The organism is Paraburkholderia sp. (assembly GCF_028283785.1).
GTDB lineage: Bacteria > Pseudomonadota > Gammaproteobacteria > Burkholderiales > Burkholderiaceae > Paraburkholderia.
The window spans coordinates 461,203-574,936 of sequence record NZ_JAPWKB010000018.1 but is presented as its reverse complement, the minus strand read 5'-3'; the positions used below and the strand labels follow the sequence as shown (position 1 = coordinate 574,936).

The 113,734-nt window shown below is 63.4% G+C and carries 96 protein-coding genes and 1 pseudogene (1 of these 97 cut by a window edge); 45 read left to right on the top strand and 52 right to left on the bottom strand.

Annotated features, from left to right (window positions below):
- Positions 1-647 precede the first annotated feature (647 nt).
- The 7 genes from PW947_RS22320 to PW947_RS22290 all read left to right on the top strand — a co-directional run bounded on the left by PW947_RS22320 (position 648) and on the right by PW947_RS22290 (position 8,675).
- Positions 648-1,670, top strand: coding sequence for an IS110 family transposase (locus tag PW947_RS22320; RefSeq protein WP_299634578.1), 1,023 nt, complete (start codon positions 648-650; stop codon positions 1,668-1,670).
- Between the two features lie 1,108 nt (positions 1,671-2,778).
- Positions 2,779-3,441 (top strand): response regulator, encoded by a 663-nt coding sequence (locus tag PW947_RS22315; RefSeq protein WP_299634577.1) that lies wholly within the window; start codon positions 2,779-2,781, stop codon positions 3,439-3,441.
- A gap of 4 nt (positions 3,442-3,445) precedes the next feature.
- Positions 3,446-4,747: an ATP-binding protein gene (locus tag PW947_RS22310; RefSeq protein WP_299634576.1), complete on the top strand. Its 1,302-nt coding sequence runs from the start codon at positions 3,446-3,448 to the stop codon at positions 4,745-4,747.
- 107 nt (positions 4,748-4,854) lie between these two features.
- The gene (locus PW947_RS22305; RefSeq protein WP_299634575.1) at positions 4,855-6,381 is read left to right on the top strand and encodes a DegQ family serine endoprotease; all 1,527 of its coding nucleotides are present in this window, start codon (positions 4,855-4,857) and stop codon (positions 6,379-6,381) included.
- 348 nt (positions 6,382-6,729) lie between these two features.
- Complete coding sequence (locus PW947_RS22300) at positions 6,730-7,197, top strand: carboxypeptidase regulatory-like domain-containing protein (protein WP_299634603.1); 468 nt, start codon at positions 6,730-6,732, stop codon at positions 7,195-7,197.
- A gap of 114 nt (positions 7,198-7,311) precedes the next feature.
- On the top strand, positions 7,312-7,701 hold the full coding sequence (locus PW947_RS22295) for a DUF427 domain-containing protein (protein ID WP_299634574.1): 390 nt from the start codon (positions 7,312-7,314) through the stop codon (positions 7,699-7,701).
- 170 nt (positions 7,702-7,871) lie between these two features.
- On the top strand, positions 7,872-8,675 hold the full coding sequence (locus PW947_RS22290) for an SRPBCC domain-containing protein (RefSeq protein ID WP_299634573.1): 804 nt from the start codon (positions 7,872-7,874) through the stop codon (positions 8,673-8,675).
- Positions 8,676-8,867: 192 nt separating this feature from the next.
- On the opposite strand, the pseudogene PW947_RS22285 reads toward PW947_RS22290, so the two are convergent.
- Positions 8,868-9,494, bottom strand: a pseudogene (locus tag PW947_RS22285) (TetR family transcriptional regulator); the annotation flags it as partial.
- Between the two features lie 424 nt (positions 9,495-9,918).
- Here PW947_RS22285 and PW947_RS22280 point away from each other — a divergent pair.
- Genes PW947_RS22280 through PW947_RS22270 form a run of 3 tightly spaced genes read left to right on the top strand, consistent with a single transcriptional unit; the run spans position 9,919 to position 15,934 of the window.
- Complete coding sequence (locus PW947_RS22280) at positions 9,919-11,193, top strand: efflux RND transporter periplasmic adaptor subunit (RefSeq protein WP_299634571.1); 1,275 nt, start codon at positions 9,919-9,921, stop codon at positions 11,191-11,193.
- Positions 11,194-11,211: 18 nt separating this feature from the next.
- A complete protein-coding gene (locus tag PW947_RS22275) occupies positions 11,212-14,403 on the top strand; it encodes an efflux RND transporter permease subunit (RefSeq protein WP_299634570.1) in 3,192 nt (1,063 codons plus the stop codon).
- A 10-nt stretch (positions 14,404-14,413) separates the two neighbouring features.
- Positions 14,414-15,934, top strand: coding sequence for an efflux transporter outer membrane subunit (locus PW947_RS22270; protein WP_299634569.1), 1,521 nt, complete (start codon positions 14,414-14,416; stop codon positions 15,932-15,934).
- Between the two features lie 151 nt (positions 15,935-16,085).
- Here PW947_RS22270 and PW947_RS22265 read toward each other — a convergent pair whose 3' ends face one another.
- Entirely contained in the window at positions 16,086-17,498 is a 1,413-nt protein-coding gene (locus PW947_RS22265; protein ID WP_299634568.1) for a nucleobase:cation symporter-2 family protein, read from the bottom strand.
- A gap of 410 nt (positions 17,499-17,908) precedes the next feature.
- On the opposite strand from PW947_RS22265, the gene PW947_RS22260 reads away from it, so the two are divergent.
- The 3 genes from PW947_RS22260 (at position 17,909) to fghA (ending at position 21,480) form a co-directional block, all read left to right on the top strand.
- Complete coding sequence (locus PW947_RS22260; protein WP_299634567.1) at positions 17,909-19,426, top strand: FGGY family carbohydrate kinase; 1,518 nt, start codon at positions 17,909-17,911, stop codon at positions 19,424-19,426.
- A gap of 62 nt (positions 19,427-19,488) precedes the next feature.
- Positions 19,489-20,595 (top strand): S-(hydroxymethyl)glutathione dehydrogenase/class III alcohol dehydrogenase, encoded by a 1,107-nt coding sequence (locus tag PW947_RS22255; protein ID WP_299634566.1) that lies wholly within the window; start codon positions 19,489-19,491, stop codon positions 20,593-20,595.
- A 24-nt stretch (positions 20,596-20,619) separates the two neighbouring features.
- The gene (gene fghA / locus PW947_RS22250; RefSeq protein WP_299634565.1) at positions 20,620-21,480 is read left to right on the top strand and encodes an S-formylglutathione hydrolase; all 861 of its coding nucleotides are present in this window, start codon (positions 20,620-20,622) and stop codon (positions 21,478-21,480) included.
- 94 nt (positions 21,481-21,574) lie between these two features.
- Here fghA and PW947_RS22245 read toward each other — a convergent pair whose 3' ends face one another.
- The 4 genes from PW947_RS22245 to PW947_RS22230 all read right to left on the bottom strand — a co-directional run bounded on the left by PW947_RS22245 (position 21,575) and on the right by PW947_RS22230 (position 24,819).
- Positions 21,575-22,366 carry a metal ABC transporter permease gene (locus tag PW947_RS22245; protein WP_299634564.1) on the bottom strand — a complete coding sequence of 264 codons (792 nt, stop codon included), beginning with the start codon at positions 22,364-22,366 and terminating at the stop codon, positions 21,575-21,577.
- Complete coding sequence (locus PW947_RS22240; protein WP_299634563.1) at positions 22,359-23,282, bottom strand: ABC transporter ATP-binding protein; 924 nt, start codon at positions 23,280-23,282, stop codon at positions 22,359-22,361. The genes PW947_RS22245 and PW947_RS22240 overlap by 8 nt, the downstream gene beginning before the upstream one ends.
- A 67-nt stretch (positions 23,283-23,349) precedes the next feature.
- Positions 23,350-24,225 (bottom strand): metal ABC transporter solute-binding protein, encoded by an 876-nt coding sequence (locus PW947_RS22235; protein WP_299634602.1) that lies wholly within the window; start codon positions 24,223-24,225, stop codon positions 23,350-23,352.
- A gap of 90 nt (positions 24,226-24,315) precedes the next feature.
- Positions 24,316-24,819, bottom strand: a complete 504-nt coding sequence (locus PW947_RS22230; protein ID WP_299634562.1) for a Fur family transcriptional regulator — start codon at positions 24,817-24,819, stop codon at positions 24,316-24,318.
- A gap of 290 nt (positions 24,820-25,109) precedes the next feature.
- Here PW947_RS22230 and PW947_RS22225 point away from each other — a divergent pair, with 290 nt between their 5' ends.
- From PW947_RS22225 to ugpC, 6 genes are all read left to right on the top strand, one after another.
- Entirely contained in the window at positions 25,110-25,892 is a 783-nt protein-coding gene (locus tag PW947_RS22225; RefSeq protein WP_299634561.1) for an L-iditol 2-dehydrogenase, read from the top strand.
- Positions 25,893-25,997: 105 nt separating this feature from the next.
- Entirely contained in the window at positions 25,998-27,320 is a 1,323-nt protein-coding gene (locus PW947_RS22220) for a sugar ABC transporter substrate-binding protein (RefSeq protein WP_299634560.1), read from the top strand.
- 109 nt (positions 27,321-27,429) lie between these two features.
- Positions 27,430-28,368 (top strand): sugar ABC transporter permease, encoded by a 939-nt coding sequence (locus PW947_RS22215; protein WP_299634559.1) that lies wholly within the window; start codon positions 27,430-27,432, stop codon positions 28,366-28,368.
- A complete protein-coding gene (locus PW947_RS22210; RefSeq protein WP_299634558.1) occupies positions 28,365-29,237 on the top strand; it encodes a carbohydrate ABC transporter permease in 873 nt (290 codons plus the stop codon). The genes PW947_RS22215 and PW947_RS22210 overlap by 4 nt, the downstream gene beginning before the upstream one ends.
- 32 nt (positions 29,238-29,269) lie before the next feature.
- Positions 29,270-29,974: an HAD family phosphatase gene (locus tag PW947_RS22205; protein WP_299634601.1), complete on the top strand. Its 705-nt coding sequence runs from the start codon at positions 29,270-29,272 to the stop codon at positions 29,972-29,974.
- Between the two features lie 75 nt (positions 29,975-30,049).
- A complete protein-coding gene (gene ugpC, locus PW947_RS22200; RefSeq protein ID WP_299634557.1) occupies positions 30,050-31,159 on the top strand; it encodes a sn-glycerol-3-phosphate ABC transporter ATP-binding protein UgpC in 1,110 nt (369 codons plus the stop codon).
- 822 nt (positions 31,160-31,981) lie between these two features.
- Here ugpC and PW947_RS22195 read toward each other — a convergent pair.
- The 4 genes from PW947_RS22195 to PW947_RS22180 form a co-directional block, all read right to left on the bottom strand.
- Positions 31,982-32,929, bottom strand: a complete 948-nt coding sequence (locus PW947_RS22195) for a sugar-binding transcriptional regulator (protein WP_299634555.1) — start codon at positions 32,927-32,929, stop codon at positions 31,982-31,984.
- A 104-nt stretch (positions 32,930-33,033) separates the two neighbouring features.
- The gene (gene xylB / locus PW947_RS22190) at positions 33,034-34,515 is read right to left on the bottom strand and encodes a xylulokinase (RefSeq protein WP_299634554.1); all 1,482 of its coding nucleotides are present in this window, start codon (positions 34,513-34,515) and stop codon (positions 33,034-33,036) included.
- A 202-nt stretch (positions 34,516-34,717) separates the two neighbouring features.
- Complete coding sequence (gene dalD / locus PW947_RS22185) at positions 34,718-36,133, bottom strand: D-arabinitol 4-dehydrogenase (RefSeq protein WP_299634553.1); 1,416 nt, start codon at positions 36,131-36,133, stop codon at positions 34,718-34,720.
- 1,189 nt (positions 36,134-37,322) lie between these two features.
- Entirely contained in the window at positions 37,323-38,351 is a 1,029-nt protein-coding gene (locus tag PW947_RS22180) for an IS110 family transposase (protein ID WP_299634552.1), read from the bottom strand.
- Between the two features lie 331 nt (positions 38,352-38,682).
- On the opposite strand from PW947_RS22180, the gene PW947_RS22175 reads away from it, so the two are divergent.
- A complete protein-coding gene (locus PW947_RS22175) occupies positions 38,683-39,633 on the top strand; it encodes an IS5 family transposase (protein WP_299630277.1) in 951 nt (316 codons plus the stop codon).
- A gap of 379 nt (positions 39,634-40,012) precedes the next feature.
- On the opposite strand, the gene kynA is transcribed toward PW947_RS22175, so the two are convergent.
- From kynA to kynB, 3 genes are all read right to left on the bottom strand, one after another.
- Entirely contained in the window at positions 40,013-41,023 is a 1,011-nt protein-coding gene (kynA, locus tag PW947_RS22170; RefSeq protein WP_299634551.1) for a tryptophan 2,3-dioxygenase, read from the bottom strand.
- A gap of 10 nt (positions 41,024-41,033) precedes the next feature.
- Positions 41,034-42,284 (bottom strand): kynureninase, encoded by a 1,251-nt coding sequence (kynU, locus tag PW947_RS22165; protein ID WP_299634550.1) that lies wholly within the window; start codon positions 42,282-42,284, stop codon positions 41,034-41,036.
- A 78-nt stretch (positions 42,285-42,362) separates the two neighbouring features.
- Positions 42,363-42,992 (bottom strand): arylformamidase, encoded by a 630-nt coding sequence (kynB, locus tag PW947_RS22160; protein WP_299634549.1) that lies wholly within the window; start codon positions 42,990-42,992, stop codon positions 42,363-42,365.
- A 128-nt stretch (positions 42,993-43,120) separates the two neighbouring features.
- On the opposite strand from kynB, the gene PW947_RS22155 reads away from it, so the two are divergent.
- Positions 43,121-43,636, top strand: a complete 516-nt coding sequence (locus PW947_RS22155; RefSeq protein WP_299634548.1) for an Lrp/AsnC family transcriptional regulator — start codon at positions 43,121-43,123, stop codon at positions 43,634-43,636.
- A 118-nt stretch (positions 43,637-43,754) separates the two neighbouring features.
- On the opposite strand, the gene PW947_RS22150 is transcribed toward PW947_RS22155, so the two are convergent.
- Positions 43,755-44,264 carry a flavin reductase family protein gene (locus PW947_RS22150; RefSeq protein ID WP_299634547.1) on the bottom strand — a complete coding sequence of 170 codons (510 nt, stop codon included), beginning with the start codon at positions 44,262-44,264 and terminating at the stop codon, positions 43,755-43,757.
- 208 nt (positions 44,265-44,472) lie between these two features.
- Here PW947_RS22150 and msrA point away from each other — a divergent pair, with 208 nt between their 5' ends.
- Positions 44,473-45,021, top strand: coding sequence for a peptide-methionine (S)-S-oxide reductase MsrA (gene msrA / locus PW947_RS22145; RefSeq protein ID WP_299634545.1), 549 nt, complete (start codon positions 44,473-44,475; stop codon positions 45,019-45,021).
- 36 nt (positions 45,022-45,057) lie between these two features.
- On the opposite strand, the gene PW947_RS22140 is transcribed toward msrA, so the two are convergent.
- From PW947_RS22140 to pdxH, 3 genes are all read right to left on the bottom strand, one after another.
- Entirely contained in the window at positions 45,058-46,215 is a 1,158-nt protein-coding gene (locus PW947_RS22140; RefSeq protein WP_299634544.1) for a DUF72 domain-containing protein, read from the bottom strand.
- A gap of 68 nt (positions 46,216-46,283) precedes the next feature.
- Complete coding sequence (locus PW947_RS22135; RefSeq protein WP_299634543.1) at positions 46,284-47,498, bottom strand: cyclopropane-fatty-acyl-phospholipid synthase family protein; 1,215 nt, start codon at positions 47,496-47,498, stop codon at positions 46,284-46,286.
- A 173-nt stretch (positions 47,499-47,671) separates the two neighbouring features.
- Positions 47,672-48,328, bottom strand: a complete 657-nt coding sequence (gene pdxH / locus PW947_RS22130) for a pyridoxamine 5'-phosphate oxidase (RefSeq protein WP_299634542.1) — start codon at positions 48,326-48,328, stop codon at positions 47,672-47,674.
- A 235-nt stretch (positions 48,329-48,563) separates the two neighbouring features.
- Between pdxH and PW947_RS22125 the strand changes: the two genes are divergently transcribed.
- Complete coding sequence (locus PW947_RS22125) at positions 48,564-49,424, top strand: tRNA threonylcarbamoyladenosine dehydratase (protein ID WP_299634541.1); 861 nt, start codon at positions 48,564-48,566, stop codon at positions 49,422-49,424.
- Between the two features lie 109 nt (positions 49,425-49,533).
- On the opposite strand, the gene trxA is transcribed toward PW947_RS22125, so the two are convergent.
- Both trxA and PW947_RS22115 read right to left on the bottom strand, forming a co-directional pair.
- The gene (trxA, locus tag PW947_RS22120; protein WP_299634540.1) at positions 49,534-50,382 is read right to left on the bottom strand and encodes a thioredoxin; all 849 of its coding nucleotides are present in this window, start codon (positions 50,380-50,382) and stop codon (positions 49,534-49,536) included.
- Between the two features lie 152 nt (positions 50,383-50,534).
- Positions 50,535-51,410, bottom strand: a complete 876-nt coding sequence (locus tag PW947_RS22115) for a pirin family protein (RefSeq protein WP_299634539.1) — start codon at positions 51,408-51,410, stop codon at positions 50,535-50,537.
- A 940-nt stretch (positions 51,411-52,350) separates the two neighbouring features.
- Here PW947_RS22115 and PW947_RS22110 point away from each other — a divergent pair.
- Positions 52,351-53,238, top strand: a complete 888-nt coding sequence (locus tag PW947_RS22110) for an EamA family transporter (RefSeq protein WP_299634538.1) — start codon at positions 52,351-52,353, stop codon at positions 53,236-53,238.
- Positions 53,239-53,329: 91 nt separating this feature from the next.
- Here the strand turns inward: PW947_RS22110 and PW947_RS22105 are convergent, their stop codons facing one another.
- Together PW947_RS22105 and tsaE are read right to left on the bottom strand one after the other, a co-directional pair.
- Entirely contained in the window at positions 53,330-54,898 is a 1,569-nt protein-coding gene (locus PW947_RS22105; RefSeq protein ID WP_299634537.1) for an N-acetylmuramoyl-L-alanine amidase, read from the bottom strand.
- Positions 54,880-55,422, bottom strand: a complete 543-nt coding sequence (gene tsaE / locus PW947_RS22100) for a tRNA (adenosine(37)-N6)-threonylcarbamoyltransferase complex ATPase subunit type 1 TsaE (RefSeq protein ID WP_299634536.1) — start codon at positions 55,420-55,422, stop codon at positions 54,880-54,882. Before tsaE ends, PW947_RS22105 begins: the two co-directional genes overlap by 19 nt.
- A 17-nt stretch (positions 55,423-55,439) precedes the next feature.
- On the opposite strand from tsaE, the gene queG reads away from it, so the two are divergent.
- Genes queG through xerD form a run of 3 tightly spaced genes read left to right on the top strand, consistent with a single transcriptional unit; the run spans position 55,440 to position 58,225 of the window.
- Complete coding sequence (gene queG, locus PW947_RS22095; protein ID WP_299634535.1) at positions 55,440-56,738, top strand: tRNA epoxyqueuosine(34) reductase QueG; 1,299 nt, start codon at positions 55,440-55,442, stop codon at positions 56,736-56,738.
- Positions 56,739-56,788: 50 nt separating this feature from the next.
- Positions 56,789-57,259 carry a methylated-DNA--[protein]-cysteine S-methyltransferase gene (locus tag PW947_RS22090; protein ID WP_299634534.1) on the top strand — a complete coding sequence of 157 codons (471 nt, stop codon included), beginning with the start codon at positions 56,789-56,791 and terminating at the stop codon, positions 57,257-57,259.
- Between the two features lie 6 nt (positions 57,260-57,265).
- The gene (xerD, locus tag PW947_RS22085) at positions 57,266-58,225 is read left to right on the top strand and encodes a site-specific tyrosine recombinase XerD (RefSeq protein ID WP_299634533.1); all 960 of its coding nucleotides are present in this window, start codon (positions 57,266-57,268) and stop codon (positions 58,223-58,225) included.
- A 22-nt stretch (positions 58,226-58,247) separates the two neighbouring features.
- Here the strand turns inward: xerD and PW947_RS22080 are convergent, their stop codons facing one another.
- Entirely contained in the window at positions 58,248-59,816 is a 1,569-nt protein-coding gene (locus PW947_RS22080; protein WP_299634531.1) for an AMP-binding protein, read from the bottom strand.
- A gap of 167 nt (positions 59,817-59,983) precedes the next feature.
- On the opposite strand from PW947_RS22080, the gene ybaK reads away from it, so the two are divergent.
- Both ybaK and plsY read left to right on the top strand, forming a co-directional pair.
- A complete protein-coding gene (gene ybaK, locus PW947_RS22075; RefSeq protein WP_299634530.1) occupies positions 59,984-60,475 on the top strand; it encodes a Cys-tRNA(Pro) deacylase in 492 nt (163 codons plus the stop codon).
- 102 nt (positions 60,476-60,577) lie between these two features.
- The gene (gene plsY / locus PW947_RS22070; protein WP_299634529.1) at positions 60,578-61,213 is read left to right on the top strand and encodes a glycerol-3-phosphate 1-O-acyltransferase PlsY; all 636 of its coding nucleotides are present in this window, start codon (positions 60,578-60,580) and stop codon (positions 61,211-61,213) included.
- 37 nt (positions 61,214-61,250) lie between these two features.
- Here plsY and PW947_RS22065 read toward each other — a convergent pair whose 3' ends face one another.
- Positions 61,251-61,736 (bottom strand): YajQ family cyclic di-GMP-binding protein, encoded by a 486-nt coding sequence (locus PW947_RS22065; protein ID WP_299634528.1) that lies wholly within the window; start codon positions 61,734-61,736, stop codon positions 61,251-61,253.
- A 188-nt stretch (positions 61,737-61,924) separates the two neighbouring features.
- Here PW947_RS22065 and murB point away from each other — a divergent pair, with 188 nt between their 5' ends.
- The gene (murB, locus tag PW947_RS22060) at positions 61,925-62,968 is read left to right on the top strand and encodes a UDP-N-acetylmuramate dehydrogenase (protein ID WP_299634527.1); all 1,044 of its coding nucleotides are present in this window, start codon (positions 61,925-61,927) and stop codon (positions 62,966-62,968) included.
- A gap of 95 nt (positions 62,969-63,063) precedes the next feature.
- Here murB and argF read toward each other — a convergent pair whose 3' ends face one another.
- Positions 63,064-63,993 (bottom strand): ornithine carbamoyltransferase, encoded by a 930-nt coding sequence (gene argF, locus PW947_RS22055; RefSeq protein WP_299634526.1) that lies wholly within the window; start codon positions 63,991-63,993, stop codon positions 63,064-63,066.
- Between the two features lie 452 nt (positions 63,994-64,445).
- On the opposite strand from argF, the gene PW947_RS22050 reads away from it, so the two are divergent.
- Complete coding sequence (locus tag PW947_RS22050; protein ID WP_299634525.1) at positions 64,446-64,781, top strand: DUF3579 domain-containing protein; 336 nt, start codon at positions 64,446-64,448, stop codon at positions 64,779-64,781.
- Positions 64,782-65,014: 233 nt separating this feature from the next.
- On the opposite strand, the gene rpsT is transcribed toward PW947_RS22050, so the two are convergent.
- Positions 65,015-65,293 carry a 30S ribosomal protein S20 gene (gene rpsT, locus PW947_RS22045; protein WP_299634524.1) on the bottom strand — a complete coding sequence of 93 codons (279 nt, stop codon included), beginning with the start codon at positions 65,291-65,293 and terminating at the stop codon, positions 65,015-65,017.
- Positions 65,294-65,841: 548 nt separating this feature from the next.
- Here rpsT and murJ point away from each other — a divergent pair.
- Together murJ and PW947_RS22035 are read left to right on the top strand one after the other, a co-directional pair.
- Entirely contained in the window at positions 65,842-67,392 is a 1,551-nt protein-coding gene (murJ, locus tag PW947_RS22040) for a murein biosynthesis integral membrane protein MurJ (RefSeq protein ID WP_299634523.1), read from the top strand.
- A 5-nt stretch (positions 67,393-67,397) separates the two neighbouring features.
- The gene (locus PW947_RS22035) at positions 67,398-68,246 is read left to right on the top strand and encodes a SirB1 family protein (RefSeq protein WP_299634522.1); all 849 of its coding nucleotides are present in this window, start codon (positions 67,398-67,400) and stop codon (positions 68,244-68,246) included.
- 140 nt (positions 68,247-68,386) lie between these two features.
- Here the strand turns inward: PW947_RS22035 and PW947_RS22030 are convergent, their stop codons facing one another.
- The 5 genes from PW947_RS22030 to lpxK form a co-directional block, all read right to left on the bottom strand.
- Positions 68,387-69,145, bottom strand: coding sequence for a 3-hydroxyacyl-CoA dehydrogenase (locus PW947_RS22030; RefSeq protein ID WP_299634521.1), 759 nt, complete (start codon positions 69,143-69,145; stop codon positions 68,387-68,389).
- Between the two features lie 220 nt (positions 69,146-69,365).
- A complete protein-coding gene (gene adk, locus PW947_RS22025) occupies positions 69,366-70,031 on the bottom strand; it encodes an adenylate kinase (protein WP_299634520.1) in 666 nt (221 codons plus the stop codon).
- A 221-nt stretch (positions 70,032-70,252) separates the two neighbouring features.
- Positions 70,253-71,071 carry a 3-deoxy-manno-octulosonate cytidylyltransferase gene (kdsB, locus tag PW947_RS22020; RefSeq protein ID WP_299634519.1) on the bottom strand — a complete coding sequence of 273 codons (819 nt, stop codon included), beginning with the start codon at positions 71,069-71,071 and terminating at the stop codon, positions 70,253-70,255.
- A gap of 8 nt (positions 71,072-71,079) precedes the next feature.
- Positions 71,080-71,286, bottom strand: a complete 207-nt coding sequence (locus tag PW947_RS22015) for a Trm112 family protein (RefSeq protein ID WP_299634518.1) — start codon at positions 71,284-71,286, stop codon at positions 71,080-71,082.
- Positions 71,267-72,283: a tetraacyldisaccharide 4'-kinase gene (gene lpxK / locus PW947_RS22010; RefSeq protein ID WP_299634517.1), complete on the bottom strand. Its 1,017-nt coding sequence runs from the start codon at positions 72,281-72,283 to the stop codon at positions 71,267-71,269. The genes PW947_RS22015 and lpxK overlap by 20 nt, the downstream gene beginning before the upstream one ends.
- A 596-nt stretch (positions 72,284-72,879) precedes the next feature.
- Here lpxK and xseA point away from each other — a divergent pair.
- Positions 72,880-74,259: an exodeoxyribonuclease VII large subunit gene (xseA, locus tag PW947_RS22005; protein WP_299634516.1), complete on the top strand. Its 1,380-nt coding sequence runs from the start codon at positions 72,880-72,882 to the stop codon at positions 74,257-74,259.
- A gap of 327 nt (positions 74,260-74,586) precedes the next feature.
- Positions 74,587-75,165: a superoxide dismutase [Fe] gene (sodB, locus tag PW947_RS22000; RefSeq protein ID WP_299634515.1), complete on the top strand. Its 579-nt coding sequence runs from the start codon at positions 74,587-74,589 to the stop codon at positions 75,163-75,165.
- A gap of 142 nt (positions 75,166-75,307) precedes the next feature.
- Here the strand turns inward: sodB and PW947_RS21995 are convergent, their stop codons facing one another.
- Positions 75,308-76,939: an NYN domain-containing protein gene (locus PW947_RS21995; RefSeq protein ID WP_299634514.1), complete on the bottom strand. Its 1,632-nt coding sequence runs from the start codon at positions 76,937-76,939 to the stop codon at positions 75,308-75,310.
- Between the two features lie 226 nt (positions 76,940-77,165).
- The gene (gene clpP, locus PW947_RS21990; RefSeq protein ID WP_299634513.1) at positions 77,166-77,786 is read right to left on the bottom strand and encodes an ATP-dependent Clp endopeptidase proteolytic subunit ClpP; all 621 of its coding nucleotides are present in this window, start codon (positions 77,784-77,786) and stop codon (positions 77,166-77,168) included.
- A 319-nt stretch (positions 77,787-78,105) separates the two neighbouring features.
- Between clpP and PW947_RS21985 the strand changes: the two genes are divergently transcribed.
- Entirely contained in the window at positions 78,106-79,146 is a 1,041-nt protein-coding gene (locus PW947_RS21985) for a sigma-70 family RNA polymerase sigma factor (protein WP_299634512.1), read from the top strand.
- Here PW947_RS21985 and PW947_RS21980 read toward each other — a convergent pair.
- From PW947_RS21980 to PW947_RS21970, 3 genes are all read right to left on the bottom strand, one after another.
- Positions 79,102-80,376 carry an EAL domain-containing protein gene (locus PW947_RS21980; protein WP_299634511.1) on the bottom strand — a complete coding sequence of 425 codons (1,275 nt, stop codon included), beginning with the start codon at positions 80,374-80,376 and terminating at the stop codon, positions 79,102-79,104. The genes PW947_RS21985 and PW947_RS21980 overlap by 45 nt on opposite strands.
- Before the next feature lie 301 nt (positions 80,377-80,677).
- The gene (gene mdtD / locus PW947_RS21975) at positions 80,678-82,141 is read right to left on the bottom strand and encodes a multidrug transporter subunit MdtD (RefSeq protein WP_299634510.1); all 1,464 of its coding nucleotides are present in this window, start codon (positions 82,139-82,141) and stop codon (positions 80,678-80,680) included.
- A 102-nt stretch (positions 82,142-82,243) separates the two neighbouring features.
- Positions 82,244-83,656 carry a PLP-dependent aminotransferase family protein gene (locus PW947_RS21970; protein ID WP_299634509.1) on the bottom strand — a complete coding sequence of 471 codons (1,413 nt, stop codon included), beginning with the start codon at positions 83,654-83,656 and terminating at the stop codon, positions 82,244-82,246.
- 180 nt (positions 83,657-83,836) lie between these two features.
- Here PW947_RS21970 and PW947_RS21965 point away from each other — a divergent pair, with 180 nt between their 5' ends.
- Positions 83,837-84,172 carry a DUF2917 domain-containing protein gene (locus PW947_RS21965; RefSeq protein ID WP_299634508.1) on the top strand — a complete coding sequence of 112 codons (336 nt, stop codon included), beginning with the start codon at positions 83,837-83,839 and terminating at the stop codon, positions 84,170-84,172.
- Between the two features lie 22 nt (positions 84,173-84,194).
- On the opposite strand, the gene PW947_RS21960 is transcribed toward PW947_RS21965, so the two are convergent.
- Positions 84,195-85,442 (bottom strand): citrate synthase family protein, encoded by a 1,248-nt coding sequence (locus tag PW947_RS21960; RefSeq protein ID WP_299634507.1) that lies wholly within the window; start codon positions 85,440-85,442, stop codon positions 84,195-84,197.
- Between the two features lie 113 nt (positions 85,443-85,555).
- Between PW947_RS21960 and PW947_RS21955 the strand changes: the two genes are divergently transcribed.
- The gene (locus PW947_RS21955; RefSeq protein WP_299634506.1) at positions 85,556-86,950 is read left to right on the top strand and encodes a CoA transferase; all 1,395 of its coding nucleotides are present in this window, start codon (positions 85,556-85,558) and stop codon (positions 86,948-86,950) included.
- A 30-nt stretch (positions 86,951-86,980) separates the two neighbouring features.
- Here the strand turns inward: PW947_RS21955 and PW947_RS21950 are convergent, their stop codons facing one another.
- Positions 86,981-87,727, bottom strand: coding sequence for a GntR family transcriptional regulator (locus tag PW947_RS21950; protein WP_299634505.1), 747 nt, complete (start codon positions 87,725-87,727; stop codon positions 86,981-86,983).
- Between the two features lie 154 nt (positions 87,728-87,881).
- Here PW947_RS21950 and PW947_RS21945 point away from each other — a divergent pair, with 154 nt between their 5' ends.
- Positions 87,882-88,727, top strand: a complete 846-nt coding sequence (locus PW947_RS21945) for an aldo/keto reductase (RefSeq protein WP_299634502.1) — start codon at positions 87,882-87,884, stop codon at positions 88,725-88,727.
- Between the two features lie 24 nt (positions 88,728-88,751).
- Here PW947_RS21945 and PW947_RS21940 read toward each other — a convergent pair whose 3' ends face one another.
- Positions 88,752-89,225, bottom strand: a complete 474-nt coding sequence (locus tag PW947_RS21940; protein WP_299634501.1) for a hypothetical protein — start codon at positions 89,223-89,225, stop codon at positions 88,752-88,754.
- A 248-nt stretch (positions 89,226-89,473) separates the two neighbouring features.
- The gene (locus PW947_RS21935) at positions 89,474-89,959 is read right to left on the bottom strand and encodes a hypothetical protein (protein ID WP_299634500.1); all 486 of its coding nucleotides are present in this window, start codon (positions 89,957-89,959) and stop codon (positions 89,474-89,476) included.
- Positions 89,960-89,970: 11 nt separating this feature from the next.
- On the opposite strand from PW947_RS21935, the gene PW947_RS21930 reads away from it, so the two are divergent.
- A complete protein-coding gene (locus PW947_RS21930; protein WP_299634499.1) occupies positions 89,971-90,357 on the top strand; it encodes a hypothetical protein in 387 nt (128 codons plus the stop codon).
- 518 nt (positions 90,358-90,875) lie between these two features.
- Here PW947_RS21930 and PW947_RS21925 read toward each other — a convergent pair.
- From PW947_RS21925 to PW947_RS21885, 9 genes are all read right to left on the bottom strand, one after another.
- The gene (locus PW947_RS21925) at positions 90,876-93,068 is read right to left on the bottom strand and encodes an ABC transporter ATP-binding protein (RefSeq protein ID WP_299634498.1); all 2,193 of its coding nucleotides are present in this window, start codon (positions 93,066-93,068) and stop codon (positions 90,876-90,878) included.
- Positions 93,065-93,970 carry an ABC transporter permease gene (locus tag PW947_RS21920; protein ID WP_299634497.1) on the bottom strand — a complete coding sequence of 302 codons (906 nt, stop codon included), beginning with the start codon at positions 93,968-93,970 and terminating at the stop codon, positions 93,065-93,067. Before PW947_RS21920 ends, PW947_RS21925 begins: the two co-directional genes overlap by 4 nt.
- On the bottom strand, positions 93,967-94,977 hold the full coding sequence (locus tag PW947_RS21915) for an ABC transporter permease (RefSeq protein ID WP_299634496.1): 1,011 nt from the start codon (positions 94,975-94,977) through the stop codon (positions 93,967-93,969). The genes PW947_RS21920 and PW947_RS21915 overlap by 4 nt, the downstream gene beginning before the upstream one ends.
- 52 nt (positions 94,978-95,029) lie before the next feature.
- On the bottom strand, positions 95,030-96,703 hold the full coding sequence (locus tag PW947_RS21910) for an ABC transporter substrate-binding protein (RefSeq protein ID WP_299634495.1): 1,674 nt from the start codon (positions 96,701-96,703) through the stop codon (positions 95,030-95,032).
- Positions 96,704-96,825: 122 nt separating this feature from the next.
- The gene (locus PW947_RS21905) at positions 96,826-97,335 is read right to left on the bottom strand and encodes a cupin domain-containing protein (protein WP_299634494.1); all 510 of its coding nucleotides are present in this window, start codon (positions 97,333-97,335) and stop codon (positions 96,826-96,828) included.
- 242 nt (positions 97,336-97,577) lie between these two features.
- The gene (gene fusA / locus PW947_RS21900) at positions 97,578-99,683 is read right to left on the bottom strand and encodes an elongation factor G (protein WP_299634493.1); all 2,106 of its coding nucleotides are present in this window, start codon (positions 99,681-99,683) and stop codon (positions 97,578-97,580) included.
- Between the two features lie 1,198 nt (positions 99,684-100,881).
- Positions 100,882-101,391 (bottom strand): DUF192 domain-containing protein, encoded by a 510-nt coding sequence (locus PW947_RS21895; RefSeq protein WP_299634492.1) that lies wholly within the window; start codon positions 101,389-101,391, stop codon positions 100,882-100,884.
- Positions 101,392-101,537: 146 nt separating this feature from the next.
- Positions 101,538-101,732 carry a hypothetical protein gene (locus tag PW947_RS21890; protein WP_299634491.1) on the bottom strand — a complete coding sequence of 65 codons (195 nt, stop codon included), beginning with the start codon at positions 101,730-101,732 and terminating at the stop codon, positions 101,538-101,540.
- A gap of 398 nt (positions 101,733-102,130) precedes the next feature.
- Complete coding sequence (locus tag PW947_RS21885) at positions 102,131-102,700, bottom strand: pseudouridine synthase (protein ID WP_299634490.1); 570 nt, start codon at positions 102,698-102,700, stop codon at positions 102,131-102,133.
- Positions 102,701-103,076: 376 nt separating this feature from the next.
- Here PW947_RS21885 and icd point away from each other — a divergent pair, with 376 nt between their 5' ends.
- From icd to PW947_RS21870, 3 genes are all read left to right on the top strand, one after another.
- The gene (gene icd, locus PW947_RS21880) at positions 103,077-104,333 is read left to right on the top strand and encodes an NADP-dependent isocitrate dehydrogenase (protein WP_299634489.1); all 1,257 of its coding nucleotides are present in this window, start codon (positions 103,077-103,079) and stop codon (positions 104,331-104,333) included.
- Between the two features lie 132 nt (positions 104,334-104,465).
- On the top strand, positions 104,466-104,912 hold the full coding sequence (locus tag PW947_RS21875) for a hypothetical protein (protein ID WP_299634488.1): 447 nt from the start codon (positions 104,466-104,468) through the stop codon (positions 104,910-104,912).
- A 167-nt stretch (positions 104,913-105,079) separates the two neighbouring features.
- The gene (locus PW947_RS21870) at positions 105,080-106,699 is read left to right on the top strand and encodes a multicopper oxidase family protein (RefSeq protein WP_299634487.1); all 1,620 of its coding nucleotides are present in this window, start codon (positions 105,080-105,082) and stop codon (positions 106,697-106,699) included.
- Between the two features lie 149 nt (positions 106,700-106,848).
- Here the strand turns inward: PW947_RS21870 and cspD are convergent, their stop codons facing one another.
- On the bottom strand, positions 106,849-107,055 hold the full coding sequence (cspD, locus tag PW947_RS21865; RefSeq protein WP_017776809.1) for a cold shock domain-containing protein CspD: 207 nt from the start codon (positions 107,053-107,055) through the stop codon (positions 106,849-106,851).
- Positions 107,056-107,591: 536 nt separating this feature from the next.
- Between cspD and clpS the strand changes: the two genes are divergently transcribed.
- A complete protein-coding gene (gene clpS, locus PW947_RS21860; protein WP_299634486.1) occupies positions 107,592-107,906 on the top strand; it encodes an ATP-dependent Clp protease adapter ClpS in 315 nt (104 codons plus the stop codon).
- The gene (clpA, locus tag PW947_RS21855) at positions 107,903-110,200 is read left to right on the top strand and encodes an ATP-dependent Clp protease ATP-binding subunit ClpA (protein ID WP_299634485.1); all 2,298 of its coding nucleotides are present in this window, start codon (positions 107,903-107,905) and stop codon (positions 110,198-110,200) included. Before clpS ends, clpA begins: the two co-directional genes overlap by 4 nt.
- Before the next feature lie 116 nt (positions 110,201-110,316).
- On the opposite strand, the gene PW947_RS21850 is transcribed toward clpA, so the two are convergent.
- The 3 genes from PW947_RS21850 to PW947_RS21840 form a co-directional block, all read right to left on the bottom strand.
- Complete coding sequence (locus tag PW947_RS21850) at positions 110,317-112,824, bottom strand: hypothetical protein (protein ID WP_299634484.1); 2,508 nt, start codon at positions 112,822-112,824, stop codon at positions 110,317-110,319.
- 383 nt (positions 112,825-113,207) lie between these two features.
- Positions 113,208-113,654: a dUTP diphosphatase gene (gene dut, locus PW947_RS21845; RefSeq protein WP_299634483.1), complete on the bottom strand. Its 447-nt coding sequence runs from the start codon at positions 113,652-113,654 to the stop codon at positions 113,208-113,210.
- Between the two features lie 24 nt (positions 113,655-113,678).
- A protein-coding gene (locus PW947_RS21840; RefSeq protein ID WP_299634482.1) for an LLM class flavin-dependent oxidoreductase crosses the window boundary here: on the bottom strand, positions 113,679-113,734 show its 3' portion. Its footprint extends 946 nt past the window's final position; 56 of the gene's 1,002 nt are visible here — the last part of the coding sequence; its start codon lies beyond the right edge, outside the window; the stop codon is at positions 113,679-113,681.

Genomic DNA, 113,734 nt, shown 5'->3' with positions numbered 1-113,734 from the left:
ACGTTGACCGATGGGTGTTCTGCTTTTTTCTTGCGAAGGCGGGTGGGGCGGCGAGTAGCGCGCCGCATGGTGAGTGCGACGCAGAGCGAGGAGATCGCAAGCCGTCTCGCGGGCCGAAACGGAAATGAAAGAAACGTAGCGACGGACGGACGGGGCATGCGGAGACCGGTAGAGGGGGAAGCTGCGCGGGCGTGGTGATTTGTGGCGCGGCGCGCGGCAAAGCGGCTATTGTAGTGATATGGGGGGTGGGGTGGTTTTTTTGTGGTTCTTTGGTTGTTCCGGTTTCGCGCTGGTCTGTTGGCGTCGGGTTGGTTGTCCCGGTTTCACGCTGGTTTGCCTGGATCGTCCCTGTGCGGGACCGCACCTACTTTTCTTTGCTCGCGCAAAGAAAAGTAGGCAAAAGAAAGCGCGTTTACCTCTCGCTCCGTAGCGAGTGGCGTCTAGTATTTAACGGGTAGTGGACCGCGCACGATTTGAGTTGTCGCACCGCTTGCCTTGGTGACAAATGGTATGGACGCCTCCCCCTCGCGAGGGCTGCTGATCGAATGGTCGGGGCGCGACCAGGAAGGTGGGTTCTCGCAACCGACGGCCTCAGATGTGCCAGAGTGGAAGTTGGGCAACGTACCACTTGAGGAAGGAGAACCCAAATGAAGCTTACTCCGGTTGGTGTCGATATTGCGAAGCAGGTGTTCCAGGTCCACTGGGTTGATCCGCAAACAGGCGATGTCGTCAGCCGGCAGATCCGACGCGCCACGTTTCTGTCGCACTTTGCAAATCGCGCGCCGTGCCTGATCGGCATGGAAGCGTGTGGCGGTTCCCAGCACTGGGCGCGTCATCTGGAGCAGATGGGTCATCAGGTGAAGTTGATGCCGGGCCAGGCGGTCAAGGCGTTTGTGAGCGGTAACAAGAGCGACGTGGCTGATGCACGGGCAATCTGGACCGCGGTACAGCAGTCGGGCGTGAGGTCCGTGACGGTCAAGACTGAATCGCAGCAGGCCGTGCTGGCATTGCACCGGATGCGCCAGCAACTGATCAGGTTCCGCACGATGCAGATCAATGGATTGCGTGGGCTGCTGACGGAATACGGTGAAGTGATGGCGGTAGGCCGCGCCGCGCTGAACCGGGCGATGGCTGATGTGCTGGCGCGCCTGGAGGCGCGTTTGCCCACGATGCTGGTGGACACGCTGCGTGAGCAGTGGCAGCGGCTTGACGTTCTCGATGAGCAGATTGCGCGAATCGAACGCCGGCTCTCGGACTGGATGAAGGAAGAGCGTGCCTGCCGGCAGATCGCCGACATTCCCGGCGTCGGGCTGCTGACCGCGACCGCTGCTGTGGCGACGATGGGCGACCCCAAAGCGTTTCATTCAGGACGTGAGTTTGCGGCCTGGCTGGGTCTGGTGCCCAGACAGACCGGCACCGGTGGCAGGATCAGACTGCATGGGATCAGCAAACGCGGTGATGTGTATCTGCGCACACTGCTGATTCACGGTGCACGATCGGTGCTCGCGCGCGCGAAAGAGCCAGGCCCGTGGATCGAGCAGTTGGGCCGGCGGCGCCCGCATAACGTGGTAATCGTTGCGTTGGCCAACAAGATGGCCCGAACGATTTGGGCGCTGCTGGCGCACGGGCGTACGTACGAGAAAGGCTATGTGAGTACGCGAGCGGCGTAAGCGCTGCAATGACTGAATAAACCGGTTTTGCAGGAGATGGGATGTCAAAGGTTGCGCAAGGTAATTGAGTGTGATGGCACACAGGTCAGACCGGGACTCACCAAACCTGAACTGCCTTGCGGGCTAACAGCCCGTGTGTCAAGTGAGGCGTGAGCCAGCGGATTCCATCGAGGCCAGCGGGTTCGACCTGCAACAAGGCCGGATATAAAGCCGCAACCTTCCTGTCTACCAACACACACGAAATCCCTTGGCAAACGGGAGGCGTCCATATAAAGGCAGTCATTCGTTCCGGCTGTTCGCTCCGCGACAGCCGTTGGGCACAGCCCCGTCTTTTTCTCTCGGCGCTCTTCGCGCGCCGAACTCCGTCGGTCACAACACCCATTTTCCTGGCATGCGCCGGTCTGGTCTCACCCGCGAAATTCCAGTCCAATCAGGACGTCGAAACCATCGCGAAGACGGGCGAATCGTTTGGCGCAAACCGGGCTTTAGTCCGGACGCTGGAGTTGTCGTGAATGCTGGCGAATCGTGTGGCGTGAACGGGCTTTTAGCCGACGCAGGAACCGCCGAAAAAGCGGCCGAATGGTGTGGCGAAAACCGGGCTTCGATCCGACGCCGGAACCGTCGAGGCGGCGGGCAAATGACGTGGCGAAAATGGGTTTTTGAAGTGGGTTACCGGCGCGAAGCGGGCGGGATGTGCGGGCGCGGGCCACCATACCAGGCGGCGCGGCGACTCCAAACGTGCGCGGTCCACTACCCGAAAGTCAGTAGACGCCACTCGCTACGAAGTGGCGGTGTAAACGCGCTTTCTTTTGCCTACTTTTCTTTGCGCGAGCAAAGAAAAGTAGGTGCGGTCCCGCACAGGGACGAACCAGGCGGACCGACGCGAAACCGGGACAACTGAGAACCAAACCAAACCGAGCCAAACCAAACCGAGCCATCGCGAAACCGGGACAACCAAACCGAGCCAGACAAAAACGGTATCCCCAAGAAGCTAAAATGCCCGAACCGAACCGAACCGAAACGCGGCCAGCCCGGCGAACCCGGCCAACGGCCCGGCCAGCCGGCCAACGACAACCGCCCACCCCAAACCCAAAACCTTAAAACCCTCATGCGAATCCTACTAGTCGAAGACGACCGAATGATCGCCGAAGGCGTCCGCAAGGCACTCCGCGGTGACGGCTTCGCGGTCGACTGGGTCGAAGACGGCGAATCGGCGATCACCGCCGCCACCGGCGAAACCTACGACCTCGTGCTCCTCGATCTCGGCCTCCCGAAAAAAGACGGCCTCGAAGTGCTCCGCACGCTCCGCGCCAAAGGCCATGCGACGCCTGTCCTGATCGTCACCGCGCGCGACGCGGTCGCCGATCGCGTCAAAGGCCTCGACGCGGGTGCCGACGACTACCTCGTCAAACCATTCGATCTCGACGAACTCGGCGCCCGCATGCGCGCGCTGATCCGTCGTCAGTCGGGTCGCAGCGATTCCACGATCCGTCACGGCACGCTCACGCTCGATCCGGCTTCGCATCAGGTCACGCTCGACGGCGCGCCCGTCCCGCTGTCGGCGCGCGAATTCGCGCTGCTCGAAGCGCTGTTGACGCGTCCCGGCGCGGTCCTGTCGAAAAGCCAGCTCGAAGAAAAAATGTACGGCTGGGGCGAGGAAATCGGCAGCAATACGGTCGAGGTCTACATCCACGCGCTGCGCAAGAAACTCGGCGCGGATCTGATCAAGAACGTTCGCGGCCTCGGCTACATGATCGCAAAGGAAGCCTGAACCGATGCGTTCGATCCGTCGTCAATTGCTGTTCTGGCTGCTCGCCATCGTGTTGCTCGGCGTCGGTATCGCGGGCTGGCTCATCTACCGCCAGGCACTCGCCGAAGCCAACGAACTGTTCGACTATCAGTTGCAGGAAATCGCCGCGGCGTTGCCGTCGGAACCGTTCTCGCAGGTGCTCGGCTCGCGCGACACCAGCGACGAAGGCATCGTGCTGCAAATCTGGAATCGCAACGGCGCGCTGATGTACTACTCGCGACCGCGTGCGCCACTCGCGCCGCGCGCCGAACTAGGCTTCTCGACGGAACACACGGAGCGCGGCGACTGGCGCGTGTACGGCGCGATCGTCGGCGATAACGTCGTGCAACTGGCGCAGCCGGTATCGGTGCGCAACCGCCTCGCTGCGAACGTCGCGCTGCGCACCACGTGGCCGTTGATCGTGTTGCTGCCTTTGCTCGGCGTCGCGGTGTGGATGATCGTCGGACGCGGTTTGCGGCCGTTGCGCCGCGTCACGGGCGCACTCGATGCGCGTCATCCGGAAGCGCTCGACCCGCTGCCCGACGCGCGTTTGCCGCTCGAAGTCCAGCCGCTGGTGCGCGCGCTGAACGGCCTGCTCGCGCGTCTCGCCGCCGCGCTCGACACGCAGAAAGCCTTCGTCGCCGATGCCGCGCACGAATTGCGCACGCCGCTCGCCGCGGTGCAGATTCAGGCGCAACTGGTCGCGCGCGCGAAAGACGACGCGGCCCGCAGCGAAGCGCTCGCGGATCTGCAGGCGGGCGTCACGCGCGCCACCCGCCTCGCCGAACAGTTGCTCGCGCTGGCCCGCTCCGAACCCGACGGTTTGAAAGCCACGAAGACGGTCGATCTGCAAGCGCTGCTCGCCGATTGCGTGCTGACTTACGCGCCGCTTGCGCATGCGCGCGGCGTTGATCTCGGCGTCGTCGCGAACGAAGCGGCGCGCGTCGAAGGCGACCCGGACGCGTTGCGCGTGATGCTCAACAACCTGATCGACAACGCCACCAAGTACACGCCGGCGGGCGGTCGCGTCGACGTTTCCTTGCGCGTCGCGGACGGCCATCCGCTCGTGCAGATCGCCGACAGCGGACCGGGCATTCCGGCGGTCGAGCGCGATCGCGTGTTCGACCGTTTCTATCGCGTCGGCGCCGGGGCGCATCGCGCCCCAACCGATGTCGCGGGCAGCGGGCTCGGTCTCGCGATCGTCAAACGGATCGCGCTTCAACATCACGCGGACGTCGAACTGGCCGATGCACCGGCCGGCGGATTGCAGGTCAGCGTGCGTTTCTGACGCAGAAAAGACGTGGGAAAACGGGGCGGCCGTTGTTTAAGTCTTGTTTAAGAGACGGCCCGTACGCTTCGTTCATCCCAAGTTTCTCTCTGTGTCAGGAGTCCACGATGAATGCGAAAACCCTGAAGCGCAGCGCAGTCGGCGTTGCGGTTGCCGTTGCGCTGTCCGCTGGCTATGTGGCGGGGCATCGCAATGTGCCGGCGCCCGAAGTCATCTCGCCGGCCCAGGCCGCGATGATGCCGGCCGAAGCTGCCGCCAAGACGGGCATCCCCGATTTCTCCGGTCTCGTCGAAACCTACGGTCCGGCGGTCGTGAACATCAGCGCGAAGCACGTCGTCAAGCAGACGGCGATGCGCGGTAACGGCGGTAACGGCGGTCAGGGCGCGCAAGGCGGCAACAGCCTGCCGATCGACCCGAGCGACCCGTTCTATCAGTTCTACAAGCACTTCTTCGGCGGCGTGCCGGGCATGCAGGGCGGCGACGACGGCGGCGGCCAGGCCGATGTGCCGAGCGCAAGCCTCGGTTCGGGCTTTATCGTCAGCAACGACGGCTACATCCTGACCAATGCGCACGTCGTCGACGGCGCGAATGTCGTCACGGTGAAACTGACCGACAAGCGTGAGTTCAAGGCCAAGGTGGTCGGCTCGGACAAGCAGTCGGACGTGGCGGTGCTGAAGATCGACGCGAAAGATCTGCCCACCGTGAAGATCGGCGATCCGCGTCAGAGCAAGGTCGGTCAGTGGGTGGTTGCGATCGGCTCGCCGTACGGCTTCGACAACACGGTGACCTCGGGCATCATCAGCGCGAAGTCGCGCTCGCTGCCGAACGAAAACTACACGCCGTTCATTCAAACCGACGTGCCGGTCAATCCGGGCAATTCGGGCGGTCCGCTGTTCAACCTGCAAGGCGAAGTGATCGGTATCAATTCGATGATCTATTCGCAGACGGGCGGCTTCCAGGGGCTGTCGTTCGCGATCCCGATCAACGAGGCGATCAAGGTGAAGGACGACATCGTCAAGACGGGTCACGTGAATCGCGGACGCCTCGGCGTCGCGGTGCAAGGCTTGAACCAGACGCTGGCCGATTCGTTCGGCATGAAGACGCCTTCGGGCGCGCTGGTCAGCTCGGTCGATCCGGGCGGTCCGGCTGCGAAGGCCGGCCTGCAACCGGGCGACGTGATCCTGTCGGTCGACGGTCAGCCGGTCACCGACTCGTCGGATCTGCCGTCGCAGATCGCCGGCATCGCGCCGGGCAGCAAGGCGAAGTTGCAGGTGTGGCGCGACAAGGCCAGCAAGCAGTTCGACGTGACGATCGGCGCGTTGTCCGACGCGAAGCAGGTGGCGAGCGCCGATACGCCCGCGCAGATGCAAGGCCGCCTCGGCGTCGCCGTGCGTCCGCTCACGCCGGAAGAAAAGAGCAGCGCGTCGATCTCGCACGGCTTGCTGGTTCAGCAGGCAGGCGGTCCGGCGGCCAGCGCGGGCATCCAGCCGGGCGACGTGATCCTCGCGGTCAATGGCCGGCCGGTCACGGGCGTCGAGCAGTTGAAGCAGATGATCGCGCAGGCCGGTAACAGCATCGCTCTGCTGATCCAGCGCGACGATGCGCAGATCTTCGTGCCGGTCGATCTCGGCTAGGCAGCGCACAGGTTCCACGACGGCAATCTGGCGGGAACGTAAAACTTGCCGGCAGTCGTGGGCCCAGTGACGGTCTCCAGAAACGGCGGTGTCTTCGGACACCGCCGTTTTTGCTTTGCGCGCGCGGTTGCGAGGGTGCGCGACCGCCGACCGGGCACGCGAAATGCGTCCTCGCCATGTCCGGAATCTCCGTTGAACACCGAACAACCCGTCGACGACGCGGCGCACCCTGCGCGAGTCGCGCGACGGTTCGACCCGACAGGATCTGAACAAAGGAGCCACGCGATGAATCTCGACCTCGACCAGCCGCACCTTCCCAAACACCCGGATCGCCGTACGCGGCTCGCCATGACTGCGGCCGCTGCACTCGCCGCGGCAAGCCTGAGTTTCGCGCCCGGCGCATGGGCGCAGGCCAGCGACGTGACGGGCGGCACCACCGGCGACACGTCCAGCGCCGGCAACGACAACGGCGGTGGTCTGCCGCAAGTGCAGCAGCAGGGCGACGTGTCGTTCACGTCGGGCGGCGTCGGGCTGGATGAATCGAAAGCGCTGCTGAGTGCGCAATCGCACTGGCCGCTGTCGCTGCGCTTTACCGGCCCGGGCTCGGATTATCTGTCCGACGTGCACGTGAAGATCGTCGATGCGCATAACGGCGAGGTGCTGAACACCGCGTCGCGCGGACCGTACATGCTGGTCAAGCTGCGCCCGGGCCGCTACACCGTGCACGCGCAATACAAGGATGCCGACCAGTCCCGCAGCGTCACCGTTCCGGCCAAGGGTACGGCCAAGGCGGCGTTCCACTGGAACACCCAGTGATTGCCCGCAGAGCGTGAGGAAGGCCGCGCAATCGGCGAAAGTTTGTCCGATAATGAAGCCACGGGCCTCGCCCCGTGGCTTTTTTTGTCGTCTTCCGCCTTACGGAGCCGAGACATGAACGATGCCCCGACACCCCACCCGAATTCCGGCAGTGCGGCCGGCCATCGCATCACGATCGCGCTCAATTCCCACCGCGTGCGCGTCATCCATCAAGGCGTGACGGTCGCCGATACGACGGGCGCACTCACGCTCACCGAAACCGGCTTGCCCGACGTCGTGTATTTTCCGCGCGGCGACGTCAACATGGCACGCCTCGAACGGTCGGAACACGCGTCACATTGTCCGTTCAAGGGGGATGCGTCGTACTACCATTTGATGACAGAGGAAGGCCGCGTGGACAACGCGATTTGGTCATACGAGACGCCGCTCGACCAGGCGAAGCAGATTCGCGAATACCTCGCGTTTTATACGTCGCGGGTCGACCGGATCGATCAGACATCCTGATCGCCAGCCGCGTTTGAATGCACGGTGAAAATGCGGTGCCAGGCGCGGTGCAGAACGGAGTGGAAGTGCAGTCGCAGTACCCGGGGTGTCTCGTTGACGTTCGATTGACGGGTCGTAAAAGGTCCGGTTCGAGTTTCCGGTTTCAATGCAATTTGCCCGAAGAGGTTCGCATGGAGCTCAACGATGCGCTGCGGATTCCGCTTGCCCCCTCCGATGTCTGGGACGCGTTGCAAGACCTCGCCCTGCTGCGCGCGAGCCTCGACAACTGCGAATCCTTCCACCGTTTCGCGCACGGTGAATACGCACTGACGATGACCGTGCCGCTCGGGCCGTTGCGAGCGCGCTATGAAGTGCGCGCGCATCTCGGCGGCGCCGAATCCGCGCAGACCGACGCGCTGCACCGCAACCTGAGTTTCAAGGCGCGCGCCGACGGCCTCGGTTCGTTACGCGGCCAGCTCGACGTTTCGCTGCGCACCGACGATCACGTCGCGATGTCGATGCCGTCCACGCGGCAGGCCGCGCTCGACGCGGCGCAATCGTTTCGCGCCGGTACACGGATCGATTATTCGGTGTGGGCAACCGCAACCGGGCCGCTCGCGGAATTGCCCGCGCGTCAGATCGAAAATGCGCTTCACGATCTCGCCGACGAATTCTTCACGGAGTTTTGCGCGGTCGTGCAGGCGAAGCACGGTCAAGGGCCGAACCGCGCGCGCGGTTCGCATTCGCGTCGTCAGCACGTTTTTCTCCGGCCGATCAATCTCGGCGCGCTCGCTCGACGCTCGCGGCAATTCGACCACGGCGGCACGTTGACCGGACGCGCGACCGGCACGCTGCTCGGCGCGCGGACGCACGATCTGTCGCATCGGCCGCCGGGCGTGCATGCGGTGCCGGGTTGGGCGTGGGCGGGAATGATCTTTTTCGTCGCGCTGCTGCTGTATCTCGCGGGGCACTTCGGTTTGGGCGGTTTGGGGTGACGCGGGTTGCGCCGGGCATTCCGGCGCATGCTCGACGCGTCTGCAAGCTGATTGCAACCTGCAAGCAATCCGTTAGTTGATGGCGGGTTTGCTTTTGCCGTGAGATTTCGCGTGACCGGCGAGCCGGGCGGTTTTGTCGCCGGCTTTGCTGAAGCCCACACCGCTGAGATTGCCCGCGCCGGGCGCATCGATACGCAACGCCGGGCTCAGGCGCAACGTGTCGAACATCGCTTCGATCATCTGACGCGCGTGCTGGTCGAAGTCGAGGGAATCGGCGAGAAACAGCATGTCGCGCAACGCCCCGCCGACGAACGCATGCAGCATCGTCGCGGCGAGTCGCACGTCGAGGTCCACGGGCATCTGGCCTTTGGTGATCGCGTTGCGCAAGCCGCCTTCGATCGCGATCAACCCTTCGCGCATGTTCGCCTGATGACGCTCGCGCACTGGTCCCATCTCCTCGACCAGTTCGCACTTCAGAAACACGATCTCGAAGACGCGACGCCGTTGCGGCACGCTCGCCGTGTCGCGCAGACACAACGTGCAGATTTCGATCAGACGGCCCAACGGGTCGGGTTCGGCCGGATCCAGCGAAGCGGCCTTCAATTCATCGAGCGGTAACAGGACTCGGTCGAACATCTCGGTGAACAGGTCACCTTTATTCGCAAAGTGCCAATAGATGGCGCCGCGCGTGACGCCGGCCGCCTGGGCGATATCGGCCAGCGATGTGCGGGACACGCCTTTTTCGAAAAAAACGTGTTCGGCTGCATCGAGAATGCTGTTGCGCGTCTCCTGCGCTTCTTCTTTGGTTCTGCGGACCATATCGGTGACCTGCCGTGCCCGTCGTGCGACGGACGCTTTTAATTACGATTGAAAACAATCGGCCGGATTGTTGTGCGTCCCGTTCATCTTTGTTGCGATTTTTTGGGGTAACGGAACGCATTGCACTTTTACGTGCATTCATGGATGTATATATAATAGCACCCCATCGTCTGGATAGCCCAAGCCGTGACGACCGGTTAATATCCGTCACTGTTGCTTTCAATACGCTCATGCGCCGCGTCTGTATCGGGCGGCGTCGCGCGGCATCTCCGGGTTGGCGTTCCCGACGCGGTATCGGGATGCGCCGCATGGGTGCGCACCACGGGCTATCCGGTCTGCGTCGCAAGACGCATGTGTGCGCTGTCGTCCCCGGGGTAGGGATGCGCGCACTTTTTCATTCTCAGTCATAGACAGAGGTCGCTCCATGCGCGTCGAACGGGTTCCATTCCGCTTAATCAGTGCCGCGACGGCTGCCATCTTGCTGGCAGCATGCGGACAAAAACAATCGGCCCCGCCGCAACAGACACCTGAGGTCGGCGTCGTCACGGTCCAGCCGACAGCCGTTCCCGTCACCACCGAATTACCCGGCCGCACCAGTGCCTTCCTCGTCGCGCAAGTGCGCGCGCGGGTCGACGGTATCGTGCTGCGCCGCGAATTCACGGAAGGCACTCAGGTCAAGGCAGGCCAGCGTCTGTACAAGATCGACCCGGCGCCGTACATCGCCACGTTGAACAACGCCAAGGCAACGCTCGCGAAGGCGCAAGCCACGCTCGCCAGCGTGACCGCGCAGGCGAACCGCTACAAGGTGCTGGTCGCGGCCAACGCGGTCAGCAAGCAGGACTACGACAACGCGGTCGCGTCGCAAGGCTCGGCAGCGGCGGACGTCGCGGCCGGCAAGGCTGCGGTCGATACCGCGCAGATCAACCTCGGCTACACCGACGTGACCTCGCCCGTCACCGGTCAGATCGGGGTGTCGCAGGTCACGCCGGGCGCCTACGTGCAAGCCAGCGCCGCCACGTTGATGGCCACGGTCCAGCAACTGGATCCGGTCTACGTCGATCTGACGCAATCGAGCCTCGACGGCCTGAAGCTGCGTCGCGAGGTTCAGGAAGGCCGTCTGAAGACGTCCGGCCCGAATGCCGCGCAAGTCACGCTGATCCTCGAAGACGGTCGCACGTATTCGGAGAAGGGCAAGCTGCAATTCACCGACGTCACCGTCGATCAGGGCACCGGTTCGGTGACGATCCGCGCGATCTTCCAGAACAAGGACCATGTACTGCTGCCGGGCATGTTCGTGCGCGCACGCATCGACGAAGGCGTGAACGAGAGCGCGATCGTGGTGCCGCAGATCGGCATTACGCACGACCAGAAGGGTCAGCCTACGGCGATGGTCGTCGGTGCGGACAACAAGGTCGCGCTGCGTCAGCTGGTCACGACCACGACCTTCGGTCCGAACTGGGTGGTCGACAGCGGCCTGAAGGCGGGTGATCGCGTGATCGTGCAGGGCACCGACAAGGCGCGTCCGGGCATGGAAGTGAAGGCGGTCGACGCCAAGCTGCCGCCGGTCTTCGCATCGGATGCCGCCGCCACCTCGGGTGCCAGTGCAGCTGCAGGCGCAAGCGAAGGAGCGGCTTCGTCCGCCCCTGCCGCGAGCGGTGCGCAGCCGGCACAAGCTGCCTCCGCCGCATCGGGCGCGTAATAACAGGGAGCCTGTTTCATGGCAAAGTTCTTTATCGATCGCCCGATTTTCGCGTGGGTGATCGCCATCATCCTGATGCTCGCGGGCGTCGCGTCGGTGTTCACACTACCGATCGCGCAGTACCCGACCATCGCGCCGCCGGCCGTGCAGATCAGCGCAACGTATCCGGGCGCATCGGCGAAGACGGTGGAAAACACCGTCACGCAGGTGATCGAGCAACAGATGAGCGGTCTCGATCACTTGCTGTACCTGTCATCCACGTCGGACGATTCCGGCACGGCCACCATCACGCTGACGTTTGCTGCCGGCACCAATCCTGACATCGCGCAGGTGCAGGTGCAGAACAAGCTGCAGCTCGCCACGCCGTTGCTGCCGCAAGCGGTGCAACAGCTCGGCACGAAGGTGACCAAGTCGAGCAGCAGCTTCCTGCTGGTGATGGCGTTCGTGTCGACCGACGGCACGATGAACAAGTACGACCTCGCAAACTACGTCGCGTCGCACATCCAGGATCCGGTCAGCCGGATCGACGGTGTGGGCACGGTGACGCTGTTCGGCTCGCAGTACGCGATGCGGATCTGGCTCGACGCGAACAAGCTGACCAACTTCGGGCTCACGCCTGTCGATGTCGAAACGGCGTTGACGGCGCAGAACGTTCAGGTGGCGGGCGGTTCGCTCGGCGGTACGCCGTCGGTGCCGGGGCAACTGTTGCAGGCCACCATCAGCGAAGCCACGTTGCTGAATACGCCTGAGCAGTTCGGCAACATCCTGCTGAAGGTCAACACCGATGGTTCGCAGGTTCGCCTGAAAGACGTCTCGCGTATCGAGCTCGGCGGCGAAAACTACAACTTCGACACGAAGTACAACGGTCAGCCGACTGCCGGTTTCGGTATTCAGCTCGCCACCGGCGCGAACGCGCTGGCCACGGCGAAGGCCGTGCGCGCGAAGATCGACGATCTGTCGAAGTACTTCCCGCCGGGTCTGGTCGTCAAGTACCCGTACGACACGACGCCGTTCGTGCGCCTGTCCATCGAGGAAGTGGTCAAGACGCTGCTCGAAGGGATCGTGCTGGTGTTCCTCGTGATGTACCTGTTCCTGCAAAACCTGCGCGCGACGTTGATTCCGACGATCGCCGTGCCGGTCGTGCTGTTGGGTACGTTCGCGATCATGTCGGCGGTGGGTTTCTCGATCAACGTGCTGTCCATGTTCGGGCTGGTGCTGGCGATCGGCTTGCTGGTGGACGATGCGATCGTGGTGGTGGAAAACGTCGAGCGGGTGATGGCCGAAGAGGGCTTGTCGCCGCGTGACGCGACCCGCAAGGCGATGGACCAGATTACCGGCGCGCTGGTCGGCGTGGCGCTGGTGCTGTCGGCGGTGTTCGTGCCGGTGGCGTTCTCGGGCGGCTCGGTCGGTGCGATTTACCGGCAGTTCTCGCTGACCATCGTCGCGGCGATGGTGCTGTCGGTGCTGGTGGCGTTGATCCTGACGCCGGCACTGTGCGCCACCATCCTGAAACCGCTCGACAAGGACCACCAGGAAGCGCAAACGGGCTTTTTCGGCTGGTTCAACCGCACCTTCAACAAGAGCCGCGACAAGTATCACAACGGTGTCGCGCACGTGATCCGTCGCTCGGGTCGCTGGCTGATCATCTATCTGGTGGTGATCGTCGCGGTGGGTCTGCTGTTCGTGAAGCTGCCGAAGTCGTTCCTGCCGGATGAAGACCAGGGCACGATGTTCGTGCTGGTGCAGACGCCGTCGGGCTCGACCCAGGAAACCACCGCGCGCGCGCTGAAAGACATCTCCGACTGGCTGCTCAACGACCAGAAGGAAATCGTCGATTCCGTGTTCACGGTGAATGGCTTCAGCTTTGCCGGTCGCGGTCAGAACGCGGGTCTGGTGTTCGTCCGGATGAAAGACTACGGCGAGCGTCAGCACGCGGATCAGAAGGTGCAGGCGCTGGTCGGCCGGATGTTCGGTCACTTCGCGGGCTACAAGAACGCAATCGTGTATCCGGTCAATCCGCCGTCCATTCCGGAACTCGGTACGGCGTCGGGCTTCGACTTCGAACTCGAAGACCGTTCCGGCGTGGGTCACGAAGCGCTGATGGCCGCGCGTAACCAGTTGCTCGGCATGGCCGGGAAAGACCCGATGCTCGCGCAGGTGCGTCCGAACGGCCTGAACGACACGCCGCAGTTTACGGTGGATATCGACCACGAAAAGGCGTCCGCGCTGGGTGTGTCGCTGTCGACGATCGACCAGACGTTCTCGATCGCGTGGGCGTCCGCTTACGTGAACAACTTCCTCGATACCGACCAGCGGATCAAGAAGGTGTACCTGCAAGGCGACGCGCCGTTCCGGATGAACCCGAACAACCTGAACGACTGGTACGTGCGCAACACGGCCGGCGCGATGGTGCCGTTCTCGTCGTTCGCAAGCGGCAAGTGGGCCTACGGTTCGCCGAAGCTGGAACGTTACAACGGTATTTCGGCGGTCGAAATCCAGGGGCAGGCATCGCCGGGCAAGAGTACGGGTCAGGCCATGGTCGCGATGGAAGCGATCGCGGCGAAGCTGCCGGCCGGTATCGGTTACGAGTGGACGGGTCTGTCGTTCCAGGAACGCCAATCCGGTTCGCAGGCGCCGATCCTGTACGGCATCTCGATCCTCGTCGTGTTCCTGTGTCTCGCGGCGCTGTATGAAAGCTGGTCGATTCCGTTCTCGGTGATCATGGTGGTGCCGCTCGGCGTATTGGGCGCACTGCTGGCCGCAACCTTGCGCGGGCTCGAAAACGACGTGTTCTTCCAGGTGGGTCTGTTGACCACGGTGGGGCTGTCGGCGAAGAACGCGATTCTGATCGTGGAATTCGCCCGAGACCTGCAAACCAAGGAAGGCATGGGTCCGATCGAAGCGGCCATGGAAGCGGCGCGTCTGCGGCTGCGTCCTATCCTGATGACGTCGCTCGCGTTCATTCTCGGCGTGATGCCGCTCGCGATCAGTAACGGCGCGGGTTCGGCAAGCCAGCATGCAATCGGCACCGGCGTGATCGGCGGGATGTTGACCGCAACCTTCCTCGCGATTTTCATGATCCCGATGTTCTTCGTGGTGGTGCGTGCGAAGTTCGGCGGCGACAAGGAAGATCCGGACGAAGCGATGCGTCATTACAACGAGCATCACCCGCGTGGCGACGGTGGCTCGGGCAACGGCTCGGCCCACTAAGGACATTGAGATGCAAAAACACTCTTTGATTGCAGTGGCGGTTGCGTTCCTCGCCGCCGGCTGCACGATGGCGCCGAAGTACGAACGGCCGGCCGCGCCGGTCACCGGAACCTTCCCGCAGGGCGGCGTCTACGCGACGCAGCCCGAAGCGGCGGCCGGTGCGCCCAGCGCGAAAGGCCAATCTGCGACGGATATCGGCTGGCGCGACTTTTTCGTCGACCAGCGGCTGCAACAGCTGATCACGATCGCGCTGAAGAACAACCGCGATCTGCGCGTGTCGGTGCTGAACATTCAGGCCGCGCAGGATCAGTACCGGATCGAGCGCGCGGGTCTGTTTCCGCAGATCTCCGCGCAAGGGTCGCAGAGCAAGTCGCGCACGCCGCGCGACCTGTCGTATTTCGATCAGACCATCTCGAACACGTATTCGGTCGGTCTGAACGCTTCGTGGGAACTCGACTTCTTCGGTCGGATCCAGAGCCTGAAAGACCAGGCATTGGCGCAATATCTGTCCACCGCGCAAGCGCGCAAGGCGGCGGAGATTTCGCTGGTGTCGTCGGTGGCCGATCAGTATCTGACGGTGCTCGCGTATGACGATCAGCTGAAAGTCACGAGAGACACGCTGAAGACCGCGCAAGACTCGTACAACATCACGAAGCTGCAGTTCGACACGGGCACGGGTTCGGAACTCGATCTGCGTCAGGCGGAAACCGTGGTTCAGCAAGCCACCGCGAATCTGCAGTCGCAGATGCGTTTGCGTGCGCAAGCTGAAAACGCGCTGGTGTTGCTGGTCGGCGAGCCGTTGCCCGACGATCTCGCGCCGGGCATGCCGCTGAACGGACAGAACCTGCTGGCCGACATTCCGGCCGGTTTGCCGTCGGATCTGCTGACGCGTCGTCCGGACATCATGGAAGCCGAGCAGAGTTTGCTGGCGGCCAATGCGAACATCGGTGCGGCACGCGCAGCGTTCTTCCCGCAGATTTCGCTGACCGGCAACTTCGGCACGCTGAGCCCGACGCTCGGCGGTCTGTTCAAGCCGGGTTCGGCGGCGTGGGGCTTTTCGCCCACCATCACGCTGCCGATCTTCGAAGGCGGCCAGAACATGGCCAATCTCGATCTGGCGCACGTGCAGAAGAATATCCAGATCGCGACGTACGAGAAGGCGATTCAAACCGCGTTCCGGGAAGTGGCGGACGGTCTCGCCGCACGCGGTACGTACGATCAGCAGATTCAGGCGCTGGAGCGCAATACGTTTGCGGAACAGCGTCGTCTGGATCTGTCGGACCTGCGCTACAAGAACGGCGTGGACAGCTATCTGTCGGTGCTGACGGCACAGACCGATCTGTATTCGGCGCAACTGACGCTGATCACCGCACGGATGAATCGCCTGACGAACCTGGTCGATCTGTATCGCGCGCTGGGTGGCGGCTGGATCGAGCGGGCCGGCGAACAGCCGCGTCCGGCCGATGCGCCCGTCGATTACGGTGCGGCGAGCGCACCGGCAGCGGCGTCGGCGCCGTCGAGCGCGGGCTGATCGCTTCGACAGGCGAACCCTTCGCCCAAACAGAAACGCCACGGCATGCCGTGGCGTTTTTTTTATCTGCGCTTGAATACGCAGCCGGTCAGTTCATTGCGCTCAACTTTTGCTGCGCGATTGCGCTGCGAGCGAGAGCGCCGTGTGCGCTTCAATGCGCATCGACTGCGCGCAACCGGTCGTCGCCGATCACCGCGTCGTCGTTGCCGCGACGCTCAAGATCGTTTCCCGCACGATGAATCTCCTGCCGCGCCGCGCGTTCGCCCTTCACGCCGTTGAAGATCAGGTTCAGCACCACAGCCGACACCGACGCCAGCAAAATCCCGCTATGCAGCAGCGGCGACAACACCGGCGGCAGCTTCGCGAAGAAGTGCGGCGACACGACCGGCACGAGGCCGAGGCCGATGCTGACCGCGATGATGAACAGGTTGTGGTGATTCTTCACGAAGTCCACTTTCGACAGCACCTTGATGCCGTTCGCGGCGACCATGCCGAACATCACGATGCCCGCACCGCCGAGCACGAACGGCGGCACCGACGCCACCACTTGCGCCATCTTCGGGAAAAGGCCGAGCAGCACCAGAATCACGCCGCCCATCGCGCAGACGAAGCGGCTCTTCACACCCGTCACGCCGATCAGCCCGACGTTTTGCGAAAACGACGTATGCGGAAACGAGTTGAAGATGCCGCCGACCAGCGTGCCGAGACCGTCCACGCGCAGGCCGCGCACCAGCGCTTTCTGATCCACCGGACGATCGACCATATCGCCGACCGCGAGGAACATCCCGGTCGATTCGATGAAGGTGACGAACATCACCGTCACCATCGTCGCGATCGACAGCGGGTCGAAGTGCGGCAGCCCGAAGTGGAACGGCATCACGAAGCCGACCCACGGCGCCGACGTCACGCCTTCCATGTTGACGCGTCCGAGCATGGCCGCGATCACGAAGCCCGCGACGATGCCGAGCAGTACCGAGATATTCGCAACGAAGCCGCGGCCGAACTTGTTGATCAGCAGGATCAGCATCAGCACGACCAGCGACAGACCGAGGAAGACCGGGTTGCCGTATTCCGGATTGCCGACGCCGCCCGCGGCCCAGTTGATGCCGACGCCCATCAGCGACAGCCCGATCACCGTGATCACGGTGCCGACCACGACCGGCGGAAAGAAGCGCAACAGCTTGCCGATGGTCGGCGCGAGGAAGATGCCGATCACTCCGGCCGCGATGGTCGAGCCGAAGATGTCGAGAATGCCGAGCGACGGGTTCGTGCCGATCGCGACCATCGGGCCGACGGCGGCGAACGTGCATCCCATGATGACCGGCAGCCGGATGCCGAAGATCCACAGGCCGAGCGTCTGGATCAACGTCGCGATGCCGCACGAAAACAGGTCGGCGCTGATCAGGAACGCGATCTGGTCTTTCGGCAGCTTCAGCGCGCTGCCGACGATCAGCGGCACGGCGACCGCGCCCGCATACATGACGAGTACATGCTGGATGCCAAGCGTCAGCAACTGACCGGCAGGCAGCCGTTCGTCGCATGGATGGACCGCGTTCGATTGCATGAGTCTCACTCCTGGGTTCGTTTTCGAGTCACTCCAAGGTAAGTGGGCGAAAAAAGCGCAACAAGACTGCTGGCGGCTATTCCGGGCCTCCCGTCAGTCATATGGAATCCACCGATTTGTAAGGCGTTCGATGGCCGCGCGTGGAACATAAACGCGTCGAGGCCCGTGCAGCGGTGCCGCGTGCGAAGCGGGCCAAGGGGACGGAGCATCCCGATATGTGTAAGAATCGATTGGGTGTATTTGGCTGCGGGCATAGTCGCATTTATGCCCGACGCGCGCGGCGGGTGGGTTTACCCCCGATTCGCGTCCGGCTCGTCCGGGCATCGTCCCTGCATTGACCGCCGGTCGCAGCGCGATCGCGATCGCTCGATTCCCTTCCCGACGAACGTTTCCTGTCTACACTTCTTCCCATGAATTTTCTCGGTATCGACCTGGGCACCGGCTCACTGAAACTCGCGATCGTCGACGATGCGGCGCGCGAAATCGCGTCGGCGTCGGTTGCGTATGCGATCGGGACGCCGCAGCCGGGTTGGGCTGAAACGCATGTCGAGACCTGGTGGCAGGCGTTGTGCGACGCTGCATCGCAACTGCCCGCCGACGCGCGCGACGCCGTCGAAGCGATCGGTTTCTCCGGCCAGATGCACGGAGTCGTGCTGACCGACGCGCAAGGCCACGCGGTGCGTCCCGCGATGCTGTGGCCCGATACCCGCGCGATCGGTCTGCTCGACGCATGGCTCGCGCCGCAACCGAATCCCGTCGCGCCGGGGATGATGGGGCCTTTGCTACGCTGGATCGTGCGCAACGAACCGCGCAGCGTCGAAGCCACCCGCTACGCGCTGCAACCGAAAGACTGGCTGCGCGTCGCGCTCGGCGGCGCGATCGTCACCGATCCGTCGGACGCGTGCGCGACCGCGCTCGCCGATCCCGACGGCGCATGGGACGTCGAACTGATCGGGCGACTCGGTTTGCCGCGCGACTGGTTCGTGGCACTCGCACCGTCGGATGCGGCGAGCGGTACGTTGTCGTCGGCGGCGGCGCGAGCGCTCGGCTTGCGCGCGGGCATCACGCTAGCCACCGGCGGCGCGGATACACCTTGCGCGGCGCTCGGCAGCGGTTTGATCCACGATGGCGACGCGTTGCTGACAACCGGCACCGGCGGTCAGATCGTCGTGCTCGCATCGCAGACGCCGAAGATCGCGCCGGGTTTGCATCGGTATCGCGCGGTGAGCGGTCACGCGTACCGGATGGCGGCGATGCAGAACGTCGGCGTCGCGCTCGAAGCGGCGCGCGGCTGGCTCGCGTACGAGTGGGCGGATGCATATCGGGACGCATTCGGCGATGCCGCTTTCGATCGCGCGTCGAATCAGAATGCCAACGCCGCGTCGCACGTAAACAGCACCGTCGCGCAGCAGGTGACTTTTTTGCCGTACTTGACCGGCGAGCGCACGCCGTGGCTCAATCCGGCGGCACGCGGCGGCTGGCTCGGCCTTGCGCTCGGCCACTCGCGCGGCACCTTGATGCGCGCCGCGTTCGAAGGCGTCGCGTTTTCGCTGAGCGCCGGACTCGATGCGATTCGCGCGAGCGGCGCATCGGTGACGCGCTTGCGGCTGGCGGGCGGCGGCTCGGTCGATCCGCGCTGGCGTCAGTTGCTGGCCGATTCGCTCGACGCCGATCTGCACGCGGTCGATTGTCCGAACGCGGCGGCGCGCGGCGCCGCGATGCTCGGCGGCCTCGCGCGCGGTCACTGGCAAACCGGCGATCTCGCCGCGCTCGCACCGCTGTCGACCCGCGTGGCGAGTCCGTCGGCCGATAGCGCGCAGCGCGCGGCGCTCGCGCAACGGTACGAACGTTTTATCGATTTATACGGACGCGTCGAAAGCTGGTTCGACGTGTCGTCGCAGTCACAGGTGCTGTCGGATGCGCGATGAAAACCCGCGCGCAACACTGACACACTTACTCTTACGTATTCACCGCAACAGGAGCATTCACGATGAAGACCAAAGCAGCTATCGCATGGAAAGCCGGCGCCCCGCTGACGATCGAGGAAGTCGATCTCGAAGGGCCGCGCGCTGGTGAAGTGCTGATCGAAGTGAAGGCGACGGGCATCTGCCACACCGATTACTACACGCTGTCCGGCGCCGATCCCGAAGGCATTTTCCCGGCGATTCTCGGCCACGAAGGCGCGGGCGTGATCGTCGATACGGGTCCGGGCGTGGGCACGCTGAAGAAGGGCGATCACGTGATTCCCCTCTACACGCCGGAATGCCGTCAGTGCAAGTTCTGCCTGTCGCGCAAGACCAACCTGTGTCAGGCGATCCGCTCGACGCAAGGCAAGGGTTTGATGCCCGACGCAACGTCGCGCTTCTCGCTCGACGGCAAGCCGCTGTTCCATTACATGGGCACGTCCACGTTCTCGAACTACATCGTCGTGCCGGAAATCGCGGTCGCAAAGGTGCGTGAAGACGCGCCGTTCGACAAGATCTGCTACATCGGTTGCGGCGTGACGACGGGCGTCGGCGCGGTCGTGTATTCGGCGAAGGTCGAAGCGGGCGCGAACGTGGTCGTGTTCGGTCTGGGCGGCATCGGTCTGAACGTGATCCAGGGCGCGAAGATGGTCGGCGCGGACAAGATCATCGGCGTCGATCTGAATCCGGGCCGCGTCGAACTCGCGAAGAAATTCGGCATGACGCACTTCATCAACCCGAGCGAAGTGGAAAACGTCGTGGACCACATCGTCCAGTTGACGGACGGCGGCGCGGATTATTCGTTCGAATGTATCGGCAACACCAAGGTGATGCGTCAGGCGCTCGAATGCACGCACAAGGGCTGGGGCCAGTCGTTCATCATCGGCGTGGCGGCGGCGGGCGAAGAAATCAGCACGCGTCCGTTCCAGCTGGTGACGGGCCGCGAGTGGAAGGGCTCGGCATTCGGCGGCGCGCGCGGTCGTACGGACGTGCCGAAGATCGTCGACTGGTACATGGAAGGCAAGATCAATATCGACGACCTCATCACGCACCGTCTGCCGCTCGAACGCATCAACGAAGGCTTCGACCTGATGAAGAAGGGCGAGTCGATCCGCTCGGTCGTGCTGTACTAACGTTCATGCTGAAGGAGACGCGTCATGATCGAACTCGTTGAGTCGCACGTTTGCTTTGGCGGCGAACAGCGGGTGTACCGGCACGATTCGCAGACCATCGGTCTGCCGATGCGCTTTTCCGTCTATCTGCCGCCGCAGGCCTTGCACGACGATGCGCATCTGACCCGCGTGCCGGCGCTGTTCTATCTGGCCGGCCTGACGTGCACGGAAGAGACTTTCCCGATCAAGGCGGGCGCGCAGCGCTTCGCCGCGCAACACGGCATTGCGCTGGTCGCGCCGGACACGAGTCCGCGCGGCGCGGGCATTCCGGGCGAAAGCGCCGCGTGGGATTTCGGCGTGGGCGCCGGTTTCTACGTGGACGCAACCCAGGAACCCTGGTCGAAGCACTTCCGGATGTACTCGTACGTGCGCGACGAACTGCGCGATACCGTGCTGGCCGAATTGCCGGTCGATGGCGAACGGCTCGGCATCTTCGGGCATTCGATGGGCGGTCACGGCGCGTTGATGATGGCGCTGCGCAATCCGGAGATTTACCGTTCGGTGTCGGCGTTTGCGCCGATTGCGGCGCCGATGCGCTGTGCATGGGGCGAGAAAGCGTTCGGCGGCTATCTGGGCGACGATCGCGAAACGTGGAAGCAATACGACGCGAGCGAACTGGTCGCGAACGCGCCCGCGAAGTTCGCGGAAGGCATTCTGATCGATCAGGGTCTCGCCGATCCGTTCCTCGCCGAGCAGTTGAACCCGGACGTGTTCGAAGCCGCCTGCAACGCGGCGGGACAAGCGCTGACGCTGCGTCGTCATCAGGCTTACGACCACGGTTATTACTTTATCTCCAGCTTTATCGAGGATCACCTCGCGCATCATGCGAAGGTGTTGCTGAAGTAAGCCGGCGCGAATTGCAGCACTGAAATGGAAACGCGGCGCGGGGTGCGAAAGCACCACGCGCCGCGTTTTTTTGTCAGCGTTGGTTGAGCTGCGTTCAGTGGCCGGAGCGACGACCGAGCAGACTCACGCCATAGACGACCGCCGCGAGTGCGGTGATCCAGAAACTCGTCGGCCAGTCGGTGTAGAACGCGAGCGTCAGGCCGAGCCACGCCTGCGCGAGCGCGAGTGCCGCGGCGAGCACCAGTCCGACCGACAGACGCGTCGTCAGGTTTTGCGCGGCGGCGGCCGGGCCGACCATCAACGTGAACACCAGCAACACGCCGACGATCTGCGTACACGCGGCCACTGCCAGCGCGGCAATCGCGAGGAACAGCACCGACACCAGCCGCAACGACACGCCCTTGGCTTCCGCGAGTTCCGGTTGCAACGACGCGAACAGCAACGGCCGCATGATGGCCGCGAGCGCCGCGAGACTCAGCACGCCGAGCACGGCCAGCACGCCCAACGTGGCCGCGTTGACGCCGAGCACGTTGCCGAACAGCAGCGCGGTCACCTGCGTCGCATACGCGGTGAAGAAGTGCAGAAACAGCAAGCCGAAGCCGAGCGCCAGCGACAGGATCACGCCGATCGCGACGTCGCGGCCGGCCAGCTTCTCGCCGAGCGCGCCCATGCCGATGCCGGCCACCAGCGTGAAGCCGATCATTCCCCAGATCGGCGAAATGCCGATCAGCACCGCGCCGGTCGCGCCGGTGAAACCGACGTGCGACAGCGCATGTCCGGCGAACGTCTGGCCGCGCATCACGAGAAAGTAACCGACGATCCCCGACAGCACCGCGACGATCCCCGACGCCGCGAACGCGTTGACCATGAAATCGTATTCAAACATCGTGCGTGTGTCCGTCGCGAGGTGAGGTGTTCGTGTGGCCGTGCCCGTGGCTATGGCCGTGACTATGATCGTGGCTATGACCGTGACCGTCGTCTTCGTGTTCGTGATCGTGCTTTTCGACTTCGACGTCGCCCGACATCACGAAGATGCGGCCATTCACGCGCATCACGTCGATCGTCGAGCCGTACAGCCGCGACAGCACGGGCTTGGTGATCACTTCGTCGACGGTGCCGAGCGCCGCGACGCCGCTGCCGAGATACAGCACGCGGTCGAGCGCGTTCAACAGCGGATTGAGTTCATGCGCGGAAAACAGCACGGCGATGCCGAGTTCACGCTGCACCCGCCGCACCAGTTCGACGACGCCGCGCTGATGATGCGGATCGAGGCTGATCAACGGTTCGTCGAGCAGCAGCAGCTTCGGATTGCCGAGCAGGCATTGCGCGAGCAGCAGACGTTGCCGTTCGCCGCCGGACAACTCCGACAGCGGCCGTGCCGCCAGCGCCGTCGCGCCGACCAGATCGAGCACGCGCTCGACGTCGGCGCGGGTTTTCGCGTCGGCGTGCGGCAAACCCCAGCGATGTCCGTCGGCGGCCATCGCGACGAAATCGCGGCCGCGCACGCGGCGTCCGGCCAGCGCGCTGCGCGTCTGCGGCATATAGCCGATCGACGGATTGCCGCGCACGACCGGTTCGCCGAGCACGCGAATCGTGCCGCTCGATGCCGGAACGAGGCCGAGCACCGAGCGCATCAGCGTGGTTTTGCCCGCGCCGTTCGGGCCGAGCACGCCGATGAATTCGCCTGCGTTCACGACGAGGCTGGCGTCGTTCAGGATCGTGCGATCGCCGAGTTCCAGCCTGACGTGATCGAGTTCGAGCACGGGCGTGGCGGCCGACGGTCCGGAGCCGGTGACGGTCATTGAGTGTGTCCTTTGCTGTTTCGCTTGCCTGTTTTGCCGGCGGGTTTCGCCGGCGTGTCGCGCCTGCTTACCGGTTGGTCGCTGCGCCGCCGGACGTCAGCGCCGTGCCCAGCGCGTCGAGTTGCGTGAGCATCCATTGCTGATACGTCTTGCCGGCCGGTTGCGTCTCCGTGACGCTGACGGACGGCACCTTCGATTGCTGCGCGAGTTTCAACATCCGTTTGGTCAGCGCCTCGGTGGCCTGACTGTTATAGATCAGGACGCGAACCTGCTTGCTCCGCAGATCGTTTTCGAACGCGGCGATATCCGACGCGCTTACTTCGGTGTCGTTCATCGTCGCAAGCTGGAAACGCATATTGCGCATCGTCAGCCCGAGCGCGTCGGACATATAGCCGAACACCGGTTCCGTCGCCGTGACCGGCGTGCCCCTGAAGCGGCTGCGCAGATCGGCGACCTTCGCGTCCAGCGGTTTCATCGACGCGAGAAATGTCGCGAGGTTCGCATCGTACAACGACTTGTGCGCCGGGTCTGCCGAAGCGAGCGCCGCGCTCACCGCGCGCGCGACGGTCGGCATCGTGGCCGGGTCGTACCAGAGGTGCGGATTGTCGCCGCTCTTTCTGCCGGTCAGGTCCGCCGCGACGATGATCGTGCGCTGCGCATTCTTCGACGCCGCGAGCAGTTTCGCCATCCACGGATCGTAATCGGCGCCGTTATAGACGACAAGGCTCGCCTGCTGCAACGCGCGCGCGGTCTTCGGGCTGGCTTCGAACAGATGCGGGTCCTGATCCGGATTGCTCAGGATGCTGGTGACCGCGACACGCTCGCCGCCGAGCTGGCGCACCACGTCGCCGTAGAAGTTTTCAGCGGCGACGACCGGGATTTTCGCGTCGTCGGCGAAGGCGGCGTGCGTCGTCAGCAACGCGGCGGCGCCGAGCGTCAGCATCGCGGAGATGCGCTTGAAGTGATCGGCGGCGCGCTGCATCGGGCGGAGTTTTTTCATGATCGGGATCGCTGTCGTTTGAAAGAGAAAGGCTCAGGAAAGCGGGGCGCCGTTCGCGTGCGCGCGGCAGGCGGCGCACAGGCCGCTCAGCTCGACGACCTGGCGGTGCACTTCGAAACCATGCGCGGACGACGCTTCGGCCGACGGCGCGGCGAGCGCGCTGCCCGCGATTTCGACGGTTGCGCCGCAGGTGTCGCAAATCAGGAACTGGCTTTGATGCGGACGCCCGGCGTCGCAGCACGCGACGAACGCGTTCTTCGATTCGATGCGATGGACGAAGCCTTGCTCGACGAGAAAGTCGAGCGCGCGATAGACGGTGGTGGGCGGCACACGGCCGCGCTGCGGTTCGAGCGCCGACAGCAGATCGTACGCACCGATCGGCCTGTCGCTCACGACGATCGCGGCATACACCTGCCGGCGCAACGGCGTCAGCGCGACGCCACGCTCGGCCGCGAGCGCGTCGGCGTTCGCGAGGCGCGTCGACAGACGGGCGTCGAGCGGCTCATCGGATGAAACGTGGACAGGCGTCGCGATCATGGCGCTCGCTCCAGCAGAATTGGCGTGGGCGCAATGATATAACGTATCTCGAAAATGGTGCTGAGCTTTGTGCAAAGCTTCATCGCGACCGGCCGCGCATCCTATAACTATTGGGCGAGTGGTCTGGCAGGTCGCGGACAAGGTGCCGCGTTGCACCATCGAAATGTCGTTTACCTGCCTTGACATGACCCGACGTGTATCCGATCATTCGATCAGAAATAGAGCAATTGTTCGCGTGCTGAGCGTTCGCTCACTGCGCGAGAAACTCGAACATAGAACGGAGACACGCAGTGACAGCGCGACTGCAAGACAAGGTGGCGATCCTCACGGGCGCCGCGAGCGGAATCGGAGAAGCCGTGGCACGGCGCTATCTCGACGAAGGCGCGCGCTGCGTACTCGTCGATGTCAAACCTGCCGGCACCATCGCGCACGGCTTGCGCGAAACCTTTCCCGATCGTGTGCTGACGCTCAGCGCCGACGTCACCCAACGCGACGATATCCATCGCATCGTCGCTGATACAACGGCCCGCTTCGGCCGCATCGACATCCTCTTCAACAACGCCGCGCTGTTCGACATGCGCCCGATTCTCGACGAATCGTGGGACGTGTTCGACCGGCTGTTCGCCGTCAACGTGAAAGGCATGTTCTTCCTGATGCAAGCCGTCGCCCAACGGATGGTCGATCAGGGACACGGCGGCAAGATCGTCAATATGTCGTCGCAAGCCGGACGGCGCGGCGAGGCGCTCGTGTCGCATTACTGCGCGACCAAGGCGGCGGTGCTGAGCTATACGCAATCGGCCGCGCTGGCGCTCGCGCCGCACAAGATCAACGTGAACGGCATTGCGCCGGGCGTCGTCGATACCCCGATGTGGAAGGACGTGGATGCGCTGTTCGCGCGCTACGAAAACCGTCCGCTCGGCGAGAAGAAACGGCTGGTCGGCGAAGCGGTGCCGCTCGGAAGAATGGGCGTGCCCGACGACCTGACCGGCGCGGCGCTGTTCCTCGCATCGTCGGATGCGGACTACATCACCGCGCAAACGCTGAACGTCGACGGCGGCAACTGGATGAGCTGAACAGCGCGACAGCCGACGCCGCCGCGTCATCGCAAGCAGAGACGTGCATACAAGAAAGCCCAACATCAGGCAGCACAACAAACGCATCAAAAAAGGAGACAACTCATGCAACCCACCCGCTATTCCGCGCTGAAGACGGCTGGCGCCGCCGCGCTGGCTTGCGCCGCGCTGAACGCGTCCGCCGCGACCGTGACGATCGCGACGCTGAACAATCCGGACATGATCGAGCTGAAAAAGCTGTCGCCGGCGTTCGAGCAGGCCAACCCGGATATCAAGCTGAACTGGGTGATTCTCGAAGAAAACGTGCTGCGTCAGCGCGCCACGACCGACATCACGACCGGCAGCGGCCAGTTCGACGTGATGACGATCGGTGCATACGAAACGCCGCAGTGGGGCAAGCGCGGCTGGCTCACGCCGATCACCGGACTGCCCGCCGACTACGATCTGAACGACGTGGTCAAGACCGCGCGCGACGGCCTCTCGACCGGTGGTCAGCTGTATGCGTTGCCGTTCTATGTCGAAAGCTCGATGACGTACTACCGCAAGGATCTGTTCGCGGCGAAGGGCCTGAAAATGCCCGACCAGCCGACCTACGACCAGATCGCGCAATTCGCCGAGAAACTCACCGACAAAGCCGGTGGGGTGTACGGCATCTGTCTGCGCGGCAAGGCGGGTTGGGGCGAGAACATGGCGTATGCGACGACGGTGGTGAACACCTTCGGCGGTCGCTGGTTCGACGAGAAGTGGAATGCGCAACTGACGTCGCCGGAATGGAAAAAGGCCATCACGTTCTACGTCGATCTGCTGAAGAAGTACGGGCCGCCCGGCGCGAGTTCGAACGGCTTCAACGAAAACCTGACGCTGATGTCGTCGGGCAAGTGCGGAATGTGGATCGACGCTACCGTCGCGGCCGGCATGCTCTACAACAAGCAGCAATCGCAGATCGCCGACAAGGTCGGTTTCGCGGCCGCGCCGGTGGCTGTCACGCCGAAGGGCTCGCACTGGTTGTGGGCGTGGGCGCTGGCCATTCCGAAGTCGTCGAAGCAGGCCGACGCGGCGAAGAAGTTCATCGCGTGGGCGACGTCGAAGCAGTACATCGAACTGGCCGCGAAGGACGAAGGCTGGGCATCGGTGCCGCCGGGAACGCGTCAGTCCACGTATGCGCGTCCTGAGTACAAGCAGGCCGCACCGTTCGGCGACTTCGTGCTGAAGGCGATCGAAACGGCCGATCCGGAACATCCGACGTTGAAGCCGGTGCCGTACACGGGCGTGCAGTTCGTCGGCATTCCCGAGTTCCAGTCGTTCGGCACGGTGGTCGGTCAGAGCATCTCCGGCGCGATTGCCGGTCAGATGACGGTCGATCAGGCGTTGGCCGCCGGTCAGGCAACCGCCGATCGCGCAGTGCGACAAGCGGGCTATCTGAAGTGACGTAAAAGCGCCGGCCGGCCGCTGCCGCAACGGCAACGGCCGGCCGGCCCGCAGCACGCGCTGCACAGCGGGCGCACCGTCCCGCGCATTACTGACAGGTGGTCACATCATGCGTCATCTGCGCCTTCCACTCATGCATGTTCATGCCCCCGAAACCGACCAGCAGCACGAAGCCCGCAAGGCGTCCGCGTCGCGCTGGCTGATTTCCCCTTCCGTGGCCGTCCTGTTGTTGTGGATGGCGATCCCGCTCGCGATGACGATCTGGTTTTCGTTCTCGCGATACAACCTGCTGAACCCGGACGTCAAAGGGTTCGCCGGAATCGATAACTACAAATATCTCGCGAGCGACCCGGCATTCGGCCCGTCGATCGCGCATACGCTCGAACTGATCATCTCGGTGCTGGTGATCACCGTGGTCGGCGGCATCCTGATGTCGGTGCTGTTCGACCGGAAGTTTTACGGGCAGGGCATCGCGCGGTTGCTGGCAATCGCACCGTTCTTCGTGATGCCGACGGTCAGCGCGCTGATCTGGAAGAACATGATCCTGCATCCGGTATATGGACTGATCGCGCAAGGCATGCGCGCGCTCGGCATGACGCCAATCGACTGGTTCGCCGAGTATCCGTTGTTCGCGGTGATCGTGATCGTCGCGTGGCAGTGGTTGCCGTTCGCGTTCCTGATCCTGTTCACCGCCATCCAGTCGCTCGATCAGGAGCAGAAGGAAGCCGCGAAGATCGACGGCGCGGGCGCGTTCGCGATGTTCTTCTTCATCACGCTGCCTCACCTGAAACGGGCCATCGCGGTGGTGGTGATGATGGAGACGATTTTCCTGCTGTCGATCTTCGCCGAAATCTATACGACCACGGGCGGCGGTCCGGGCACCGCGACCACCAATCTGTCGTACCTGATCTATTCGCTGGGCTTGCAACAGTTCGACGTCGGGCTGGCGTCCGCCGGCGGGATTCTCGCCGTCGTGCTCGCGAATATCGTGTCGTTCTTCCTCGTGCGCATGCTCGCGAAGAACCTGAAAGGGGAGTACGAAAAATGAGCCACGTAGCCGCCACACCGGCGAGTTCGAGCGCGCCGGTCTCGAAGATCAACAGCCCGCTCGCAATCGCGAAGCGCAGCATTCCCGGCATTCTGGCGTGGATCATCGCTTTGCTGCTGTTCTTCCCGATCTTCTGGATGACGATCACCGCATTCAAGACCGAACAGCAAGCGTATTCGTCGTCGCTGTTTTTCATCCCGACGCTGGAGAGTTTCCGCGAGGTATTCGCGCGCAGTAACTACTTCGGATTTGCGTGGAATTCGGTGCTGATTTCGGCGGGCGTGACGATCGTCTGTCTGCTCTTCGCCGTGCCGTGCGCATACGCGATGGCGTTCTTCCCGAACAAACGCACGCAGAAAGTGCTGCTGTGGATGCTCTCGACCAAAATGATGCCGTCGGTCGGCGTGCTGGTGCCGATCTATCTGCTGTGGAAGAACACGGGCCTGCTCGACACCGTGTGGGGCTTGATCATCGTCTACACGCTGATCAACCTGCCCATCGCGATCTGGATGGCGTTCACGTACTTCAACGAAATCCCGAAGGACATTCTCGAAGCCGGACGTATCGACGGCGCGGCGACATGGCAGGAAATCGTCTATCTGCTGATGCCGATGGCCTTGCCCGGACTCGCATCGACGGCATTGCTGCTGGTGATCCTGTCGTGGAACGAGGCGTTCTGGAGCATCAACCTGTCGAGCTCGAACGCGGCGCCGCTGACGGTGTTCATCGCGTCGTATTCGAGTCCTGAAGGCCTGTTCTGGGCCAAGCTGTCGGCGGCATCGCTGCTGGCGGTCGCGCCGATCCTGATCGTCGGCTGGTTGTCGCAAAAGCAACTGGTTCGCGGTCTGACATTTGGGGCGGTCAAGTGACGGAACCGACCATTCAATCCGCGACGCAAACCGTGGACGAGCTTGCGGCCGCGCCGCACGGCCGCGTGATCCAGGCGCTGATCTGCGATTGCGACGGCGTGCTGATCGACAGCGAAGCCGTGGCCGCGCGGATGCTGGTGCACGAACTCGAAGCGCGCTGGCCCGACACCGATGTCGAACCGGTCGTGATTCCACTGCTCGGCTTGCGGATCGAACGCGTGCTGCAAGGAACGGCGGAGCAACTCGGCCGCACGCTCGCCGACGACGACATCGTGTCGATCCGCCGCGCGGTCGAAGCCGCCGCGATGCAGGCGCCGTCGGTGCCCGGCATCAACGAAGCGTTGTCGCAGATTCCGCTGACGAAGGCCTGCGCGAGCAACAGTTTCCGGCCGTACGTGGAATCGGTGCTGGCGCGAACCGGGCTGGACGCGCATTTCGGCGGACGGCTGTTTTGCGCCGACTCGGTGCCGAATCCGAAACCCGCGCCCGACGTTTATCTCGCGGCGGCGCGCGGTCTGAACGTCGAGCCGTCCGCGTGTCTCGTGGTCGAGGACAGCGTGACGGGCGTGACGGCCGCGACCGGCGCGGGAATGACGGTGTTGGGATTTATCGGCGGCGGGCACGCGAGCGAAGCGCAGATCGGTGCGTTGCGCGCGGCGGGCGCGCAGCATGTATTCGACGATATGCAGGCCTTACCCGGGCTGGTCGCGCAATGGATGCAGCGGGTAGCGTCGTAGACAGACAGACGGAAACGAAGTACGGGACGAACGCGATACGAGCGGCCCGCAACGTGTAAAACACGGAGACACATCATGGCAAGCCTGACCCTGCGAAACATCGGGAAGCGTTACGAAGAAACGGAAGTGATGCGTAACATCAATCTGGACATTGCGGACGGCGAGTTCGTGGTGTTCGTCGGCCCGAGCGGCTGCGGCAAATCAACGTTGATGCGGATGATTGCCGGTCTGGAGGACATCAGCGGTGGCGATCTGAATATCGACGGAGTTCGGATGAACGATGTGCCGCCGGCCAAGCGAGGGATTGCGATGGTGTTTCAGTCTTATGCGCTGTATCCGCACATGACGCTGTACGACAACATGGCGTTCGGGTTGAAGCTGGCCGGCACGAAGAAGCCGGAGATCGACGCGGCCGTGCGCAATGCCGCGAAGATTCTGCACATCGATCATTTGCTGGATCGCAAGCCGAAGCAGTTGTCGGGCGGTCAACGTCAGCGCGTGGCGATCGGTCGTGCGATCACGCGCAAGCCGAAGGTGTTTCTGTTCGACGAACCGCTATCGAATCTGGATGCCGCGTTGCGGGTGAAGATGCGGCTGGAGTTTGCGCGTCTGCACGACGAGTTGAAGACCACGATGATTTACGTGACGCACGATCAGGTCGAGGCGATGACGCTGGCCGACAAGATCGTGGTGTTATCGGCGGGCAATATCGAGCAGGTGGGCAGTCCGAACCGTTTGTACCACGCGCCGGCGAACCGTTTCGTTGCCGGGTTTATCGGTTCACCGAAGATGAATTTTCTGGAAGGCGTGGTGGAGGCGGTCTCGCACGATGGGGTGCTGGTGCGCTATGCCACCGGCGATTCGCAGCGGGCGGCGGTGGAGCTAGGCGGCGTGAAGGTGGGGGACAAGGTGACGGTGGGGATTCGGCCGGAGCATCTGCATGTCGGGACGACGGAGTATGGCGTGTCCGCGACGACGATGGCGATCGAGTCGTTGGGGGATGCGGCGTATCTGTATGCGGAGTCGACGGTCGCGCCTGATGGGATCATTGCGCGGATTCCGCCGTTGGATCGGCATGCGAAGGGCGAGGTGCAGAGGTTGGGGGCTACGCCTGAGCATTGTCATCTGTTTGATGCGGAGGGGCAGGCGTTTGAGCGGAGAATTGTAGAGGTGTTGGCCGCCTAGGCGGCGGGTTTGGTTTTTGGGTTTTTGGTTTTTGGTTTGTGGTTGTGGTTGGTCTGGTTGTCCTGGTTTCACGCTGGTCTGCCTGGATCGTCCCTGTGCGGGACCGCACCTACTTTTCTTTGCTCGCGCAAAGAAAAGTAGGCAAAAGAAAGCGCGTTTACCCCGCCACTTCGTAGCGAGTGGCGTCTAGTATTTTTCGGGTAGTGGACCGCGCACGTTTGGAGTGGTCGGTTGGTTTTTCGTGGTGGTCCGCGCCCGCACATCCCGCCCGCTGCGCGGCGGTAGCCCACTTCAAAAAACCATTTTCGCCACGTCATTTGCCCGCCGCCTCGACGGTTCCGGCGTCGGGTCGAAGCCCGGTTTGGCCCACGGGCATTTGCCTGTTTTCACGATGGTTTCGACGTTCAGCGCGACCTGGAATTTTGCGCGCGGGACCAGGCCGGCGCATGGCATGAAAGTGGGTGTTGTGACGGACGGAGTGGGGCGCGCGAATGGCGCTGAGAGATGAAGACGGGGCTGTGCCCGTCGGCTGTCGCGGAGCGAACAGCCGGAACGAATGACTGCCTTGTCACCAAGTCAGGCGGTGCGGCAACTCAAAACGTGCGCGGTCCACTACCCGAAAAAATACTAGACGCCACTCGCTACGAAGCGCGAGGTAAACGCGCTTTCTTTTGCCTACTTTTCTTTGCGCGAGCAAAGAAAAGTAGGTGCGGTCCCGCACAGGGACGATCCAGGCGGACCAGCGCGAAAACGGGACAACCACACCAACCGAAACAACCCAAAACCCCAAAAAGCCCAAAAAATCAGAAAACAAAAAAACAATCATTCGCCAAGCGCAGCCTTAGCACACCCCTCATCCGTCACCAACCCCGACAACCACCCACCCTTCAAAACCGCTATCAACGCCTCCCGCTTCCGCTCCCCGCCGGCAAACCCAATCGTCGGTCGCGACGGCGGCGACTCCAGCGGAATGCTCGTCACCCGACGCCCAGTCGGCGATTCCACATGTCGCCCCGATGCATCGATCGGCAAACCCAGCATCTCGGCAATCGCACCGTTCTGCATCAACTCCTTCACCTCGGCAGCGGTAATAAACCCGTCCTCATGCAAAGGACACCGCAAGCCAATATTCCCAATCCCCACGAACGCCACGTCCGCGTCGCCCGACAAACTTTCGACGATCCGGTACAGACGGTGATTGCACCACTGCGCACGCTCCGCTTCGTTGTCGGCAATCAGCGGCGCGGGCAGCAGAAAATGCTTGCCGCCGGTCTTCTCGGAAATGTGCAACGCCACGTCGTACCGGTTCGATGACCCATCCTGTGCGATCGCGCCCACCATCGACACCAGCCGATGCTGCGGCCGTTCCAGTTGCGCGATCTGATCCACCGCGGCCTTCAGCGTCCGGCCGCTGCTGACCGCGACCACCATCGGCTTTTCTTCGCCCAGATATCGCTCCATCACCTGCGCACCGGCCACTGCCAGCTTTCGATCGATCTCGTCCGGCGTGTCGCTGTCCACCGGCACGACTTCGCACATCGACAGTCCATACCGCTTCGATAACCGGTCCGCAAGCGACAGACAATCGGCCAGACGATGATCGACGCGCACGCGGATCAGGTTTTTCTCGACGGCATACGCGACCAGGCGCTGCGCAACCGGTCGGGAGACCTGCAGCTTTTCCGCAATCTCGTTCTGGGTGTTGCCGGCGACGTAATACAGCCACGCGGCGCGCGTGGCGAGATCGAGTTTTTCGGTGGACTTGGGCACGGTGTGGTTTCGTATAAATTGCGCGGATCATAGCAGCGAGGTCGCAGATATCGCCCCGTTACCCCACCTCGCGCCGTCTCCGTTACGACCTGCCGGTCATCGTGTCAAACCAGCTGTTGCCGCGACGGTTCGAATAGCGGACGAACGTGCCGGTACAACGCGCGATAACTTTCGAGCCGCGCGCGCAACGCGACATGCCGCGCCGGGTTCGGCGTGAACTCCTTTTCGACCGGTGGCTTGGTCAACACGCGCGCGGGATCGCCACCGGCGGCCAGCCAGCCCAGACGCGCGGCGCCAAGCGCAGCGCCGGTCTCGCCGCCGCCGTGCTTGCGGGTCGTCGTGTCGAGCGCGTCGGCGAGCAGTTGCGCCCAGTAGTCGCTGCGCGCACCGCCGCCCAGCAACGACAACGCGCGCGCTTCGGTGCCGGCCGCGCGCAACGCGTCGAGGCCGTCGGTCAGCGCAAGCGTCACGCCTTCGAGCACCGCGTAACCGAGCAACGCGCGATCGGTTGCATGGTTCATCCCGAAGAACACGCCCTGTGCAAACGGATCGTTGTGCGGCGTGCGCTCGCCCGACAGATACGGCAAAAACAGCGGCGCGGTATTCAATGCATCCGACGGCAACGCTTCGACTTCGGCGAGCAAGGTCGGCTCGTCGGTGGAGGTCAGCTTGCATACCCAACGCAGGCAACTCGCGGCCGACAACACCACGCTCATCTGATGCCAGCGATCCGGAATCGCATGACAGAACGCATGCACGGCCGACGCGGGGTTCGGCCGGAAACTGTCGCCGACCACGCACAGCACGCCCGACGTCCCCAGCGACACGAAACCGTCGCCCGGCTGGGTCGCGCCGATCCCGACCGCGCTGGTCGCATTGTCGCCGCCGCCCGCGGCCACCACGACGTCGTTCGCGAGTCCGAACTCACGCGCGACGTCCGCCTTCAGGACGCCCGACGGCGCGCTGCCTTCCGCGAGGCGCGGCATCTGCGAGCGACGCATATCGCAGGCAGCGAGCAAGGTATCCGACCAGTCGCGCTTCGCGACATCCAGCCACAAGGTCCCGGCCGCATCCGACGGATCGGACACCTTGTCGCCGGTCAGTTGCAGTCGCAGATAGTCTTTCGGCAGCAACACGCACGCGGTCTGCGCGAAGATCTCCGGTTCGTGTCGCGCGACCCATAACAGTTTCGGCGCGGTGAAACCGGGCATGGCGAGATTGCCGGCGATCGAATGCAACGCCGGTGCACGCGCAGTCAGCTCGTCGCATTCATCGACGCTGCGCATGTCGTTCCACAAAATGGCCGGACGCAACACGGTGTCGTTCGCGTCGAGCAGCACCGCGCCGTGCATTTGCCCGGACAGGCCGATGCCGCGAATCTGCGCGAACTCGTCGGGATATTTCGCGCGCAATGCCGCGAGCGCGAGGCGCGTGCCGTCCCACCAGTCGGACGGGTTCTGTTCGGCCCAGCGTGGATGCGGACGCGACACCGTAAACGGTGAGCCGGCGGTGCCGACCACGCGTCCATCGGACGCGAGCAGCAGGACTTTCACTTCGGACGTGCCGAGGTCGATGCCGAGATACATGGGCGCGGAACCTTCGTCGTTGGAGGATGCGCTACTTTAGCCGCAGCGTGCGGGCGTCGCCATGCGCGTTAGACCTGGCTTCGCGGCGTGAGAAAGCCCACGCGTGTGGGCTTTCCGGTTCAACAGCGTTTGAGATTCGGGTACGGCGCGTCGACGGATCGGCGATGCGAAGTGCAACGCGCCAGCCGTTCAGCGCGATGAGTCAGGCGCGTGTCGCAAGCCAGGCATCGACGCGCGACAGCGCGCCGCGCAACACGGCTTCGAGTGCGGGCGTGGCCGCCATGCTGCCCCACAGCAGACGGTCCGCGCAGAACGCCTGCAACGGGTCCGGCGCGGCAAACCAGCCTCGCGCGACGCGCTCGTCCATCACGCCGTCCTGATACGTGTACGGCAGCTTGCCTTGTCGCCAGCGGTCGAGGAAGCGGAAGAACAGCGCGGGCAGCATCGCGGTGGCCGCCGGTTCGACGCCGCGCGCGAAGCATTCGGAGAGTGTCGGTGCGATAAAACCGGGAATCTTCGAGAAGCCGTCGGCGGCGACGCGTTGATTCGTGTCCTGGATAAAGGGATTGCTAAAGCGTTCGAGCACGACGTCGCGATACTTGCCGAGATCGAGCGGACTCGGCGTGAGGCACGGGATCACGTCTTCGGTCACGTAGTCGTGCGCGAAGCGGTTGATGTCGGGATCGAGCGTGCCTTCATGGATGTATTGCAGACCGACCAGCGTGCCCGCCCACGCAATGCAGCTATGCGGCGCGTTGAGGATGCGGATTTTCGCTTCCTCGTAGGGCATCACGGAATCGACCAGTTCCGCGCCGGCCTTTTCCCACGCGGGACGTCCGGCCGCGAAGCGGTCTTCGATGACCCACTGGATAAATGCTTCGCCCATTACCGGACAGGCATCGTCGATACCGGTTGCGGCCAGCACGCGTTCGCGGACGTCGTCGGTGGGACGCGGCGTGATCCGGTCGACCATCGAACTCGGGCAGACGGTGTTGGCGTCGAACCATTGGAGCAGTGCGGTTTCACCGCGCCGTTCGAGGAATTCGCGCATGCCCGCATGAAAACGTTCGCCGTTGCTGCGCAGGTTGTCGCAGCTTTGCAGCGTGACCGGACCGGCATCGCGTTGCCGGCGCGCATCGAGAATGGCTGCGAGGCCGCCGTAGATCGTGGTGCGTGCACCGTTGAGATCGGCGGCGAGATCGGGGTTGGCGGCGTCGAGCTTGTCGTGTTCGTCGAGGTAATAGCCGCCTTCGGTGACGGTGAACGAGATGATCCGGCATGCCGGATCGGCACCGGCTTCGACCAGTGCGGCGAGGTCTTGCGACCACGACAGCACACGTTCGATGGAGCGGATGGTTTCGTACGCGCGCGCGCCTTGGGGCGTGACGGTTTCGAGTGTGTAGACGCCGTTTTGCGCGGCGAGCGAGTCGAGTACCGAGTTCATGTCGCTGCGGATATTGCCGACCGTCAACGACCAGTGCGGCGCGCCGTCATTGGCGGTGGCGCTGACCTCGTTCAAGCGATGCAGATACCAGGCCTGATGCGCGCGATGGAACGATCCCGCGCCGATGTGCAGGATCACGTGGGCGGGCGAGCCGCCGGTTTGACCGCTGTTCATGTCCGTCTCCTGAAAGTCTTGTGCGCGCGGTCGAAGCCGGGCGTTTTTGTGTGGTGCCGGTGATCCTTGCTTTGGAGCATTTGCTCTGTGCGTGAACGAATGATCGTATTCGGTGAATTGAAAGTCAAGGCGTTGGAGGGGGTTTCGGTGGCGCAGTGCAGCGAAATGGGTTTTGGGGATTGGGGTTGGGGTTTGGCTGGGTTGGGCTTGGTTGGGCTTGGTTGGGCTTGGTTTGGGTGTCCCGGTTTCGCGGTGGTTTGCCTGGTTTGGGTTTGGTTGTCCTGGTTTCGCGGTTGTCCCGGTTTCGCGTCGGTATGCCTGGATCGTCCCTGTGCGGGACCGCACCTACTTTTCTTTGCTCGCGCAAAGAAAAGTAGGCAAAAGAAAGCGCGTTTACCTCGCGCTTCGTAGCGAGTGGCGTCTAGTGTTTTTCGGGTAGTGGACCGCGCACGTTTTGACTCGGCGGTCCGTTTGGCGTGGTGGTCCGCGCCCGCACATCCCGCCCGCTTCGCGGCGGTAACCCACTTCAAAAACCCGTTCTCGTCACGCCACTTGCGCGCCGCCTCGACGGTTCCGGCGTCGGATCGAAGCCCGGTTTGCGCCACACCATTCGGCCGCTTTTTCGGCGGTTTCTGCGTCGGCTAAAAGCCCGTTCACGCCACACGATTCGCCAGCATTCACGACAACTCCAGCGTCCGGACTAAAGCCCGGTTTGCGCCAAACGATTCGCCCGTCTTCACGATGGTTTCGACGTTCCGCGTAGCCAGGAATTTTGCGCGCGCGGCCAGACCGGCGCATGCCAGGAAAGTGGGTGTTGTGACAGACGGAGCGCAGCGCGCGAATGGCGCCGAGAGATAAAGACGGGGCTGTGCCCATCGGCTGTCGCGAAGCGAACAGCCGGAACGAATGACTGCCTTTATATGGACGCCTCCCGTTTGCCAAGGGATTTCGTGTGTGTTGGTAGACAGGAAGGCTGCGGCTTTATATCCGGCCTTGTTGCAGGTCGAACCCGCTGGCCTCGATGGAATCCGCTGGCTCACGCCTCACTTGACACACGGGCTGTTAGCCCGCAAGGCAGTTCAGGTTTGGTGAGTCCCGGTCTGACCTGTGTGCCATCACACTCAATTACCTTGCGCAACCTTTGACATCCCATCTCCTGCAAAACCGGTTTATTCAGTCATTGCAGCGCTTACGCCGCTCGCGTACTCACATAGCCTTTCTCGTACGTACGCCCGTGCGCCAGCAGCGCCCAAATCGTTCGGGCCATCTTGTTGGCCAACGCAACGATTACCACGTTATGCGGGCGGCGCCGGCCCAACTGCTCGATCCACGGGCCTGGCTCTTTCGCGCGCGCGAGCACCGATCGTGCACCGTGGATCAGCAGTGTGCGCAGATACACATCACCGCGTTTGCTGATCCCATGCAGTCTGATCCGGCCGCCGGTGCCGGTCTGTCTGGGCACCAGACCCAGCCAGGCCGCAAACTCACGTCCTGAATGAAACGCTTTGGGGTCGCCCATCGTCGCCACAGCAGCGGTCGCTGTCAGCAGCCCGACGCCGGGAATGTCGGCGAGCTGTAAGCAGGCACGCTCTTCCTTCATCCAGTCCGAGAAGTGACTTAGGCGTTCGATTCGCGCAATCTGCTCATCGAGAACGTCAAGCCGCTGCCACTGCTCACGCAGCGTGTCCACCAGCATCGTGGGCAAACGCGCCTCCAGGCGCGCCAGCACATCAGCCATCGCCCGGTTCAGCGCGGCGCGGCCTACCGCCATCACTTCACCGTATTCCGTCAGCAGCCCACGCAATCCATTGATCTGCATCGTGCGGAACCTGATCAGTTGCTGGCGCATCCGGTGCAATGCCAGCACGGCCTGCTGCGATTCAGTCTTGACCGTCACGGACCTCACGCCCGACTGCTGTACCGCGGTCCAGATTGCCCGTGCATCAGCCACGTCGCTCTTGTTACCGCTCACAAACGCCTTGACCGCCTGGCCCGGCATCAACTTCACCTGATGACCCATCTGCTCCAGATGACGCGCCCAGTGCTGGGAACCGCCACACGCTTCCATGCCGATCAGGCACGGCGCGCGATTTGCAAAGTGCGACAGAAACGTGGCGCGTCGGATCTGCCGGCTGACGACCTCGCCTGTTTGCGGATCAACCCAGTGGACCTGGAACACCTGCTTCGCAATATCGACACCAACCGGAGTAAGCTTCATTTGGGTTCTCCTTCCTCAAGTGGTACGTTGCCCAACTTCCACTCTGGCACATCTGAGGCCGTCGGTTGCGAGAACCCACCTTTCTGGTCGCGCCCCGACCATTCGATCAGCAGCCCTCGCGAGGGGGAGGCGTCCATACCATTTGTCAATAGCTTAAGCGGTGCGGCAACTCAAATCGTGCGCGGTCCACTACCCGATAATGAATAAACGCCACTCGCTACGAAGTGGTGGTGTAAACGCGCTTTCTTTTGCCTAGGAAGGTCTGCAAAAGTCCTGACATTGACGCGAGCATGGACTATCCTGGGCTCAGGGGAATTCAGGGAGTGACGTGATGACGCAACTTGGTCTGGGTCTGGATCTTTCGACGAAGCGCACCCGCAAGCGCGAATTTCTCGACGAGATGACACGCGTGGTGCCATGGCAGAAGCTGATTGCGCTCATTGAGCCGCACTACCCTAAAGGCCGCACTGGCCGTCCGCCGTTTGCGCTTGCGACGATGCTGCGCATTCACTTCATGCAACAGTGGTTCAGTCTCTCGGACCCGGCCATGGAGGAGGCGTTGCATGACATTCCGCTGTATCGGGAGTTCGCGTTGCTGGACGCTGGCATGACGCGCCTGCCCGACGAGAGCACGATCCTGCGGTTCCGGCACCTGCTTGAGGAACATCAACTGTCGGCCAGGATGCTGGCGACGGTCAACGAACTGCTGGAGGCGAAAGGCCTGATGCTCAAGGTGGGCTCGGCCGTCGACGCGACGTTGATTGCCGCGCCCAATTCAACGAAGAAGCCCGGCACGCGAGACCCCGAGATGAAGCAGACGCAAAAGGGCGGCAGCTGGCACTTCGGGATGAAGGCGCATATCGGAGTCGATGCCGAATCGGGTCTGGTGCATACGGTCAAATGCACGCCGGCGAACGTCCACGACGTCACGGTGGCGCACGCGCTGCTGCACGGCAAGGAGACGGTTGCCTTCGCCGATGCGGGTTATGTGGGCATCGGCAAGCGGGGCGAAACAGGTGCGGTTGAGTGGCACGTCGCGATGAGGCTGAGCAAGCGGCGAAAGCTGGACAGAAGCCAGCGGCTCGACAGGATTTACGACGAGATCGAGCGGCTCAAGGCGGGCGTGAGAGCGAAGGTGGAGCACCCGTTCCGGGTACTGAAATGTCAGTTTGGATATGTGAAGGCGCGGTATCGGGGACTGGCGAAAAACACGGCGCAAATCGAAACGCAGTTCGCGCTGGTCAATCTCTGGATGGCGCGCAGGAAGCTGACAGCACAATAAAGCAAGGAAACCCGGCGCGCGTGCCAGTAAGACGCACGCTCGGTAGCGCTTCGGCCGGCGTGAAGGATGACGCGATCTTCACGCTGAGCGCACCGGTTAGAAATCCGAAGCAGAAAATGGGTTATTCAGACCTTCCCCTACTTTTCTTTGTGCGAGCAAAGAAAAGTAGGTGCGGTCCCGCACAGGGACGACCCAGGCATACCGACGCGAAACCGGGACAACCGAGCCGACCCAGGCATACCGGCGCGAAACCGGGACAACCGAGCCGACCCAGGCATACCGACGCGAAACCAGGACCACCAAACCCAAACCAGGCATCCCGACGTGAAACCGGGACAACCACAACAACCAGACCAACCCCAACCAACCCCAAAACCCTCTACAACATCGTCCTCACCTGCCAAAGCTCCGGAAACAAAACCACATCCAGCATCTTCCGCAAGTAGTGCGCCCCCACAGTCCCACCGGTCCCCTGCTTGAACCCGATAATCCGCTCAACCGTGGTCACATGCCTAAACCGCCACTGCCTGAACGCATCTTCGAGATCGACAAGTTCCTCGGCCATCTCATACAACTCCCAATGCGCCGACGGATTCCGGTACACCTCCAGCCACGCGGCCTCCACCGATGCATCGTGCACGGTCGGCTGCGTCCAGTCGCGCTCCAGCCGTTCCGGCGAAATCGCAAACCCGCGACGTGACAGCAAACGGATCACCTCGTCGTAAAAAGAAGGCGCTTCCAGCGTCGCCTGAACTTCAGTCAGCACGCCCGGCAAATGCGCATGCGGCTTCAACATCTGCGCGTTCTTGTTGCCAAGCAAAAATTCCAGTTGCCGATACTGATACGACTGAAATCCCGACGAACTGCCCAGATACGGACGCATCGCCGTGTACTCGGACGGTGTCATCGTCGACAACACGCTCCACGCCTGCACGAGTTGCTCCAGCACCCGCGACACGCGCGCCAGCATCTTGAACGCGGGCGGCAACGCATCTCTGCGCACCGCGGCCAACGCACCGCGCAATTCGTACAGCGCGAGCTTCATCCACAACTCGCTGGTCTGATGCTGGATGATAAACAGCATCTCGTTGTGATCCGGCGACAACGGATGCTGCGCCGACAAAATCGGCCCCAGCGACAGATAATCCCCGTAACTCATCGAGTCCGAAAAATCGAGCTGCGCATCGTGCCAGCCTTCGTCACCGGCTTTGCCGTCTGCGGCGACGGCGACCGCCGCTGAATCGGCATCGGCCGAAGCCGCCGACGACGTCCCGCCATAACCAAACGGACAACCCTGCGCCTGCTTCGCCGTAACCCCCGCACTCACGTCGGCACTGACGTCGGCACCGGACACGTCGGACACATTCGGAACTTTCATATGATCGGTCATCGTCGGCTCCTCAGGTCACTGCGCCGCGCGTCATGAATTCGGGCGCGCGCCAGCTTTCGGTGGCGAGCACATCGCGCAGCGTTTCCACGGCATCCCATACATCGACGAAGCGCGTGTACAGCGGCGTAAAGCCGAATCGCAACACGTGCGGCTCGCGATAATCGCCGATCACGCCGCGCGCGATCAACGCCTGCATCACCGCATAACCTTCCGGATGCTCGAAGCTCACGTGCGAGCCGCGCTGCGCCTGATCGCGCGGCGTGACGAGCGTCAGCGGAAACGCGTCGCAACGCGATTCGACCAGCTCGATAAACAGATCGCACAACGCCTGCGACTTCCGGCGGATCGCCTGCATGTCGGTTTGCAGGAATACGTCGAGCCCGCATTCGACCAGCGACATCGACACGATGCCCTGCGTGCCGCACAGAAACCGGCCGATGCCCGTGTCCGGCGCATAGGTCGGGTCCATTTCGAACGGCGCGCGATGTCCCCACCAGCCGGACAACGGCTGCACGATCTCGTTCTGGTGACGCTTCGGCACCCACGCGAATGCGGGCGATCCCGGTCCGCCGTTCAGGTACTTGTACGTGCAGCCGACCGCGAAGTCGGCGCCGCTGCCGTTCAGGTCGACCGGCACCGCGCCCGCCGAATGCGCGAGATCCCACAACGCCAGCGCGCCCTTGTCGTGGATGTGCTTCGTCAACGCGGCCATGTCGTGCATATAGCCGGTGCGATAGTTGACCTGCGTGATCATCGCGACGGCCACGTCTTCGTCGATGGCGGTGGGCAGCTCGGACGGATCGTCGACCAGACGCAGCTCATAACCGCGATCGAGCTGGGCCATCAAGCCTTGCGCGATATACAGATCGCTCGGGAAATTCGACCGCTCCGACACGATCACGCGACGCTTCGGATCGCGTTCGTTTTGCAGATTCACCGCCGCCGACAGCAGCTTGAACAGGTTCACCGAAATCGTATCGGTGATCACCACTTCGTTTTCGCCAGCGCCGATCAACGGCGCGAGCTTGTTGCCGAGGCGACGCGGCAGCGCGAACCATCCCGCGCTGTTCCAGCTACGGATCAGGCTCTCGCCCCATTCGGCGGCAATCACGGTCTGCGCGCGTTGCGCGGCCGCGCGCGGCGCGACGCCGAGCGAGTTGCCGTCCAGATAGATGGTCTGCGCGGGGAGCGCGAACTGGTCGCGCAACGTGCGGAGCGGGTCCGCGCTGTCCAGCGCGACAGCTTCTTCACGGGTATTCATGATGGTCCAGTAGAGATAACGGTGTGACGTGATGTAAGTATCGGGTTGCAGCGTCCGATGTGACGCGCGCGACGCGCTTCAGTCCAGCGCGCGCAGCACGGCGCGAACCGGGCTGGCGTCGAGTGTCGCGAACTTCAACGGTAGTGCAATCAGTTCGTAGTCGCCGGGCGCGACGGCGTCCAGCACGATCCCTTCGAGGATCGCCATCCGGTGCGCGCGAATCCGCTGGTGCGAATCCATCGTTTTCGATTCCTGCGGATCGAGCGACGGCGTGTCGATGCCGATCAGTTTCACGCCCCGCGATGCGAGCAGATCGATGGTTTCCGGCGCGACCGCGCAAAACGCGCTGTCCCATTCGATGAGCGGCGCTTCCCGATACGTGCGCAATAAAATGCGCGGCGGCAGATCGTCGAGTGCATGCGCGATATGCGCCGGCGTCACCAGCGGCGTCGCGCCGATACAGTGGATCACGCGACAGCGGCCGAGATAGGCGTCGAGCGGCACCGCGCCGATCGGCGCGCCGTCGGCGTCGTAGTGCAGCGGCGCATCGGTGTGCGCGCCGGTGTGCGGCGAGATCGTCAACCGCGCGATATTCACGGGCGAACCGGCCTCCATGCGCCAGACGCGCTCGATGCCGACCGGCGTGTCGCCCGGCCAGACGGGCGTCGCGGTATCGATGGCGGGCGTGATGTCCCAAAGTGTTTGCATGGCGTCGTCGTGTGGGGTGCGTGTCCTGAATGATAGGCAAGCCCGATTCGAATGTGCTTGCGAATAAATCTCGTTTTTTCGGCTCTCTTGGAACATAATTTGAGACAAATGGGAAAGGGAGACCGAATATGAACGCGATCTCGCTCGACGCCACCGATTGCCGCATTCTCACGGTGCTTCAGCAGGAAGGACGAATCAGCAACCTGGATCTGGCTGAACGTATTTCGCTGTCGCCGTCCGCGTGTCTGCGGCGGTTGCGGCTACTGGAAGAGCAGGGCGTCATCGAACGCTACCGGGCCTGTCTGGACCGGCAGGTGCTGGGTTTCGAGCTGGAAGCCTTCGTGCAGGTATCGATGCGCAACGACCAGCAGAACTGGCACGAACGCTTCGCCGAAGCGGTGCGCGACTGGCCGGAAGTGGTCGGCGCGTTCGTCGTGACGGGGGAAACCCACTATCTGCTGCGGGTGCTCGCGCACAACCTCAAACACTATTCGGACTTCGTGCTGCAGCGCCTCTACAAGGCGCCGGGCGTGATGGATATCCGTTCGAACATCGTGTTGCAGACGCTGAAGGAAGATTCGGGCGTGCCGGTCATGCTGGTGCCGGGCGCCGGGACCAACGTCAACGCGGCGGCCGGCAGCTAGGTTCTGGCAGAAAAGGCGGAATGAATCGCGACGGACGGCCGGGCGGCTATCCGTCGGTTTTTGCGTTTGGAACGCGGTGACAGCCCACGATGCGCGCAGGCCGCGCATCGCAGGTCGCTTACAGCGACGTCAGCCCGTGAAACTGGCCGTTCTGGAACACCAGCGGGTCATTGTTGCCGTTCGGATCGCCGACGCCGCAACGCTCCACCTCACCGACGAAAATCACGTGGTCGCCTTCTTCGTAGCGGCTGCGGTTATGGCATTCGAACCACGCAATCGCACCGTCGAGAACAGGCATCCCGCTTGCGCCTTCCGCATGGGAGACGCCTGCGAAGCGGTCGCCCTTGACCGTCGAAAAGCGTTTGCACAGGTCGAGCTGCGACGCGCCGAGCACGTTGATCACATAATGACTGTTGGTCTGGAACACCGGCATCGACGCTGAACGCGTCGCGAGGCTCCACAGCACCAATGGCGGCGTCAGCGACACCGAATTGAACGAACTGGCGGTAATGCCGATCAGCTGGCCGGACGGCGCGCGCGTGGTGATCACCGTGACGCCGGTGGCGAACTGACCGAGGGCGCGTTTGAACGCGGCAGGATCGAAATCGGGCGGGCTGGCAGGTTTCATCGGCAAGTCCGCGACGCCGGGCAATGAGCCGGGCATGTAAGAAGAAATTCGAAGGTCATGTAGAAAGTCGGCGATTTGTCCCAATTTTAACTTCAATCGCGGGCCCATGACCGTAGCGGCCGTGTGACGACGTAAAAGCGCAAGCAATACGGGCAGAAGCCGCCGCCGTCGCGCTCGACGACGCGGTGATCACTAAGGAGCGTGCAGCATGAGTCAGACAGGTGAAGTCGCCACCCTCGGCGGTGGCTGTTTCTGGTGTCTCGAAGCGGTTTATCTCGGCGTCGACGGTGTGACGGCGGTGGAATCGGGCTATGCCGGCGGCCAGGTGCGCGAGCCGACCTACGAACAGATATGCGACGGCGACACCGGGCACGCGGAAGTCGTCAACGTGAGCTTCGATCCGGCAACGATCACGTATCGCGAAGTGCTCGATATTTTCTTCGCAATCCACGATCCGACGCAGTTGAACCGGCAAGGCAACGACGTCGGCACGCAGTACCGGTCGGTGATTTTTACGCACTCTGACTTGCAGCGCGAGATCGCGTTGCAGGCGATTCGCGAGATCACCACGCAAGCCGTGTACGACGGTCGGATCGTCACGCAGGTGTTGCCGCTCGACGGCAATTACTGGCCCGCCGAGGCGTATCACCAGAACTACTTCGCGCAACATCCGGAACAGGGCTATTGCGCGTTCGTGGTGGCGCCGAAGGTCGCGAAATTCCGCCAGAAGTTCGCGCATCGGGTGAAGGCGGGATAAGGGCAATACGGCTTTGCCGGGTCGGGCGAGGGCAGGTTATGCGTCGCCGGGCACTGCAGACGCCGCCGCCACGACCGGCCTCAGCCGCTGGCAGGCCTCGGCGATGGCCTGCGCCAGCTTCACGCAGGTCAGCGGCGCCGAGCCTTCAGCCTTGTTGTTAGCCGCGATCACCACCGGTTGACCGGCTATCGCATAGCGCGCGGCAAGTTCGGCGAGCGCCTGACGCGTGGCCGGGTCTTCGTCCACGAGCGCGTCGAACGGCTCGTATTTCGCCTTCGCCTGTTCGTATTTGAAGCCGCCGTGCAAACTCCAGCGCACGATCAGCGGCCCGGCGGGTTCGCCGTCCAGTAGCGCCAACGCTGCCGCCTGACGCAGCGGGTCGGGCATCCGCGCATGAATCCCCACGCAATAGCGCACGCCCACCGTCTTCAGCATCCGGATGAAGCGCGGCGTCAGCAAGCTCGCGTCGCGAATCTCGATCGCGTAGCAGGTGTCGGACTGTTCGGGCAGCGCGGGCAATTCGCTAAAGAACGCAGCCAGCCGCTCGATCAGTTCCGCCGGTTGCGCGAGCATCTGGTCCGGCAGCGGCGAAAACTGGAACACCAACGCACCGGCCTTCGCGCCCAGGCCTTCCAGACACGGCCGGACGAAATCGTCGGTGGCGATCTGCGCATTCAGAAAACACGGATTCAACGAGACCGGTTCGCCGCGTTCGGCGCGCACGGTGGCGTCGGTGACGGATGCGGGTGCCTTGACGATGAAGCGGAAGTGATCGGGGACCTGCTGCGCGTAGCGCAGATAGTCGGTGATGCTGAGCGGCGAGTAGAACGACCGGTCGATGCTCACGGTTCGCAGCAACGGATGCGCGCCGTACGCCGCGAGGCCGTCGCGGGACAGTTTGGAATTGCTGTAGTCGTCGCCGTAGACGATGCCGTTCCAGCCCGGAAACGACCACGACGACGTACCGAGATGCACGTTCGGCGGCAGCGTCGCGGCGATCGCGAGCACGTCGGCTGCGGGTGCGGCGGGCAGGACCTCGCGCGAACGGCGCTTTTTCGGCGCGTCGGCGGCCGGCTCGGGATGCGCAGCCGGCTTTTCCGCCAATGCGGGCGCGGGCGCTTCCACCGGCACGCCGAACAGATCGAATTGCGGCGCGTCCGCGTCCGTCACAGCTTTCTGTTCACCTTCATCCATCGATCGTCGTCACTGCTGTCAAGGTTGCGCCGCCGCGCTGGAGCGCAGCCGCGGCGGCGCACCCCGTTTTACAGCGGCTTGTCGTAGATATAGCGGCGCGACCACGGCAAGGTCGTCGCGCTGCGTCCCGCTTTCCGGCAAACCACCTGATAGATCGACACGTCGTCGTTTTCGAACGCATACGCGCAACCGGCCAGATACACGCGCCAGATCCGGAATTTCTCGTCGTCCACCAGCTTGCGGGCTTCGTCCGCGTGCGCTTCGAAATTTTCCGCCCAGAGATCCAGCGTGTGCGCATAGTGACGGCGCAGACTTTCGACGTCAACCGCTTCGAGCCCGCCGCGCTGCAACGCTTCGAGCGCGAGACCGATGTGCGGCAGTTCGCCGTCGGGGAACACGTAGCGGTCGATAAATTCGCCGCCGCCGAGCGCGGTTTCGCCGCTGTCGGCGTCGCTCGACGTGATGCCGTGGTTCATCGCGACGCCGTCGTCGGTCAGCAGTTCGCGAACTTTCTGGAAGTAACCGGCGAGGTTTTTACGACCGACATGCTCGAACATCCCGACGCTGGTGATGCGGTCGAACTGGCCTTGCACGTCGCGGTAATCCTGCAGCCGGATTTCGATCTTGTCTTCGAGACCGGCCGCCTTGACTCGTGCGGTGGCGAGATCGAACTGGTTCTGCGACAGCGTCACGCCTACGCATTGCGCGCCGAATTTCTGCGCGGCGCGCAACACCAGCGCGCCCCAGCCGCAGCCGATATCGAGCAGACGCTGACCCGGTTCGACCTGGATTTTGGTGAGGATGTGATCGATCTTCTTGATCTGGGCGGTGGCGAGATCTTCGTCGCCGTTCTCGAAGTACGCGCACGAATAGACCATGTTCTCGTCGAGCCACAGCTTGTAGAACTCGTTCGAGACGTCGTAGTGGTACTGGATGGCTTTCTTGTCCGACGCCTTCGAGTGACTGAAGTAGCGTCGCACGCGAGCGAGTTTGCCTGCGCTCGTGACCGTGTTGCGGGCCAGCGAATAGCTGATATTGATGATGTCCGACAGCTTGCCTTCGATGTCGATCTTGCCCTTCACGTAAGCCTCGCCGAGATTATCGAGGCTCGGTTCGAGCAGGAGCGGCAAAGCCGACGCGCTATTGACCGTCAGTGTGACCCGCGGCGCGGCGAACGTGCCGAAGTCGTGTTGCTGACCGTCCCATAACACCAGGCGCGCCGGCAAGTTCGCCTTTGTTTTGACATCTTCCACCCACTGCGCCAGCTTCTTCTCCCAGAACATGTGATCTCTCCGTGTCCGTTGAAACGAAAGCAAAGCTTGTGTCGCCGCGTGCTGCGGACGTGATGCGCCACGCCCGGTTAACCGCGCGATCCGGCCGGACGACGGCTGCTTGCGACGTACCGTTGAAGCGGGCACGAAGCACGGGCAGCACGGGCCCGGCGCTGTTTGTCGTGTTAAGGCGAAAGCCGCGCGATCTGCCAGTCGCCGGCCGTGCCGTCCGCAGCGCTGTCGGCGCGCGAGTAGACGATCCGGTCGTGCAGGCGGGAAGGACGGCCTTGCCAGAATTCGATGGTGTCGGGTATGACGCGATAACCGCCCCAATGCGGCGGGCGCGGCGGGTGTTCGCCGTATTGCGCGCTGACCTCGCGTTCGCGCGCTTCGAGCAGCGCACGGCTTTCAATGACCTGACTTTGATTCGACGCCCATGCGCCGATTCGCGAGCCCAGCGGCCGCGAATGAAAATATTGATCGCTTTCCGCTTCGGACGTTTTCACGACGCGGCCCTCGATGCGCACCTGGCGCTCCAGTTCGATCCAGTAGAACAGCAGGCTCGCGTGCGGATTGTCCGCGAGATCATGGCCCTTGCGGCTGTCGTAGTTCGTGAAGAACACGAAGCCGCGCTCATCGACGCCCTTGATCAACACGATGCGCGCTGCGGGACGGCCGCGTGCGTCGACAGTGGCGAGTGTCATGGCGTTCGGTTCGGGCAGTTGCGCGCCGAGCGCCTGCGCGAACCACGCGTCGAACTGACGGATCGGGCTGCGATCCACCTCGCTGATATCCAGCGAACCCAGTGAATAGTTTTTACGAAGTTCAGCGAGCGAGGTCATGATTGTTATGCGAATACTTCAGTGGGGTCAGTATAGCGAAGGCATAAATTTCCTGCGTGCGGGCTGACAGCCGCAGACGCCGTCCTGGCGGGCGTTCCGGCTGTTTCCGGTTGTAAACGAGACGTAATGTTTTATGCCTGATCGCGCTGCGCGGAGAGTCCGGCGAAGATAAGACTTCACGCGTTCAGGCAGAATATCGGACTACGAATACGACCGCTTTGACGAGCCCCATATCATGTCGACTGCCAGCGCGACCGCGCCATCCGATCTTACTACCAGCCTCGCGCCGAATGAATACGCCGATCACGAACGTCGCTTCGGCGGCGTAGCCCGTCTGTACGGCGCGCCCGCGCTTGCCGCGTTCGAGCGCGCGCGCGTCGCGGTGATCGGAATCGGCGGCGTCGGGTCGTGGGTGGCCGAGGCGCTCGCGCGCAGCGCGGTCGGCTCGCTGACGCTGATCGATCTCGACAACGTCGCCGAGAGCAACACCAACCGCCAGATTCACGCGCTCGAAGGCAACTACGGCAAGCCGAAAGTCGATGCGATGGCCGAGCGGATCAAGCTGATCAATCCGTTATGCGATGTGCGTCTGATCGAAGACTTCATCGAGCCGGACAACTTCGACACCGTGCTGGGCGGCGGCTTCGACTACGTGATCGATGCGATCGACAGCGTGCGGACCAAGACGGCGCTGATCGCGTGGTGCGTCGAGCACAAGCAGCCGTTGATCACCGTCGGCGGCGCGGGCGGCCAGCTCGACCCGACACGCATCCGCATCGACGATCTCGCGCTGACGATCCAGGACCCGTTGCTGTCGAAAGTGCGCGGCCAGTTGCGCAAGCTGCATGGGTTTCCGCGCGGACCGAAGGCGAAGTTCAAGGTCAGTGCGGTGTATTCGGACGAGCCGCTGATCTACCCGGCCGCCGCTGTCTGCGATATCGACGAAGCCGCTGAACACGTGACGACCTCGCCGGGTCACACGGGCCCCGTCGGTCTGAATTGCGCAGGGTTCGGGTCGAGCGTGTGCGTGACCGCGAGCTTCGGATTCGCGGCGGCCGCCTACGTGTTGCGGACGCTCGCGAAAGCGGCGGCGTAAAAAAGCCGCCTCGAAGGCGGCTTTGCCGGTTGCAGAAAATCGGATTACCGCGAAGTGACGCGGACGGCGGCGTGTGGAACGCGCCATCTGCGGCTTCGCAGGACCGACCTCAGAACAGCGACGCGCTCAGCTTGCGACGCCATTGCGCGACCAGTTCCGGCTGATGCGCGGCGAGATCGAATACCGACAGCATCGTTTTGCGGCCGATATCTTCACGGAAAGCGCGGTCGCGCTGCACGATGACGAGCAACTGTTCGAGCGCTTCCGTGTACTTCAGACGCGCGATAAACGCGCTGGCCAGATCGAAGCGCGCTTCGAGGTCGTCCGGGTTGCTTGCGACGCGGGCTTCGAGTGCGTCGGTGGGCGGCAGATCCGCGGCGGCGTCGAGTGCATCCAGCCGCGTTTTGATCGCGTTGTAGCGCGCGTCGATGCCTTGCGTGGTTTTCGGCGACAGCAGTTCGACCTCGCTGCGCACGTCGTCGATACGGTCGTCGTCGAGCAGCAGTTCGATCAGGTCGAGGCGTGCTTCGTCGAAGCCCGGATCATAGGCGAGCGCGGCTTGCAGTGCGTCGTACGCATCGTCGCGACGGCCTTCGGCGAGCGCTGCTTGCGCTTCGACGCGCGCGCCGTCGGCGCCTTGCGGCACGAGGCGATCGAGGAACGTGCGCAACTGGCCTTCCGGCAGCACGCCGATGAACTGATCGACCGGGCGGCCGTCGGCAAACGCGACGACGTGCGGAATGCTGCGTACCTGGAAGTGCGCGGCGAGTTCCTGGTTCTCGTCCACGTTCACTTTCACGAGACGCCATTTCCCTTCATATTCGGCTTCGAGTTTCTCGAGCATCGGGCCGAGCGTCTTGCACGGGCCGCACCACGGCGCCCAGAAGTCGACCAGCACCGGCGTGAGCGTCGAGGCAGCGATTACGTCATTTTCGAAAGTGGCCAGAGTGGTGTCCATTGCATCCTCGTCGGTAAAACGGTTCGCGCACGTAGATGGGGACGCGGTGCGCGAATTCAATCGTTCGATGGTCGAAGCGGGCGGCGCGCGGTCGATGCACGCGCGTCGCGGCTCGCCGGTTCGCAGTCTGGGAAGCGTGGTGCCGCAGCGTGCTATTTGCGCACCGGCAGCGGAATCCATTCGGTTTCGCCGGGGACGTGGCCCATTTCCTGTTGGGTCCACGCGAGCTTCGCGCGTTCGATGCTCTCGCGCGAGCTGGCCACGAAATTCCATTCGATAAAGCGTTCACCGTCGAGTTTTTCGCCGCCGAGGATCATCACGCGTGCGCCGTGGGTGCTGGCGAGCGTGACGGTTTCGTCGAGTGCGAGCACGGCCATCTGACCGGCTTCGAGCGGAGCGCCGTCGATTTCGAGGTCGCCGTCGACCAGATAGACGCCCCGTTCCTCGTGTTCCGGTTCGAGCGCGAAGGCACTGCCCGGCGAGAATTCGGCGGCCACGTAGAGCGTGCCGGAGAAGGTCGTGACCGGCGACGTTTCACCGAACGCGGTGCCGGCGATGACGCGCAGCGTGACGCCATTGCGATCGATTTGCGGCAGCGTCGATGCAGCGTGATGTTCGAACGACGGCTCGACCTCTTCGGCGTCGATCGGGAGCGCGATCCAGGTCTGGATACCGTGCATCGTGAGGCCGGTTGCGCGGTCTTCGTCGGGCGTGCGTTCCGAGTGGACGATGCCACGACCCGCCGTCATCCAGTTGACGTCGCCGGGCACGATTTTTTGCAGCGAGCCGAGGCTATCGCGATGCATGATCGCGCCTTCGAACAGGTAGGTGACCGTGGCGAGACCGATATGCGGGTGAGGGCGGACATCGAGGCCCGTGCCCGGTTCGAGCGTAGCCGGGCCCATGTGATCGAAGAAGATGAACGGACCGACGAGGCGGGCGGCGAGTGCCGGGAGAACGCGCCGGACGGTCAGATTGCCGACGTCCTTCAGGTGCGGTTTGAGGACGGCTTTGATCGACGATGTCATGGTGGGGCTCGGTGGAGGTTTTCTTGGGGTTGAGGGCATTCTACTGCCCGGGGGGCAGGGGATGGGTTTTGGTGGCGCCGGTTGGCGGTGGTGGTTTTGGTTTTGGTTTTGGTGTTGGTGTTGGGTTGCGTTGGTTTGGTTGTCCCGGTTTCACGCTGGTCTGCCTGGATCGTCCCTGTGCGGGACCGCACCTACTTTTCTTTGCTCGCGCAAAGAAAAGTAGGCAAAAGAAAGCGCGTTTACACCGACGCTTCGTAGCGAGTGGCGTCTAGTGTTTTTCGGGTAGTGGACCGCGCACGTTTGGAGTTGCCGGTCCGTTTTTCCCGGTGGCCCGCGCCCGCACATCCCGCCCGCTGCGCGGCGGTAGCCCACTTCAAAAAACCATTTTCGCCACGTCATTTGCCCGCCGCCTCGACGGTTCCGGCGTCGGGTTGAAGCCCGGTTTGGCCCACGGGCATTTACCTGTTTCCGCGATGGTTTCGACGGGCTGATTGGCCTGGAATTTTGCGCGCGAGAACAGACCAGCGCATGCCAGGAAAGTGGGTGTTGTGACGGACGAAGTGCAGCGCGCGAATAGCGCTGAGAGAAAAAGACGGGGCTGTGCCCATCGGCTGTCGCGGAGCGAACAGCCGGAACGAATGACTGCCTTGTCACTAGCTTAAGCGGTGCGGCAACTCAAATCGTGCGCGGTCCACTACCTGATAATGAATAAACGCCACTCGCTACGAAGTGGTGGTGTAAACGCGCTTTCTTTTGCCTACTTTTCTTTGCGCGAGCAAAGAAAAGTAGGTGCGGTCCCGCACAGGGACGATCCAGGCAGACCAGCGTGAAGACGGGACAACCAACGCAACCCAAACCATCCCAAAGCAACCCAAACGAACCTCCAGGTATAAACTCCCCTCACAAAAAAACCCCAAAAAAAGCACCAACCGGAGCTCCCGTGTCACCGAAAGACCTGATCCTCGCCCTCATCGTCGTCCTCGCCTGGGGCGTCAACTTCGTCGTCATCAAGGTCGGCCTGCATGGCGTACCGCCCATGCTCCTCGGTGCGCTCCGCTTCACGCTCGCGGCCATCCCGACGGTGTTCTTCGTCAAACGCCCGCAATTACCACTCCGCTGGCTGCTCGCCTACGGCATCACCATTTCCCTCGGCCAGTTCGCGTTCCTCTTCACGGCAATGGCGGTGGGGATGCCCGCCGGGCTCGCGTCGCTCGTGCTCCAGGCGCAAGCGTTCTTCACGCTGATCTTCGCGGGCATGTTCCTCAACGAGCGCTTCCGCGCGCCTAACCTGCTCGGTCTCGCCATCGCGGCCGGCGGCCTCGCGGTCATCGGCATGCAAGGCGGTCACGCAATGACCGTCGCGGGTTTTGTCCTCACGCTCTGCGCGGCAGCCATGTGGGCGCTCGGTAATATCGTCACGAAGAAAGCGGGCAAGGTCGATCTGGTCGGACTGGTCGTGTGGGGAAGCCTGATTCCGCCGCTGCCGTTCTTCGCGCTGTCGTGGCTGCTCGAAGGCCCGCAACGGATCGAAGCGGCATTGACCGGCATCGGCGCGACGTCGATCTTCGCGATCATCTACCTCGCGTTCGTCGCGACGATGCTCGGCTACAGCCTTTGGAGCCGCCTGCTGTCACGCTATCCGGCCAGCCAGGTCGCACCGTTCTCGCTGCTGGTGCCGATCGTCGGTCTCGCGTCGGCGTCGGTGTTTCTGCACGAAGATCTCAGCGGCGCGCAAATCGTCGGCGCGGTCCTCGTGATGGGCGGCCTCGCCGTCAACGTGTTCGGCGGGCGCATCGCGCAACGTCTCGGTATCACGAAGAACGCGTGAGCCTGCTCCGCGCCCGCATCGCAAGCGCAAAAAAAACGGCCGCATCGAGCGGCCGTTTTTCATTCGACGCCCACGCGTCGATCGTCGTCCATCACGTCATCCGGCTCTTCGCGAGCGGCGGATTGGCCGCGAAATAACGCTTGATGCCCTTCAGGATCGCGTCGGCCATCTTGTCGCGATACGCATCGTCGTTCAGACGACGTTCCTCGTCCGGGTTGCTGATGAACGCGGTCTCGACGAGGATCGACGGAATATCGGGCGCCTTGAGCACGGCGAAACCGGCCTGCTCGACCGAGCCCTTGTGCAACCGGTTGATCCCGCCGATTTCCTTCAGCACGAAGTTGCCGTAACGCATCGAATCGCGGATCTGCGCGGTGGTCGACATGTCGAACAACGCGCGATTCACCGTCGCGTCCGCCGACTTGACGTTGATCCCGCCGATCTCGTCCGACGAGTTTTCCTTGTTCGCCATCCAGCGCGCGGCCGCGCTCGACGCGCCGTGCGACGACAGCGCAAACACCGACGAACCGCTCGCTTCCGGCGTGGTGAATGCATCCGCGTGGATCGACACGAACAGGTCGGCGCCGACCCGGCGCGCCTTCTGCACACGCACGTTCAGCGGCACGAAGAAGTCGTTGTCGCGCGTCATCATCGAGCGCATGTTCGGCTGCGCGTCGATCTTCGCGCGCAGCTTCTTCGCGATGTCGAGCGCGATGTGTTTCTCGTACGTGCCGCCACCGCCGATCGCGCCCGGATCTTCGCCGCCGTGTCCGGGATCGATCGCGACGGTCAGCAGCCGCACCGTATTGCCCTTGCCCGATTTCGGCGTCGTGAAGCCGTAATCGTCGTTGTCGTTGTCGTCGCCCGCAGCGGGTTTGTTGTTGCGCGCGATCGCCACAGGCGGCGCGCTGGGCTTCGCCGGCGCGTGCAGCGTGGGCGGCACGGCGGCCAGCGGCGGTGCGCTATGCGCGGGCGCCGGCGGCGCTTCCGGCGGACCGCCGCCTTGCGCGTAACGCTGGAAAAACGCTTCGCTGCCGGTGTCCGGCGAGCCGCCCGGTGACGGCGGTGCCGTGGCCGGGCCGCTCAGCGTGGCGGGCGGCGCGGCGTCGTTGTCGGCATCGAGACGTTGCTGCTTGCGCTCGCTTTGCGCGAGCAGTTCCATCAACGGGTCGGGGGCGACGGCCGGATACAGGTCGAACACCAGCCGGTATTTGTACGTGCCGACGGGTGGCAACGTGAACACCTGCGGCTTAACCGACCCCTTCAGGTCGAACACCATCCGCACCACGTGCGGCTGATACTGCCCGACGCGCACCGATTGAATCTGCGGATCGTTCGGCGTGATCTTCGATACGAGGTCTTTCAACGCCTGATCGAGATCGAGACCGCTCAGATCGACCACCAGACGATCCGGGCCTTGCAGCAGTTGCTGCGCGTTCTGCAATGGCTGATCGGACTCGATCGTCACGCGCGTGTAGTCGCGCGCGGGCCATACGCGCACGCCGAGCACCGAACTGGCGAATGCGAGACGCGGCGCCATCAGTCCGAGCACCAGCGTCGATGCGCCCGCCTGAAGAATCTGCCTGCGCCGCCAGTTATGCGACGCGGTCGCCGCCGATTCGATCGAGCGGAACGGTTTGATCAACATCTTTCGAGACATGCCTTTCCTGATTCGCTATAAGCCTGAGCGACGAGCAGCCGCCCGTCGCCGTCGACGTCGAGCGAGAAAACGAGATCCGGCACGCCCAGCAGGCGGCCCGCGCGTTGCGGCCATTCGACGAGGCAAACCGCGCCGCTGTCGAAATATTCGCGAAAGCCTGCATCGGCCCATTCGGCCGGATCGGTGAAACGGTACAGATCGAAGTGATAGACCGCGAGTTCCCCAGCCGGACGTTCCAGCGTGTAGGGCTCGACGAGGGTGTAGGTTGGACTGCGCACGCGGCCGGTATGACCGAGGCCGCGCAAGGTGGCGCGCACGAGCGTGGTTTTGCCCGCGCCGAGGTCGCCGTTCAATTGCACCTGCAAGCCCGTGAACGCGCGCTGCGGCGCGGCGCGCACCGCTTCGAGCGCTTGCGCGAAGCGTGCGCCGAACGCGTCGGTGGCGGCTTCGTCCGCGAGCGTGAAGCGGCGCTCGAGCAGAACGGCAGCGGACGGTTGAATCGCGTGATCGGAGTTGACGGGCATTCTCGTAAAATGGCGTGATGAACCGAAGTCCGCAGCATCCCGAATCCAGCGCGCCATCGTCCGTTGACGACGCGCGCACCCTGCGCTGTTTCGATGAAGCCGCGCTGGAAGCGCTCGCGCTACGCATCAAGACATGGGGCCGCGAACTGGGTTTCGGTGCGCTCGGTATCAGCGATACCGATCTGTCCCATGCCGAGCCGCACCTTGCTGCATGGCTCGAAGCGGGCTGCCACGGCGAGATGGATTATATGGCGAAACACGGGATGAAACGCGCGCGTCCGGCCGAGCTTGTGGCCGGTACGCTACGTGTGATTACCGCGCGTTTCGCCTATCTGCCCGCCGAAACCTTGCATGGAAAGCCGCATGAAAGCGCATCCGGCACGGCAGATACCGACAGTCTCGCTGCTGCGCCCGATGTCGCCGAACCCGTGCACGCACAACCGTTTGCCGTCGGTCGCGACTGGCGCGAACGTGAACATGCGCGGCTCGCCGATCCGTCCGCGGCGGTGGTTTCGATCTATGCGCGCGGCCGCGATTATCACAAGGTGATGCGTTACCGTTTGCAACAACTTGCCGATCGCATCGAAGCGGAGATCGGCGCATTCGGCTATCGCGTGTTCACCGATTCCGCGCCCGTGCTGGAGGTCGAACTCGCGCAGAAGGCGGGGGTCGGCTGGCGCGGCAAGCACACGTTGCTGTTGCAGCGGGACGCCGGATCGCTGTTTTTTCTCGGCGAGATTTTCGTCGACATTCCGTTGCCGACCGATGCGCAGACCGCGCCCGACGACGCGCCGCAAACCGCCGGCGCGCATTGCGGCAGTTGCACGCGCTGCATCGGCGCATGTCCGACGGGCGCGATCGTCGCGCCGTACAAGGTCGACGCGCGGCGCTGCATTTCGTATCTGACCATCGAGCTGAAAGGCAGCATCCCCGAAGACTTGCGGCCGCTGATCGGCAATCGCGTGTACGGCTGCGACGATTGCCAGCTCGTCTGTCCGTGGAACAAGTTCGCGCAAGCCGCGCCCGCCGCCGATTTCGATGTGCGCCACGGTCTGGATCGCGCATCGCTGGTCGATCTGTTCGCGTGGAGCGCGACCGATTTCGACACCCGCATGCAAGGCAGCGCGATTCGCCGGATCGGCTACGAAAGCTGGTTGCGCAATCTCGCGGTGGGGATGGGCAATGCGTTGCGCGCGTCGCCGCAAAGCCTTGGCGCCGACGTGCGCGCGGCGATCGTCGATGCGTTGCGCGCGCGCGCCGACGATCCGTCGGCGGTGGTGCGCGAGCATGTCCACTGGGCGCTCGAAGCGGCGTAAAGTAACGCGACCGCCATCAGACCCGAACCACGAAGCCATAAGGAAGGACCATGTTCAACGCTGTGATCGATGCGCCGTTCGGCAAGGTCGGCATCCGGCTCGAAGGCGAGAACGTGCGCGAGATCGTCTATCTGCCGGACTCGATCCCGAACCTCGCGCCCGACTCGCCGCTCGCGTCCAGCGCCGCAGCGCAGATCGAGCGTTATTTCGAGCGGGCGTCAGCGGGTTTCGATCTGCCGCTCGCCGCGCTCGGCACCGCGTTCCAGCGTCGCGTGTGGCACGCAATCAGCGAGATTCCGCCCGGCGTCGTGCTGACGTACGGCCAGGTCGCGAAACGGCTCGGCAGTGCGCCGCGCGCGGTCGGTCAGGCGTGCGGCGCGAACTTTTTCCCCATCGTGATTCCGTGTCACCGGGTCGTCGCATCGAGCGGCATCGGCGGCTTTTCGAATCACGCGAACGACGATTTTTTCCGCAGCGTCAAACGCTGGCTGCTCGCTCACGAAGGTGTGCCGTACGCATGATCCCGCATGACTGACATTCTGACTTCCGAACCCGGCGGCACGACCGCTCAGGCCGACGCGCCCGCGTCGCCGATGCTGATCGCGAGCAACGCATCCATCGACGCGTTCTGCGACGCGCTGTGGCTGGAGCACGGCCTGTCGCGCAACACGCTCGACGCCTATCGCCGCGATTTGCGGCTGTTCTGCGAGTGGCTCGCGCACACCCGCGACGGCGGACTCGACAGCGCCACCGAAGCCGATCTGAACGCGTACAGCGCGGCCCGTCACGAAGACAAGGCGACGTCCGCGAACCGTCGGCTGTCGGTGTTCCGGCGTTACTACGGATGGGCCGTCCGCGAGCATCGCGCGAGCGTCGATCCGACCTTGCGGATTCGCTCGGCCAAGCAGCCGCCGCGCTTTCCCGGCACTTTGAGCGAAGCGCAGGTCGAAGCTTTGCTCGGCGCGCCCGACGTCGATATGCCGCTCGGCCTGCGCGACCGGACGATGCTCGAACTGATGTACGCGAGCGGCTTGCGCGTCACCGAACTCGTCACGCTGAAAACGGTGGAAGTCGGACTCAACGACGGCGTCGTGCGGGTGATGGGGAAGGGCTCGAAAGAGCGGCTGATTCCGTTCGGCGAGGAAGCGCGCACGTGGATCGAACGCTATCTGCGCGAATCGCGGCCGGCGTTGCTCGGTCCGCGTTCGGCCGACGCGCTGTTCGTCACCGCGCGCGCCGAAGGCATGACGCGTCAGCAGTTCTGGTACATCATCAAACGCCATGCGGCCACGGCGGACGTGCATGCGCCGCTGTCGCCGCATACGTTGCGTCACGCGTTCGCGACGCATCTGCTCAATCACGGTGCGGATTTGCGGGTGGTGCAGCTGCTGCTCGGCCACACCGATATCTCGACGACGCAAATCTACACGCACGTCGCGCGCGAGCGCCTGAAGACGCTGCACGCGACGCATCATCCACGCGGCTGATCCGGCGTGACGGACGCTGACGCTAGCGCGCAATCCACTCGCGCAAGCGATGCTTCAGGATCTTGCCGGTCGATGCTGCCGGTAACGCCGCAAGCACATGCACCTCGGCCGGCCGCTTGTACGGCGCGAGCCGTTCGGCGCACCACGCCAGCAACTGCGCGGTGCTCACCTGCGCGCCCGCGGTCAGTTCGACGAATGCGAGCACTTCCTCGTTGCCTTCCACCGCGCGTCCGATCACCGCGGACTGCACGACGTCGGGATGCGCGTTCAGCACATGCTCGACTTCGGCCGGATACACGTTGAAGCCCGATCGAATGATCAACTCCTTGCTGCGCCCGACGATATGCATCGCGCCGTCCGCGTCCTGCCGTGCGAGGTCGCCGGTCTTGAGCCAGCCGTCGGCGGTGACGGTGTCGTGCGTCTGCGCGGGATTGCGGTAGTAGCCGAGCATCACGTTCGGGCCGCGCACCCACAACTCGCCGATTTCGCCCGGCGCGACGTCTTCGCCTTGCATCGACACGAAACGCACCTCGACGCCCGGAATCACGTGACCGGTCGAGCAATCGTCGCGCGGCGCGTCGAGCATGGTCTGCGCGACGGTCGGGCTGCTTTCCGTCATGCCGTAACCGTTGTGCAACGTGAGGCCGTACACGCGCTGGACATGCGCCTTCAACGCGGCATCGAGCGGCGAGCCGCCCGAGTACGCGAAGCGAAGACGCGGCGCGGACCATGCATGGCCGTTCGACTGAACGTGTTCGAGCAATTTGGCGTGCATCGCGGGGACGCCCTGAAAGATCGACACGCGCTCGTCCGACAATGCGCGACGCACCGCGTCGGGCACGAAGCGCGGCGCAAGCCGCAATGTCGCGCCCGCGTACAGACTGCCCAGACACACCGATGCGAAGCCGTACACATGCGAGATGGGCAATACCGCGTAGACGACGTCGTCGGGATTCACGCGCCGCAAACGGCTCGACATCGCGGCGATAAACAGCAGGTTGCGATGCGACAGCATCACGCCTTTCGGCGCGCCGGTGGTGCCGGTGGTGTAGATCAGCGCCGCGCATTGCTGCTCGGCGGCGGCTTGCGTGGGTTCGGGGACGGCGGCGGGATCGACCGTATAGGCCCATTCACCGATATCGACGGTCAGCGCGGGCGCTGTGCGGGCGTCGTGGCGCAGCGCATGCTGCTGCGCGTCCGGCGACGTCGCCACCGCGTACGCGACGATTCTGGGCTGCGCGTGCGCACGGATTGCGTCCAGCTCGGTGGCGGACAGACGCGCGTTCGACACCAGCGCCCACGCGTCGAGCTGCGCGGTCGCGAACAGCAGCACGATCTGCGCGATGCTGTTTTCCGCGACGATCATCACGCGGTCGCCGCCGCGCACGCCCCACGCGCGGAGCTGCGCGGCGGCGGCATCGACCGCGTTGGCCAGTTGTGCGGCGCTCAGTTGCCGCGCGTCTTCGATCAGTGCGACATGGTGTGGATCGCGCGCGGCGGCGAGCGCCGGAATGTCGCTGATACGGGCCGGCAATGCCGCCAGAAACGCCGGAATATCGATGCTGCTGTGTGCAGATGAAGCTATCGTCAACGCTGTCTCCTTCCAGGTGATGCGGGCCGATGGGGATCAGCCGGATTCCACGCACTGCGATGCTCTGTACCGGGCATTTGCGAACGATCGTGCCACAGCCGGAGAACGCGCACAATCGACCGTTCAGCCAATAGCGCGTTGGCCGTGCTCGCCTTTACAATGCGCCGATGAGTAAATCCAGACACGTTTCCGAAACGCCCGCGACGCAGTTTTTGCGTCGTCACGGCGTCGCGTTCGGCGAACATCCTTACGATTACGTCGAGCACGGCGGCACCGGTGAATCGGCGCGTCAACTCGGCGTGGACGAGCATCATGTCGTGAAGACGCTCGTGATGGAAGACGAACATGCGAAGCCGCTGATCGTGCTGATGCACGGCGACCGCACCGTCTCCACCAAGAATCTCGCGCGGCAGATCGGCGCGAAGCGTGTCGAGCCGTGCAAGCCCGACGTGGCGAACCGGCATTCGGGCTATCTGATCGGCGGCACATCGCCGTTCGGCACGCGCAAGACCATGCCGGTGTACGTCGAGTCCACGATACTCGAACTCGACCGGATCTGGCTGAACGGCGGCAAGCGCGGCTTTCTCGTCAGCCTTGCGCCGCAGGTGCTGACCGCGTTGCTCGAGGCGAAAGCCGTGCAGTGCGCGAGCGTCGACTGACTGACCGGTAGAATGTGCGCCGTTTGCGTGGCGCTGGCCGGATGAGTGCGTGGCCAACCCGGCGCACCGTTCGCGCTTTCCGATACTGATAAGAGATTCCAGATGCAAAACCTGATCGTCGCCGTGCTTGCCTACCTGATCGGATCGGTGTCGTTTGCCGTGATCGTCAGTGCCACGATGGGTCTCGCCGACCCGCGTTCGTATGGCTCGAAAAACCCCGGCGCCACCAACGTGCTGCGCAGCGGCAACAAGAAGGCGGCGATCCTGACGCTACTCGGCGATGCGTTCAAGGGCTGGCTTGCGGTGTGGCTGGTGCGGCGCTTCGGGCCGCAATTCGGTCTCGGCGACACGGCGGTCGCGCTGGCCGCCATTGCCGTGTTTCTCGGCCACCTTTACCCGATCTTTTTCCGCTTTCAGGGCGGCAAGGGTGTCGCGACGGCGGCGGGCGTGCTGCTCGCCATCAACCCGATCCTCGGTATCGCGACCTTGCTGACCTGGGTGATCGTCGCGTTCTTCACGCGGTATTCGTCGCTGGCGGCGCTGTCCGCCGCCGTGTTCGCACCGATCTTCGACGGCTTCCTGTTCGGCACCAACGTGATCGCATTGTCGATCGTCGCGATGAGCGCGTTGCTGGTGTGGCGTCACCGCGGCAATATCGCGAAGCTGAAGGCGGGCCAGGAAAGCCGCATCGGCGACAGGAAGAAAGCCGCGGCGCAGGCCGCGAACGACGGCAACTAGCCGGCGTTCGCGCGGGCAGCGGGTGCTGCCGTGCCGCCTAGTCGCGGAAGTTGTTGAAGTCGAGCGGCGTGTCGGTCACGTCCTTGCGCAGCAGCGCGATCACGCTTTGCAGATCGTCGCGCTTGGTGCCGGTGATACGTACGGCGTCGCCCTGAATGCTGGCCTGAACCTTGATCTTGCTGTCTTTCACGAGACGCACGATCTTCTTGGCCAGATCGCCGGAAACGCCTTTCTTCACGGTGACGACCTGCTTGACCTTGTCGCCGCCAATTTTCTCGATCTTGCCGTAGTCGAGAAACCGCACATCGACGCTGCGCTTGGCCATTTTCGACACCATCACGTCCTTGACCTGACCGAGCTTGAAGTCGTCGTCGGCGAACATGGTGAGTTCGTGTTCCTTGTGTTCGACGCGCGCGTCGGACCCCTTGAAGTCGAAGCGCGTCGAGATTTCCTTGTTGGACTGCTCGATCGCGTTCTTCACTTCGATCATGTTGGCTTCGCAGACGACGTCGAACGATGGCATTGCTTTCTCCCAATAGTGCTGCGGTGCCGGACGCCACCGGACGGCGGCGCGCAGGGCACTCGCTATAATCACGGACCGGACGTCATTTTACCGACGCCGTTCCCATTTGCCCAAGGACGGCGCGCGTCGCGCGGCGCTTCAGGACGATTTCTCCGCTTTCAAACCCGATTCACACCCATTCCAGGCCGATGTCGCAGTTTGCTCCCATCCAGTTTGACGCCGCTTACCCGCTGCTCGCGCACAACACGTTCGGCTTCGACGTGCGTGCGCGCCTCGCTTGTCGGATCGAAAGCGAAGCGCAGTTGATGCAGGCCGTGCGCGATCCGCGCGCGGCGGGTCTGGCGCGGCTGGTGCTCGGCGGCGGCAGCAACGTCGTGCTGACGCGTGATTTCGACGGCCTCGTGCTGCTGATCGCGTTGCGCGGCCGACGCGTGGTGCGCGAAGACGACGAGGCGTGGTACGTCGAAGCGGCTGCGGGCGAGAACTGGCACGACTTCGTTGCGTGGACCTTGTCGCAAGGCTTGCCGGGCCTCGAAAATCTCGCGCTGATTCCGGGCACGGTCGGCGCGGCACCGATCCAGAATATCGGCGCATACGGGCTGGAAATGTGCGAGCGCTTCGCGTCGTTGCGGGCCGTGGCGCTGGCAACCGGCGAGACGGTCGAACTCGACGCGCTTGCGTGCCGGTTCGGTTATCGCGACAGCTTTTTCAAGCGGGAAGGGCGCGACCGGTTCGTGATTACGTCGGTGACGTTCCGTCTGCCGAAAGCGTGGACACCGCGCGCCGGTTACGCGGATCTGGCGCGTCATCTGAATGCCGATGGCGCTTCCAGTGCGGCCGCGCCCACGGCACAAGCCATCTTCGATGCGGTCGTCGCGGTGCGTCGCGCGAAGCTTCCCGATCCGCTCGAACTCGGCAATGCGGGCAGCTTCTTCAAGAATCCGGTGATCGACGCCGCGCAATTCGACGCGCTGCATGCGCGTGAGCCGGAGGTGGTGTCGTATCGTCAGCCGGACGGCAGCGTGAAACTCGCGGCCGGCTGGCTGATCGACCGATGCGGCTGGAAGGGCCGCTCGATCGGCGCTGCGGGCGTCCACGAACGACAGGCGCTGGTGCTCGTCAATCGCGGCGGTGCGAGCGGCGCCGACGTGCTCGCGCTGGCGCAGGCCATCCAGCGCGATGTGCACGACAGATTCGGCGTGACGCTCGAAGCCGAGCCTTTGTGTCTGTGATAGACCGCTGGCGGTATCGGTTGCGCGGATAAAAAAACGCCGGGACTTCAAGTCCCGGCGTTTTTCATTTCAGACGCGTACGCGCGGCGTGTCGCTCAGTGATTGAGCTTGCCGAGCAGCAGAAACTCCATCAACGCTTTCTGTACGTGCAGGCGGTTTTCCGCTTCGTCCCATACGACGCTCTGCGGTCCGTCGATTACATCCGCGCTGACTTCCTCGCCGCGGTGCGCGGGCAGGCAGTGCATGAACAGCGCGTCGGCGTTGGCGCGCGCCATCATGTCGGTGTCCACGCACCAGTCGGCGAATGCCTGCTTGCGCACTTCGTTCTCGGCTTCGAAGCCCATGCTGGTCCAGACGTCGGTGGTGACGAGATCGGCGCCGGTGCAGGCGTCGTTCGGATCGTCGAACTCTTCGAAGAACGGCACGCTTTCGTCGGCGACCATCGCGCGGTCGAGCTGGTAGCCCGGCGGCGTGGACAGCTTCAGCTTGAAGCCGAGGATTTGCGCTGCTTCGATCCACGTGTACAGCATGTTGTTCGCATCGCCGACCCACGCGACCGTCTTGCCGCGAATCGGACCGCGATGTTCGAAATACGTGAAGATATCGGCCAGCACCTGGCAAGGATGATATTCGTTCGTCAGACCATTGATGACCGGCACGCGGGAGTTCTCTGCGAAGCGCGTGAGAATGTCCTGACCGAACGTGCGGATCATGATGATGTCGACCATCCGCGAGATGACTTGCGCGGCGTCTTCGATCGGTTCGCCGCGACCCAACTGGGTGTCGCGCGTGCTCATGAAGACGGCATGGCCGCCGAGCTGGAAGATGCCTGCTTCGAACGACAGACGCGTGCGTGTCGAGTTCTTCTCGAAGATCATCGCAAGCGTGCGGTCATGGAGCGGATGATAGGTCTCGTAGTTCTTGAACTTGCGCTTCAGGATGCGCGCGCGTTCGAGCACGTACTCGTAATCTTCCAGCGAGAAATCCTTGAACTGCAGATAGTGGCGAATTTTCTTGGCGGTCATAAAACAAATACGGCGGTCTATTCCGGCCGAAGGACCGGGCAGCGCCGCCGTTTTTTGTGGTAACTCAAAGCAGCATAAAGGATTTCAACACGTTTGACGAGTCGGCCAAAAGCTTTGGTTTCGCGTCGGCAGGCTTTTTGAAAGCCGATGTACAGGCCATTACAAGGTCTTGTGTGCAGTGCGGAAAGAGCCTCTCTGCGCTATAATCGCAAGGTTTTCCCGAAGCCCGGCAGGCAGGCTACACGCTTGCTGGACATGGCTCACGCGGTCTGCATACGTGCCGCAAGGCGCGCGGTCGCGGCGCTTGTTGAGGTCGGTTTTTGCGGCCGTTCAGCATTGGCGGCGAGATCCGCAGGGTCGTGTGTCGTGCGCCTGGTCAGGCGCTCAGGTAAGGCATTCAGGCAAGCCGCATTCGCTGGCACGTCGCCGGACAGTCACATAGGTATCCCTACATGGCCGAAGCACCCCCAACCGAATATTTCATTCAGGGCATTACCAAGAGCGGGAAGAAGTTTCGACCGAGTGATTGGTCGGAGCGCCTCGCCGGCGTGATGTCAATGTTCGGACCGGGAGCGCGAGGGCCGAACCGGCGCCTGCAGTATTCGCTGTACGTGCGCCCCACGATGCTCGACGACCTCAAGTGCGTGATTCTCGATTCGCGATTGCGCGAGATCGAACCCATGGCCTTCGACTTCGTGATGAACTTCGCAAAAGACAACGACCTGGTCGTCACCGAAGCGTGCGAATTGCCGCCGGAGCATGGCACGCAGCAGGGCAGCGGCCGTTGAGCTGTGGGACATGAGTTGCAGCACGACTCACGAGTCTCACATGCTAAGTCACTGCCTCACCGTCGCACTGAATATGAAAAAAGCCCGCAGTTGCGGGCTTTTTTTGCGTCTGTCTCACGTGAGTCTGCGTAGATCGGCCAAACAAGATTGGCCAAACAAAAAAGGCCCGCCAAAGCGGGCTTTCATGACGCAGCGGAAACAGGAGGTAGCCCACCGAAGCGGGCTGACCGGATTTACTGCGCTGCCGGCGCTTGCAGACCCTTGATGGCTGCAGCGAGGCGGCTCTTATGGCGAGCTGCCTTGTTCTTGTGAACGATTTTCTTGTCGGCGATGATGTCGATCTGCTTCGACGACAGCTTGAAGATTTCAGCAGCCTTAGTCTGATCGCCGGCGTCGATCGCCTTGCGAACAGCCTTGATAGCCGTGCGGAACTTCGAGCGCAGTGCCGAGTTGTGCGAGTTGGCTTTGGCGGCCTGGCGGGCGCGCTTGCGTGCTTGTGCGGTATTTGCCATGACGGTTCCTTATCCTGTTCCTGTTTCCAGTACCCAGCCTTCAAGTGGACAGGGCGCTGCTTTTTGATCCGAACCCCTGAGAGCGATTGCCCAAGGGCGCAAAAATGTCGAAAAACCTCATTCAACCACGTGAAGCGAGGCTCCGGTCGCGCTGCCCGATGAACCGCTTGCGGCGCGTATTCGGTGTCTTTTCAGAACGGTCCGAAAATTGAGCGAGCTTCGAAACCGGAGATTATAGCAACAAAATCAGGCACGTGACAACCGCAAAGCGTTGAAGGAAGAAACGCCGGTGCGTGCGGTTCGACCGGCAGCGTGGTGTAGAGGGCTGTCACGGCGGGCGGCGAGCAATCGACAACGTACCGCCAGAGCACTGTCAACGAAGTGCAAAAGCAGCACGAAAGAACCGCTAACCTGCCGCAAACCCGGTCTCACCGGACCGCCGGATCGTCGCGAAAAGAGCATTCAGGCGAACGTATGTCCGATAAATCGGTCCGAATCGCTTCCTGGCTCGTCGCCCCCTGTTACGGCACCCGTATAATAAGCGCCCCATGAATCTATTCCGAGCCCTGCTGACGGTCAGCGGCTTCACGTTGCTGTCTCGCGTGACCGGACTGGCCCGCGAAACGCTGATCGCCCGAGCTTTCGGCGCCAGCGCGTATACCGACGCATTCTACGTCGCGTTTCGCATTCCAAACCTGCTGCGCCGGATTTCCGCGGAAGGCGCGTTCTCGCAGGCCTTCGTCCCGATCCTCGCCGAGTTCAAGAACCAGAAGGGTCACGACGCCACCAAGGCGCTCGTCGATGCCACGTCCACGGTGCTCGCGTGGGCGCTCGTCGTGCTGTCGGTGCTTGGCATCGTCGGGGCGTCGTTCGTGGTGTTCCTGGTCGCGTCCGGGTTGCGTTCGGACGGCGGTGCGTATCCGCTGGCCGTATCGATGACGCGGATCATGTTCCCGTACATCATCTTCATTTCGCTGACGTCGCTCGCGTCGGCGGTGCTCAACACGTACAAGAACTTCTCGCTGCCCGCGTTCGCGCCGGTGTTGCTGAACGTCGCGTTCATCGTCGCGGCCGTGTGGGTCGCGCCGCATATGCGCACGCCGGTCTACGCGCTCGCGTGGGCGGTCATCGCGGGCGGCGTGTTGCAGTTTCTCGTGCAGTTGCCCGGTCTGAAGAAGATCGACATGTTGCCTGGCATCGGCCTCAATCCGGTGCGTGCGCTGGCGCATCCGGGCGTCAAACGCGTGCTCGCGAAAATGGGTCCGGCGGTATTCGCGGTGTCCGCGCAACAGATCAGCCTGATCATCAATACCAATATCGCATCGCATATCGGGCCAGGCGCCGTATCGTGGATCAACTACGCGGATCGTCTGATGGAATTCCCGACCGCGCTGCTCGGCGTCGCGCTCGGCACGATCCTGTTGCCGAGCCTGTCGAAAGCCCACGTCGATGCCGATCCGCAAGAATATTCGTCGCTGCTCGACTGGGGCTTGCGCGTGACCTTCCTGCTGGCCGCGCCCAGCGCGGTCGCGCTGTTCTTCTTCGCGGAACCGCTGACGGCCACGCTGTTCCACTACGGCAAGTTCGACGCGCATTCGGTCGTGATGGTCAGCCGTGCGCTGTCTGCATACGGCGTCGGTCTGATCGGGCTTATCCTGATCAAGATCCTGGCGCCCGGCTTCTATGCGAAGCAGGACATCAAGACGCCCGTGAAGATCGCGATTGGCGTGCTGATCGTCACACAGTTGAGCAACTACGTGTTCGTGCCGATCTTCTCGCACGCCGGTCTGACGTTGAGCATCGGGCTCGGCTCTTGCGTCAACGCATCGCTGCTGTTCGTGATGCTGCGGCGCCGCGGTATCTATATGCCGTCAGCCGGGTGGCTGACGTTTTTCGTACAACTGGTGGGTGCGTGCCTCGTGCTTGCCGGCGCGATGCACTGGTTCAACATCAGCTTCGACTGGATCGGCTTGCACGACCAGCCGGTCGCGCGGATGGTGCTGCTCGCGGCGTGTCTCGTCCTGTTTGCCGCGCTATATTTCGGTATGCTCTGGCTGATGGGCTTCAAGTACGCGTACTTCAAGAGGCGAGTGAAGTGATCACGATGACGCGAGTTCTCGACTATTTCGGCACGCTCGTCGCGGAAGACGACAGCCTTCCGCTGACCGAGGCGGCGCTTTCGCTCGCGCAGGATGCGTATCCGGATCTCGATCTGCAAGGCACGCTCGCCGAGATCGACGAGCTCGTGCTGCGCCTGCTGCGCCGCATGCCCGACGATGCCGACATCAAGCAGAAAGTCGGCATCCTGAACCGGTTTTTCTTTCGCGAGCTGGGTTTCGCGAGCAATCTGAACGACTACTACGATCCCGACAACAGTCATCTGAACGTCGTGTTGAAGCGTCGGCGCGGCATCCCGATTTCGTTGGCCGTGCTGTATCTGGAGATGGCCGAGCAGATCGGTATTCCGGTGCGCGGCGTATCGTTTCCCGGCCATTTCCTGTTGCGCGTGACCACGCCCGATGGCGACGTGATGCTCGATCCGACCAGCGGACATTCGCTGTCGGAATCGGAGATGGTCGAGATGCTGGAGCCGTATGTGGCAACCGCGGGTGAATCGGTGGGGCGCGCGTTGCGTCTGCTGCTGCAACCGGCGACACGGCGTGAAATCGTCGCGCGGATGCTGCGCAATCTGAAGTCGACCTATCTTCAGACCGAACGCTGGCAACGGCTGCTTGCCGTGCAGCAGCGTCTCGTGATCCTGCTGCCGGAAAGCATCGAAGAAGTGCGCGATCGAGGCTTCGCTTATGCGCGTCTCGATTATCTGCGCCCGGCGCTCGAAGATCTCGAACGCTATCTGGGCGAACGTCCGGATGCGGAAGATGCAACCGTCGTCGAGTCGCAATTGCACGAGTTGCGACAACGCACGCAGCACAACGATCACGACCACGACTGAAGGTTTCGCCATCGCGCGCTACGCGCTTGCGTAGGTTTGCAACGCGACCGCCGGCAAATCTCACACACACCGCACACGGCAAAACGCCTGCGACGCGCATCGAGCGCATCGCAGGCGTTTTTCATTCGACGGCTTTTCGCTTACCTGGGCTGCATCCGGATCGCGCCGTCGAGGCGGATCGTTTCGCCGTTGAGCATCGGATTGTCGAAAATCTGCTTCGCGAGCATCGCGTATTCGACGGGTTTGCCGAGCCGCGGCGGGAACGGCACCATCGCGCCCAGCGCGTCCTGCACCTCTTGCGGCATGCCCAGCAGCATCGGTGTTTCGAAGATGCCGGGTGCAATCGTCATCACGCGGATCGCGTTGCGCGACAGGTCGCGCGCGATCGGCAGCGTCATCCCGACGACGCCGCTTTTCGACGCCGCATACGCGGCCTGACCGATCTGTCCGTCATACGCCGCCACCGACGCCGTATTGACGATCACGCCGCGCTCGCCGTAACTGTTCGGCTCGTTCTTCGACATGGCCGCAGCGGCCAGCCGGATCATGTTGAACGTGCCGATGAGATTGATCGAGATGGTGCGCGCGAACGCGTCGAGCGGATGCGGACCGTCCTTGCCGACGGTCTTCGTGGCGGGCGCGACGCCCGCGCAGTTGATCAGCCCGCGCAGCGTGCCGAGCTTCGTCGCGGCTTCGACGGCCTGGGTGGCGTCGTCCTCGCGGCTTACATCGCATTTGACGAACACGCCGCCGAGTTCCTGCGCGAGCGCGTTGCCGGCGTCCAGATTCAGGTCGGCGAGCACGATCTTGCCGCCGTGTTCAGCGAACAGCCGCGCGGTGGCGGCGCCTAAACCCGACGCGCCGCCGGTGATCAGGAATACGTTGTCGCGAATCTCCATGTCTGCTCCTTGATATCGGTTTGCAACCGTCGTTGGAATCGTTTGAACGACGATTGTAACGGCTGGAATCGGCAGACGCGGTGCGGTTGGATCGCTGCGGGCAATGGGATGAACGATGCGGGGCGCGCCGTCGCCGGATGGGTGTATCGTGCGCGACCAATAAAAAACCCGCCCAGTTGGGCGGGTTTTTTTCAGCGTGAGCCGGGGCTCGCGGTGATGCTTACTTCAGTGCGTCGAACACGCGCGTGCGAATTTCATCGACGCTGCCGAGGCCCGAAATACGACGGTACTGCGGCGCTTGCAGCGGCGTAGACGGATCGCCGTTGTTGGCCCAGCCGTTGTAGTAGTCGATCAGCGGCTTGGTCTGGTTCGTGTACACGTCGAGGCGCTTCTTGACCGTTTCTTCCTTGTCGTCGTCGCGCTGGATCAGCGGTTCGCCCGTCAGGTCGTCGATGCCTTCGGCTTTCGGCGGATTGAACTTGACGTGATACGTGCGGCCCGAGCCAGCATGCATCCGCCGACCGCTCATCCGCTCGATGATGTCTTCGAACGGCACGTCGATTTCCAGCACGTAGTCGATCGCGACGCCGGCCTGCTTCATGGCTTCGGCTTGCGGCAACGTACGCGGAAAACCGTCGAACAGATAACCGTTCTGGCAGTCGTCGTCCTTCAGGCGTTCCTTGACGAGATTGATGATGAGTTCGTCAGTGACCAGTTCACCCGCATCCATATAGCGCTTTGCTTCGATGCCCAGCGGTGTACCCGCCTTGACTGCGGCACGCAGCATGTCGCCAGTGGAAATTTGCGGAATGCCGAATTTTTCCTTGATGAAGGTAGCTTGGGTTCCCTTGCCCGCGCCGGGAGCACCCAACAGAATCAAACGCATGTGAAATCTCCGGATCTATGTGAATTCTGTCGCGACGCGTGACATGCATCCGCACGCTTCGGTCAGGGGCGCCTCTCGATCAGGCCGCACTACGCCGTGCGCGAAACGTCTGAAAGACGGCGCTGCAAGACGGAAAGCGGGGAGATCGGGCGCAAATCCTGACGAGCGTCAGCTAGCGAATGGTCCGCGCAAGCGTCCGATTATGCCACGGGTTTTTACCCTCACGACCCGAATAAAGCCCTTACGCGAGCGAGATCGGCGGGTGTGTCGACGCCCGGCAGCGGTGCATCCTGCGTGACGAGCACGGCGATCCGTTCGCCATGCCACATTGCGCGCAACTGTTCGAGCACTTCGGCCTGTTCGATCGGCGAGATCGACAGCGACGGATAGCTGCGCAGGAATTTCGCGCGATACGCGTACAGCCCGATATGTCGATGAACTGCCGCCAGCGCTGGCGCAGCGGGCATTGCCGCGACGTCGGGCCAATGCGGTTGATAGGCTTCGCGTGCCCACGGAATCGGCGCGCGCGAGAAGTACAGCGCGACGCTGCGCGCGTCCAGCACGACCTTGACGACGTTCGGATTGAAGACTTCGGCCGGGTCGGTGATCGGATGCGCGGCGGTGGCGATCGCGCAACCGTCGCTGGCGGCCAGGTGCGACGCTACGCCGCGCACCAGAGCCGGGTCGATCAAGGGTTCATCGCCTTGAACATTGACCACGATCGTGTCGTCCGACCAGCCAAAGTGAGACGCGACTTCCGCGAGACGGTCGGTGCCGGACGGATGATCGGCGCGCGTCAACATGGCTTCGATGCCGTGAGCGCGCGCGACGTCGAGCACTTCCTGCGCGTCCGACGCGATCAGCACCTGGGTCGCGCCCGACGCGAGCGCGCGTTCGGCGACGCGCACCACCATCGGCTTGCCGCCGATGTCGGCGAGCGGCTTGTTCGGCAGACGGGTCGATGCGAGCCGCGCCGGCACCACGGCGATAAACGGCGGCGCGCTTTCAGGCGCAGCGGCGTTCGAAGCGGCGGAAGTCACGGCCGTCATCACGCAACCGAGCCCGGGTTGAGCGGTTCGACCGGCGTGCCTTCGACCGTTTGACGCGCTTCGTCCACCAGCATCACGGGGATGCCGTCACGGATCGGATACGCGAGTTTGTCGGCGCTGCAGATCAGTTCCTGCGCAGCTCGGTCGTACGACAGCGGGCCCTTGCAGATCGGGCAGACGAGAATTTCAAGCAGGCGAGCGTCCACGGACTTTCTCCACGACTAATGCGATGAGGCGATGATCCAGCGCGGCTTCGACCGGGACTACCCAGATGCGCGCATCGTGCCAGGACCCTAATTTTACCGCATCCTTTTCGGTTATCAGGATGGTGTCGACGTCGATGTCGGTGAACGGATTCGCGCTGTACGCGTAGTGGTCGGGCAGCGCGCGCGTTTGCGGCGTGATGCCGGCGGCGCGCACGGTCGCGAAGAAGCGCTCGGGCGCGCCGATTCCCGCCGCGGCCAGCACGCGCTCGCCGCTGAAATGCGACAGCGGACGACGCAGCTTCGGATTGTCGAGATGCCACGCGTCGCCGGGCGCGAGTTCGAGCGCGAAGGTGTTCGGCCACGGCGGCAGGGTGCGTTCGTACGGGCTATTGATCAGCGTCGCGTCGCGATGGCGCGACAGCGGTTCGCGTAAGGGTCCGGCGGGCAGCAGAAAACCGTTGCCGCCCAGCCGGTGATCGAACACGACCAGCTCGGCATCGCGTTCGAGCCGGTAATGCTGAAGGCCGTCGTCGCTGACGATCACATCGACCTCGCGATGCGCGGCACGCAACGCCTGCGCGGCCGCGACGCGGTCCGGGCAGACGTACACCGGCGCGCCGGTGCGTCGCGCGATCAGCAACGGTTCGTCACCGCCGACGCTCGCCGCCGAGGTTGCCGTGACCGGCGTCGGTGTGTTCACGCGAGCGCCGTAGCCGCGCGACACCACGCCCGGCGTAAAGCCCGCTTCGCGCAATCCTTCGACCAGCGCGATCACCGTCGGCGTCTTGCCGGTGCCGCCGACCGTCACGTTACCGACCACCACCACCGGCACATCGATGCGCACCGATTTCAACCAGCCAAGCGAAAACGCCGCGCGCCGGGCCGCCGCGATCATGCCGAACACGCACGCGAGCGGCGTCAGCGCCCATGCGACCGGCCCGCGCTGCTGCCATTCGCGCGTGAGCCGGGCTTCGACGGTGTGCTTGAGTTCGCTCATCGCGCGTGTCCCGGACGGCGCAACGCAGCGCGCGCGAGTGCGGCAAGGCGGGAGGTAATGACGGCGGGGCGGACAGGCATCGGTGCGGTTCTCCGGACGGGCAGTGAGATGAAACGGCAGCTACGATGCCGCCGCGAGGGCAGCGTCGGCGCGGTGAATCTGTTTTCCGGGCGGCCAGCGGGCACGCGCAGAAGGACCGCGCCGCGCGGCCCTTGAACCCGGGACTCTAGCGCGTCGAAGTCGTTCGGGGCAAGCCGCGCGGCCGCGTCGGGCGAACTGACGACGTGCCGGGCGCAGCGCGCGACATGTGGTGCGACGCATCGACGGCCTGTGGATAACTTTGTGGAGAAAGTGCCTTCGATTCGGCCCGGAGGGCCGATCCAGGCCGCGCACATCGGCAAAGGTCAAGGGTAGGCATGATAAATAGTGATAAAAATCAATGACATGCGTCGAAATCACAAGGCTTGCGGGGCGTTTACATGAGTGGCTAAACAACGATGCCCCAATGTGGACACTTTTCGCATTTCGCGCACAAGGTGGACGTGGAAGCCCCGTCCGGTCTATCGTCTGGGCGGTCCGTCCCACATTTTTGTCACATGAATCCTGAAAATCCGCTTATGTCGCCCGGCTCGTCGGGTGGCGATGTCGTCGTGCCGGTGTCGGCGCTCAACCGTGCAATCGGGACGATGCTGGAACGCTCGTTTCCGCTCGTCTGGGTGTCGGGCGAAGTGTCGAACTTCACGCGCGCGGCGAGCGGTCACTGGTACTTTTCGATCAAGGACGCGCAGGCGCAAATGCGTTGCGTGATGTTCCGCGGTCGCGCGCAATACGCCGAATTCACGCCGCGCGAAGGCGACCGGATCGAGGTGCGCGCGGTCGTCACGATGTACGAACCGCGTGGCGAGTTGCAGCTGAACGTCGAAGCGGTGCGCCGCACGGGTCAGGGACGGCTGTACGAAGCGTTCCTGAAGCTGAAGGCGAAGCTCGAAGCCGAAGGGCTGTTTGCCGCCGAACGCAAACGCGCGTTGCCCACACATCCGCGCGGCATCGGCATCGTCACGTCGTTGCAGGCTGCGGCGTTGCGCGACGTGCTGACCACGCTCGCGCGTCGTGCGCCGCACGTTCCGGTGATCGTGTATCCGGCGCCGGTGCAGGGCGCGGGCGTCAGCGCGAAACTCGCGGCGATGGTCGACGCGGCCAATGCGCGACGCGAAGTGGATGTGCTGATCGTCTGCCGGGGCGGCGGATCGATCGAGGATTTGTGGGCGTTCAACGAAGAAGTGCTGGCGCGCGCCATCGCGGAAAGCGCGTTGCCGGTGGTCAGCGGCGTCGGCCACGAAACCGACTTCACGATCGCCGACTTCGCCGCCGACGTCCGCGCGCCGACGCCGACCGGCGCAGCCGAACTCGTCAGTCCGCAGCGCGTATTGCTGCTGCGCGAACTCGATCACCGCCACACCACGCTCGCACGCGGATTCGGCCGGATGATGGAGCGTCGCGCGCAACAACTCGACTGGCTGGCGCGGCGGCTCGTGTCGCCCACCGAGCGGCTCGCGCGACAACGCACGCACCTGCAGCAATTGAGCGTGCGGCTGGCGTCGTCGGGCGCACGGCCGGTGCGCGATGCGAAAGCGCGCTTCGCGTTGCTGCAGATGCGCTGGCAACGCTGGCGTCCCGATCTCGCCGCGGAGCAGCGCGCGGTGCAAGGGCTCGCGCAACGGCTCGACGGCGCGGTGTCGCGACAGCACGAACGGCAGGTCGCACGCGTGACGACGCTGGCCGCGCGGCTCGACGTGCTGAGTCCGCAACGCACGCTCGAACGCGGTTATGCCGCGTTGCTCGACGCGCAGAATGGCCGCGCGGTCCGCTCGCCGACGTCGCTGAAACCGGGCCGCACGCTGACCGTGCATCTCGCCGACGGCTCCGCCGACATCGCGCTCGCCGACGTCCAGCCGCGCCTGACCGACGGCTTCTGACCCATCGGGCGTCGCAGCGGACAGCATCGAAAAGACCCGTGAGAACAACGCGATAGCAACAAAAAAAAGCGCGTCGGGTCACACGCCGGTCATCGACGAAGCGCGTGATAACGCAGACGGAACGTGTCGCGCACGCGCGTAGTTTTGACCTTCGCGCGCAGTCGCTCCGAGCATTAATTACGCGGCCTCGCGAGCCGCGCCGCCGCATGTTTACAGGGGCTTTCGATAAAGGCCGTGCGTTTGCGGGGTTATTCCAAGTCGCCTACAATCGAGTGCTCTACAGCGTTATCCGCAGATCCCCCACAAACAGATATAAAGGAAAGCACCATGGAACATACGCTCCCGCCGCTGCCGTACGCGAAGAACGCACTCGCACCGACCATGTCGGAAGAGACGCTCGAGTTTCACTATGGCAAGCACCATCAGACCTATGTGACGAACCTGAACAATCTGATCAAGGGTACGGAATTCGAAAACCTGTCGCTGGAAGAGATCGTCAAGAAGTCGTCGGGCGGTGTTTTCAACAACTCGGCTCAAGTGTGGAATCACACGTTCTTCTGGAACAGCCTGTCGCCGGAAGGTGGCGGTGAGCCGTCGGGTGCGCTGGCAGAAGCGATCACCGCGAAGTGGGGTTCGTTCGACGCATTCAAGGAAGCATTCACGAAGACCGCAGTCGGCACGTTCGGCTCGGGCTGGACGTGGCTGGTGAAGAAGGCCGACGGCTCGCTCGACCTGGTGTCGACCAGCAACGCAGCCACGCCGCTGACCACGGACGCAAAGGCACTGCTGACGATCGACGTGTGGGAACACGCGTACTACATCGACTACCGCAATGCACGTCCGAAGTTCATCGAAGGCTTCTGGAAGATCGCGAACTGGAAGTTCGCGGAACAGAACTTCGCTTAAGTTCGCGCGGCGATCGTCGTCGCGGCACGTGCCGCGGCGCTTCGATCCGTGACGATAAAAGGCCCGCTCCTGAATCAGGATGCGGGCCTTTGTTTTTGCAACGCCGGTTTGTGTTGCCGGCGGGTATTGCCGGCGCTACGCGTTATTCGTTATCCGTTGCAGCCGTCTTGCGCGGACGACGGCTGCGCGGTGCGGTCTTGCGCGCGGCTTTCTTCGCAGCGGGCGCGGCCTCGGTTGCGGCCTCCGTCACGGCTTCAGGCGCTTGCGCTTCGACTGGCGGCCGATCGGCGGCGGACTCGGGTGCGTGAATGTCGGGCGCATCGCCGATTGCCGGTGCGGGCGTTTTCTTCACTTTCTTCGCGGCGGTCTTGCGGCTGCTGCGGGCGGGACGTCGCGCCTTCGCGGGCGCTTCGTCCGCCGTGACGTCGATCGTTTCCTGCGCCACGATATCGACAGCTTCCTCGACGATCGCCTCGGGCGCGGGCTCGTACGCCGCTTCCACGACCGGCGCGAAACCGGCGGCCGCCATGCTGTCTTCGTTCGAGATCGGCGCTTCGATCAGCGGCTCCGGATACGGCGTCCGGTCGGCCTTCTGACGTCCTTTCCGGGATCCTTTCTGACGCTGCGTATCGGGTGCATTGCGCGTGTCGCGGCGGTGCGAATCGGCATGCGGCGCCGGTTGATCCTCGACATACGGCGCGGGCGTTTCGTCGCGCATCGTTTCGTTTTCCGCGCGCGCGGCCTTGCGGGCTGCACGTCCCTTGCGACGCGAATCGTGACGGTTGCCGCCTTGCGAGTCGTCGCCGGACGGCGCTGACGGCGCGAATACATCGGCCGCGTCCATTGCTTCGCCGGACGTGTCGCCCGAGGTTTCGACCGGCGCTTCGTTCGATGCTTCGTTCGACGCGTCGCCGCCCAGATTGACGGCCGCGCCGCGATACACGTACGCGCCGGATTTTTCGTCGCGACCGAACTCGAGCAGACCGCGTGCCTGCGCTTCTTCGAGCAGATTGCCGAATGCGCGGAAGCCGTAATAGCTTTCGTTGAAATCCGGTTTGCGGCGCTTGATGGCGTTCTTCAGCACCGACGCCCAGATCTTGCCGCTGTCGCCGCGTTCGGCGGCGAGCGCGTCGAAGGTTTGCACGGCGATTTCGATCGCTTTCGTGCGACGCGCCTCGACATCTTCCTTCGGTTTTTTCGGTTCGTCGCCAGCGCGTTTCGCGGACGGTTGCGCGGGCTGTTGCGCTACCGGTTGCGCGGGCTTCGCGTTCGACTGTTTCGCGACCGTGCGGCGGCTTTCGCGCACGAGGTCGTCGTAGAAAATGAATTCGTCGCAATTGGCGACCAGCAGATCCGACGTGGATTGCTGCACGCCCACGCCGATCACCTGCTTCGCGTTTTCGCGCAGTTTCGACACCAGCGGCGAGAAGTCGGAGTCGCCGCTGATGATCACGAAGGTGTTGACGTGTGCCTTGGTGTAGCAGAGATCGAGTGCATCGACGACCATCCGGATATCAGCCGAATTCTTGCCGGACTGGCGCACGTGCGGAATTTCGATCAGTTCGAAATTCGCTTCGTGCATCGTGCCCTTGAAGCTCTTGTAGCGGTCCCAGTCGCAATACGCTTTTTTCACGACGATGCTGCCTTTGAGCAACAGACGTTCGAGGACGAGCTTGATATCGAACTTGTCGAGCTTCAGATCGCGCACGCCGAGCGCGACGTTCTCGAAGTCGCAAAAGAGCGCCATGCTGACGGTGTCGTTGGATGACGCCATGTAATTCTCCAATGAAGCGCCGGCTCGAACGTCGAACACGGCAGAACGCGCCCATGATAGCGACAATGGCGGGAACGGGGCAGGGTTGCGTGGCGCCGGACAGGATTGCTCCGTTTCCATGACGATGCGGTGACGGCGCTTAAAAGTAGAAAAGCCCTCGTTTCGAGGGCTTTTCTGGTTGCGTCGATCGAGCCGTGATGGCGCACGATGGCGTGTGGCGGCTGTGTTACCGGTCGGTTGCGTGCGACGGCCGCTCGCGCTGCTGCAGCACCTCATCCACCAACCCATACCCCACCGCATCTTCCGCCGACATGAAATTGTCGCGATCGGTGTCTTTTGCGATCTGCTCGATGCTTTGGCCGGTGTGATCGGCGAACACCCTGTTCAGACGCTCGCGCAGATACAGAACTTCGCGCGCGCGAATCTCGACGTCGGCGGCGGTGCCCTGACCGCCGCCCGACGGCTGATGGATCATGATCCGCGCGTTCGGCAGCGCGTAGCGTTTGCCGCGCTGTCCGGCCGCCAGCAGGAACGAGCCCATGCTCGCCGCGAAGCCGGTGCACAGCGTCGAGACTTGCGGCTTGATGAATTGCATCGTGTCGTAAATCGCGAGGCCGTCGTAGACCGATCCGCCCGGCGAGTTAATATAAAACGAGATGTCCTTGTCGGGATTTTCCGATTCGAGAAACAGCAACTGCGCGACGATCAGACTCGCCGACTGCTCGGTCACGGGACCGACCAGAAAAATGATCCGCTCGCGCAGCAGCCGCGAAAAAATGTCGTAAGCGCGCTCGCCGCGGCCAGACTGCTCGATCACGGTCGGCACGAGGTTGGAGTAGGCGGACATCAGGAAATCTGCGGAACGGATCGGACGGGATCGCATGGCGTCTCACGGAAAAGTAGGGGGCACGGCTGCACCGGAACGCACGCCTGCATCGCGATGCAGGCGCGGCTTTCCCGATATGACGCATCGGACCCGCGCAATGTGACGGCCTGCCCGCACTTTCGACGGTTCGCGTGGGGGAATATTTTTTCCGGAAGCTGTCACGTTTTGCCCGCGCCTGACGTCAACCGGTCAGGACGCGTCGACGATGCGTTTCGCCTTCGTCGCGCCCGTTGCGCGCCGGGCACCGAACACTGCGCTGTACGTTCACGGAGTTTCGACAATGACCGATCACAGCTTCGACTTACCCACCTTCGACGCGATCCGCGCGCGGCTTTTCGCGCTTGCGTACCGGATGCTCGGCAGCCGTGCGGAAGCCGAGGACGTCGTGCAGGACGTCTGGCTCAAATGGCTACTGACCGATCGGCGTGAGATCCGCACGCCCGCCGCGTGGCTGACGACGAGCGCCACCCATGCGGCGATCGATCGGTTGCGACATGCGCAGCGCGAGCGAGCGGCGGGCGGCATCGGCTGGATGACGGAACCGTGGATCGATGGCGTCGCGCCGTCGGCGGAAGATCTGGCGTTGCGTGCGGCGGATCTGTCGTACGGCGTGATGCTGATGCTCGAACGGCTAAAGCCCGCCGAACGCGCGGCCTTCGTGCTGCATGAAGCGTTCGACTGCGATTACGCGGAGATCGCGAAGATTCTCGATAGAACGCCGGCCGGTTGCCGGCAACTGGTTCACCGCGCGAAGGCGCGCTTGCAGCGGCACGATGCGCATCGGCACGACACGCAGGTCGCCGCGCCCGAACGCGTCGATCCGGCCACGCACGCGCGGGTCGTCGAGCGTTTGCGGGCGGCGCTGGACGCGCAGGATCGGGCGGAAGTGTTGCGGCTGGTCGCCGATGCGCCGCTCGTGACGGACGATAAGGTGGTCGCGTCCGCGATTGTGGGCACCGGGTTGTCGGAGAAATGGGCGGTCGCGGCGAGCCGCACGCGCACGCTCGGATTCGCGTTGCGGATCGGCTATGCGCAGACCGTGTCGATCGACGGCGCGCCGTGCATCGCATTGCTGCGCGATGGCGAAATCGTCGGATTGATCGATGTGTCGGTTGGCATGTCCGGCGCGGATGCATGTCCGGCCATCGTCGCGCTGCGGATCGTCACGCATGCCGCGCAACTCGAAGCAGTCAACCGCGCATTCGGGCGGACCGCGATCCTGCATCTGCTCGACCGCGCGATGCGGCGCAACACGGCCGCCGCGCATGAGCGCACATCAACCGCGATGCGCCGCGACTTCCCAGTTGATATCGACGCATAGCACCTGCATGCCGGTCGGGCCTTGCGCCGCGATCGACGCGGTGACGCACAGATGCGCCTCGTTGATCGACAGATACGGCGGCGTCAGATGCACATGACCGGGCGTGCGCATCGCGCCGAGAAAATACGGCCGACGCTCCCAGCTTGCGCCTTCGGAATGCAGCAGCGGCCGGAACCGCTTCGCGCGTTGCGACGCGCGGCCTGACGGCAGCACGTTGTCGCCGATCTGCCGTCCAGAACCGTCGAGGATAAAGCAGCGCGCGGTCTCGCCGAGCGCGAGCAACGGCGCCGTCGCAATCGCCACCGATTCCCCCGCCGCCAGCCGCCCGCTCGCGGTTTGCAACGCGCTCACATACGGCGTCAGACGCGTGGTCTGCGCCCGCTCGCGAGCGGCGACCTTCTCGCGCAACGACGCGGACAGCGTGTCCATCAGATTCGCCGCGACTTGCGGCATCACCGGGTCCACGCTCGGACCGGCGAAATGCAGACCCTGCACGAAATCGACGTTGCATTCGAGCGCGATCAGTGCGTCGCGTTCGGTCGTCAGGCCGCCCATCAGCACCAGCTGACCGGACTCATGCAGCATCGACACGATGCCCGGCAACACGCGCTCGATGTGCGCATGTTCGTTCGCCTGCGCGAGGATGCAGCGGTCGAGCGTGACGATATCGGGCCGCAGATTCCACACGCGGTCGATGTTCGAATGCTTCGCGCCGAACCCGTCGAGCGCGATCAGAAAACCGGATTTGCGCAACGCATCGATGATTTCCGCGAAACGCGTAGTCTCGCCGCCGGCTTGCTCGGACACTTCGAGCACCACGCGTTGCGGCGGCAAACCGAGCGCTTTCAGACCGGCGAGCAAGGCGTCGCCGTAGCTCGTGTCCATCAGCGCGGCCGGATGCAGGCTCAGGAAAAGCCATTCGTCGTGACTGTCGAATGCGTTGAAATTGCCCAGATGCAGCGATTCCGCCAACCGTCCGAGTTCGAGCAGATCGCCGCGTCGCGCGGCTTGCGTGAACACTTCGTGCGACGGCACCTGACGGGTGTTTTCGTCATGCGCGCGCAACGACGCGTGATAACCGATCGCGCGACGGTGCGACACCGAAAAAACCGGCTGAAAGACGCTGAAAACCGTGTAGCCGCCGTACAGGACGGTGCGCCGGGAGCCTTCGTCGCCGGCGATCGGGCGAGGAGGCTGAAAGCCGGGAGGATCGAGTTCGATCATGCTCATGGTGTCGGTCGTCAAAAAGGGGCAGCGGGGCGGTTGCGGCGGATTGCGCGTGGCCGGTTTCGCGGCGCGTTCATGCGATTTTATAGGATAGGCGAGCAAGATCCATGCGAGTGACGGAACTTCGCTGTTTGGTGTGGTTCGCCGATCACGATCGCGCCAATGTACGGTGCTTGTGCATGCATTGCGACGCGCGGCGGATCGCAGCGCACAGCGGTGGTGCGCCGTGTGCGCGGTCGCGGCGTGACGCCGGTTCGCGATGCGTCGTGGCGATGGCGAAACCGTCGCTATCGCAGGGCTGTTTTTACGTGCTTTCCGACGGATCGCTTTTCTTTGCGCCGCGCCGGACGTCCGGTGAAAGCTGCGCGAAAATCCACGACGAGCAGGCCGTGATGAAACCGACGCACAGGAAGGTGGCGTGGAAGGCCGGCAAGGTGTTCGCTTCCGTCACGCGATGAATCAGCCCGGTGAAGGTCGCGAGCAGCGCGCCCGCGACGGTCACGCCCAGACTCATCGACAGCATCTGCACCAGCGAGAACAGGCTGTTGCCGCTGCTCGCGCCGCCGGTGCCGAGATCCTTCAGCGTCAACGTGTTCATCGCGGTGAACTGCATCGAATTCACCGCGCCGAAGATCGCGAGCTGAACGAGGCGCAGCCACATCGGCTGGTTCGGCGACATCAGCGCAAAGCTCGCCATGCCGAGTCCTACCAGGACCGTGTTGGTGACGAGCACCTGCCGGTAGCCGTACTTGATGATCAGTTTCGTCACGACCCGTTTCGCGGCCATGCCGGCGGCGGCGACGGGCAGCATCATCAACCCGGCTTCGAATGCGCTATAACCGAGACTCACCTGCAACAGCAGCGGGATCAGATACGGCATCGCGCCGCTGCCGATCCGCGCAAACAGGTTGCCGAGCAAGCCCACGCTGAAGGTGTGAATCTTGAACAGATCGAGCGGAAAGATCGGTTGCGCGACCCGGCTTGCGTGCAGTCCGTAAGCGACGAAACTCGCCAGACTCAAAACCAGCAGCATCAGCACGGTGGCGTGCTGCACGTTGAACTCGGTGCGGCCGTCGAGCGCGAACGAGATCGACACCATCCCGACCACCAGCATCAGATAGCCTTTCAGATCGAAGGGCGCGGTGTTCGGATTGCGGCTGTCGGGCATGAAGATGCTCACCGCGATCACGCCGATGATCCCGACCGGCGCATTGATCAGAAAGATCCAGTGCCACGACGCGATCTTCACCAGCCAGCCGCCGAGCGTCGGTCCGATCAACGGCCCGATCAGACCTGGAATCGCGACGAACGACAGCGCGGGCAGGTAGCGTTCGGCCGGAAACGTGCGCAGCACGGCAAGACGTCCGACCGGCAACAGCATCGCGCCGCCCGCGCCTTGCACGATCCGGAAGATCACCAGCTGATTCAGCGTATGCGCATTGGCACACAGCACCGACCCAATCGTAAACACGAGGATCGCGCTCATGAACACGCGCCGCGTGCCGAGTTTGTCGGCCAGCCAGCCGGACACGGGGATCATCACCGCCATCGTCAGCGAATACGCAATCACCACCGACTGCATCCGCAACGGCAATTCGCCCAGGCTCGTCGCCATCGCGGGTAACGCGGTGTTGACGATGGTGGAATCGAGCGTCTGCATGAAGAAGCCGGTCGCGACGACCCACAACATCACGGTCAGCGAGCGCGGCGAAGGCGTGGGAGCGGCAGGGGAAATGTCGGACGGAGCGGCGTTCGGCGGATTGGGCATGGAAGGCGGCAAGGCGCGCGCGGCGGGCGGGAGAAGCTGCCATTCTAGGGAAAAGCGCTGCGCCGCGCTTCGGGAATGCGCGGCGCGCGATGCGTGTCGCGGCTAGCCCGGAAGCGCGGCGGCGGCCTCGAAAAACGCTTGCGCGCGCGGGTCGAGCGTGTGCGCGGCGTTGATGCGGATCCACGGCGTGACTTCGCCGTATGGCCGGAAATAGCTGCCCGGCGCGACGGTCACGCCAAGCGGCATTCCGCATTCGGCGAGCCGCGCGGCGTCGGCGACATGCGGCACGCGCGCCCAGACGAATTTTCCGCCGAGCGGGTTTTCGAACACTTCCCATCCGCTGTCTTCCAGCGTTTGCACCGTCGTGCCGAGCGCATCGCGCATCCTGCGACGCAACCGGTCCAGATACTTGCGATACGCGCCGCGTTCCAGCATCGCCACCGCGACGGCTTCGGCGAAGCGCGAACTGCCGATGCTGGTCAGCATCTTGATGTCCGCGAGATCCTTGATGATCTCCGGCTTCGCGATCACATAGCCGATGCGCAACGACGACGACAGCGTCTTGGACAGCCCGCCGAGATAGATCACGTGGTCGAGTTGATCGAGCGTCGCGAGGCGGTCGGTGGGGTCGCTCTGGAAGTCCGCGTAAATGTCGTCTTCGACAATCGAGAAATCATGTTCGCGCGCGAGTTGCAGCAGACGGAACGCCACCTGCGGCGCGACCGTCGTGCCGGTCGGATTGTGAAACACCGTGTTGACGAAAAACAGCTTCGGCCGGTGCAGCTTCAACAGCGCGGTCAATGCATCGATATCCGGTCCGAGCCGGGTACGCGGCACGCCGAGCAGTTGCACGCCGTGCAGCTTCAGCAGACCGTTCAGGTTGTAGTAGCCGGGATCCTCGACCAGCACCGTGTCGCCGGCTTTCAGCATGTAGCGCATCAGCAGGTCGAGCCCCTGGCTCGCGCCGTTGGTGATCAGCACCTGCGACGCGTCGCAGCCAATGCCGAGTTGCGCGACGCGGCTTTGCAGATGCTCGCGCAATACGCCGTTGCCGAGCGGCGTCGCGTAATCGATCATGGCCGCCGGATCGACGCGCGATACGTGACGGATCGCCTGGCCGAGTGCATCGACGTCGCGCCAGGCTTCGGGAATAAAACCGCTGCCGAGCTTCAGCGATTCGCCCGGATGGTTGAACTGCTGATGGATATGGCCAGACTCGTCCTCCGCGCGGCGCGGGTCCGACGATCCCTGCGCGCCGTTCGACGACGGTTGCCGCTCCGACACATAAAAGCCCGAACCTTGCCGCGAGTCGAGATAGCCGAGCGACACCAGCCGGTCGTAGGCCTCGATCACCGGGAAGCGGCTCACGGCGTAGTCGGCGGCGAACTGGCGGATCGACGGCAGCTTCGCGCCCGGATGCGCGGCGCGCGTGCGAATCCACGTCGTCACGCCGCTGACGATCTGCTCGGTCAGCGGCACGCCATTGTCGCGATCGAGCGCGATATCGAGTTTCATACGGTCTCGCAAAAGTCTGACAGACGCGGACGCGCACACTCGAACGCAGTCAATTCCATCAACTGTCCGTTTTTCCAGCTGCACAGTTCCACTGAAACTGTCCGGAAGTGTGCATGTGCGCGCCCACTGAACGCCGCAATAATTAGATAACCAATAAATGCCCGTCAAGGGGGATTTGCGATGAGAGAAATACGGACTTTCGAACTCGAACCACGCGAGCCAGTGAGCGCGTGGCGTGCCAGCCAGCCGCTCGTGCTGAACGTGATGGCGGGCCAGGTGTGGCTGACTGTCGACGGCGACGCGGAAGACTACTGGCTCGACGCCGGCGAGTCGTTCGAACTGCCGCGCAATGCGCTCGCGTGGGTCAGCGCGGGGCAATCCGGCACGCGTCTCGCGGTGCGGATCGCCAGCGGTTCGGTCCATGCGCCGGTGACATCGACGGCGGCGGCGCGTGCATGGTCGACGGGTCGTGCGGCCGTGCGCAGCTGGATGCCGCGCTGGTTGCAGGCAATCTGAACGACGGCGCGCGCCGTATCGGTCACGATGCGTCGTACTCGCCGACATAGCGCGCGCGCGGCCGGATCAGGCGGCCGTCGTTGCGCTGCTCGATTGCATGCGCAATCCAGCCGACCGATCGCCCGACCGCGAACAACGTGAACGCGGCGCCGGCCGGCAAGCCCAGCACGCGCTCGATCGCGGCCAGCGCGAAATCGAGCGTCGGCGCGGCGCCCGTCGTATCGTGCACGGCGCGCACCAGCGCGTTGATCGCGGCAAGCGGCGAGCGGGCGGGCGCGCACGCGTCGAGCAATTCCAGCAACAGCCTCGCACGCGGATCGCCGTGCGGATACAGCGGATGTCCGAAACCGGACAGCACGCCGCCGTAACCGGCTTGATCGCTGTCCACGAGTCGCGTCGCGAGAAAACGGTCGAGGTCGGGCGCACGCGACGCTTCGTCCAGCAACGCCGTCACGCGCGCGGTTTCGCCACCGTGGCGCGGCCCCGACAATGCGGCGAGTCCGCCCGCAATCGCACCGAACAGATGCGTGCCGGTCGACGTGATGCAGCGCACCGTGAACGTGGACGCGTTCAGTTCGTGATCGGCGCAGGCCACCAGCGCCGCACGCAAGACGCCCGCCTGTTGTCGGTTGCGCACGCCCCACGCGGCGGCGAGTTGCCGGTGTAACGGCTCGTTCGACGGCAACGTCGACATCATCGCCGCGCCCAGCAGGCGCATTACCGAACACGCGGTATCCAGTTGCGCGTCCCGGCCGAGCGCCCACACGCGCGGCATCTGTGCAGCGGCGGCCGGCAGCAGCACCGACGCACGATCGAGCGGTGCGCTGTCACCCCATAACTTCAGCCACGCCGCCCATTGCGCGCCATTCAGCGGCGCGGGCAACGCGCTGGGTGCATCGGCGATACGTCGCGGGCTGCATTCCCACAGCAACGCCGCGACGTCTTCCAGCGACGCGCTGCGCGCGAGGTCGGCCGCATCGTGACCGCGATAGAACAGCCGGCCGTCAGCGATCAGCGTGATCGACGATTCCAGCACCGGCACGCCCCAATCAAGCACTTTCTGCGCAACTTTGCCGGCGCGCTTGCCGTCGGCTTTGCGTCGCGCGAGACGGCGCACTTCGGTCGCGTCGTACAGACGATGCTTGCCCCGCGCATCCGGCGACGACGCCAGCATTCCCCGGCTGACATACGCATACAGCGTGGCCACGCTGATGCCGAGCGTGTCGGCGGCTTCGGCGGCGGTGAGCTGGCTGGGCAGGCGAGTCGACATATGAAAAAACGTCCGGATAGAACAAATCAATATATGTTGATTATATTAATCAAGATTGATCGACGCGAGCGCGAAATCTAGACTTCAATCGAACGTCTACTGGAATTCTCGTCATGACACCTTCTCTCGCACTCGATCATCTGTGGACCGCCGCGGCCGGCGACCCCGCAGCACCGGATGCCGTCACATTCAGCGGCGACGATCCGGCGTTGCCGTCGGTGTACCGGGTCGGCACGCTGGCGAGCGCGACGATTGCCGCGCAGGCGCTCGCCGCCGCCGAATGTTTGCGCGTGCGCACGGGCGTCCGGCAGCGTATCGATGTCGAGATGCGCCGCGCGGCGGCGGCGTTTCGCAGCGAGCGCTATCTGCGGGTGAACGCGGGACCGCCGCCCGAATTGCGCCATCCGACCATGGGTTTTTACGAAACGCGCGACGGTCGCTGGATTCAGTTGCACACCAATTTTCCGCATCATCTGGACGGCGTGCTTAAGGTGCTTGGTTGCGACGGCACGCGTGAGGCGGTGGCCGAAGCGATTCGCGGCTGGGACGGCGCGATGCTCGACCAGACACTGGCCGACGCCGGTTTGTGCGCGGCGCTGATCCGCTCGCCGCGCGAGTGGGCCGCGCTCGACCAAGCTCGCGCCGTGGCGAACCTGCCGCTCTTCGAGATCACGCGGATCGGCGATGCGCCACCGGAAGCGCCGGGACGCGGCGACGCGGTGCGGCCGCTGTCGGGCACGCGCGTGCTCGATCTGTCGCGCATCATCGCCGGGCCGGTCGCGGGGCGCACGCTCGCGCAACACGGCGCGCAGGTGTTGCTGATCAACGGACCGCATCTGCCGAATATCGCGCCGCTCGTGATCGACAACGGACGCGGCAAGCGCTCGGCGACGCTCGATCTACGCGACGATGCCGCGCGCGATCGCCTGCGCGCGCTGATCCGCGATACCGATGTATTCCAGCAAGCCTATCGCCCCGGCGCACTGGCGGCGCGCGGCTTCGCGCCGGAAACGCTGGCGCAGTTGCGTCCCGGCATCGTGTGCGTGTCGGTGTCGGCGTATAGCCACGCGGGGCCGTGGGCGCAACGACGCGGTTTCGACAGTCTGGTGCAGTCCGCGAGCGGGATCGCATGGACCGAAAGCCGCGCCGCGCACAGCGATGCACCGAAGCATTTGCCGTGTCAGGCGCTCGATCACGCCACCGGTTACCTAGCCGCGTTCGGCGCGATGATCGCGCTCGCGCGGCGCGCGCAGGAAGGCGGAAGCTGGCACGTGCGCGTGTCGCTCGCGCAGACGGGGCGCTGGCTGCAATCGATGGGACAGATCGAACACGGCTGGCAAGCGCCGGACGTCACGATCGACGACGTGCAGGATTGTCTGGAGACGGTCGATTCGCCGTTCGGCCGTGTGCGGGGCACGCGGCCCGCCGAGCGGATGTCGGCGAGCCCGCCGTATTTCGCGCGGCCGCCGGTGGAAATCGGCGCCGATGCGCCGTGCTGGGAAGACTGAACGCGCGAATCCGCGCGGACGACTGCGCGGCTACTTGCGCAATTCCGCGACGAAGTCGTAGTAGTCGTTGCGGCAGTAGGTATCGGTCAGTTCGATCGCGCGTTGGTCAGTCGTGTAGCCGACCCGCGTGATCAGAAGCAGCGCCTCGTTCGGCGCGATGCTCATTTGTGCGGCGATTTCGTCGCTCGCGTTCACCGCGCGAAAATGCTGCAGCGCGCGCACGATGGTCAGGCCGCGCTGTTCGAGATAGCTGTACAGCGAGTCGCCGATCGCTTGTGGATCGGGAATCACGGCAGCGGGAAAGGTCGAGTTTTCGACCGCCATCACGATGCCGTCCGCGAGACGCAGACGGCGCAGGCGCGTCACCGCCGCCGCGGGCGACAGCCCGAGTTGAATCACTTCGTCGCGATTGGCCGGTGAAATTTCGCGCGACAGCCATTGCGAACTCGGATTGAAACCGCGTCGGCGCAGCATTTCACTGAAGCTCGACAGCCGCGACAGCGGATCTTCGTAGCGCGGTGTGATGAAACTGCCCGCGCCCTGGGTCCGGCGAATCAGCCCTTGTTCGACCAGCAACGCGATGGCCTTGCGCGCGGTGATCCGCGACACGCCGAGCGCGTCCGACAACACCCGCTCCGACGGCAACGCCTCGCCCGGATTCCAGCGATTGTCGTGAATCGCCTGGCCGAGCTTGCGGGCGAGTTGCAGGTAGAGCGGCGTGTCGCTTTCCGGGTCCGGGCGCAGGTCGCGCCAGCGGTCTTCCGAGGCAGTGGTCATGAGTCGCAATAGAGAGGGCAAGCGGCAATTCTAAGACATCGGCGCGCGACTGATGACGGGCTTTTGTTTCGCGACGCTACAGCCGCGGATTGGGCAGGTAGACTGAACCGGACGCGAACCGGGACGATCCGGCGCGCCTGTCAAAGGAGAAAGCATGACGACCGAGATGGCGACCGTCGCATTGCCCGACGGCGAACGCATTCCGAAGCTGGGGCAGGGCACCTGGGAAATGGGCGAGCAACACGCGCGTCGCGCGGACGAAATCGCGGCATTGCGCGCGGGCGTCGAACTCGGCATGACGCTGATCGACACCGCGGAAATGTACGGCGACGGCGCGACCGAATCCTTGCTCGGCGAAGCGCTGACGGGAATTCGCGAGCGCGTGTTTCTGGTCAGCAAGGTCTATCCGCACAACGCGGGAAAGCGCGGCGTGCAGACGGCCTGCGAGCAGAGCCTGAAGCGGCTGGCCACGGATCGCATCGATCTGTATCTGTTGCACTGGCGCGGGACGGTGCCGCTCGCGGAGACGGTCGAAGGATTCGAAGCGTTGCGTCGCGCGGGAAAAATCCGCCATTGGGGCGTCAGCAACTTCGACACCGACGATATGGCCGAACTGTCAGGTGTGCCGGACGGCGATCGGTGCGCGACCAATCAGATTCTCTACAACGTCGCGCGACGCGGCGCCGAGTTCGATCTGCTGCCGTGGCTCGCGCAGCGCAGCATGCCCGCGATGGCCTACAGCCCGGTCGATCACGCACGCCTGCCGAAACGTTCGCCGCTCGACGCGATTGCCGCCGCGCGCGGCGTGTCGGTGTTCGAGGTGGCGCTGGCGTGGGTGTTGATGCAACCGGACGTGTTCGCGATTCCGAAGGCGGCGCGCGTTGCGCACGTCGAAGCGAACCGGCGCGCACTGGATCTCGCACTGGATGCCAGCGAGTGCGCCGCCATCGACGCGCATTTCAGGCCGCCGCGCAGCAAGCGGCCGCTGGAGATGTTGTAGGCACGGCGCCGCGCGTGCGGTGCGTCAATTGCACGCGTGATGCATATGCACCGAGCCGAGCAGGGCGACTTCGGCGGGCGTGCGCTTGAGGGAGTCGTCGCTGACCTGGGCCGCGTCGCCGACGAATTCATCGACGATCGACGAGACGGGCGCGTCGCGCAGACACAGCGAGACGCGTTGCGTCTCGTTGGCGGGCAGCGACGAGCGCTGGCCCAGGAACAGAACGCCGTATTGATAACCGTGGATGATCCCGCGCACCGCGCCGACACACTGCGATTGCGCGACGTTGTCGTTTTTCTGCTTGCAGGTTTGCGCAAGCGAATACGCGGAGAAACTCGGATCGACTGGCGGCGCGACGGCGGCATTGACGGCGTCGGGCGATTGAACGGGGGGCGCCGGCGTTTGCGCGAATGACGAGAGCGAGGCGAAACCGAGCGTGGCGGCGATCATCAATCCGCCGGTTGCGCGCGCGAAAGCGAAGGGAGCGTTTCGTTTCATGTTGGATTGCCCTCATATCGAACGTTGAATTGGATATGAGGCCATCGACGCCATTTGGTTCCGGCCGACGCGCAGTGCGTGTGCAGCGCGGGGCGCTGTCGATTGTGCCGGACGTGCCGGATAGACCGCGCGCGGCGTCTGGAGAAACCGCGTTTGCGCCGGGCCCAGGCGGTGGCAATCGACCGGGGGATCGACTGTCACCGCCGTTGCCGGCGACGCGGTGTCCCGTCGAACGTGGCGAGATCAGGTCAGGGCTGCGCCAGACCGCCTGAGCTTGCCGACGTCCGTCGAGAGCGGCCCGCGATGACCCGGCGGGCCATCCGGGCGATCGCGCGTGAAGCAGCGGTGCGGGGGCACCGCCGCCGATACGCGTCGCGAACGTCAATGTCCGCCGCCGCCACCATTACCGCCGCTACCGCCACCATTCCCGCCGCCGTTGCCGCCACCTTTGCCACCGTAGCCGCCGCCTTTGCCGCCGAAGCCGCCACCGAAGCCACCGCCAAATCCGCCGCCAAATCCGCCGCCGAACCCACCACCGAAGCCGCCGCCTTTGCCGCCGCCCGATCCACCGGCACCAGCACCGCCGCTTCCGCCACCGCCACCGCCGCAACCACAGCCGCCGCTTCCACCGCCACCACCGCCACCGCCACCGCCACCGCCACCGCCACCGCCACCGCCACCGCCACCGCCGCCGCCACCGCCACCGCCACCGCCGCCGCCACCGCCAGCAGCACCGCCGCTGCTATTGCCCGAACTGCCGCTGCCTTTGCCGCCTGCCGAACCGCCCGCGCTGGCCGATCCCGAACTGCCATTGCCGCCGCTCGCCGCGCCGCCATTCGATGCGCCGCTGTTGCCCGCGCCGCCGCCGCGTGCGCGCGGTCCGCACAAGCCGGCTTCGGTCGAACGGCAGATGGAAGGATCGGCGCTGAATACGGCGGCCGCATCGTCGGCGGCGCTGATGGCACTGCCCGGCGCGTCGGTCGCGCCGATCACACCGGCGGTATCGGCCGATCCGCTGGTCGCCGACGGATTGTCGCGAGCACCGGGCAAGCCCGCGTGCGCGCCTGCGCCCGGCGTGGTCGCTTCGGCGATCATGAAGGCCGCCGGTATCACTTCGTCGGAAGCCGCGTGAGCGGGGTGGGTCATCATCAAACCCACGCCCGCACCAACAACCGCAGCACCCCGTGCTAAATAGTAGTAATACTGATTAAATATTGTCGTTCTCATCACAGCTCTCCCGATCGAACGCCGACACCCCGTAGCCGTCACTGCCGTGCTGCCTGTCGTGCGGCGAGCCTGCTTATGCGCGGGTCGCGTCGCTGACCGCAATCGTCGCGCGTCGCACGGTCCGTGGCGACATCCCGACGTCTCGACAATTGCGGTGACGATGCCGGGAACCGCCCGTGTGGCGCGGCGATCCGGAATGCGTCGGGAAAGTTAATAGCGATAAGCGTGCCATCGAACGCCATGCCTTAACCGGCAAGGCGCTCGACTGGCGACGCCGTCGAGCGCGCAAGAAAATTCGCGGAAAATGTTTCGCGACTGAAACGCGAACCGGATTACGGGCGGGATTCGGCGCGATTCGTATCGCGCTTGCATGGCTCTATGCGCGGTGCCGCACGCCTGTTTCGAACGGATCGTATGTCGACGTCAGTGCGTGCCGTCGGCGTCGTGGTCGTGGTCTTGCGTGGCGGTTTGCAGCGCGCGCAGTTCGTCGACGGGAATGTGGCAGCGAATCTGGTGACCTTCGCCCGCGTCGTCGAACGGCGGATCCTGTTCCTCGCAGATCGCGCCGAGCTTGCGCGGACAGCGCGTATGAAACACGCAACCCGTCGGCGTCGATGCTGCACCGGGCACGTCGCCGCTTAGGCGGATACGTTGCACGCGCGCGTTGCGCGGCGAGTTGTGCTGCGCCTCACCGGCGCTCCCGCCATCAGGATCGATCCCGGAACCGGCATCGAGATCGAGGCTCGGCACCGACGACAGCAACGCTTCGGTATACGGATGATGCGGCCCGTCGAACACGGCCGACGCCGGTCCGATCTCCAGCAACCGTCCGACGTACAACACCGCGATCCGGTCGGACAGATAGCGGACCACGTTCAGATCGTGCGAGATAAATACATAGCTCACGCCACGCTGACGCTGCAAATCCGCAAGCAGATTCAGAATCGCGGCCTGCACGGAGACATCGAGCGCGGAAGTCGGCTCATCGCAGACCACCACGCGCGGCTCGCCCGCAAATGCGCGTGCAATCGCGACGCGCTGCTTCAAGCCGCCCGACAGTTGCCGGCTGCGCGATCCGAGATAGCGCTCGGGCAGTCGCACGGCGGCGGTGAGCGAGAGCAGCCGTTCTTCCTGTGCCGCGCCGCGCAACGCGGCAAGCCGCGACAACGCGCGACCGATCAGCCGCCGCACCGAATGCGCGCGATTCAACGCGGAATCGGGATTCTGAAACACGATCTGCAACGCCTTCACCTGATCGTCGGTGCGTCGCGTGACGCGCGGCGCCAAACTCGCGCCGTCGAGTTCGACGACGCTGCCGGCGTCGGGCGCGCTCAGGCCGAGCAGGACCTTCGCGAGCGTGGTTTTGCCGCTGCCCGACTCGCCGACCAGACCGAGCGTTTCACCGGCGGCAAGATCGAGCGACACACCGTCGAGCGCGCGCAGCGCCGTGCCGCCCACATGAAACGTCTTCGAGACGTTTTGCGCGCGCAACACGCGAGCGGGATTCGCGCGGGCCCTTTCCGTCGCCGCCCTTGTTTCCACCATCGCCGTGTCGTCCGATGCGTCGGCGCGCGGCAGAGTCATGGCCCGCTCGTGATAGTGACAGCGCGACATCTGGTCGCCGTGCGCCGCGCTGACGCGATGCGGCGGCGGCGCGTCGCGTCGGCAGCGTGCGTCGGCGAGACGGCAGCGCTCCGCGTAGATGCAACCCTGCGTGACGGAGCCCGGCACCGGCAAACTGCCCGCGATCGTGTCGAGCGGTGCATCGCGCCGGGTGCGTCCGCGCGTCGGCAGGCAACGCAACAACCCGACCGTATAAGGATGACGCGGTCGCGCGAACACATCGCGGGTCGCGCCTTCCTCGATCAGCTTGCCCGCGTACAGCACGCCGACGCGCTCGCACATCCGCCCGATCACCGCGAGGTTGTGGCTGATAAACAGCACGGCGGTGCCGAATTCCACACGCAGTTGTGCGATCAGGTCGAGCACTTCGGCTTCGACCGTTGCGTCGAGGCCGGTGGTCGGTTCGTCGAGAATCAGCAGGGCCGGGTTCGACGCGAGCGCCATCGCGATCACGACGCGTTGCTGCATGCCGCCCGACAATTGATGCGGATAGCTGTCCATCACGCGTTCGGGCGATGCGATCCGCACGCGCCTGAGCATGTCGAGCGCGCGTTCGGATGCGTCGTGTTTCGATGCGCCCGATGCCTCGAACGCCTCCGACACTTGCCGCGCGATCGTCAGCGACGGATTCAGCGCGCGCGTAGGGTCCTGATAGACCATCGAGACGCTGTTCGCGCGCATCTCGCGCAATGCGTCGGCGCCGAGTTTCTGCACGTCCTGCCCGGCAATCAGGATCTTGCCCGCCTTGACCTTGCCGTTACGCGGCAGATAGCGCAGCGTCGCCATCGCGACCGTCGATTTGCCGCAACCGGATTCGCCGACGAGCCCATACGCTTCGCCGCGCCGCACCCGAAACGACACATCCTGCAGCACCTCGCGATCGCGTCCGCGAATCCGGTACGTGACGGTGAGTCCGATCACGGTCAAGGCGTCGGTGCGTTCGCTCTTCGATACGTCGAATGCGGGGAACGAGGCGGGCGGCGGACCGTTCATCGGTCGAGCACTCCTTGCACGCTGTCTGCGATCAGGTTGACGGCGACCACCAGCGACGCGATCGCGGCCGCATCGAACACGACGGTCCACCATGCGCCGCCCGCCATCAGCGTGTACGACTCGGACAGCGCCAGTCCCCAGTCGGCGGACGGCGGCTGGATGCCGAAGCCGAGAAACGACAGCGTCGCGACCGCGAAAATCGCGTAGCCGAGCCGCACCGTCGCTTCGACGATGATCGGCGGCAGCACGTTCGGCAGAATCTCGCAGAACATGATGTACAGCGCGTTTTCACCGCGCAGTTGCGCGGCGGCGACGTAGTCGAGATGACGTTCGGCGAAGACGGCGGCGCGCACGGTGCGCGCGGTGATCGGCGTGAAGGTGATGCCGATCACCAGAATCACGGTCAGGTTCGATGCGCCGACCGCGGCCAGTGCGAGCAGCGCGACGATCACCAGCGGCAGCGCGAGCACGGCGTCGATCGCGCGCCCGACGACGTGATCGACCCAGCCTTCGAAATACCCGACGATCAGGCCGAGCGCGGTACCCGCGAGCGTGCCGAGCAGCGTCGCGAGCGGCGCGATGGTCAGGATGTCGCGCGCGCCGACGATCACCCGCGAGAACACGTCGCGGCCGAGCTGATCGGTGCCGAACCAGTGCGCGGCATCGGGCGGCATCAGCGAGTTCAACGGATCGGACGCATACGGATCTTGCGGCGCGATCCACATCCCGGCAATCGCGCAGACCACCCACATCAGCAGGATCGCGGCACCGGCGACGAAGGTCGGCGAGCGCAGCAGCAAACGGAGCTGATCGAAACGCGGATCGGCGGCGGGCCTGGCCTTCGCGGGCACGTCGGGCGGCGGGTCCGGCGGCGTTTGCGCGTCCGGCGTGAGCGTGCTCATTCGGCGCTCCTCACGCGCAGGCGCGGATTGAGCAGCACGTTCATCGCATCGGCGATCAGGTTCGCGACCGTATAGACCACGCCGATCGTCAGCACGCCCGCTTCGAGCATCGGGAAATCCTTCGCCTTCGCGGCGTTGTAGATCAGCGAGCCGATGCCCTGGTAATGAAACAGTGTCTCGACCACGACCAGTCCGCCGATCATGTAGCCGAGTTGCGTCGCGGCGACGGTGATGGTCGGCAGCAGCGCGTTGCGCAGCACGTGCCGCCAGATCACGACGTGCTTGGGCAAACCTTTGAGGATCGCGGTGCGCGTGTAGTCGGCGTCGAGCGCTTCGACCGTGCCGGCGCGCGCCATCCGCGCGATGTAGCCGAAGAACACCAGCACGAGCGGCAGGATCGGCAGGATCAGATGCTTCAACTGTTCGAACGGTCCGGCGTCGGGCGGATAGGTCGCTTCGATCGGCAGCCATTGCAGCCATACGCCGAACACGAGAATCAGCACGATCGACGACACGAATTCCGGCACGACCGTCGCCGACAGTCCGGTGATGCTGATGGTGCGGTCGAGCCAGCGTCCCGCGTTCAACGCGGCCCACACGCCGCCCGCGATGCCGAGCGGCACCACGACGATAAACGCCAGCAGGCCGAGCTTCGCGGAGTGCGCGAGCGCGTCGCGGATAAACGGTCCGACCGGCTCGCGATACGCATACGACAGTCCCATGTCGCCGCGCACGAAGTGACCGATCCAGTCCGTGTACTGGGTGAACAGCGGCCGGTCCGCGCCGAGTTGGTGGTTGAGCGCCGCCACCGCGCGCGCGTCGGCGAGCGGCCCGAGAATCGCACGGCCGATATCGCCGGGCAGCAGTTGTCCGCCCGCGAACACGATCACCGACAGCAGCCACAGCGTGATCAGCGACAACCCGAGCCGCGTCGCGAGAAAGCGCGCGACGCGTCGTGCATTGCCGTTCGACGCACGTGGCGCGGAGGAGGTGGCCGGAGTGGACATCGTTATCGGAGCGTGGCGTGTGCGTGACGGCGAATCGCTGCCGTTGACGGCGTCACGCGCTCAACACCGCACGATCGAAATACAGTTGCGCGAGCGCGGTGAAACGCATGCCGCTCAGTTTTTTCGTCGCCGCGATGCACTGATCGTAGAAGAACGGAATGATGACGGGCGTCTCGTCGAGCAGCAGCGTCTGGATCTGACCGGACAGCTTTTTCTGCGAGCCGATGTCGATGGCCGCGACGAATTGCGCGACCAGCTGATCGTATTGCGGGTTCTTGAAATGCGCGGCGTTCCAGGTGCCGTTGCTGGTCAGCGGTGCGTTCAGGAACACGTTCGGCACGCCGCGATGGCCGTAATCGGTGATGCCGAGCGGCGAATCGAGCCAGTCCGATTTTCCGAACGTGCCCGCGCCGTAGTACAGCGACTGGCTTTCGACTTTCAGGTCGATCCGCACGCCGATCGCTTTCGCCGCGTTCTGCACGACGACCGCGAGATCGGGGATCTCCATGTATTTTTCGGTGGTCAACGTGACGTCGAAACCATTCGCGACGCCCGCTTGCGCGAGCAGTTGCTTCGCTTTCGCGACGTCCTGTTTGCGCTGCGGCACGCCAGCATCGGACGACGGAAACACCGGCGCGAACGGGCTATCGTTGCCGGGCGCGGCGCGCCCCTTGAACAGGCCGCGCACGATCACATCGCGATTCAACGACAGCGCGAGCGCCTGGCGAACGCGTTTGTCCTTGAAGAGCGGATTGTCGTTGCGCATATGGATCTGCCGATGCGCGCTCGACTTCACGCCGACCACCTGAAACGCGGGATTGTTCATCAGGCCCTGGCCGCCCTGCACGGTGAAGGTGCCCATCACGTCCGCCTGATGGCCTTGCAATGCGAGGATCTGCGCCTGCTCGTCCGCGTAGAACGAAAACTGGACGCGCTCGGGCAACGCCTTGTCGCCCCAGTAATCCGGATTGCGAACGAAGGATGCGCCGACCTTCGGCTGGTATTTTTCGAACCGGAACGGTCCGGTGCCGATAAAGGTTTTCTCGTAGCCGCCCGCGTAGTTCGCGGGCAGGATCACCGCGTTGTAATTATCGGACGATACGTAAAACGGGAAGTTGCCGTTGGGCGCGTCGAGATGGAACGCCACGGTGTGTTCATCGACCAGCTTCGCGCCGCCTTTCGACAGCACGCCTTTCAGCACCGACAACGCGGCTGATCCGCTCGCCGGATCGGCGAGGCGGTCGAAGGTCGCGACCACGTCTTTCGCGCCGAAGCTTTGTCCGTCGTGGAATTTGACGTTTTCGCGGAGCTTGAAGGTCCAGACGTCGCCTTTTTCGTTCGGTTTCCACGACAGTGCGAGCGCGGGCTTCAGCGTGAGTTTTTCGCCGTCGTCGTCGATCAGGAATTCGCCGGTCTGGTTCAGTAGCGCGAGACTCGCGGCGTCGGTCACCGAGAGCGGATCGACCGCGCCTGCAGGCGTCAGGTGAGCAACGCGAATGGTCTGGCTGGTGGCCTTCGCGCCTTGCGCGCGGGCCGCGTTCGAGCCGAATACGCCCGCGCCCGTCAGCGTGGTCAGGCCGATCACACTGGCGTAGCGCAGCAACTCGCGGCGCGTCAGACGGCCGGCGGCATATTCGTCGAGCGCGTGGTGGCCGAGCGGGTCGGCTTCGTTGCGCGCGTTATCGATCGCGTTGCGGATGTGCTGCGTCACAGTGGGCTTCGTCATCGGGTGCGGTCCGTCTCTTTGCTGTGGTTGTCGTTGCAACACCTGCGGCGCTGCGCGCGCGGAGGTTCTTTTCGGGCTGATCGAGCAGGTGGAGCAATCCGGATGCCTTGCCCCGGACAGGCTCAAAGGTCGTGCGGATGTTTGTGGATCGGATCGACCCAGTAGACGGTTTCGGGCGCTTCGGCCGCGTCGATATTCAGATTGACGACGACGGCTTCGTTGTCGCTTCTGACCAGTACGCATTCCAGCGGTTCGTCCGTGCGGGCATTGATTTCCTGGTGCGGTACGTACGGCGGCACGAAGATAAAGTCGCCGGGACCGGCTTCGGCGGTGAATTCCAGATGGTCGCCCCAGCGCATCCGCGCCTGGCCGCGTACCACGTAGATCACGCTTTCCAGCGCGCCGTGATGATGCGCGCCGGTCTTCGCGTTCGGGTGGATCGTCACGGTTCCGGCCCAGATCTTCTGCGCGCCGACCCGTGCCGCGTTGATCGCGGCGGCGCGGTTCATGCCGGGCGTCTGCGCGGTGTTGGTGTCGAGCTGGTCGCCCCGGATCACCTTGACGCCGTGCTCGCGCCAGTCGACGGGATGTTCGTGGTCGTGATCGTGGTCAGGGTTATGGTCGTGACTCATCGTCTGTCTCCTCGGGTGCCTGCCGCGTGCTGTCAGGTTGACGGATCCGTTGCTCGTGCATCGCAATGGATCGCGGATACGGTCGGCCGCGTCCAATAAGGTGCATTCTGGCAGGCGGAAAAAAGCCCGTCCATTGGGGACGGGCTCTTGCCGATGCGGACGGCGTACGGAAGACCGACCTGCGTGGTTTTCCGTGGTTTCACCGATGCCGTGCCGCGGCACCGGTGAGCACGGTTCAGCGCTTACTTGTGTTTTGCGTTGATCACCGCTTCCGCGACGTTGTTCGGCGTTTCGGCGTAGTGCTTGAACTCCATCGTGTACGTGGCGCGGCCTTGTGTTGCTGAGCGCAGCGACGTCGAGTAGCCGAACATTTCCGCGAGCGGCACTTCGGCGCGCACCAGCTTGCCGCCGCCGCCCGCGATGTCTTCCATGCCTTGCACGAGACCGCGACGGCTGGAGAGGTCGCCCATCACATTGCCCATGAAGTCTTCCGGCGTTTCCACCTCGACGGCCATCATCGGTTCTAGCAGGACCGGTTTGGCCTTGCGCATCGCTTCCTTGAACGCCATCGAACCGGCCATGCGGAACGCGTTTTCGTTCGAATCGACGTCGTGGTACGAGCCGAAAGTCAGCGTCACCTTCACGTCGACCACCGGATAGCCCGCCAGCACGCCGGCCTTCAGGGTTTCCTGAATGCCTTTGTCCACCGCCGGGATGTACTCGCGCGGGATCACGCCGCCCTTGATCGCGTCGACGAATTCATAGCCCTTGCCTTGCGCCGCCGGCTCCAGCGTGACGACTGCGTGGCCGTACTGACCACGGCCGCCCGATTGCTTGACGAACTTGCCTTCGACGTCTTCGACCTTGTTGCGCACTGTTTCGCGATACGCGACCTGCGGCTTGCCGACCGTGGCCTCGACGCCGAATTCGCGCTTCATCCGGTCGACCAGAATTTCCAGGTGCAACTCGCCCATCCCGGAGATGATCGTCTGGCCGGATTCTTCGTCGGTTTGCACGCGGAACGACGGGTCTTCCTGCGCCAGGCGGTTCAGCGCGATCCCCATCTTTTCCTGGTCGACCTTGGTTTTCGGCTCGACGGCCTGCGAGATCACCGGTTCCGGGAAGATCATCTTTTCGAGGATGATCACGTTGTTCGGATCGCACAGCGTGTCGCCCGTGGTGGCTTCTTTCAGGCCGACGGCTGCGGCGATGTCGCCTGCGTAGACTTCCTTGATTTCCTTACGCTCGTTGGCGTGCATCTGGAGAATCCGGCCAAGGCGTTCCTTCTTTTCCTTGATCGCGTTGTAGACCGTGTCGCCTGAATTCACCACGCCCGAGTAGACGCGAAAGAAGATTAGCTGGCCGACGAACGGGTCGGTCATGATCTTGAAGGCAAGCGCCGAGAAGGGATCGGTGTCGGTCGGATGACGCTCGATTTCCTTGTCGTGCTCGTCGTGGCCGCTGATGGCGGGCACGTCCACCGGCGACGGCAGATAGTCGATCACCGCGTCGAGCATGGCCTGCACGCCCTTGTTCTTGAACGCGCTGCCGCACAGCATCGGCACGATTTCGTTGGCGATGCAGCGGGTGCGGATGCCGTGCTTGATTTCCTCTTCGGTCAGCGTCTCGCCGCCGAGGTATTTGTCGAGCAGCGCTTCATTCGCTTCGGCGGCGGCTTCGACCATCTTGTCGTGCCATTCCTTTGCCGTGGCCGCGAGTTCCTGCGGGATATCGCGATATTCGAACTTGATGCCCTGGTTCTCTTCTTCCCAGTAGATCGCCTTCATTTTGACGAGGTCGACCACGCCCTGGAAGTGTTCTTCCGCGCCGATGGGAATCTGGATCGGCACCGCGACGCCCTTCAGGCGGTCGCCGATCTGGCGCTGGACGCGGAAAAAGTCTGCGCCGACGCGGTCCATCTTGTTGACGAACGCGATGCGGGGCACCTTGTACTTGTTGGCCTGACGCCAGACCGTTTCCGATTGCGGCTGCACGCCGCCGACCGAGTCGTAGACCATGCAGGCGCCGTCGAGCACGCGCATCGAGCGTTCGACTTCGATGGTGAAGTCGACGTGCCCGGGGGTGTCGATGATATTGATCCGATGTTCGGGATAGTTACCGGCCATGCCTTTCCAGAAGGCGGTGGTCGCCGCGGAGGTGATGGTGATGCCGCGCTCCTGCTCCTGCTCCATCCAGTCCATCGTTGCCGCACCGTCGTGAACCTCGCCGATCTTGTGGGTCACGCCGGTGTAGAACAGGATGCGTTCGGTGGTAGTGGTTTTGCCGGCATCGATGTGAGCGCTGATGCCGATATTCCGGTAGCGCTCGATGGGAGTCTTGCGGGGCACGTGAACCTCCTGGTAATAGCGCGCCGGTGAGCCGCCGGGCGGCGGGTGTCAGATTGCCAGTTGCCCGTTCGGGCCGGTCAGGGTTGGCTGCGCGGACGGGTTTTTTGCAGTGCCTTAAATGGGGCTGGCTGCTGGCTTGACAAGTCCATAAGAATAACGCGGTGGGGGAGGTTTTGCTTGCAGCGTGGGTTTTGGGATGGTTTTGGGTTGGTTTTGGGTTTTTTCTGGTTTTTGGTCGTTCTGGTTTGCCTGGTTTGTTTTTGGTTGTCCCGGTTTCGCGTCGGTCTGCCTGGATCGTCCCTGTGCGGGACCGCACCTACTTTTCTTTGCTCGCGCAAAGAAAAGTAGGCAAAAGAAAGCGCGTTTACACCGCCACTTCGTAGCGAGTGGCGTCCGTCCAGAACGGGTAGTGGACCGCGCACGTTTGGAGTTGCCGCGCCGTTTTTCCTGGTGGTCCGCGCCCGCACATCCCGCCCGCTGCGCGGCGGTAGCCCACTTCAAAACCCCATCTGCGCCTCGTCATTCGCCCGCCCTCACGACGGTTCCGGTGTGGGATCAAAGCCCGGCTTTCCCTCTCGAATTTCAAGCCCCACGACGGTTCCCGCGTTGGCTCGATGCCCGGTTTGCGTCTCTCGATTTGCATGCTCCCACGCCCGTTCCAGCCTCTGGCTCAAGGCCCGGTTTGCGCCACGGCATTCGGCCGCCTTCACGATGGTTTCGACGTTCTGATTGGCCTGGAATCTTGCGCGCGAACGGAGCGGCGCCAGCCAGGAAAGCGGGTTTTGTGACGGACGGAGTGGGGCGCGCGAATGGCGCCAAGAGAATAAGACGGGGCTGTGCCCAACGGCTGTCGCGAAGCGAACAGCCGGAACGAATGACTGCCTTGTCACCAAGGCAAGCGGTGCGGCAACTCAAATCGTGCGCGGTCCACTACCCGAAAAATACTAGACGCCACTCGCTACGAAGCGCGAGGTAAACGCGCTTTCTTTTGCCTACTTTTCTTTGCGCGAGCAAAGAAAAGTAGGTGCGGTCCCGCACAGGGACGATCCAGGCAAACCAGCGTGAAGACGGGACAGCTGAACCGACGCCGCCAGACCAGCGTGAACACGGGACAACCAACCCGACGCCACGAGACCAGCGTGAAGCAGGGACAACCAAAGCAAACCAAAAAAAACCAAACAAACGCAAAAACCAAAAATCACTGCGCCGCAGGCAACCCTTGCATCTTCACCCCCGGCTTGATCCCCTTCGAAGCAAACCACCCCTTACTCATCTCCAACGCATAAACACCATTATTGCGAGGGCAATGGTTATTGGTCGTCTCGGCCTGCATCTCATCGATATCCGTCACCGTGCCATCGGCACGCATAAACGCAATCGACAACGGAATCAACGTGTTCTTCATCCAGAAACAATGCACCGCGTTCTCGTTGAACACGAACAACATCCCTTCGTTCGGCGCGAGTTGCGTCCGGTACATCAAACCCTGCTCACGATCCGGATCGTTCGCCGCTACCGCCGCGTCGATCACGAACATCCCGGCGGTCAACTTCACGCGCGGAAAATCGCCTGGCTTCTTCGCGCCCGCCGGCATCTCCTGCGCGTATGCGCTCGACATACCGCCCAATCCAACCATCGATACCGCCGCCACCGGCACCACCACAGCCATCGCACAACGCGCAATCAACGAGCGCAGGGGAATTCGCACGGCATCACTCCTTGCTTGAAAATGTCCCGCGAATGTTACGCGAGAGCCTCAAAAACAAAAAGGCAGATCGCCTTTCGGTGACCTGCCTTTCAACGCCGTAAGAACGGCAATGCTGCTAGTTCTTAACTGCGTTTTTTACAACAAACTTACTCCGAAGCGCCCGAAGCTGCAGCTGCTGCTGCTGCCTTCTTGTGCGACTTCTTGTGAGCGTGCTTCGTGGTCTTCTTAGCCGTCGAAGCTGCTGCTGCCGGAGCTGCCGAAGCTGCTGCCGGTGCCGAAGCTTGTGCGAAAGCTGCCGTTGCGAAGAGGCCAGCGACCAGAGCGGCGATCAGTTTGTTCATTTTGTGAATCCTCAGCTTTAGTAAATTAACCAAATGACCCGGTTATGGTGAGTCATGTCGGTAAACGTGCCATCGACCTTTCGGTTGACAGACCCATCGAAGAATTTCTTCGACGTCTCTGCGTAAGCGCTCAGACTCCCTGCACGTGCTCGACAACCGCTCGCGCACAAGGCCCTTAAGGCTGAATGCCGGATAGCTTCGGGCGGCATCTGCGTCGAATAACGCGTGACCGTCCAACGCGGTTGACGCAAATTTTCGGGAATCTTTATTCGTCTTCGCGATGAGCCGCGCATCGTCCGGTCATCGACACTTTCGACATACGCGTGTCACGCGCGAAAGTTAAAGCAATACAAAGGCTTGCGCGTTCAACGTAGATAGAACGTCGACGTGCATGCGCGTTAGCGCATGCCATCCCACGGCGCACGCGACGGCAATTCGATGCTGTCGCCCGGCTGCAAACCGAGTGACAGGATGTCGAGCGCGCCGATCCCGACACGCACGAGTCGCAGCGTCGGATGACCGACGGCGGCGGTCATCCGTCGAACCTGGCGGTTCTTGCCTTCGGTGATCGACAACTCGATCCACGTGGCCGGAATCGCGGCGCGAACGCGAATAGGGGGATTGCGCGGCCACAAGGTTTCGGGTGGTTCGACGTAATCGGCGCGACACGGACGCGTGACGTAATCGCCCAGATCGACACCGCGAGCAAGCGCATTCAACGCCGCTTCATCGACCGCACCTTCGACTTGCGCCCAATAGCGCTTGACGAGTTTGTGACGCGGTTCGGCAATGCGCGCCTGCAAGCCGCCATCGTCGGTGAGCAACAGCAAACCTTCGCTGTCCGAGTCGAGTCGGCCAGCGGGATAGACGTCGGGCACCTTGACGAAATCCGCCAGCGACGTGCGCGTTTCGTGCGGGGAAAACTGGCAGATCGTGCCGAACGGTTTGTTCAAGGCGAGCAGTCGCATCGTGGAAAAGTCCTGCAAGTGCGGGCCGGCGCGGGTTTGCACCGGTTCCGGCCGATTGGCAAATGGCGGGATATTAATGCATAATCCGCGACATGATGTCTTATGTCTTATATAAGAGTTAAGCCGAGACGGATCAAAACGGTCACGTCCCACGATACCTGTACGCCGTCAATGAAGAACGCCGTCCTGCCGCAGCGCAAACGCCGTGGCATGGGCGTTGGCGTGGTCGGTCGGGTTGATCGTCGTGGGCTAGAATAATCGCCTGTCCGGCACGAGACACCCGGAATCGCGCGCATCAGGAGCGCCCAGTTTCGCAGTACCCAATCTGTAGGCATCTGCAGGCTTCCGTCAGCATAGCCATCTCTGGAGTCCGATCATGGCGTATCAGCACATCAACGTTCCGACTGAGGGTGACAAGATCACCGTCAATGCGGATTTCTCGCTCAACGTTTCCGACCAGCCGATCATCCCGTACATCGAAGGCGACGGCACGGGCGTCGACATCACGCCGGTGATGCTGAAGGTGGTCGACGCGGCGGTCGAGAAGGCCTACGGCGGCAAGCGCAAGATCCACTGGATGGAAATCTACGCGGGCGAGAAGGCCACCAAGGTGTATGGCCCGGACGTGTGGCTGCCGGACGAAACACTGGAAGCCGTGAAGGAATACGTGGTGTCGATCAAGGGTCCGCTGACCACGCCGGTGGGCGGCGGCATCCGTTCGCTGAACGTCGCGTTGCGCCAGCAACTGGATCTCTTTGTGTGTCTGCGGCCGGTACAGTATTTCAAGGGCGTGCCGTCGCCGGTGCGTGAACCGGAAAAGACCGATATGGTGATCTTCCGCGAGAATTCCGAAGATATCTACGCGGGCATCGAATGGGCGGCCGGGTCGGCGGAAGCGAAGAAGTTCATCAAGTTTCTGCAGGAAGAGATGGGCGTCACGAAAATCCGTTTCCCGGATACGTCCGGGATCGGTGTCAAGCCGGTGTCGAAGGAAGGCACGCAGCGCCTCGTGCGCAAGGCCATTCAATATGCGATCGACAACGACCGTCGTTCGGTGACGCTGGTTCACAAAGGCAACATCATGAAGTTCACCGAAGGCGCGTTCCGCGACTTCGGCTATGAACTGGCGAAGGACGAATTCGAAGCCGAGCTGATCGACGGCGGTCCGTGGATGAAGGTGAAAAATCCGAAGACGGGCAGCGATATCGTCGTCAAGGACGTGATCGCCGACGCGTTCCTGCAGCAGATCCTGTTGCGTCCGGCCGAATACGACGTGATCGCCACGCTCAACCTGAACGGCGACTACGTGTCCGACGCGCTGGCCGCGCAAGTGGGCGGGATCGGCATTGCGCCGGGCGCGAACCTGTCGGATTCGGTCGCGATGTTCGAAGCCACGCACGGCACCGCGCCGAAATACGCGGGCAAGGACTACGTGAATCCGGGCTCGGAAATTCTGTCCGCGGAAATGATGCTGCGTCATCTGGGCTGGTTCGAGGCCGCGGACGCGATCATCGCGTCGATGGAAAAATCGATCCTGCAAAAGCGCGTCACGTACGACTTCGCGCGCCTGATGGAAGGCGCGACGCAAGTGTCGTGTTCGGGCTTCGGTCAGGTGATGATCGAAAATATGTAATAGCAACCGACAGTTCGGCCGTTCTGTCTGGCGCGCGACGCATCAGGTCACGTCATGTTTCGTCGCTGCGCCAGGCTATGATGGTCGAGCCGTTTTTTCCACTGCCGCTTGCATCGGCAATGACGCCTGGTGATGACTTCCTTCCGCCGGATTCTGATCGTGCTGTCGCTTTCGCTGCTGGCGTTGCTCGCCACGCGCGGCGCGTATGCACACGATTGCGGATCGATGCCGCAGCACGCGGCGATGCGGATGAATCCGGTGGCTCACCTGGCTCACCTGGCGCTCGCCGCGCGCTCGCCTGCTGTCATGTCGTCGCGCAATGCGCTGCATGACACCCCGCCGACGCATTGCGCGGATAGGCATTGCAATGGTCATCAGGCGTCGTGTTGCACGACGATGTGCGGCGCGCATTGCAGCGCGTTATCGAGTGCGTTATTGAACACGTCCGGTTTCGACGCGCATTCGTCCGGCGCGTCGCCGCCGCTGGCGTTCGCGACACCTTCGCGTGTCAGCCTCACGCATGCGCCGTTGTTACGGCCGCCCATTCCTCGACCGTTTTCTTTCAGCGCCGTCGTCTGACCGACGGCGTCATCGCCCGATCGTCTCGGGCTGTCCATTCAAGCGGCGCGGAGTGTGCGCGCACTGCACGCACGCGCGCTCACCGCCGACGCCGCGATCCTCGTGATCTGCGGGCGCCTGTGACGGGTTCGCGCATCCGGCGCCGCATCGATGAAGGAAACGATTTCATGATTCGCAGGGAATTCCTCGCGCGCACGCTGAGCGCCGCCGTTGCTTCGATGTTCACGCGCGATGTGCTCGCGCAACACACCGGCCACGATATGTCCGGCATGGGCGATATGGACATGAAGGACATGAAGGGCATGGCCGGCATGACGCATCCGTCCGGCGCGTCGCCGATGCATCCCGCCGCGGCGCTCGCCGATGCCGACGCGTTGCCGTCCGGCGCGCCGCTCGCCGATCTGCGCAAGCTCGCCAACGAAAGCCGTGAGCCGGGCGTGTTTCGCGCGACGCTGGTCGCACAACCGGTCACGCGTCAGATGTTGCCGGGCTATCCGACCACGTTCTGGTCCTATGCCGGAAACGGCACGGCGGACGGTCCGGTCGTCGGTCCGATGATCGAGGTGCGCGAAGGCGATACCGTCGAGATCCGTTTCGTGAACCGCTTGCCGCAGCCGTCGACGATTCACTGGCACGGTCTGCCGGTGCCGCCCGATCAGGACGGCAATCCGTCCGCGCCGGTCGCGCCGGGCGCGTCGCACGTGTATCGCTTTACGTTGCCGAAGGGCAGCGCCGGGACGTACTGGTATCACCCGCATCCGCATATGTTGTCGGCGGAACAGGTGTTTCGCGGACTGGCCGGACCGATCGTGGTCCGCGCCGCCGACGATCCGCTCGCCGCATGGCCCGAGCGTCATCTGTTCTTGTCCGACCTGAAACTGTCCGCCGACGGCACGATCGCGCCGAACACCATGATGGACTGGATGAACGGCCGCGAAGGGCAGTTCGTGCTGGTCAACGGCGCGCGTCGTCCGCGGATCACGGTCACGTCCGACGAACGCTGGCGGGTGTGGAATGCGTGCAGCGCGCGGTATCTACGATTGTCGCTGGGCGGCGACACGCGTTTTACACTGATCGGCACCGATGGCGGCCTGATCGAAACGCCGCGCGAAGGCTTGACCGAACTGCTGCTCGCGCCGGGCGAGCGCGCCGAACTGTTGGTGCGCGCGGGCTCGCAGACTTCGCAAACTGCGTTGATCGCGCAGGTCTATGACCGCCGGAAAATGGCGATGTCCCACGACGCGGGCAGTTTGCCGCCCGAACCGGCGCGGGTGCTGGCCGATGTCGCGTTCGCTGCGTCTTCAGTCGACGCGCGAATCTTGCCGGACACCTTGCGTCCGGTGCCGCCGCCCGGTGCGCCGGTCGCGCGAAAAAACGTCGTGTTGTCCGAAAAGATGGATATGGCGGCGATGCACAAGCCGGGCGCCACCGCCGGGCACGGAATGCCGGCCGGCATGACATTCCTGATCAACGGCGCGACGTTCGACCCGAAACGCGTCACGCTGACGAGCCGTCGCGGCGATGTCGAGCTCTGGTCGATCGAAAACCGCAGCGATATGGATCACCCGTTCCATCTGCACGGCACGCAGTTTCAGGTGATCGAGCGGGAATACGGCGGCGTGACGACAGCCGAGCCGTTTCGCGCATGGCGGGACACAGTTAATCTGCGACCCGATGAAATCGTGCGTATTGCCACTGTGCAGAATATGGCGGGGTCGCGCATGTTCCATTGCCATATCCTCGAACATGAAGATCTCGGCATGATGGGTACGCTAAAAGTGATTTGAAAAAAACTCGAAAATGTACTGAAGCGAGGGTTATCTCGACCTAAAGGTCGTGCCTGCAATTGACGTTAAAGCAGATAACTGAAGTGAAGGTGCAAATGAAAAAACCCGGCGCGCTGGCCGGGTTTTACAAGGTGCGGGAACCGAGAGATTCAGGCTGCTGCCTGGATATTCGATGCCTGTTTGCCTTTGGGGCCTTGCACGACCTCAAAGCTCACCTTCTGGCCTTCCTTCAGGGTTTTGAACCCATTCATCTGGATGGCCGAGAAGTGTGCAAACAGATCCTCACCGCCTTCGTCGGGCGTAATGAATCCGAAACCTTTTGCGTCATTGAACCATTTGACCGTACCAGTTGCCATACCTACTTCCCCTGTAACTCATGTCACTACCACGAGCCCTCGAAAAGCTTAACGACTGCGAAAAGCAGTCGCCCCTCCTCCAAGCTCACCATCGGCAAATTTTCGGTTTTTCGGCTTGCTGAAAAAAGTGCCAGCTTGATTGTTGAGGCTCTTAATTCGAGTGTCAAGAAAATTTTGAGACGCTCTGTGGGATTGCTGCAAAGCCTGTAAATCCAGGGTTTTTCCCGCTTTTCTTATGTGCGGTGGCGCAAGCGGCGCGTCTTGAAAAGTCGCATAATCGACTCACATGCAGTTCTGTGGATGGATCGTCCGGTCCGCCGTCAGCCGGGTCAGGCAGGTTGTGCGATACTCGATCCGAAAGCGGTGCAACATGACCGCAGCGACACATCGGAAGGAGGGCCGGCTCCCGCAATCGGCTCGGCGCGACGCGCCAGCGTGGCAGGCAAGGCGGACGTATTCCACGTAGTGGGATCGTCGGCAGGCCGGTCGGGTTTTGACAGGATTGCGGCCCTGTCCGAGTTGTTTAGAATGGATGTATGGCGATTAACCCGGACAAGCAGGATGGCACCGTACTGGAGCGGCAGGAAAAAAAGCTGAAGCCGCCTGCCATGTATAAGGTGGTGCTGTTGAATGACGACTTCACGCCAATGGAATTTGTCGTGATGGTCGTGCAGGAATATTTCAATAAAGATCGTGAAACCGCAACGCAGATCATGTTGAAGGTGCATCGCGAAGGCAGGGGAGTTTGTGGGGTCTACACGCGGGACATCGCGTCGACCAAAGTCGAGCAAGTCGTTACCCACGCACGGCAGGCCGGGCATCCGCTGCAGTGTGTGATGGAGGAAGCATGATTGCCCAGGAACTGGAAGTCAGTCTGCACATGGCGTTCATGGAAGCGCGCCAGGCGCGGCACGAGTTCATTACGGTCGAACATCTTTTACTGGCCCTGTTGGACAATCCGACGGCAGCAGAGGTGTTGCGCGCATGCGCGGCCAACATCGAGGATCTGCGCCAGAACCTGCGCAACTTCATTCATGACAACACGCCAACCGTGCCCGGCACGGATGACGTGGACACGCAACCCACGCTGGGTTTCCAGCGTGTGATCCAGCGCGCGATCATGCATGTGCAGTCCACCTCGAATGGCAAGAAGGAAGTGACCGGCGCGAACGTGCTGGTCGCGATCTTCGGCGAGAAAGATTCGCACGCGGTGTACTACCTGCAACAACAGGGCGTGACGCGTCTGGACGTGGTGAACTTCATTTCGCACGGCATTGCGAAGACCAGCAGCACCGACGCCGCGAAGGCGAGCGATGCGAGCGCTGAGTCGGACGAAGCCGCTGCGCAAAAGGAAACGCCGCTCGCGCAGTTCACGGCCAATCTGAACCAGATGGCGAAAGACGGCCGTATCGACCCGTTGATCGGGCGCGAGTCGGAAGTCGAGCGCGTGGTGCAGGTGCTGTGCCGTCGCCGCAAGAACAATCCGCTACTCGTCGGCGAAGCAGGCGTGGGCAAGACCGCCATCGCGGAAGGTCTCGCGTGGCGTATCACGCGCGGCGAAGTGCCGGACATTCTGGCCGACGCGCAGGTGTACTCGCTCGATATGGGCGCGTTGCTCGCGGGCACCAAGTATCGCGGTGACTTCGAACAGCGCCTGAAGACGGTCCTGAAAGAACTGAAGGAACGTCCGCACGCCATTCTGTTCATCGACGAAATTCATACGCTGATCGGCGCAGGTGCTGCGTCGGGCGGTACGCTGGATGCGTCGAACCTGCTGAAGCCGGCGTTGTCGTCGGGCACGCTGAAGTGCATCGGCGCGACCACGTTCACCGAGTATCGCGGCATCTTCGAAAAAGACGCGGCGCTGTCGCGTCGTTTCCAGAAGGTCGACGTGACGGAACCGACTGTCGAACAGACAGTCGCGATCCTGCGCGGTCTGAAGTCGCGTTTCGAAGAACACCACGGCGTGAAGTATTCGTCGGGTGCGCTGTCGGCGGCGGCTGAACTGTCGGCACGCTTCATCACCGATCGTCATTTGCCCGACAAGGCAATCGACGTGATCGACGAAGCGGGCGCGGCACAACGCATCCTGCCGAAGTCGAAGCAGAAGAAGACCATCGGCAAGAACGAGATCGAAGAGATCATCTCGAAGATCGCGCGCGTGCCGGCGCAAAGCGTGTCGCAAGACGACCGCAGCAAGCTGCAGACGCTGGATCGCGATCTGAAGAGCGTGGTGTTCGGACAAGATCCGGCCATCGACGCGCTGTCGGCGGCGATCAAGATGGCGCGTGCGGGCCTCGGCAAGACGGACAAGCCGATCGGCGCGTTCCTGTTCTCCGGCCCGACCGGCGTCGGCAAGACCGAAGTGGCGCGTCAACTCGCGTTCACGCTCGGTATCGAGCTGATCCGTTTCGATATGTCGGAGTACATGGAGCGTCACGCGGTCAGTCGTCTGATCGGCGCGCCGCCGGGCTACGTCGGTTTCGATCAAGGCGGTTTGTTGACCGAAGCCGTCACAAAGAAGCCGCATTGCGTGCTGTTGCTCGACGAAATCGAAAAGGCGCATCCGGACATCTACAACGTGCTGCTGCAGGTGATGGACCACGGCACGCTGACGGACAACAACGGCCGCAAGGCGGATTTCCGTAACGTCATCATCATCATGACGACGAACGCGGGCGCCGAGGCGATGGGCAAGTCGGTGATCGGCTTTACGACGCGCCGAGAGTCGGGCGACGAAATGGCCGACATCAAGCGCATGTTCACGCCGGAGTTCCGTAACCGTCTGGACGCGACGATCAGCTTCCGCTCGCTGGATGAAGAAATCATCATGCGTGTGGTCGACAAGTTCCTGATGCAACTGGAAGATCAGTTGCATGAGAAGAAGGTCGACGCGCTGTTCACCGACGCGTTGCGCAAGCATCTCGCCAAGCACGGTTTCGACCCGCTGATGGGCGCGCGTCCGATGCAGCGTCTGATCCAGGACACGATCCGTCGTGCGCTGGCCGACGAACTGCTGTTCGGCAAGCTGATGTCGGGCGGACGTGTGACGGTTGACGTCGATGCGGACGACAAGGTCCAGTTGACCTTCGACGAAACGCCGGCGCCGCGCAATTCGACGACGGAAACGGTCGAAGTGGAATAAGTCGCACCTGCCGGGCAACCGGCACGGCGAACGCGCAATGCGAAGGTGTTGCGCGTTCGCCAGAGAAAAACGGCACGGGCCTTGAGCCCGTGCCGTTTTTTTTCGCTCAGCGCTTTTTATGCGTCGAAGCGGACGGGTGCGTCCATGTACGCGTTCAGGCGATTACGTACCCACGGTTCCGCGTTGCCCACGGTCGAGATGATGCCGGTCGTCGCCCCGCCGCCGAGCAGGACGGCGAAAATGCCGCGCAACGGAAAGTCGCCGTACGCGGGGTCGGTGATGTCGAACGGCTCCGAACGTTTGAACATGTCCTCAGCGGTGTTGCCCATATCCGCCTGGAACGCGGGAGGGAAGCTCAACGCGAGGATGTTCGGATGCACGTGGCGATAGTCCGACCCGACCGCAGCGTCGCCGAGCAGATAGCTGCCGCCGGTTCCCCAATGCTGGCTGTCGAAATCCATGTTCACGGCGTCGGTCGTGACCGGCGTGCGGCTGGCCGGAATCTGCCACGGCATCACCGGCAATTTCAACGCGCGACTCATCGTCTCGCAAAAATCGAAGAAGCGTTGCCACTCGCGCGGCCCGTAGCAGTAACCGTTCACGTACGCGCGCTGGGTGAAATCGTCCGCTTCGTAGCGGTCGATCGCGAGGAAATCCGGCGGCGCGTCGCCATCGTACCCACCGAGGCTTTGCAGATACGTCGCGGTTTGCTGCGCGAACGTTGCGGGATCGGCGTCCTCGTAGATCCATTCGGACCGTCCCACACCCCAGAGATTGACCTGCCACCCGAACACCACGTTGGGCGCGATGGTCCGCGTCAGCCAGTTGACGGCTGCGACGTAGCCGCGAATCGTGTCCGTGATACCGGCCGGAATCGCGGCCTTCACCGACCAGTGATCGAGCGCGGTCTGCAGCGGCGCGCGCACCGGCATCGAGTAGTCGGGCCCGAGATTGGCCTGCTGACACGCGCCGAGGAAATCCGGATTGATCACGTAGCCGGCCGGAACCGGATGGCTGGCGTCGATCGCTTGATTGGCCAGATTCAACGACAGGATGTAGTTCGCAAAGCTGTGCGCGTGCTGATCCGCATTGGCGAGTTGGCCGGGCGTGTTGCCGAGCGACAGATTGCACGTGTACGAGATCAGCACCGGCAACACGGGCTGGACATTGCCCAGTTGGGATTCGATGCTGCGCGCGAGATTGATCGTCGTGGTGGTGGCGGGATCGTCGCTGAGATAGACGTTCGCGTCGCCGGCGCCGTCGTTACCCGCGTATTTGAAGACCGACGAAGCCCGCGCGCTGACGAAGTCCGCCGCATTGCCCGGCGTCAGGTCCGCGCATCCACCGAAGCTGAGATAGGCCGGAAAACCCGGCACGTTCAGGTTCGCCGACGCTTCCACGCTCACGTTCAGGCTGGTGCTGCCGTCGGCCTTCACGTTCAACGTGGCGGGCACCGACACCGCAATCACCAAGCCGTCCGAGATGAAGCTAGTCGCGGTGACCGCGTAATCGCCGGGTTTGACCGGTGCGGCGAACGCAGTGTTCTGCGACTTGATGTCGATGATCTGCGTGTAGTTCATCGTGTCGCCGGTGAGGCGCAGCGTGGTTTGCCGGCTTCTCGTGAGATCGGCGACGACATTGACCGGCACGTTGACGAAACCGCTGGTGTCGACCGTGACGGTGCGCACGTCGGTGTTGTCGATGGCGAGCGTCTGCAAGCGGTTCGCGAGCGTCACCGTGGTGGCCGCGAAACGGTAGGACAGGTCGTTGAGCGCGATATCGTCGATCGAGAGCACCGCGAGGCCGGTGGCCGGCAGGCGCCTGAGCGCGGTCGTGGTTGCGACGCCGCTGACGAACGACGCCAGCGTCTGTCCGGTGACGGTGTCGGTCAAGGTCACGTGCAGCGTTTCCGTGGCGAGCCCGGTCAGCGTGCCGATCTCGACGTCGAGCGCGGCATAGCGTTGCATCGGCCCAAAACCGACCGACACGCGAGTCGCCTGGCCGGTTGTCACCGTCACGTTCTGCGGGCCGATCACGAGCGGTGCCGACACCGTCTGGTCCGCGGTTTCTACGTTGTCACCACGGATCGCATACGTGCCTTGCGGCAGCGTCACCTGGGTGGTTTGTCCGTACGCGAGTTGGACCGTGGACGTCAGCGCACCGTACGCAAACGTCAGGGTTGGCGGAGACGCGGCCAGCGCGGGATCGGGGCACGCCGCGCAGTCGACGGACACGGTGCCGGTCACCTCCGGCGTGCGGTCTGCGGCGATCACGAACGATTTCAGGTACCGGTCGGCGTCTTGGGTCAGATCGCCGTTCACACCGATCGTGATCTGATCGTGCGCGTTGATTGCGTGCGGTGCGTCGAAGTTGAGCCGGGCGGCAACCGAATAGGTCGTCGCATCGATCTGCGCGGATTGCGCATCGACGGTGGTGGCGGACCACACTGTGAGCGTCGGATAGATGTCTTTGCTTGTAACGCTTGCCGGCGACTGGAAGTCGAGCGCGAGAAACTGGTTGAGCTGAACCGGGCTGCCGTCTTCATAGCAGATATTGGACAGGACCATGGAGCCATACCACTGATTGGCGCCAGGCGACACGACGGCGGTGTACGTGATGTTCATTGTTACCCTCCAGGCAACTGACGAGGTCGATCGTGAGGTCCAGCGCGGACAACACGGATGACCACGGGATCTGGTTGCCAGATCCGTGACGTCGGTTATTGATTTGGGATACGAAATAATCAACGTAAAAAATGGACTGATATCCGACCGGTCTCCTCCGCTTACCGGACGGCGCAAGCACTGCACGCATCGCACGCGCGGCGATGCGTAGCCGGCCGCCTCGCACTTACATCGCGCGGTAGCACGGGCTTACGGAAGTGTAATCTTCAGAGGAGAGGGGGATGCGGCGCCCTCTGTGACAAAGCGTCGCGGTTGAGGGGCGATTGTGCGGGTGTGTGCAGCGCCGTCGCTACACACCCATGAATGACGCAACGAGCGTTGCGTCAGTGCTTGCCAGTGCTGCCGAATCCGCCTGCGCCGCGTTCGCTTTGATCGAATTCATCAACGATATTGAACTCGGCTTGCACGACCGGCACGATGACCAGTTGCGCGAGGCGTTCCATCGGATTCAACACGAACGCGGTGTCGCCGCGATTCCATGTCGAGATTTTCAGTTCGCCCTGGTAGTCCGAATCGATCAAACCGACCAGGTTGCCCAGCACGATGCCGTGCTTATGACCCAGACCCGAGCGCGGCAGGATCACCGCTGCGTAGCCCGGATCGGCGAGATGGATCGCGAGACCGGTCGGCACCAGAACGGTCTGGCCGGGTTCGATCGTCATCGGGGCATCGAGGCAGGCGCGCAGGTCGAGGCCCGCGCTGCCGGTGGTGGCATACGCCGGGAGTTGATCGCGCATCCGCGCATCGAGAATCTTCAGGTCGAGTTTCATGCAGTCAGGATAAAAAGGAGAAAGTTACTTGCCGAGATCGAACGCTTCGGCCAGCAATTGATAAGACCGCAGCCGCGCCC

Excerpts from the sequence above, each read along its gene's own strand:
- xerD (WP_299634533.1), top strand. The coding sequence starts at position 57,266 with ATGACTGACATTCTGACTTCCGAACCCGGCGGCACGACCGCTCAGGCC.
- fghA (WP_299634565.1), top strand. The coding sequence starts at position 20,620 with ATGATCGAACTCGTTGAGTCGCACGTTTGCTTTGGCGGCGAACAGCGG.
- PW947_RS21985 (WP_299634512.1), top strand. The coding sequence starts at position 78,106 with ATGACCGATCACAGCTTCGACTTACCCACCTTCGACGCGATCCGCGCG.
- PW947_RS21925 (WP_299634498.1), bottom strand. The coding sequence starts at position 93,068 with ATGAACGGTCCGCCGCCCGCCTCGTTCCCCGCATTCGACGTATCGAAG.
- PW947_RS22305 (WP_299634575.1), top strand. The coding sequence starts at position 4,855 with ATGAATGCGAAAACCCTGAAGCGCAGCGCAGTCGGCGTTGCGGTTGCC.
- clpS (WP_299634486.1), top strand. The coding sequence starts at position 107,592 with ATGGCGATTAACCCGGACAAGCAGGATGGCACCGTACTGGAGCGGCAG.
- clpP (WP_299634513.1), bottom strand. The coding sequence starts at position 77,786 with ATGTCCGCCTACTCCAACCTCGTGCCGACCGTGATCGAGCAGTCTGGC.
- PW947_RS22175 (WP_299630277.1), top strand. The coding sequence starts at position 38,683 with ATGACGCAACTTGGTCTGGGTCTGGATCTTTCGACGAAGCGCACCCGC.
- PW947_RS22180 (WP_299634552.1), bottom strand. The coding sequence starts at position 38,351 with ATGAAGCTTACTCCGGTTGGTGTCGATATTGCGAAGCAGGTGTTCCAG.
- PW947_RS22155 (WP_299634548.1), top strand. The coding sequence starts at position 43,121 with ATGAACGCGATCTCGCTCGACGCCACCGATTGCCGCATTCTCACGGTG.
- PW947_RS22275 (WP_299634570.1), top strand. The coding sequence starts at position 11,212 with ATGGCAAAGTTCTTTATCGATCGCCCGATTTTCGCGTGGGTGATCGCC.
- PW947_RS21850 (WP_299634484.1), bottom strand. The coding sequence starts at position 112,824 with ATGAACATCACGTACACCGCCGTCGTGTCGCCTGGCGCCAATCAGTGG.
- PW947_RS21970 (WP_299634509.1), bottom strand. The coding sequence starts at position 83,656 with ATGAAACTCGATATCGCGCTCGATCGCGACAATGGCGTGCCGCTGACC.
- PW947_RS21870 (WP_299634487.1), top strand. The coding sequence starts at position 105,080 with ATGATTCGCAGGGAATTCCTCGCGCGCACGCTGAGCGCCGCCGTTGCT.
- ybaK (WP_299634530.1), top strand. The coding sequence starts at position 59,984 with ATGAGTAAATCCAGACACGTTTCCGAAACGCCCGCGACGCAGTTTTTG.
- pdxH (WP_299634542.1), bottom strand. The coding sequence starts at position 48,328 with ATGACCTCGCTCGCTGAACTTCGTAAAAACTATTCACTGGGTTCGCTG.
- PW947_RS22125 (WP_299634541.1), top strand. The coding sequence starts at position 48,564 with ATGTCGACTGCCAGCGCGACCGCGCCATCCGATCTTACTACCAGCCTC.
- PW947_RS21875 (WP_299634488.1), top strand. The coding sequence starts at position 104,466 with ATGACTTCCTTCCGCCGGATTCTGATCGTGCTGTCGCTTTCGCTGCTG.
- PW947_RS22280 (WP_299634571.1), top strand. The coding sequence starts at position 9,919 with ATGCGCGTCGAACGGGTTCCATTCCGCTTAATCAGTGCCGCGACGGCT.
- PW947_RS22265 (WP_299634568.1), bottom strand. The coding sequence starts at position 17,498 with ATGCAATCGAACGCGGTCCATCCATGCGACGAACGGCTGCCTGCCGGT.
- PW947_RS22230 (WP_299634562.1), bottom strand. The coding sequence starts at position 24,819 with ATGATCGCGACGCCTGTCCACGTTTCATCCGATGAGCCGCTCGACGCC.
- PW947_RS21955 (WP_299634506.1), top strand. The coding sequence starts at position 85,556 with ATGACACCTTCTCTCGCACTCGATCATCTGTGGACCGCCGCGGCCGGC.
- plsY (WP_299634529.1), top strand. The coding sequence starts at position 60,578 with ATGCAAAACCTGATCGTCGCCGTGCTTGCCTACCTGATCGGATCGGTG.
- PW947_RS22315 (WP_299634577.1), top strand. The coding sequence starts at position 2,779 with ATGCGAATCCTACTAGTCGAAGACGACCGAATGATCGCCGAAGGCGTC.
- PW947_RS21920 (WP_299634497.1), bottom strand. The coding sequence starts at position 93,970 with ATGAGCACGCTCACGCCGGACGCGCAAACGCCGCCGGACCCGCCGCCC.
- kynA (WP_299634551.1), bottom strand. The coding sequence starts at position 41,023 with ATGACCGATCATATGAAAGTTCCGAATGTGTCCGACGTGTCCGGTGCC.
- PW947_RS22310 (WP_299634576.1), top strand. The coding sequence starts at position 3,446 with ATGCGTTCGATCCGTCGTCAATTGCTGTTCTGGCTGCTCGCCATCGTG.
- PW947_RS22065 (WP_299634528.1), bottom strand. The coding sequence starts at position 61,736 with ATGCCATCGTTCGACGTCGTCTGCGAAGCCAACATGATCGAAGTGAAG.
- msrA (WP_299634545.1), top strand. The coding sequence starts at position 44,473 with ATGAGTCAGACAGGTGAAGTCGCCACCCTCGGCGGTGGCTGTTTCTGG.
- ugpC (WP_299634557.1), top strand. The coding sequence starts at position 30,050 with ATGGCAAGCCTGACCCTGCGAAACATCGGGAAGCGTTACGAAGAAACG.
- argF (WP_299634526.1), bottom strand. The coding sequence starts at position 63,993 with ATGACCGCCAAGAAAATTCGCCACTATCTGCAGTTCAAGGATTTCTCG.
- clpA (WP_299634485.1), top strand. The coding sequence starts at position 107,903 with ATGATTGCCCAGGAACTGGAAGTCAGTCTGCACATGGCGTTCATGGAA.
- PW947_RS21885 (WP_299634490.1), bottom strand. The coding sequence starts at position 102,700 with ATGCGACTGCTCGCCTTGAACAAACCGTTCGGCACGATCTGCCAGTTT.
- PW947_RS22235 (WP_299634602.1), bottom strand. The coding sequence starts at position 24,225 with ATGCTGACGCTCGGCGCCGCCGCGTTGCTGACGACGCACGCCGCCTTC.
- PW947_RS22255 (WP_299634566.1), top strand. The coding sequence starts at position 19,489 with ATGAAGACCAAAGCAGCTATCGCATGGAAAGCCGGCGCCCCGCTGACG.
- PW947_RS22270 (WP_299634569.1), top strand. The coding sequence starts at position 14,414 with ATGCAAAAACACTCTTTGATTGCAGTGGCGGTTGCGTTCCTCGCCGCC.
- PW947_RS22245 (WP_299634564.1), bottom strand. The coding sequence starts at position 22,366 with ATGTTTGAATACGATTTCATGGTCAACGCGTTCGCGGCGTCGGGGATC.
- PW947_RS22210 (WP_299634558.1), top strand. The coding sequence starts at position 28,365 with ATGAGCCACGTAGCCGCCACACCGGCGAGTTCGAGCGCGCCGGTCTCG.
- kynU (WP_299634550.1), bottom strand. The coding sequence starts at position 42,284 with ATGAATACCCGTGAAGAAGCTGTCGCGCTGGACAGCGCGGACCCGCTC.
- PW947_RS21960 (WP_299634507.1), bottom strand. The coding sequence starts at position 85,442 with ATGTCGACTCGCCTGCCCAGCCAGCTCACCGCCGCCGAAGCCGCCGAC.
- lpxK (WP_299634517.1), bottom strand. The coding sequence starts at position 72,283 with ATGAGCGAACTCAAGCACACCGTCGAAGCCCGGCTCACGCGCGAATGG.
- kynB (WP_299634549.1), bottom strand. The coding sequence starts at position 42,992 with ATGCAAACACTTTGGGACATCACGCCCGCCATCGATACCGCGACGCCC.
- rpsT (WP_299634524.1), bottom strand. The coding sequence starts at position 65,293 with ATGGCAAATACCGCACAAGCACGCAAGCGCGCCCGCCAGGCCGCCAAA.
- PW947_RS22135 (WP_299634543.1), bottom strand. The coding sequence starts at position 47,498 with ATGTTCTGGGAGAAGAAGCTGGCGCAGTGGGTGGAAGATGTCAAAACA.
- PW947_RS22030 (WP_299634521.1), bottom strand. The coding sequence starts at position 69,145 with ATGGAGATTCGCGACAACGTATTCCTGATCACCGGCGGCGCGTCGGGT.
- trxA (WP_299634540.1), bottom strand. The coding sequence starts at position 50,382 with ATGGACACCACTCTGGCCACTTTCGAAAATGACGTAATCGCTGCCTCG.
- murJ (WP_299634523.1), top strand. The coding sequence starts at position 65,842 with ATGAATCTATTCCGAGCCCTGCTGACGGTCAGCGGCTTCACGTTGCTG.
- xseA (WP_299634516.1), top strand. The coding sequence starts at position 72,880 with ATGAATCCTGAAAATCCGCTTATGTCGCCCGGCTCGTCGGGTGGCGAT.
- cspD (WP_017776809.1), bottom strand. The coding sequence starts at position 107,055 with ATGGCAACTGGTACGGTCAAATGGTTCAATGACGCAAAAGGTTTCGGA.
- xylB (WP_299634554.1), bottom strand. The coding sequence starts at position 34,515 with ATGTATCTCGGCATCGACCTCGGCACGTCCGAAGTGAAAGTCCTGCTG.
- PW947_RS21915 (WP_299634496.1), bottom strand. The coding sequence starts at position 94,977 with ATGTCCACTCCGGCCACCTCCTCCGCGCCACGTGCGTCGAACGGCAAT.
- PW947_RS21980 (WP_299634511.1), bottom strand. The coding sequence starts at position 80,376 with ATGAGCATGATCGAACTCGATCCTCCCGGCTTTCAGCCTCCTCGCCCG.
- PW947_RS21965 (WP_299634508.1), top strand. The coding sequence starts at position 83,837 with ATGAGAGAAATACGGACTTTCGAACTCGAACCACGCGAGCCAGTGAGC.
- PW947_RS22150 (WP_299634547.1), bottom strand. The coding sequence starts at position 44,264 with ATGAAACCTGCCAGCCCGCCCGATTTCGATCCTGCCGCGTTCAAACGC.
- PW947_RS21995 (WP_299634514.1), bottom strand. The coding sequence starts at position 76,939 with ATGGCGTCATCCAACGACACCGTCAGCATGGCGCTCTTTTGCGACTTC.
- dalD (WP_299634553.1), bottom strand. The coding sequence starts at position 36,133 with ATGAACAGCGGTCAAACCGGCGGCTCGCCCGCCCACGTGATCCTGCAC.
- PW947_RS21950 (WP_299634505.1), bottom strand. The coding sequence starts at position 87,727 with ATGACCACTGCCTCGGAAGACCGCTGGCGCGACCTGCGCCCGGACCCG.
- tsaE (WP_299634536.1), bottom strand. The coding sequence starts at position 55,422 with ATGCCCGTCAACTCCGATCACGCGATTCAACCGTCCGCTGCCGTTCTG.
- PW947_RS22300 (WP_299634603.1), top strand. The coding sequence starts at position 6,730 with ATGACTGCGGCCGCTGCACTCGCCGCGGCAAGCCTGAGTTTCGCGCCC.
- mdtD (WP_299634510.1), bottom strand. The coding sequence starts at position 82,141 with ATGCCCAATCCGCCGAACGCCGCTCCGTCCGACATTTCCCCTGCCGCT.
- PW947_RS22295 (WP_299634574.1), top strand. The coding sequence starts at position 7,312 with ATGAACGATGCCCCGACACCCCACCCGAATTCCGGCAGTGCGGCCGGC.
- murB (WP_299634527.1), top strand. The coding sequence starts at position 61,925 with ATGTCGCAGTTTGCTCCCATCCAGTTTGACGCCGCTTACCCGCTGCTC.
- PW947_RS22115 (WP_299634539.1), bottom strand. The coding sequence starts at position 51,410 with ATGACATCGTCGATCAAAGCCGTCCTCAAACCGCACCTGAAGGACGTC.
- sodB (WP_299634515.1), top strand. The coding sequence starts at position 74,587 with ATGGAACATACGCTCCCGCCGCTGCCGTACGCGAAGAACGCACTCGCA.
- PW947_RS22260 (WP_299634567.1), top strand. The coding sequence starts at position 17,909 with ATGAATTTTCTCGGTATCGACCTGGGCACCGGCTCACTGAAACTCGCG.
- PW947_RS22215 (WP_299634559.1), top strand. The coding sequence starts at position 27,430 with ATGCGTCATCTGCGCCTTCCACTCATGCATGTTCATGCCCCCGAAACC.
- PW947_RS22220 (WP_299634560.1), top strand. The coding sequence starts at position 25,998 with ATGCAACCCACCCGCTATTCCGCGCTGAAGACGGCTGGCGCCGCCGCG.
- PW947_RS22105 (WP_299634537.1), bottom strand. The coding sequence starts at position 54,898 with ATGTCTCGAAAGATGTTGATCAAACCGTTCCGCTCGATCGAATCGGCG.
- PW947_RS22050 (WP_299634525.1), top strand. The coding sequence starts at position 64,446 with ATGGCCGAAGCACCCCCAACCGAATATTTCATTCAGGGCATTACCAAG.
- dut (WP_299634483.1), bottom strand. The coding sequence starts at position 113,654 with ATGAAACTCGACCTGAAGATTCTCGATGCGCGGATGCGCGATCAACTC.
- PW947_RS22035 (WP_299634522.1), top strand. The coding sequence starts at position 67,398 with ATGACGCGAGTTCTCGACTATTTCGGCACGCTCGTCGCGGAAGACGAC.
- PW947_RS21940 (WP_299634501.1), bottom strand. The coding sequence starts at position 89,225 with ATGAAACGAAACGCTCCCTTCGCTTTCGCGCGCGCAACCGGCGGATTG.
- PW947_RS22290 (WP_299634573.1), top strand. The coding sequence starts at position 7,872 with ATGGAGCTCAACGATGCGCTGCGGATTCCGCTTGCCCCCTCCGATGTC.
- PW947_RS21890 (WP_299634491.1), bottom strand. The coding sequence starts at position 101,732 with ATGAACAAACTGATCGCCGCTCTGGTCGCTGGCCTCTTCGCAACGGCA.
- PW947_RS22140 (WP_299634544.1), bottom strand. The coding sequence starts at position 46,215 with ATGGATGAAGGTGAACAGAAAGCTGTGACGGACGCGGACGCGCCGCAA.
- icd (WP_299634489.1), top strand. The coding sequence starts at position 103,077 with ATGGCGTATCAGCACATCAACGTTCCGACTGAGGGTGACAAGATCACC.
- PW947_RS22320 (WP_299634578.1), top strand. The coding sequence starts at position 648 with ATGAAGCTTACTCCGGTTGGTGTCGATATTGCGAAGCAGGTGTTCCAG.
- adk (WP_299634520.1), bottom strand. The coding sequence starts at position 70,031 with ATGCGTTTGATTCTGTTGGGTGCTCCCGGCGCGGGCAAGGGAACCCAA.
- queG (WP_299634535.1), top strand. The coding sequence starts at position 55,440 with ATGAACCGAAGTCCGCAGCATCCCGAATCCAGCGCGCCATCGTCCGTT.
- PW947_RS21945 (WP_299634502.1), top strand. The coding sequence starts at position 87,882 with ATGACGACCGAGATGGCGACCGTCGCATTGCCCGACGGCGAACGCATT.
- PW947_RS22090 (WP_299634534.1), top strand. The coding sequence starts at position 56,789 with ATGTTCAACGCTGTGATCGATGCGCCGTTCGGCAAGGTCGGCATCCGG.
- PW947_RS21910 (WP_299634495.1), bottom strand. The coding sequence starts at position 96,703 with ATGACGAAGCCCACTGTGACGCAGCACATCCGCAACGCGATCGATAAC.
- PW947_RS21905 (WP_299634494.1), bottom strand. The coding sequence starts at position 97,335 with ATGAGTCACGACCATAACCCTGACCACGATCACGACCACGAACATCCC.
- PW947_RS22240 (WP_299634563.1), bottom strand. The coding sequence starts at position 23,282 with ATGACCGTCACCGGCTCCGGACCGTCGGCCGCCACGCCCGTGCTCGAA.